Annotated in this window: 104 protein-coding genes and 2 tRNA genes (1 of these 106 running past the window's edge); 32 read left to right on the top strand and 74 right to left on the bottom strand. The window is 31.1% G+C overall.

The window, feature by feature from the left end; all coding sequences use genetic code 11:
• Nucleotides 1–4,776, bottom strand: the 5' portion of a protein-coding gene (locus FHG05_RS07235) for an alpha-2-macroglobulin family protein (protein ID WP_140997349.1). It extends 729 nt beyond the left edge of the window; 4,776 of the gene's 5,505 nt are visible here — the first part of the coding sequence; its start codon is at nucleotides 4,774–4,776; the stop codon falls past the left edge of the window.
• Nucleotides 4,777–4,854: 78 nt separating this feature from the next.
• Entirely contained in the window at nucleotides 4,855–5,295 is a 441-nt protein-coding gene (locus FHG05_RS07230) for a nucleoside deaminase (protein WP_140997348.1), read from the bottom strand.
• A 60-nt stretch (nucleotides 5,296–5,355) separates the two neighbouring features.
• Between FHG05_RS07230 and FHG05_RS07225 the strand changes: the two genes are divergently transcribed.
• The 7 genes from FHG05_RS07225 (at nucleotide 5,356) to FHG05_RS07195 (ending at nucleotide 13,589) form a co-directional block, all read left to right on the top strand.
• Entirely contained in the window at nucleotides 5,356–6,234 is an 879-nt protein-coding gene (locus FHG05_RS07225; RefSeq protein WP_140997347.1) for an energy transducer TonB, read from the top strand.
• Nucleotides 6,235–6,270: 36 nt separating this feature from the next.
• On the top strand, nucleotides 6,271–8,043 hold the full coding sequence (locus FHG05_RS07220) for a 1-deoxy-D-xylulose-5-phosphate synthase (protein WP_140997346.1): 1,773 nt from the start codon (nucleotides 6,271–6,273) through the stop codon (nucleotides 8,041–8,043).
• A 3-nt stretch (nucleotides 8,044–8,046) separates the two neighbouring features.
• Nucleotides 8,047–8,991, top strand: a complete 945-nt coding sequence (locus FHG05_RS07215; RefSeq protein WP_140997345.1) for a DUF3078 domain-containing protein — start codon at nucleotides 8,047–8,049, stop codon at nucleotides 8,989–8,991.
• Nucleotides 8,992–9,060: 69 nt separating this feature from the next.
• Complete coding sequence (locus FHG05_RS07210) at nucleotides 9,061–10,323, top strand: Y-family DNA polymerase (protein WP_140997344.1); 1,263 nt, start codon at nucleotides 9,061–9,063, stop codon at nucleotides 10,321–10,323.
• Nucleotides 10,317–10,760 carry a LexA family protein gene (locus FHG05_RS07205; RefSeq protein WP_140997343.1) on the top strand — a complete coding sequence of 148 codons (444 nt, stop codon included), beginning with the start codon at nucleotides 10,317–10,319 and terminating at the stop codon, nucleotides 10,758–10,760. Before FHG05_RS07210 ends, FHG05_RS07205 begins: the two co-directional genes overlap by 7 nt.
• A gap of 60 nt (nucleotides 10,761–10,820) precedes the next feature.
• Nucleotides 10,821–12,947: a tetratricopeptide repeat-containing sensor histidine kinase gene (locus FHG05_RS07200; RefSeq protein WP_140997342.1), complete on the top strand. Its 2,127-nt coding sequence runs from the start codon at nucleotides 10,821–10,823 to the stop codon at nucleotides 12,945–12,947.
• Nucleotides 12,948–12,953: 6 nt separating this feature from the next.
• A complete protein-coding gene (locus FHG05_RS07195) occupies nucleotides 12,954–13,589 on the top strand; it encodes a response regulator transcription factor (RefSeq protein ID WP_140997341.1) in 636 nt (211 codons plus the stop codon).
• A gap of 10 nt (nucleotides 13,590–13,599) precedes the next feature.
• On the opposite strand, the gene FHG05_RS07190 is transcribed toward FHG05_RS07195, so the two are convergent.
• Nucleotides 13,600–14,607, bottom strand: a complete 1,008-nt coding sequence (locus tag FHG05_RS07190; protein ID WP_140997340.1) for an ankyrin repeat domain-containing protein — start codon at nucleotides 14,605–14,607, stop codon at nucleotides 13,600–13,602.
• Between the two features lie 126 nt (nucleotides 14,608–14,733).
• Between FHG05_RS07190 and FHG05_RS18345 the strand changes: the two genes are divergently transcribed.
• Both FHG05_RS18345 and FHG05_RS07185 read left to right on the top strand, forming a co-directional pair.
• On the top strand, nucleotides 14,734–14,871 hold the full coding sequence (locus tag FHG05_RS18345) for a hypothetical protein (RefSeq protein ID WP_157504195.1): 138 nt from the start codon (nucleotides 14,734–14,736) through the stop codon (nucleotides 14,869–14,871).
• Nucleotides 14,872–14,957: 86 nt separating this feature from the next.
• A complete protein-coding gene (locus FHG05_RS07185; protein WP_140997339.1) occupies nucleotides 14,958–15,494 on the top strand; it encodes a hypothetical protein in 537 nt (178 codons plus the stop codon).
• 25 nt (nucleotides 15,495–15,519) lie between these two features.
• On the opposite strand, the gene FHG05_RS07180 is transcribed toward FHG05_RS07185, so the two are convergent.
• The 9 genes from FHG05_RS07180 to FHG05_RS07140 form a co-directional block, all read right to left on the bottom strand.
• On the bottom strand, nucleotides 15,520–16,710 hold the full coding sequence (locus tag FHG05_RS07180; RefSeq protein ID WP_140997338.1) for a hypothetical protein: 1,191 nt from the start codon (nucleotides 16,708–16,710) through the stop codon (nucleotides 15,520–15,522).
• Nucleotides 16,697–18,409: a hypothetical protein gene (locus FHG05_RS07175; RefSeq protein ID WP_140997337.1), complete on the bottom strand. Its 1,713-nt coding sequence runs from the start codon at nucleotides 18,407–18,409 to the stop codon at nucleotides 16,697–16,699. Before FHG05_RS07175 ends, FHG05_RS07180 begins: the two co-directional genes overlap by 14 nt.
• On the bottom strand, nucleotides 18,409–18,804 hold the full coding sequence (locus FHG05_RS07170; RefSeq protein ID WP_140997336.1) for a hypothetical protein: 396 nt from the start codon (nucleotides 18,802–18,804) through the stop codon (nucleotides 18,409–18,411). Before FHG05_RS07170 ends, FHG05_RS07175 begins: the two co-directional genes overlap by 1 nt.
• A gap of 145 nt (nucleotides 18,805–18,949) precedes the next feature.
• Nucleotides 18,950–21,196 (bottom strand): TonB-dependent receptor, encoded by a 2,247-nt coding sequence (locus tag FHG05_RS07165; protein WP_232338063.1) that lies wholly within the window; start codon nucleotides 21,194–21,196, stop codon nucleotides 18,950–18,952.
• A 243-nt stretch (nucleotides 21,197–21,439) separates the two neighbouring features.
• Nucleotides 21,440–21,841 (bottom strand): alternative ribosome rescue aminoacyl-tRNA hydrolase ArfB, encoded by a 402-nt coding sequence (arfB, locus tag FHG05_RS07160; protein WP_140997335.1) that lies wholly within the window; start codon nucleotides 21,839–21,841, stop codon nucleotides 21,440–21,442.
• On the bottom strand, nucleotides 21,834–23,369 hold the full coding sequence (locus FHG05_RS07155; RefSeq protein WP_140997334.1) for a DUF4301 family protein: 1,536 nt from the start codon (nucleotides 23,367–23,369) through the stop codon (nucleotides 21,834–21,836). The genes arfB and FHG05_RS07155 overlap by 8 nt, the downstream gene beginning before the upstream one ends.
• Entirely contained in the window at nucleotides 23,345–23,953 is a 609-nt protein-coding gene (pnuC, locus tag FHG05_RS07150; RefSeq protein ID WP_140997333.1) for a nicotinamide riboside transporter PnuC, read from the bottom strand. The genes FHG05_RS07155 and pnuC overlap by 25 nt, the downstream gene beginning before the upstream one ends.
• The gene (locus FHG05_RS07145; RefSeq protein WP_317130136.1) at nucleotides 23,950–24,669 is read right to left on the bottom strand and encodes a geranylgeranylglyceryl/heptaprenylglyceryl phosphate synthase; all 720 of its coding nucleotides are present in this window, start codon (nucleotides 24,667–24,669) and stop codon (nucleotides 23,950–23,952) included. The genes pnuC and FHG05_RS07145 overlap by 4 nt, the downstream gene beginning before the upstream one ends.
• Complete coding sequence (locus FHG05_RS07140; protein ID WP_140997332.1) at nucleotides 24,669–25,295, bottom strand: 4'-phosphopantetheinyl transferase family protein; 627 nt, start codon at nucleotides 25,293–25,295, stop codon at nucleotides 24,669–24,671. The genes FHG05_RS07145 and FHG05_RS07140 overlap by 1 nt, the downstream gene beginning before the upstream one ends.
• 187 nt (nucleotides 25,296–25,482) lie before the next feature.
• Here FHG05_RS07140 and ahcY point away from each other — a divergent pair, with 187 nt between their 5' ends.
• From ahcY to FHG05_RS07120, 4 genes are all read left to right on the top strand, one after another.
• Nucleotides 25,483–26,799 (top strand): adenosylhomocysteinase, encoded by a 1,317-nt coding sequence (gene ahcY / locus FHG05_RS07135; RefSeq protein ID WP_140997331.1) that lies wholly within the window; start codon nucleotides 25,483–25,485, stop codon nucleotides 26,797–26,799.
• 161 nt (nucleotides 26,800–26,960) lie between these two features.
• Nucleotides 26,961–27,335 (top strand): BlaI/MecI/CopY family transcriptional regulator, encoded by a 375-nt coding sequence (locus FHG05_RS07130; RefSeq protein ID WP_140997330.1) that lies wholly within the window; start codon nucleotides 26,961–26,963, stop codon nucleotides 27,333–27,335.
• A complete protein-coding gene (locus tag FHG05_RS07125) occupies nucleotides 27,328–28,632 on the top strand; it encodes a M56 family metallopeptidase (protein WP_140997329.1) in 1,305 nt (434 codons plus the stop codon). The genes FHG05_RS07130 and FHG05_RS07125 overlap by 8 nt, the downstream gene beginning before the upstream one ends.
• 145 nt (nucleotides 28,633–28,777) lie before the next feature.
• Entirely contained in the window at nucleotides 28,778–29,878 is a 1,101-nt protein-coding gene (locus FHG05_RS07120) for a DUF4407 domain-containing protein (protein WP_140997328.1), read from the top strand.
• Nucleotides 29,879–29,940: 62 nt separating this feature from the next.
• Here the strand turns inward: FHG05_RS07120 and FHG05_RS07115 are convergent, their stop codons facing one another.
• The 27 genes from FHG05_RS07115 to gltB all read right to left on the bottom strand — a co-directional run bounded on the left by FHG05_RS07115 (nucleotide 29,941) and on the right by gltB (nucleotide 61,641).
• The gene (locus FHG05_RS07115; RefSeq protein WP_140997327.1) at nucleotides 29,941–30,675 is read right to left on the bottom strand and encodes a TolC family protein; all 735 of its coding nucleotides are present in this window, start codon (nucleotides 30,673–30,675) and stop codon (nucleotides 29,941–29,943) included.
• A gap of 11 nt (nucleotides 30,676–30,686) precedes the next feature.
• Entirely contained in the window at nucleotides 30,687–31,874 is a 1,188-nt protein-coding gene (locus FHG05_RS07110) for a sugar transferase (protein WP_140997326.1), read from the bottom strand.
• A gap of 66 nt (nucleotides 31,875–31,940) precedes the next feature.
• Complete coding sequence (locus tag FHG05_RS07105; protein ID WP_140997325.1) at nucleotides 31,941–32,327, bottom strand: response regulator; 387 nt, start codon at nucleotides 32,325–32,327, stop codon at nucleotides 31,941–31,943.
• Between the two features lie 42 nt (nucleotides 32,328–32,369).
• Nucleotides 32,370–33,728, bottom strand: coding sequence for a UDP-glucose dehydrogenase family protein (locus FHG05_RS07100; RefSeq protein ID WP_140997324.1), 1,359 nt, complete (start codon nucleotides 33,726–33,728; stop codon nucleotides 32,370–32,372).
• 196 nt (nucleotides 33,729–33,924) lie between these two features.
• Entirely contained in the window at nucleotides 33,925–34,365 is a 441-nt protein-coding gene (locus FHG05_RS07095; RefSeq protein WP_140997323.1) for a glycosyltransferase, read from the bottom strand.
• Between the two features lie 30 nt (nucleotides 34,366–34,395).
• A complete protein-coding gene (locus FHG05_RS07090; protein WP_140997322.1) occupies nucleotides 34,396–35,589 on the bottom strand; it encodes a glycosyltransferase family 2 protein in 1,194 nt (397 codons plus the stop codon).
• 11 nt (nucleotides 35,590–35,600) lie between these two features.
• Nucleotides 35,601–36,215, bottom strand: coding sequence for an acyltransferase (locus FHG05_RS07085; protein WP_140997321.1), 615 nt, complete (start codon nucleotides 36,213–36,215; stop codon nucleotides 35,601–35,603).
• Entirely contained in the window at nucleotides 36,206–37,420 is a 1,215-nt protein-coding gene (locus tag FHG05_RS07080) for a glycosyltransferase (RefSeq protein ID WP_140997320.1), read from the bottom strand. Before FHG05_RS07080 ends, FHG05_RS07085 begins: the two co-directional genes overlap by 10 nt.
• A complete protein-coding gene (locus tag FHG05_RS07075) occupies nucleotides 37,404–38,579 on the bottom strand; it encodes a glycosyltransferase family 4 protein (protein WP_140997319.1) in 1,176 nt (391 codons plus the stop codon). Before FHG05_RS07075 ends, FHG05_RS07080 begins: the two co-directional genes overlap by 17 nt.
• Before the next feature lie 6 nt (nucleotides 38,580–38,585).
• The gene (locus FHG05_RS07070; protein ID WP_140997318.1) at nucleotides 38,586–39,788 is read right to left on the bottom strand and encodes a glycosyltransferase; all 1,203 of its coding nucleotides are present in this window, start codon (nucleotides 39,786–39,788) and stop codon (nucleotides 38,586–38,588) included.
• A gap of 10 nt (nucleotides 39,789–39,798) precedes the next feature.
• Entirely contained in the window at nucleotides 39,799–40,788 is a 990-nt protein-coding gene (locus tag FHG05_RS07065) for a phosphoribosyltransferase family protein (RefSeq protein WP_140997317.1), read from the bottom strand.
• A gap of 73 nt (nucleotides 40,789–40,861) precedes the next feature.
• On the bottom strand, nucleotides 40,862–42,322 hold the full coding sequence (locus FHG05_RS07060) for an O-antigen ligase family protein (protein WP_140997316.1): 1,461 nt from the start codon (nucleotides 42,320–42,322) through the stop codon (nucleotides 40,862–40,864).
• Nucleotides 42,323–42,342: 20 nt separating this feature from the next.
• Nucleotides 42,343–43,725, bottom strand: a complete 1,383-nt coding sequence (locus FHG05_RS07055) for a lipopolysaccharide biosynthesis protein (RefSeq protein WP_140997315.1) — start codon at nucleotides 43,723–43,725, stop codon at nucleotides 42,343–42,345.
• Nucleotides 43,726–43,730: 5 nt separating this feature from the next.
• Complete coding sequence (locus FHG05_RS07050) at nucleotides 43,731–46,103, bottom strand: GumC family protein (protein ID WP_140997314.1); 2,373 nt, start codon at nucleotides 46,101–46,103, stop codon at nucleotides 43,731–43,733.
• Nucleotides 46,104–46,390: 287 nt separating this feature from the next.
• Nucleotides 46,391–46,693, bottom strand: a complete 303-nt coding sequence (locus tag FHG05_RS07045) for an STAS domain-containing protein (protein ID WP_140997313.1) — start codon at nucleotides 46,691–46,693, stop codon at nucleotides 46,391–46,393.
• Nucleotides 46,694–46,714: 21 nt separating this feature from the next.
• On the bottom strand, nucleotides 46,715–47,017 hold the full coding sequence (locus FHG05_RS07040; RefSeq protein ID WP_140997312.1) for an STAS domain-containing protein: 303 nt from the start codon (nucleotides 47,015–47,017) through the stop codon (nucleotides 46,715–46,717).
• A gap of 406 nt (nucleotides 47,018–47,423) precedes the next feature.
• Complete coding sequence (locus FHG05_RS07035) at nucleotides 47,424–48,137, bottom strand: LytR/AlgR family response regulator transcription factor (RefSeq protein ID WP_140997311.1); 714 nt, start codon at nucleotides 48,135–48,137, stop codon at nucleotides 47,424–47,426.
• Between the two features lie 10 nt (nucleotides 48,138–48,147).
• Entirely contained in the window at nucleotides 48,148–48,465 is a 318-nt protein-coding gene (locus FHG05_RS07030; protein ID WP_232338062.1) for an Hpt domain-containing protein, read from the bottom strand.
• A 1-nt stretch (nucleotide 48,466) separates the two neighbouring features.
• Nucleotides 48,467–49,498 (bottom strand): sensor histidine kinase, encoded by a 1,032-nt coding sequence (locus tag FHG05_RS07025; RefSeq protein WP_140997310.1) that lies wholly within the window; start codon nucleotides 49,496–49,498, stop codon nucleotides 48,467–48,469.
• Entirely contained in the window at nucleotides 49,498–50,631 is a 1,134-nt protein-coding gene (locus FHG05_RS07020) for an FIST signal transduction protein (RefSeq protein ID WP_140997309.1), read from the bottom strand. The genes FHG05_RS07025 and FHG05_RS07020 overlap by 1 nt, the downstream gene beginning before the upstream one ends.
• Before the next feature lie 3 nt (nucleotides 50,632–50,634).
• On the bottom strand, nucleotides 50,635–53,325 hold the full coding sequence (locus FHG05_RS07015; RefSeq protein WP_140997308.1) for a PAS domain-containing protein: 2,691 nt from the start codon (nucleotides 53,323–53,325) through the stop codon (nucleotides 50,635–50,637).
• 4 nt (nucleotides 53,326–53,329) lie between these two features.
• Nucleotides 53,330–53,872, bottom strand: a complete 543-nt coding sequence (locus FHG05_RS07010; RefSeq protein WP_140997307.1) for a heme NO-binding domain-containing protein — start codon at nucleotides 53,870–53,872, stop codon at nucleotides 53,330–53,332.
• Between the two features lie 3 nt (nucleotides 53,873–53,875).
• The gene (locus tag FHG05_RS07005; protein ID WP_140997306.1) at nucleotides 53,876–54,289 is read right to left on the bottom strand and encodes a response regulator; all 414 of its coding nucleotides are present in this window, start codon (nucleotides 54,287–54,289) and stop codon (nucleotides 53,876–53,878) included.
• A 173-nt stretch (nucleotides 54,290–54,462) separates the two neighbouring features.
• Nucleotides 54,463–55,212: a PH domain-containing protein gene (locus FHG05_RS07000; RefSeq protein WP_140997305.1), complete on the bottom strand. Its 750-nt coding sequence runs from the start codon at nucleotides 55,210–55,212 to the stop codon at nucleotides 54,463–54,465.
• A gap of 36 nt (nucleotides 55,213–55,248) precedes the next feature.
• Entirely contained in the window at nucleotides 55,249–55,620 is a 372-nt protein-coding gene (locus FHG05_RS06995; RefSeq protein WP_140997304.1) for an MmcQ/YjbR family DNA-binding protein, read from the bottom strand.
• A 44-nt stretch (nucleotides 55,621–55,664) separates the two neighbouring features.
• Entirely contained in the window at nucleotides 55,665–57,131 is a 1,467-nt protein-coding gene (locus FHG05_RS06990; RefSeq protein ID WP_140997303.1) for a glutamate synthase subunit beta, read from the bottom strand.
• A 4-nt stretch (nucleotides 57,132–57,135) separates the two neighbouring features.
• Nucleotides 57,136–61,641, bottom strand: a complete 4,506-nt coding sequence (gene gltB, locus FHG05_RS06985; RefSeq protein ID WP_140997497.1) for a glutamate synthase large subunit — start codon at nucleotides 61,639–61,641, stop codon at nucleotides 57,136–57,138.
• Between the two features lie 435 nt (nucleotides 61,642–62,076).
• Between gltB and FHG05_RS06980 the strand changes: the two genes are divergently transcribed.
• From FHG05_RS06980 to FHG05_RS06970, 3 genes are read left to right on the top strand one after another with little or no spacing between them, the layout of a single operon-like run.
• The gene (locus FHG05_RS06980) at nucleotides 62,077–63,084 is read left to right on the top strand and encodes an outer membrane beta-barrel protein (protein ID WP_140997302.1); all 1,008 of its coding nucleotides are present in this window, start codon (nucleotides 62,077–62,079) and stop codon (nucleotides 63,082–63,084) included.
• 18 nt (nucleotides 63,085–63,102) lie between these two features.
• Nucleotides 63,103–63,441, top strand: a complete 339-nt coding sequence (locus FHG05_RS06975; RefSeq protein WP_140997301.1) for a P-II family nitrogen regulator — start codon at nucleotides 63,103–63,105, stop codon at nucleotides 63,439–63,441.
• Between the two features lie 25 nt (nucleotides 63,442–63,466).
• Nucleotides 63,467–64,708 (top strand): ammonium transporter, encoded by a 1,242-nt coding sequence (locus FHG05_RS06970; protein WP_140997300.1) that lies wholly within the window; start codon nucleotides 63,467–63,469, stop codon nucleotides 64,706–64,708.
• A gap of 56 nt (nucleotides 64,709–64,764) precedes the next feature.
• Here the strand turns inward: FHG05_RS06970 and FHG05_RS06965 are convergent, their stop codons facing one another.
• The 3 genes from FHG05_RS06965 to ruvC are packed head-to-tail and all read right to left on the bottom strand — an operon-like array spanning nucleotide 64,765 to nucleotide 67,256.
• Complete coding sequence (locus FHG05_RS06965; RefSeq protein ID WP_140997299.1) at nucleotides 64,765–65,535, bottom strand: cyclase family protein; 771 nt, start codon at nucleotides 65,533–65,535, stop codon at nucleotides 64,765–64,767.
• Between the two features lie 21 nt (nucleotides 65,536–65,556).
• On the bottom strand, nucleotides 65,557–66,705 hold the full coding sequence (gene hemW / locus FHG05_RS06960) for a radical SAM family heme chaperone HemW (RefSeq protein ID WP_140997298.1): 1,149 nt from the start codon (nucleotides 66,703–66,705) through the stop codon (nucleotides 65,557–65,559).
• Nucleotides 66,702–67,256, bottom strand: coding sequence for a crossover junction endodeoxyribonuclease RuvC (gene ruvC / locus FHG05_RS06955; RefSeq protein WP_140997297.1), 555 nt, complete (start codon nucleotides 67,254–67,256; stop codon nucleotides 66,702–66,704). Before ruvC ends, hemW begins: the two co-directional genes overlap by 4 nt.
• Before the next feature lie 108 nt (nucleotides 67,257–67,364).
• On the opposite strand from ruvC, the gene FHG05_RS06950 reads away from it, so the two are divergent.
• On the top strand, nucleotides 67,365–68,261 hold the full coding sequence (locus FHG05_RS06950; protein ID WP_181369152.1) for a hypothetical protein: 897 nt from the start codon (nucleotides 67,365–67,367) through the stop codon (nucleotides 68,259–68,261).
• Nucleotides 68,258–69,358, top strand: a complete 1,101-nt coding sequence (locus FHG05_RS06945) for a glycosyltransferase family 2 protein (RefSeq protein ID WP_140997295.1) — start codon at nucleotides 68,258–68,260, stop codon at nucleotides 69,356–69,358. The genes FHG05_RS06950 and FHG05_RS06945 overlap by 4 nt, the downstream gene beginning before the upstream one ends.
• On the opposite strand, the gene FHG05_RS06940 is transcribed toward FHG05_RS06945, so the two are convergent.
• The 5 genes from FHG05_RS06940 to FHG05_RS06920 form a co-directional block, all read right to left on the bottom strand.
• The gene (locus FHG05_RS06940) at nucleotides 69,359–69,844 is read right to left on the bottom strand and encodes a hypothetical protein (RefSeq protein WP_140997294.1); all 486 of its coding nucleotides are present in this window, start codon (nucleotides 69,842–69,844) and stop codon (nucleotides 69,359–69,361) included.
• 81 nt (nucleotides 69,845–69,925) lie between these two features.
• Nucleotides 69,926–70,405, bottom strand: a complete 480-nt coding sequence (locus FHG05_RS06935) for an energy transducer TonB (RefSeq protein ID WP_140997293.1) — start codon at nucleotides 70,403–70,405, stop codon at nucleotides 69,926–69,928.
• 181 nt (nucleotides 70,406–70,586) lie between these two features.
• Entirely contained in the window at nucleotides 70,587–71,702 is a 1,116-nt protein-coding gene (locus FHG05_RS06930; RefSeq protein ID WP_140997292.1) for a tetratricopeptide repeat protein, read from the bottom strand.
• Entirely contained in the window at nucleotides 71,699–72,901 is a 1,203-nt protein-coding gene (locus FHG05_RS06925; protein ID WP_181369151.1) for a M56 family metallopeptidase, read from the bottom strand. Before FHG05_RS06925 ends, FHG05_RS06930 begins: the two co-directional genes overlap by 4 nt.
• An 88-nt stretch (nucleotides 72,902–72,989) precedes the next feature.
• Nucleotides 72,990–73,355, bottom strand: a complete 366-nt coding sequence (locus tag FHG05_RS06920; protein WP_140997290.1) for a BlaI/MecI/CopY family transcriptional regulator — start codon at nucleotides 73,353–73,355, stop codon at nucleotides 72,990–72,992.
• A gap of 104 nt (nucleotides 73,356–73,459) precedes the next feature.
• Between FHG05_RS06920 and FHG05_RS06915 the strand changes: the two genes are divergently transcribed.
• Nucleotides 73,460–73,960 (top strand): DUF456 domain-containing protein, encoded by a 501-nt coding sequence (locus FHG05_RS06915; RefSeq protein WP_140997289.1) that lies wholly within the window; start codon nucleotides 73,460–73,462, stop codon nucleotides 73,958–73,960.
• Nucleotides 73,961–74,013: 53 nt separating this feature from the next.
• On the opposite strand, the gene FHG05_RS06910 is transcribed toward FHG05_RS06915, so the two are convergent.
• From FHG05_RS06910 to dnaE, 6 genes are all read right to left on the bottom strand, one after another.
• Nucleotides 74,014–74,087, bottom strand: a tRNA-Asp gene (locus FHG05_RS06910).
• A gap of 245 nt (nucleotides 74,088–74,332) precedes the next feature.
• Nucleotides 74,333–74,406 (bottom strand) — tRNA-Asp (locus FHG05_RS06905).
• 97 nt (nucleotides 74,407–74,503) lie between these two features.
• Nucleotides 74,504–75,430 carry a DUF58 domain-containing protein gene (locus FHG05_RS06900; protein WP_140997288.1) on the bottom strand — a complete coding sequence of 309 codons (927 nt, stop codon included), beginning with the start codon at nucleotides 75,428–75,430 and terminating at the stop codon, nucleotides 74,504–74,506.
• Between the two features lie 82 nt (nucleotides 75,431–75,512).
• Nucleotides 75,513–75,830, bottom strand: coding sequence for a thioredoxin (gene trxA / locus FHG05_RS06895; protein WP_130735788.1), 318 nt, complete (start codon nucleotides 75,828–75,830; stop codon nucleotides 75,513–75,515).
• A gap of 136 nt (nucleotides 75,831–75,966) precedes the next feature.
• Nucleotides 75,967–76,554 carry a peroxiredoxin-like family protein gene (locus FHG05_RS06890; protein ID WP_140997287.1) on the bottom strand — a complete coding sequence of 196 codons (588 nt, stop codon included), beginning with the start codon at nucleotides 76,552–76,554 and terminating at the stop codon, nucleotides 75,967–75,969.
• Between the two features lie 70 nt (nucleotides 76,555–76,624).
• Nucleotides 76,625–81,145 (bottom strand): DNA polymerase III subunit alpha, encoded by a 4,521-nt coding sequence (gene dnaE / locus FHG05_RS06885; RefSeq protein WP_140997286.1) that lies wholly within the window; start codon nucleotides 81,143–81,145, stop codon nucleotides 76,625–76,627.
• 168 nt (nucleotides 81,146–81,313) lie between these two features.
• Here dnaE and FHG05_RS06880 point away from each other — a divergent pair, with 168 nt between their 5' ends.
• From FHG05_RS06880 to FHG05_RS06865, 4 genes are read left to right on the top strand one after another with little or no spacing between them, the layout of a single operon-like run.
• Nucleotides 81,314–82,138 carry a GLPGLI family protein gene (locus tag FHG05_RS06880; RefSeq protein WP_140997285.1) on the top strand — a complete coding sequence of 275 codons (825 nt, stop codon included), beginning with the start codon at nucleotides 81,314–81,316 and terminating at the stop codon, nucleotides 82,136–82,138.
• A gap of 2 nt (nucleotides 82,139–82,140) precedes the next feature.
• A complete protein-coding gene (locus tag FHG05_RS06875; RefSeq protein ID WP_140997284.1) occupies nucleotides 82,141–82,965 on the top strand; it encodes a GLPGLI family protein in 825 nt (274 codons plus the stop codon).
• 2 nt (nucleotides 82,966–82,967) lie between these two features.
• Complete coding sequence (locus FHG05_RS06870) at nucleotides 82,968–83,801, top strand: GLPGLI family protein (RefSeq protein WP_140997283.1); 834 nt, start codon at nucleotides 82,968–82,970, stop codon at nucleotides 83,799–83,801.
• Nucleotides 83,802–86,414, top strand: coding sequence for a carboxypeptidase-like regulatory domain-containing protein (locus FHG05_RS06865; RefSeq protein WP_140997282.1), 2,613 nt, complete (start codon nucleotides 83,802–83,804; stop codon nucleotides 86,412–86,414).
• Between the two features lie 51 nt (nucleotides 86,415–86,465).
• On the opposite strand, the gene FHG05_RS06860 is transcribed toward FHG05_RS06865, so the two are convergent.
• On the bottom strand, nucleotides 86,466–87,152 hold the full coding sequence (locus FHG05_RS06860) for a DUF6252 family protein (protein ID WP_140997281.1): 687 nt from the start codon (nucleotides 87,150–87,152) through the stop codon (nucleotides 86,466–86,468).
• A 170-nt stretch (nucleotides 87,153–87,322) separates the two neighbouring features.
• Here FHG05_RS06860 and FHG05_RS06855 point away from each other — a divergent pair, with 170 nt between their 5' ends.
• The 3 genes from FHG05_RS06855 (at nucleotide 87,323) to FHG05_RS06845 (ending at nucleotide 89,143) form a co-directional block, all read left to right on the top strand.
• Nucleotides 87,323–87,871, top strand: coding sequence for a 30S ribosomal protein S16 (locus tag FHG05_RS06855; protein WP_140997280.1), 549 nt, complete (start codon nucleotides 87,323–87,325; stop codon nucleotides 87,869–87,871).
• Between the two features lie 16 nt (nucleotides 87,872–87,887).
• Nucleotides 87,888–88,418, top strand: coding sequence for a ribosome maturation factor RimM (gene rimM, locus FHG05_RS06850; protein ID WP_140997279.1), 531 nt, complete (start codon nucleotides 87,888–87,890; stop codon nucleotides 88,416–88,418).
• A gap of 65 nt (nucleotides 88,419–88,483) precedes the next feature.
• The gene (locus FHG05_RS06845; RefSeq protein WP_140997278.1) at nucleotides 88,484–89,143 is read left to right on the top strand and encodes a tRNA1(Val) (adenine(37)-N6)-methyltransferase; all 660 of its coding nucleotides are present in this window, start codon (nucleotides 88,484–88,486) and stop codon (nucleotides 89,141–89,143) included.
• A 2-nt stretch (nucleotides 89,144–89,145) separates the two neighbouring features.
• On the opposite strand, the gene FHG05_RS06840 is transcribed toward FHG05_RS06845, so the two are convergent.
• The 14 genes from FHG05_RS06840 to FHG05_RS06775 all read right to left on the bottom strand — a co-directional run bounded on the left by FHG05_RS06840 (nucleotide 89,146) and on the right by FHG05_RS06775 (nucleotide 104,705).
• Nucleotides 89,146–89,763 (bottom strand): response regulator transcription factor, encoded by a 618-nt coding sequence (locus FHG05_RS06840; protein ID WP_140997277.1) that lies wholly within the window; start codon nucleotides 89,761–89,763, stop codon nucleotides 89,146–89,148.
• A 69-nt stretch (nucleotides 89,764–89,832) separates the two neighbouring features.
• A complete protein-coding gene (locus tag FHG05_RS06835; RefSeq protein WP_140997276.1) occupies nucleotides 89,833–91,080 on the bottom strand; it encodes a leucine-rich repeat domain-containing protein in 1,248 nt (415 codons plus the stop codon).
• 229 nt (nucleotides 91,081–91,309) lie between these two features.
• Nucleotides 91,310–92,767, bottom strand: coding sequence for a T9SS type A sorting domain-containing protein (locus FHG05_RS06830; protein WP_140997275.1), 1,458 nt, complete (start codon nucleotides 92,765–92,767; stop codon nucleotides 91,310–91,312).
• 119 nt (nucleotides 92,768–92,886) lie between these two features.
• On the bottom strand, nucleotides 92,887–94,161 hold the full coding sequence (locus FHG05_RS06825; RefSeq protein ID WP_140997274.1) for a T9SS type A sorting domain-containing protein: 1,275 nt from the start codon (nucleotides 94,159–94,161) through the stop codon (nucleotides 92,887–92,889).
• A 100-nt stretch (nucleotides 94,162–94,261) separates the two neighbouring features.
• Complete coding sequence (locus FHG05_RS06820) at nucleotides 94,262–97,087, bottom strand: ligand-binding sensor domain-containing protein (protein ID WP_140997273.1); 2,826 nt, start codon at nucleotides 97,085–97,087, stop codon at nucleotides 94,262–94,264.
• A 15-nt stretch (nucleotides 97,088–97,102) separates the two neighbouring features.
• A complete protein-coding gene (dgt, locus tag FHG05_RS06815; RefSeq protein WP_140997496.1) occupies nucleotides 97,103–98,443 on the bottom strand; it encodes a dGTP triphosphohydrolase in 1,341 nt (446 codons plus the stop codon).
• Between the two features lie 47 nt (nucleotides 98,444–98,490).
• The gene (locus FHG05_RS06810) at nucleotides 98,491–98,721 is read right to left on the bottom strand and encodes a hypothetical protein (protein WP_140997272.1); all 231 of its coding nucleotides are present in this window, start codon (nucleotides 98,719–98,721) and stop codon (nucleotides 98,491–98,493) included.
• A 239-nt stretch (nucleotides 98,722–98,960) separates the two neighbouring features.
• Nucleotides 98,961–99,188, bottom strand: a complete 228-nt coding sequence (locus FHG05_RS06805; RefSeq protein ID WP_140997271.1) for a hypothetical protein — start codon at nucleotides 99,186–99,188, stop codon at nucleotides 98,961–98,963.
• Nucleotides 99,189–99,276: 88 nt separating this feature from the next.
• On the bottom strand, nucleotides 99,277–99,561 hold the full coding sequence (locus tag FHG05_RS06800; protein WP_140997270.1) for a type II toxin-antitoxin system RelE/ParE family toxin: 285 nt from the start codon (nucleotides 99,559–99,561) through the stop codon (nucleotides 99,277–99,279).
• Nucleotides 99,558–99,776, bottom strand: coding sequence for a hypothetical protein (locus tag FHG05_RS06795; protein ID WP_140997269.1), 219 nt, complete (start codon nucleotides 99,774–99,776; stop codon nucleotides 99,558–99,560). The genes FHG05_RS06800 and FHG05_RS06795 overlap by 4 nt, the downstream gene beginning before the upstream one ends.
• A gap of 95 nt (nucleotides 99,777–99,871) precedes the next feature.
• Nucleotides 99,872–100,135, bottom strand: coding sequence for a hypothetical protein (locus tag FHG05_RS06790; protein ID WP_140997268.1), 264 nt, complete (start codon nucleotides 100,133–100,135; stop codon nucleotides 99,872–99,874).
• Nucleotides 100,136–100,175: 40 nt separating this feature from the next.
• Complete coding sequence (locus tag FHG05_RS06785) at nucleotides 100,176–102,569, bottom strand: ribonucleoside-diphosphate reductase subunit alpha (protein ID WP_140997267.1); 2,394 nt, start codon at nucleotides 102,567–102,569, stop codon at nucleotides 100,176–100,178.
• Between the two features lie 323 nt (nucleotides 102,570–102,892).
• Nucleotides 102,893–103,870 carry a ribonucleotide-diphosphate reductase subunit beta gene (locus FHG05_RS06780; protein ID WP_140997266.1) on the bottom strand — a complete coding sequence of 326 codons (978 nt, stop codon included), beginning with the start codon at nucleotides 103,868–103,870 and terminating at the stop codon, nucleotides 102,893–102,895.
• A 268-nt stretch (nucleotides 103,871–104,138) separates the two neighbouring features.
• A complete protein-coding gene (locus FHG05_RS06775) occupies nucleotides 104,139–104,705 on the bottom strand; it encodes a DUF3109 family protein (RefSeq protein WP_140997265.1) in 567 nt (188 codons plus the stop codon).
• An 89-nt stretch (nucleotides 104,706–104,794) separates the two neighbouring features.
• On the opposite strand from FHG05_RS06775, the gene FHG05_RS06770 reads away from it, so the two are divergent.
• The 3 genes from FHG05_RS06770 to FHG05_RS06760 are packed head-to-tail and all read left to right on the top strand — an operon-like array spanning nucleotide 104,795 to nucleotide 106,222.
• Nucleotides 104,795–105,382 carry a MarC family protein gene (locus FHG05_RS06770; protein WP_140997264.1) on the top strand — a complete coding sequence of 196 codons (588 nt, stop codon included), beginning with the start codon at nucleotides 104,795–104,797 and terminating at the stop codon, nucleotides 105,380–105,382.
• 11 nt (nucleotides 105,383–105,393) lie between these two features.
• Nucleotides 105,394–105,588, top strand: coding sequence for a hypothetical protein (locus FHG05_RS06765; RefSeq protein ID WP_140997263.1), 195 nt, complete (start codon nucleotides 105,394–105,396; stop codon nucleotides 105,586–105,588).
• A 25-nt stretch (nucleotides 105,589–105,613) separates the two neighbouring features.
• Nucleotides 105,614–106,222: an FAD-dependent oxidoreductase gene (locus tag FHG05_RS06760; protein ID WP_140997262.1), complete on the top strand. Its 609-nt coding sequence runs from the start codon at nucleotides 105,614–105,616 to the stop codon at nucleotides 106,220–106,222.
• A gap of 127 nt (nucleotides 106,223–106,349) precedes the next feature.
• On the opposite strand, the gene FHG05_RS06755 is transcribed toward FHG05_RS06760, so the two are convergent.
• Together FHG05_RS06755 and FHG05_RS06750 are read right to left on the bottom strand one after the other, a co-directional pair.
• On the bottom strand, nucleotides 106,350–106,850 hold the full coding sequence (locus FHG05_RS06755) for a DUF6252 family protein (RefSeq protein WP_140997261.1): 501 nt from the start codon (nucleotides 106,848–106,850) through the stop codon (nucleotides 106,350–106,352).
• 10 nt (nucleotides 106,851–106,860) lie between these two features.
• Complete coding sequence (locus tag FHG05_RS06750) at nucleotides 106,861–107,451, bottom strand: collagen-like protein (protein ID WP_140997260.1); 591 nt, start codon at nucleotides 107,449–107,451, stop codon at nucleotides 106,861–106,863.
• 117 nt (nucleotides 107,452–107,568) lie between these two features.
• On the opposite strand from FHG05_RS06750, the gene FHG05_RS06745 reads away from it, so the two are divergent.
• Together FHG05_RS06745 and FHG05_RS06740 are read left to right on the top strand one after the other, a co-directional pair.
• Nucleotides 107,569–108,120, top strand: coding sequence for an RNA polymerase sigma factor (locus FHG05_RS06745; protein WP_140997259.1), 552 nt, complete (start codon nucleotides 107,569–107,571; stop codon nucleotides 108,118–108,120).
• Entirely contained in the window at nucleotides 108,117–108,848 is a 732-nt protein-coding gene (locus FHG05_RS06740; protein WP_140997258.1) for a hypothetical protein, read from the top strand. Before FHG05_RS06745 ends, FHG05_RS06740 begins: the two co-directional genes overlap by 4 nt.
• Here the strand turns inward: FHG05_RS06740 and FHG05_RS06735 are convergent.
• Genes FHG05_RS06735 through FHG05_RS06720 form a run of 4 tightly spaced genes read right to left on the bottom strand, consistent with a single transcriptional unit; the run spans nucleotide 108,845 to nucleotide 114,606 of the window.
• The gene (locus FHG05_RS06735) at nucleotides 108,845–111,970 is read right to left on the bottom strand and encodes a CHAT domain-containing protein (RefSeq protein WP_140997257.1); all 3,126 of its coding nucleotides are present in this window, start codon (nucleotides 111,968–111,970) and stop codon (nucleotides 108,845–108,847) included. The two genes, FHG05_RS06740 and FHG05_RS06735, sit on opposite strands and share 4 nt — an antisense overlap.
• Nucleotides 111,971–112,009: 39 nt before the next feature.
• Nucleotides 112,010–113,581, bottom strand: a complete 1,572-nt coding sequence (locus tag FHG05_RS06730; protein ID WP_140997256.1) for a S41 family peptidase — start codon at nucleotides 113,579–113,581, stop codon at nucleotides 112,010–112,012.
• Between the two features lie 3 nt (nucleotides 113,582–113,584).
• Nucleotides 113,585–114,010 carry a deoxycytidylate deaminase gene (locus tag FHG05_RS06725; RefSeq protein WP_140997255.1) on the bottom strand — a complete coding sequence of 142 codons (426 nt, stop codon included), beginning with the start codon at nucleotides 114,008–114,010 and terminating at the stop codon, nucleotides 113,585–113,587.
• 2 nt (nucleotides 114,011–114,012) lie between these two features.
• Nucleotides 114,013–114,606 carry a HupE/UreJ family protein gene (locus FHG05_RS06720; RefSeq protein WP_140997254.1) on the bottom strand — a complete coding sequence of 198 codons (594 nt, stop codon included), beginning with the start codon at nucleotides 114,604–114,606 and terminating at the stop codon, nucleotides 114,013–114,015.
• 177 nt (nucleotides 114,607–114,783) lie between these two features.
• On the opposite strand from FHG05_RS06720, the gene FHG05_RS06715 reads away from it, so the two are divergent.
• Entirely contained in the window at nucleotides 114,784–115,215 is a 432-nt protein-coding gene (locus FHG05_RS06715) for a tellurite resistance TerB family protein (RefSeq protein WP_140997253.1), read from the top strand.
• Nucleotides 115,216–115,343 lie beyond the last annotated feature (128 nt).

Below are 115,343 nucleotides of genomic sequence, written 5' to 3'. Positions count from 1 at the left end.
TTTTGTCTTATTATCCATTAACAGATAGGTCTCTAACAACATGGCTCTACTTCTATCTTCTGAACCATAATAGTAATAATAACTTCTCGGATTATACTCGAAAGCGCCTATAGATGCAATTAGTTTTTGAGCCGCTGCTTTTTGACCTACAATTGCATAACAGGCTGCTAAACGTAATTTAGATTCATCAGAAATTCCAACTGTTTCTCTTAATCTATTCATAGAACCTAAATCGGCTGAACCTGCTAAAGCTAAAGTATATAAACGATAGGCTTGTGCAAAATCATTATAATAACTGGCATTGTATCTCCATTGTTTTGCTTGTCGTTGTTGATACGAAAGCCATTTTTGTTTGAAACCAGAAGGCAATACATATCCTTTTTTCTCCGCTTCAATCATAAAATGACCCGCATAAGAAGTACCCCAATCATCTGGTGTACCTTCACCTTGCCAATACGCTAAACCGCCATTCGAAACCTGAAATCTACCCAATCTTTGAATTCCCTGATTCACATTATATTGTATTTTTTGTTTGCGTACCTCATCTATAGCTACTACATCCGCTAAATACAATTGAGGAAATACACTTGATGTGGTTTGCTCTACACAACCATGCGGGTACTGAATCAGGTATTTCAATCTTCTATTAAAATCGATAGTTGGGAAAGATGAAATTTCAATTCTAGCATTGTTTGTACCTACCACTCCAAAAGTTTCCCAAGCGATTGATTTTGTAGTATTTGGTTCTAAAACCATATCAACAAAATCAGTACTTTCTGGGTTGGGATTAACAATATCTACTTCCACTGGAAAGGAGGCTTTTTCAGAACCCGAAGTTGCCACTACTTCAATCTTACCAATACCGGTTACGTCGCCAACTTCTAAGTTAAAGTACACCATTTTTTCATCAGGAGAACTAAAATTAACTTGTTGTTTTGCTGATTCTAAAATTCGAATTCCGTTATTCGTTTTCACTTGAACCGTCACGTTTTTCACATTCTTTTCCATCGCAAAAACGGTCACTGGTAAAGTGATTTTCTCATTAGGAGATATCTTTCTAGGTACAGAAGCTAAAACCATTAAAGGACTTCTAACTGGTGTTGTTTTTTCAGTACTACCATAAGCATTCGCAGTAATATCTCCAGCAACTACCATAGTACGAACAGATCCTACATAATTTGGCATTTCGAATGTATGCGATTTTGTTTCTCCTTTTTCCAATTTAAAAGGTCCCAAATAAATTACAACAGGTTTAAATCGGTTCGCTTTTTTAGCTTTTCCACCTCCTAAATCTTCGTCACCACCAATACTGAAAATTTGATTTATTTTTCCTCCATAAGCACCAATTACATCATCATAGACATCCCAAGTCTTCACTCCTAAAGCTTGTTTAGAATAGAATTTATCCCAAGCATTTGGTGTTTTAAATCGGGTTAAATCCAACAAACCTTCATCCACAATAGCAACAGTATAGGTCATTTGTTTTCCATTCTTTTCACTGATTTTCAAAGTTGCTTTTTGTTCAGGACGTAAAACATCTGGTAGCACTACTTGAGGTTCCAAAATGGTATTTTTATCTACGACTTCAATAGGAACAATTCCATACATACGAATTGGAGTATCGTTAGCTGTTGAAGCATGTGGTTTCAATAACGTAATATGAACATAAACATTAGGAGCCATTTCTGGAGTAACTGGGATTTCCATTTTAGTTTCTCCTTTTGTAGTGGTTGTCCATAACGTTTGTACCACTTTTGAACCGTTTTCAAGAGAAATTAAAGCTCTTCCACCTTCGCTTGAAGGAAAAGAAATCATCGCTTTTTCACCAACGGCATATTTTTCTTTGTCAGATGCAAAAACCAACATATTTGCTGTTGCTCCATCACCAGATTTTGTCTTTCCAGACCAATAAGGCCAATCTATCAGTTCTGTAGTACTTGTTGCATGACCGTCATTAGGATCTACCACACGAATTAAATATCTTCCCCAGTCTCCTTCTGGAACCAAGAATTGAAAACTTCCTTTTCCACTACTATTGGTTGAAATGGTAAAGTTCTTATAAGCTGTAGTTACAGTATCAGAATTGTAACGTGATAAATTATCGCTACCACTATTCCACCACCATCTCCATTCCACTTTATATACTCTAACTTCTAATTTTTTAACCGATTTAGGTTTACCATTTTCTGACAGTGTTACTACTTCAAAACGGTTCATTTTATCCGTTTCTAACATGCCGTATTTATTCGTTTCAGGACTTTTTAAACCCACATATGTTTCATAAGGAGAAAAACTTGCTGTAACTACGTCTGTACTAAAGTCTCCTCCATTCTCGTAAGCTTTGGTTTGCATTACAATTTTTAGTTTTCCAGGTGCTTGACTGGTAATTTCAGGTTTTAAAATAACGTTTGTTTTTCCATTTTCATCAATTTTTCCTGAAAACACATTAACATCTTCCGTATAAAAATCTCGCACTTCATCATCAAAATCATAATTGCTATACCCTTTAAAAGTAGTTTGCTCTTTCATAAATTTGGCCTGCATTTCCACTTTCAAATTTTTCGCAACTGCACCATGAAGCCAATTCACTTCCAAAGTTCCTTTATTAGGGCTATTCCCAAAAATTTGTGCATCAGCAAAACTATTTTTAATTTTTAATCGATTCGGCTTAATTGTTTCAATTTTAATGGATTTAAAGAAATTAGCCCCACCAACTGTTATTTTTGCTTCCCAATTCCCTGTAATATCAGTATCTTTGGTAACCACTTTAAATTTATAATGATTGTTTTCATTATATTTTTGTACCGCTTGATACGTTAATTTTCCTCTTGGGTCTGATAATTTAAATTTAATAGGATGTGATTTTTCCAATTTATTTTCATTATCATTTAGCATGAATGCAATATGCAAGGTGTCTCCTGGTCTCCAAACTCCTCTTTCACCATAAATATAGCCTTTAAGCCCTTTTTGTAAAGCTTCCCCATTTACTTCAAAATTACTGACAGATAACGATTGTCCTTCATCTAATTTTACGTAAGTGGTGTTATTATCTTTGGTTACTATAGCAAAATAAGCATATCTTTTCACTTCAGCTGTTGCTAAACCCTCTCCATTTGTCGTAACGGTAGCTAATTTTTGTTGTTGATAATCATATAAATCAACTGTAGCTCCAGAAACTGGATTTGTAGATAAGATATCGTTAACCGCAAACACATACGAACCATTTTCTCCTCTTTTAGCAATTACACCTAAATCTGTAGCCACAACATTGGTTGCAATACTATTTCTATAATAATATGAATTATCACAAGGATTTTCCCTTTCGTACCAATCATAATCATCGTAATAGTAATCGTCATAATAATACTCACTTGTACTTCTTACTTCACCATCATCTCTGGTTTCGTCTTCTTCCATAGGCTCTTCATCATCAGAAGAGGTACACTTGTACAAAGAATAGCTTTTATTAAATGTAATTTCAACGCGATAGATAGCACCTGGTTCAGGAGAAATAATTTTAGCTAAATCTAAAGCGTAAGCACCCCATTTACTATAATTCGTTAAATTGTTCGTTTTTAGAATTATTTTTTCTTTTGCAATCGGAGCAGCCACTTTTTGAAGGTTTCGGTTTCCGTTAATTTGATTATCCTGAAGAAATTGTAAAATGTTATTTTTAAAAATTTTATACACCTTCACATCAACAGCACTCAAGTTAACAGCCTCAAAATTGATTTTTAGATTATTGGAACTTGGTAAAATCGTTCCACTTTTTATAAAACGAACGGCAGGTTTAATTTGCTCAAAGGATACTTTTTGAGAAAAATTTTGCTTCATTTTATAGCCATCTTCACTTTGAATCCCTTGAAAAACTTCTACTAATAATTCCCCTTTTAAAGGTTCATTAAAAAATACTTTTAACAAATTTCCCGCAGTAGAAAATTTTAAATCTGTAGCAGACTCAACATCTACTAGACCATCAAAATCTTGACCTTTTTTTAGTGGATCAGAAAAATTCAACAACAAGACTTGATTGTTGTCTTCTTGCACTTCAGCATTAATGATTTTAAAGTTGTTTTTTCCGGGTATATCAAATTCTAAAGTTCCTTTTTGATCTATTCCTTCTTCTTTACCATTCCAATTAATTAGTATTTTACTGTCTTCCACAAAACGTTGAATACTATCAATGACAAATTTGAATTCTTTATCTGTACTCAATTCCTTATCAAATTTTACAGCAATTATTTTCCCATCTTGACTAACTTGTATTAGTTTTTTAGCTTTTTCCAATTCTAAGGCATCACTTGTACTTAAAACACCATTCAAATACATATAATCTTTACTATACGATTGCAAGTCTAATGTGGTAACAATAAAATCTTGTTTAATAGTTTTTATGGTAAAATTGAAGTTTTTTAATTCTTTAGAGACATCTTTTATCTCAGATAAGTGAAAACTAATTTGATATTCTTTATCGGATTCTAAATGCTCATTTGGAACAAAAGCAACCGTATTCGTAGAGAGTGCTATTACTTTTCCATCTACCTTAGGATTTATAGTAAACAAATCTGCATCTAATTGCTTGTTTGGTGACCAATCTGCATTATCAAATGCTAAAACAATTCTAATATCACTTTTAGCTGAAACAATACCCGAACTATAATTTAAAATATATTCTTTAAATAAGGAGGGATCAGAATTAAAATCTTTACTGTCTTTAGAACAAGACACCAATAGCGTTACAACCAAAAAAAGTTTCAGAAAGTGATTGATTTTCATAAATTTAAGTATTAAAGAAAGGATACGGAATTTTCGAATTTAAAGATAGTATTTTTTTTAATAAAAATCCGACAAAATTTAGCGTTTTAAACGAAAAAAAGCACGCATAAGAAGCGCACATTCTTTTTCTAACACTCCAGAAACAATGGCTGTTTTTGGATGCAATTGAGTTCTCATTTTTACAAAACCTCTATTTTCATCAGAAGCACCGTATACAATTTTAGAAATTTGACTCCAATACAAAGCTCCAGCACACATTTGACAAGGTTCTAAAGTAACATACAGCGTACAATCTTTTAAGTATTTTGCTCCTAAATAATTCGCAGCACTTGTAATGGCTTGCATTTCTGCATGTGCTGTAACATCATGCAGCAACTCTGTTAAATTATGTGTTCTTGCAATAATTTTATTATCGACTACAATTACGGCACCTACAGGTATTTCGCCCTTTTCGAAAGCAATTTCTGCTTCTAATAGCGCTTTTTTCATAAAATATTCGTCTGTAAAAATATTTTCCATTTGTCAAAATTACAATTTCTTTGGAACAATTCTTGATGTCACTTTCAAAAAGCTTTTAGTATGCAAAAATTAAACATTACTATTCCAAAACCTTGTCATAAAAATTGGGACAAAATGCTTCCCGATGAAAAAGGTAAATTTTGTCAATCTTGTGCAAAAATTGTATTTGATTTTACTAAAAGTAGTCCTGAAGAAATTACTACAGTATTTAAAAATAATAAAACAGAAAAAATTTGCGGTCGTTTTAGAACAAATCAATTAGAAAATCTAAAAATTGAAATTCCAGAAACAGTTTTATATAATCAAACATCCTTTCGAAAGATTTTTTTATTAGCGCTATTTATCGTAATGGGAACTACTTTATTTAGCTGTAAAACAGACAATAACAACTATCAAACTTTAGGAGAGGTGGTTATCGTGGAAGATACAATACATTTAAAAAACGACACGATACAACAAATCAACGAACAAAAGAAGGATAGTATCAAACACAAGAAATGCAATTTTTCAAATAAGGATAATCACATAAATGAACTAGATGCGATAGAACCTCCAACAATAACAGGCGATTTTACCATGGGAATACCCGCTTTACCCGATTATGAAACGTTACTTAAAAAAAACAAATCTTACTATGATTTAAATGAAGTGAGTAAAAAACCGATTTTTCAGAAAAATGACACCGATTTTTCACACTTTATTCAAAATAATATTACATTACCTGATAGTTTAAATAATAATGAAGTTGTTTTAAGCTCATTCATAGTTGACACCTTAGGCCTTATAAAAGATATTATCATTCTTAGAGGAAAAAACAGCGATTTAAATAATGAAATCATCAACGTTTTAAAACGCTCTCCAAAATGGAATCCTGGAGAAATTAACAATAAAAAAGTTAATGTTAAAATGTATTATCCCATTCGAATAAAACTACAATAAGTTAAAACAAAAGCTTAAATTTGCATTTTGTTCTTAATGGAAAACAATCTTCTTAGCACTATAAATAACCCATCCGATTTAAGAAAGCTTTCTGAAAATCAATTACCGCAACTTGCCAAAGAGTTACGCGAATTCATTATTGATATTATTTCTCAGAAAGAAGGTCATTTAGGTGCTAGTTTGGGTGTTATTGAATTAACAATTGCTTTGCATTATGTTTTCAATACTCCTGAAGATTTATTAATTTGGGACGTTGGTCACCAAGCCTACGGTCATAAAATCTTAACCGAAAGAAAATCTCTTTTTCACACCAATAGAGATTTAAATGGAATTTCTGGTTTCCCAAAAAGAAGTGAAAGTATTTATGACTCTTTTGGCGTAGGACATTCCTCAACCTCTATTTCAGCTGCTTTAGGAATGGCTATGGCATCTCTACTAAAAAACGAAACCGAAAAACAACATATCGCCGTGATAGGTGATGCATCAATTGCTAGCGGAATGGCTTTTGAAGGCTTAAATCATGCTGGAGTTACTAATGCGAATTTACTAGTTATTTTAAATGATAATGCCATAGGTATTGACCCAAGCGTGGGAGCTTTAAAAAACTATTTAACATCGGTAAAAGAAGGAAGGAATCCAAAGCAAAACAACATTATAAAGTCATTGAATTTTGACTATTCAGGTCCTATAGACGGACACGATTTACCTAAATTACTTTCAGAATTAAGGCGACTACAAAATGTAAAAGGACCAAAATTTTTACACATTATTACCACGAAAGGAAAAGGATTACAATTAGCGGAAGAGGACCAAGTAAAATATCATGCTCCTGGTAAGTTTGAAGCTAAAACTGGTAAAATTCATCCTAAAAATGAAGAAGGATTACCTCCCAAATTTCAAGATGTATTCGGACATACTTTGGTAACATTAGCTAAAGAAAACTCAAGAATAGTTGGTATAACACCTGCCATGCCTTCAGGTTCTTCCATGAAATATATGATGGAAGCTCTTCCTGAAAGAGCATTTGATGTAGGTATTGCAGAACAACATGCTGTTACCTTATCTGCCGGAATGGCAACACAAGGTATGATTGTGTTTTGTAATATCTATTCTACCTTTTTACAACGCGCTTATGATCAAGTAATTCACGATGTTGCGCTACAAAACCTTCCCGTTATTTTTTGCTTAGATCGTGCGGGTTTAGTTGGTGAAGATGGCGCAACGCATCATGGTGTATTTGATATTGCTTATTTGAGTTGCATTCCTAATTTAATCATTGCTGCTCCTTTAAATGAAATAGAATTACGCAATATGATGTACACTGCTCAATTAGGATTACATCAACCTATTGCTATTCGTTATCCTAGAGGACGTGGAGAAATTATCGATTGGCAACAACCTTTTGAAAAAATTGAAATTGGCAAAGCTAGAGTATTAAAAAAAGGCTCAAAAATTGCTTTTCTTTCAACAGGAACCATTGGAACAAATGTTACAAAAGCTATCCTACTATGTAAACAACCGGAAGCTGTTGGCCATTTTCATTTCCCTTTCATAAAACCTTTAGACCATACTACTTTAGAGACTATTTGTAAAGAATATGAAAAAATAATAACGATAGAAGACGGAAGCATTATTGGTGGTTTCGGCTCGCATATCAATCACTATGTTTTAGAAAAAAAATACGCTATAACGGTTGTTAATCTTGGAATTCCTGACACATTTATAGAACAAGGAAGTGTTCCTGAATTACAACATATTTGCCAAATAGACGTTACAAATATTACTAACCAAATCAATTTATTACTTTAAATTATGAAGAAAGCCTTCCTACTAGGGTTTTTATTTTTTATCATTCAAACTAATTTTGCCCAAATTATCAGAACCAAATTACCGGACACTATTACCTACTGGAACAAAACCAATAAAGTAGGCTTAGACATTTCTCAAATTACTTTTATAAATTGGAATGCTGGAGGAAATAACTCTATTTCAGGTTTATTAAAAGGAAATTTTATTCGAGAATATTCTAAAAAAACATTAAACTGGAAAAACGAATTAATTTTCCGATATGGAATAAACAAACAAGAAGGACAAGAAGTTAGAAAAACAGATGACCAATTACAGATTAATTCGACAATTGGTTTTAGAAAAGATACTATAGCCAATTGGTTTTATGGCGGAAAATTCAATTTCAACACTCAGTTTGCCAACGGTTATTCTTATCCAAATACAGAATATGCTATTTCAAAACCTTTTGCTCCAGCCTACATTTTTCTAGGGATTGGTGCCGAGTATTCTAGAAAAGATTTGAATTTAAATTTATACCTCTCGCCATTAACCCAAAAAACCACTTTAGTTTTAGATGAACGGTTAGCAAACCAAGGTGCTTTTGGTGTAGATAAAGCTGTTATTGATGAAGTTACAGGAGAAATTCTACAAAACGGGAAAAGATCGCGAACTGAAATTGGTATTTTAATTACCAATCAATGGGAAAAAGAAGTTTATAAAAATATTAATTTAGAACACCGTATTAGTTTATACACGGATTACCTCAATAATTTCGGAAACATTGATGTAGATTGGCAACTGCAACTTAACATGACCATTAATGAATATGTAAGAGCTAATATTGGCACCCATATTATTTATGACGATGATATTAAAGCAAAAGAAGAAATTGATGGTGAACAAGTTATTGTGGGTCCAAAAATGCAATTAAAACAACTACTTGGTGTAGGACTCGTTTACAGCTTTTAAAACGGATAATTTATCAACATTAACTTTTGATTCCTTTATAGTATAAAAATTATAAAGTAAATTTACAGTATGTATGCTTTAATTGATTGCAATAATTTTTACGCTTCTTGCGAACGTGTTTTCCAACCGCAACTTAATGGAAAACCTATTGCCATTTTATCGAATAATGATGGTTGTATCATTTCGCGTAGCGATGAAGCTAAAAAATTAGGTATTCCAATGGGAGTACCCGAATTTAAAGTAAAAGCATTATTAAAAGAGCATCAAGTAGAGGTATTTTCTTCCAATTATTCATTGTATGGTGATTTAAGTCATCGCGTCATGAAAATATTGGAGCAGTTTACTCCTTGTGTAGAAGTGTACAGTATTGATGAAGCTTTTATGAATTTTGATGGCATGCAGATTGCCAACTACCAAGAGTATGGTATCCAAATTAAGGACAGAATTAAAAAATGGACAAGTATTCCAACTAGTGTGGGTTTTGCACCCAGTAAAGCACTTTCAAAAGTAGCCAATAAGATTGCTAGAAAATTTCCAACACACACTAATGGAGTATATGTAATTGATACCGATGAAAAAAGAATAAAAGCTTTAAAATGGACAAAAATTGAAGATGTTTGGGGTATTGGTTTTCGCTTAAGTAAAAAAATGAAAGCTAAAAATATCCTTACTGCCTATGATTTTATTCAACCGTATCATGAAACGTTTATTAAAAAAGAAATGGGAGTTGTAGGCTTGCGTTTAAAATATGAATTAGAAGGAAAATCGGTTATTGCTATTGAAGAACCTAAAAATAAAAAAAGCATTGCAATTACTAGAAGCTTTGAAAAAAGCATTACCGATTACAACGAATTAAAAGAACGGGTTTCCACATTTGCCATGGTTTGTGCAGAAAAATTACGCAAACAAAAATCGTGTTGTTATAATGTCATTCTTTACCTTCGAAAAGACAAATACATTGAAGAAAATGCACGTTATAATTTTTCTCGTATGTATACTTTACCATTTGCAACCAATTCAGGCATAACCATTAGTACTACAGCCATAAAAATGCTTCATGAAATATTTGAAGAAAATGCTATTTATAAAAAAGCAGGCGTTATTGTAACCCAAATTATTCCAGAAGAAACAAAGCAATTTCACTTGTTTGAAGATGAAAATCCAAAACATCAAATTGTAATGAAAATAATGGACGATTTTCTAGAAAAAACGGGTGAAAGAAAAATAAAATTGGGCAACCAAGATTTAGAAAAAACTTGGAAAATGAAGCAAAATCATTTGTCTAGAAAATACACTACCGATATTAAAGAAATACTTACAGTAAAATGTTAAACCCTAGTAAAAAACTTCATTTCTTTATTCCAAAAACCGATTCAAACATCGAATTACCTTATATTGCAGCTGGCATAAAAGCAGGGTTTCCTTCTCCTGCAGCTGATTTTGAAGGCACCCGAATTAGCTTAGACGCCTTTTTAATAAAAAATAAAGAAGCTACATTTTACGCTAAAGCCAGTGGCAACTCCATGATAGGTGCTGGTATTGATGATGGAGATATTTTAGTAATAGACCGAAGTTTAGAGCCTAGCAATAATAAAATTGCTATTTGTTTCATTGATGGGGAATTTACTGTAAAAAGAATAAAAATAATCGACCAAAAGTTATTTCTTTATCCTGAAAATGATTCCTACAAACCTATTGAAGTCATTGAAGAAAACGAATTTATGATTTGGGGTATTGTTACTTATGTTATTAAAAAAATGAACTTATAATTTGGTAATAAATACTATATTTACTTTTCGTTTTTTTTAAGTACCAATTACCACTCTTTAATGTTACAATCCGTACTAAAATTTTGTTGCTTTTATGGTTTGCTTCTTTTTTCTATTCTTGTTACAGGTCAAGAAATAGAAAAAAAATCATTTACGCTTAGCCAGGACAACTTAGCGGAATTAGAAAAACAAGAAATTAATCCTTTATTTGACTTATTAAATAATAATAAGGATAAAGAAGCTAAAGAAGGAGCACAAAAATTACTTCAAACTTTAAAAACCAAAGAATCCTATGTAAGAATACAACTCCTACTCTCTTATTATTACAATAAAAAAACACAATTGGATTCGATGACATTTTATGCGAACAACGCATTAAAAGGCTCCGAGTCCATTAAAAATGATTCCATTAGAAGAATATTGGCCTCTGGCAGTTATAATTTACTAGGATTAGCCAATAACAAACAAGGACTTTTTGAAATTAGTAAAAAATACCACTTAAAAGGAATTGAAATTGTTGAAAATCAAAAAAAGGGATATCCATATTATTCGAATCTTCATGGATTAGCTAACATTTATACAAAATTAGCTGACTACGAAAATTCTAAGAAATATTTCAATCAATGTTTGCAATATAAAGAAGGGGAAGAGATTGTTATTGGTAGTTATCTCAATTTAGGTTCCATTTATGTGCTCGACAAAGATTATGAAACTTCAAACAATTACTTCAAAAAGGTAAAAGGTATTTGTGAAGAAAAAAACAACTTACAGTGTCAGGCCATAAGTGCTTTAAATATTGGCGTTAATTATGTTTATATCGATAACATTCCAGAAGCATTAAAATATTACAAAGAATGTTTGGCGATTTCTAAAAAAGGAAAACTATATAATATTGAAGTAATTGTGAATCAAAACATTGGTGAAATATTATATTCACAGAACAAACTTCAAGAAGCTGAACTACACTACTTAAATGCCTTGCATATTGCTTTAGACTATCATTTTTTAGACCAACAAAAAGGGATTTATTTAAAATTAAAAGAATTAGCAGTAGCACAAGACAATTATAAAAATGCGTATGCGCTTATGACCCGCTATGCAGAAGTGAGTGATTCGATTTCCAAAAAACAGAATGATCAAGACATAAACGAATTAGACATTAAGTTTAAAACCTTACAAAAAGAAAACGAAATCAAAGATTTGACGTTAAAAAACAATAATAAAATACTCTTGTTAAAGAACCAAGAAAGAGCCATTGAAAATCTTAACTTACAAAAAGCAATTGAGAAAAAACAGAGTGAAAATGAAGTCTTAAAATTACAAGAAGTAACCCAAAATAAAATCAACCAAATTAATTTGTTGCAAAAAGACAAACAGTTGAAAGAATCTGAAATTTTAAGAGAAAAACAAGTTCGCAATATCATTATTATAGGTTTTCTAGTGTTACTTATTCCAGTGATTGCACTCTCATTCGTATATTATCAAAAACAAAAAGCTCAACTCTTAATTAACAAAAAACAAAAAGAGATCAGCGAACAAAAAAATAAAGCGCTTTTAAAAGATCAGGAATTAAAACTAGTGAAAGCTGAAATTGAAGGTCAGGATAAAGAACGCATTCGCATTGCACAAGAATTACATGATGCCGTAGGAGGAAATTTAGCAGCCATTAAGCTACAATTGAACAATTCTACTTATGGTAAAGAAAATGAAATTAAACGTATAAATGCCCAAATTAATGATACTTATAATCAAATAAGAAGCATTTCCCACAACTTATTACCCAAACGTTTTCACCAAGATAATTTTTGTGAATTTGTAGAAGAATACCAAAACAAATTAGCAGAAGCCAGTCATCTACAATCTTATTTTTCGGCACACCCAAGAAATGAAATCAATAAAATAGACGAATTCATTTTGAACGAAGTGTACCATATCATTCAAGAATTAATCACAAATACCATTAAACATGCTCAAGCTGATAGTATTGAATTACAACTCAATTTGATTGGAAACCTATTTAATATTATTTTTGAAGATAATGGAAAAGGATTTGCTTTGGAAAATAATAAAGAAGGCATTGGTTTAACCAATATTAAAAACCGAATTCAGCAACTCAATGGCAATTTACAAATCGATTCCACACCCAATAGAGGTGCTATTTTTAACATTGAAATACCCATAATATAAGCAAACATGACAAACATTATCATAGCTGACGACCACACTATGTTTCTAGAAGGATTGATTTCTTTATTAAGAAACGTTCCTGAAATTACTGTAACTGGAAAAGCTTCCAATGGAAAAGAACTGCTAAAATTACTCGAAGAGAATACAGCCGATGTACTCTTATTAGACATTAGTATGCCAGAAATGGATGGCGTTGATGCTACTAAAATTCTGAAAAAAAATTATCCCAATTTAAAGATTATCATTTTAACTACACACAGCAACGCGCACATTATTGCTAAGTTAAATCGATTAGGTGTAGACGGTTACCTTTTAAAAAACGCAGAAAAAGATGAACTTTTATATGCTATTAAAAAAGTACAATCGGGAGAACATTATTTTTCTAAAGAAGTAGCGGCTATTCATAAAGAATATGAAACCAATCTGAAAAAAAATCTTTCCTCAACGACCGAATTAAGCAATCGAGAAAAAGAAATTCTAGTGCTAATTGCCAAACAATTAACGGCTGCTGAAATTGCAGAAAAAACCTTTATCAGCTTGAATACGGTAAATACACACAAAAGAAATTTATTATCTAAACTAAATGTAAAGAACACCGCAGGTTTAGTAAAGTTTGCTATCGAATTAGGATTATTAGATTAGTATTTGTTTTTCAATCGATTAACATTTCTTCTATTTGTGCTTTCATTTTTTTATGGTCGATTAAATCTAATATGGGTTGTATTGCATTACATTTCTTAATATCAAAATACGGTAAAAATTGTTCAAAAACATCTATTTTTTCTTTCATAACCAAATAATGAAAAGCAGTAAAACCCTGTTTATCAAAATCATATAAATCAATTCCAGAATTTATCCAATAGTGCACTAATTCGTAATTGGATTGCATCGCATTATAGATAAGCACATTTTCGCCTCTAAGGTTCTTACAAAATGTATTATCAAATATGTCTTTTTCCAATAAGAAGTTGGTCATCTCTAAGGTATTACAATAAAAAATTAATTCATCTGTAAATACTGCTCCGTTTTGTAGTAATAAATGTACTAATTCTATAAAATCATGCCTTATCGCTTCTGATATAGGACTCGATGTACCATTTTCAACTCCATTAGGATTTGCACCGCAACTAATTAGCAATTCTGCTATTGCTAATCCTGGTGTCTTTTCATAATGATAATCTTCCTTTTTAAGTCTAAATGGTTCATTGCAAAATTCCAAAAATGAACAATTATAGTCTTCAAAACAATTGCATTTTCCACCATAACTAATTAACAATTGTACCATTTCAATTTTATCTTGTTCAATTGCATTTTTTAATGAATAACTAAAGTCATTTGCTCCATTTTTTAGTAAAAGTTGCACAATTTCAATATCATTTTTCATTACAGCCTGACTTAAAGGAGAAAAAATATCAGCTACTAAGTTAACATCAGCTCCGTTTGCTATCAAAAGTTCAACCATATTTAATTTATATTCACTTTTACCTGAAGACAAACATCTATACAAACTTGTTTCATACGGATACTCTATTTGCTTATAATTTACATCAGCTCCTTTTTCCAATAATTCAACAGCCTTTTCAACTAAATCAAGGGTGTATTTATAAGTATCTAATAAATTAAAAAGTTCAATTGATAAGTCATCATTTTTATTCATCATAAAAAAATTAAATTTCCATTTTATAACCTCAGTAAAGATACTGTCGTTCAAAAAATTTAAAATCACTATAAATAGTGAAAATCTACATTTTTATAGCACTTATTTTTGTGTCTAAACAAGTATATTATGAACACAACAGAAATAAGAATCGACTTAGCAAAAAATCAGTTTACCTTTTCTGAAATAACTCATTCTAAAAATATGACTGCCATTCGTTTTGATAATTACAATCAAAAATTGGAAAAACCAAAGAACATTTCTTAAACGACATCCATTTTGAAAAATTTTGGCAAGATGAGGATTTTTTAAAAGCTATTACAACTGAATAAACTAAGTTAAAAATTGATTCAATGAATTTTAAGATTTCTGATTTAACAAACAAAAAGAAAACGGAACTTATAGATATTGCTTTGCACATTTTAAAAGAAAAGCATAAAAAAAACGATATTGATTCAAACGATTATCTTATACGTGCATTTAAAAACGAGGAAGAAGTATACCTAACATTTAAGAGATGGATTCGGTGTATTCCAAAAAATAACCCAAATCAAAAGGTAATCTATGAATTTACTATTGAATTAATCGCTACAAGATGTTTACCATTGGATGGCCTTTCTATAAAAGATTTCTACCAACCATCCAAGAGCGATATAAAGACTATTGCATTTGTAAAAAAATATTTTGGAAACTTAAATCCCGCATTTTTACATTCCATTTATGAAACGGATAACCAATTTATTTTGGAACGCGTAAATACGTCTTCGTTTAGTCGTTATATCATAAATAAAGTAACCAAACAAACTTCAGTTGATATGGAAACTTCTTTTGCTCCAGAAATAAGACCTGCTTTAGACAATGTTACTCTTTGGATAGAAATATTATCTTAATTAAAAAATAAAGCTGTTCTTATTTTCATTGAAAAAACAACTGCTTTACAATTTCTAATGTAAGTTGCTCTTTGTGTTCCGTTTTTGTTCCTTCTTTAAATTTGGAATATTGATATACTTCATTATCTTGTTCCAAAAGCAAACCATGTTCCGGTTTTCCTTCTTGATTTAAAAACAAAAGCAATCCCGATTCTAAATCTTGTTGTTCTTGAAACAATGTTGTGTAATCACTTTTTTTTGTAGTAGAAAATCTAGGAATACGGTTGTATAATAAATTACTATAAATTGAATTTATTAAACTAGGATTATAAAAATCATTTTCTGAATTGGAAGAAACACTCTTAAAATTATATTTTTGAAAACATCGAATTGTTTGGGATGCACTCAAGGTATAATTCACAATACTGGGAATAGCTGAAATTTTTCTTGAAAGTTCATATTCATCAAACTCATATTGAGCGATTACTTCTTTTTCTTTTTGAAAAGATAAATTGCCACTTCCTGTTTCATTAAATAAGATGGTTAATCGCTGTTCACGCGTATCAATTTCAGGATCAATATCTTCTGCATCTATCCTTTCTTTAATGATTTCATATCCATTCGTTAGAAAATTCAATCGAATCGTTTCAGCATAATGCATCGCTAAAAGCCAAAAATCAACACGAGTGCGTTCTCCATTTTTAAAAAATTCGGTTACCAATAAATGTCCGTCACCTAATTTAAATTGTTCATGAGACAAACCCTCAATTAAGATACCCTCTTTAAAACTACAAGTTATCCAAACTGGCATTTTACCTAATAATTCTATTTCTAACATATCAGAAAGCGTTGTTCTATAAACCGTATGTATTTCTCCGTTTTCATAATAGGTTATTTCTGGAATTTCAAGTTCATTTTCAGAAACGAAATAACCTTCATAAGGAAGATTATTCTTGAATTTACCTATTAATTCCTTTTGATGATTTACTTGATAGCGAAAATCAGTAGTTTGCAGTAGCGCACCGTGTTGGTATACATGTTTATAAGCCAATCCCTCAAACAGATAGCTTGTTGCCACTAAAGTTCCGTGTCGTAAGTTATTTTCATCTAAAATTTCTTGGTCGTAAGTGTAATGTTCCATATTATTTTGTGTATAAAACGGTAATGCTATCAGAAAAAAAGCTATTCCAGATATTGTCTTTATTTGTTTTTGAATAGTACCATTAATACAATTCATTTGCGTCAATTTCATGCCAATAGTGTTCAAACCATTCCAAACAATCTTCAGAAATGATTTTTAAATTTTCTATTATAGAGGTTCTTTCGTAAGTAACATCTAAATAAGGAACGATATTTTCAATAGTAAAAACATCATGATCCAAATCTATGGTAGCCAAATACCGAAGTATGGTAGGCAAAAAATCTTTACCTTTTTTCGAGAGTGTTAAAACCGCATAGCAAAGTGCCGTTTCTTCTTCATTCCTATATAAATATTTAGCTTTTGGGTAGTTACAGAATGTTTCTACTATGTTTTGTAATATTGTTGTTGCTTCTTCTAAAACAGCTATTTTTTCAAAAAATACGGGTTCCGCTACAATTGCTCCTTTTTTATCTTCTATTTGAAATTCAAGCGTAGTAACTAAACCCAAAGTTTCTAAAGATTCGACTTTGAGATACATTTGATGTAAGGCATCTAAAAGAGATTTTTCTAAAGCTAAATCTTCCACTAAGAGGATGATTTTGTCTAATCGATCAATTTCCTTTCTTTTCTCCTTGGTATAGCTCGTTTTGTTAATGATATCGAGAGTCGTTGTTTCTAATGAAATAGGAAAACAATTCTCATTTTTCAATGTCATCGCATCTGGAATTGTTGCGGAATAATAATTCGTTTCATCAAAAAGATAGAGCTTATGGTCTTCAATTCTATACAATTGAGAATGAAAAAATGGAAATTGAAACATTCCACTTCCATTATTATTAGGTAAGGAATGGGTTACCAATAAAGCAGAAAGACTTTTATCTTTATACACTTTTCTTAGAACTCCGTTTCTCCAACACAACCAAAAACCATCCTCTACAAAATAGACCGTGTTCAAATCTTCACAAAATTCGCAAACAGCTTCTTGGTACTCTTCTTCTTCAACCCTTTTATTCAAAAAAAGTTCTACCATATCTTCACAATTGGATTCGAAGCAACTCAATTGGTATTTTTCAAAATCCCTAACAGAAAGGAGTTCTACTTCAAATGTGTTTAAATGGATAAGCATGATGTGAAACTCAAATAACAGCTGCTTTTTTTCTTTATTTTTAACCTGTACTGCTCCATAATAAGGCATTACAGCTAAATTTGTTCGAGTATCAATAAAAGGTGTAACACTATCGAAAGAAGAACAAGGAGCTTCAGGCAAACTAAAATATTCCTGTTCACTCGTTTTGGGATGGAATACAGTAAAACCATGTGTATATTTTTTTTGTTTATTTTCATATTCCCAATCCTGTTTATAAAATAATAAGCATCCATCTTTTCGAATTCCAAGATGAGAAGCATAGCAATTACCCAATTCTTGAATGGCAATTTTTGTAGTTATTAAATCTAAAGTAACCAGAAAGGCTTTATGATTGTGGTCGTGAATACATACATATACTTTCTTTTTATTTATGGAAAAGACAGCTTTAGCATCTAGATTTCCTTTCAAATCATAATCCAACAGCAATACTTTTTTCTTCGCATCAAACAGTCGTATCCAGCCATTCCAATTAATAATTACAAATTGATTTTCGTTAAAAAAATCATTTAAAATAATAGGTTCATCATCCCCTAATAAAGAAAAATTCCAATAATTATCATAGGTGCCTTCATCGTTTTTTTTAAAAACATGAACCTGATTAACACCTTCTCTTTTAATTTGCAATTGATAACTATTACTTCTCTTCATTACAATACCGATTCTAAATAATCTACTATCATATTGGTCATATGATTACTAAAAGTATCCCCATACAAACGCTCTGTAAGAAAAAGGGTTTTATCTTTTAGTTCCATACTAAAATTATCTTGTTGATCGGTGTTACGAATGTGTATCGTAGTTACATTTTCTTGTAATGCTTCTTTTCCAATCGCATCACTACAAATTTTTCCTATCGCTTCTTTCACATCATTAAAAACATAATTTTCCAATCGGCTCAAAGGATAAGAATCATAAGCTATAAAAGTTTCCCAATCGATAGTAACTGCAATTGGATAATCAGCTACTTCTTGAATTTCTGATATGAATTTTGGTAAAGCATCCGTTTGTATTGTAGCAGCTAAGCGTTTTTCGGTAAGTCCCATAATAGTTTTGAATTAATTTGAAAACAAAACTATTGGTAATTATGCGACTATAAATCATTAAAAATAGTGATTTTAACTTTTGAAGTATAAAAAAAGCTAGTTCCAAATGAACTAGCTTCTGTATATTTATTTGTTTTTATTTCCATTAAAATTTCACAGTCATTCCTGCTAAAAAGTTAATACCTGCTTGCGGATAATAACCCGCTCCTTCAATAGTTGTAATTGCTGGTGGATTTGAAAAATCATCATCATAGGTATAAAAATAGCCATTCGAAATATATTTTACATCGAAGATGTTATTAACTAAACCAGAAAAAACAATCGATTGAATGCCTTTATTAATTTTCCATTCGTAATTTACATTCAAATCATTAATAAAATATGCTTCTAATTCCGATTTTTTTGCGTCAATATTACCCATATATTGTTTTCCAACGTATTTAGATAATAGCGAAATTTGCAACCCTTTCAATGGTAAATACGTAATATTCCCACCAGCGATAATGTTTGGAGAATACGCAATGTTGGTATCGCCTAAATTTTTCAATTCGCCATCTCTTTGAAAATAGAAATCTTGGTTTTTATTCTGACTAAAAGTTACATTAGGTTGAAAAAACAAGCCTTCAACTAGTTGAATTTGGGCATCAATTTCAATTCCATAACGATAACTTTTACCACTATTTGTAAATACAGGAGCACCTACATCATTTAAAGCTCCTGTTAGAACCAATTGGTTCTTATACTTCATATAAAAAAGATTGGCATTCACTTTTATCTTCTTAGAAGCGTATTTCCAACCCAATTCATAATCGTTCAAACGTTCTGATTTTGGTTTATTCTCATTATTTTCGTAATCGTCTCTTCGTGGTTCTTTATTGGCAATACCAAAATACCCATAGAACATGTTATTCGCATTGAATTGGTAATTTAACCCCACTTTTGGGTTAAAGAAACGAAACGTGTCATTTACATCATTAAATTTAAAACTGTCTGCTTGATAAAATACCATTCGATATTGTAAATCGGTAAAAACATTTACTTTATCTATAATTTCATGACTTATTTTACTGTAAACATTTACATCGTCTTTATTTCCAAAGTTGTCATAATAGCGATTTGCATTTGGAGTGTAGTATTGTGTTTTTATAACTTCACCATAGTGTTTACCTAAATATCTATTAGCCGCTCCACCAATTTGAAAATCTGTTTTTTGGCTGTTATAGTTTAAGAAAAATGTAGCTCCAAAAAAATCATTATCCAACCATCTTCGTCTTACTAAATCTGAAATAGTATTCCCATTAAAATCTGGTAAATTATATGCTGTTACATCTTCATCTTCTTTGTATTGTTCAAAGAAACCTTTCCCTGCTGTATAATGTAAAGAAACATTAGAACTCCATTTTGAATTCCATTTTTCAGACCAATGCAATTGAAAATGATTTTGCCAATAATTATCGGTTTCATTATCATAAAATTGTACATTTCCGTTTTCATCATAATACATTCCTGCAATATTATAGGTAGGATTATTCGCTAACATTTCTTCATCCTCCAAACCATACCAAGCTTGATATGTTTTTTCTTTTCCACCAAAAGCAATCAACTTTATAATGGTATTTTCTTTTACATAGTTGGCATTAAAGAAATAACCAAACATATTTGTTGAAGCTCTGTCGATATAGCCATCAGAAGCAATTTGAGACAAACGCCCATTAATTTCAAAGTTATTATGCAAACCACTTCCAAAAGAAAGCGTATGTTTTCGAGTACCGAAACTACCTACTGAATTCGCAATTTCAGCATGCGCTTTTTCTTGATACGATTTGGTTTCCATATTTAAACTTGCTCCAAAAGCACCTGCTCCATTTGTTGATGTTCCAACACCTCTTTGCAACTGAGCACTTTGTATGGAGGAAGCAAAGTCGGGTAGATTTACAAAAAAAGTACCATGACTTTCACTATCGTTAAAAGGAACACCATTTAGAGTTACGTTTATACGCGATCCATCTGAACCTCTCACTCTCATATAAGTATAACCTACACCGTTACCCGCATCGGTTGTAGTTACTACTGAAGGTTGGTAATTTAATAAAACCGGAATATCTTGCCCTAAATTTCGCTTAGCAATCTCTTCTTTAGAAATATTCGTAAAGGTAATGGGACTTTTCTCTTTTGCTCTTACTGAAGAAAGCACTACTTCGTTTAATTGGGTAATTTTTGTTGAATCTTTTTCCGTTTCTTGTGAAAAAGAGGCAAGAGAAAAGAAAAAAGAAAAAAGAAAAAAGTTAATAAATGTCCTCGAGAAACTTTTCTTGACATAAAATGAAAGACTTGAACAAGCCATTGTACATTGTGCATTAAACATTGTACTACTTTTGAATAAAATTTTCATTCGTAAAAAATTATACGAATAAAAGGGGTCATTATTCTTGGTTAAAATTTAAATTGATACACTCGAGATTGTTTTACTTTACTTCAAATAAGCAAAATAAATGATTTCTCTTTTCATTCCTAAACAGCATTACCTGTTCTAGGTTCTATGGGTATAATCTCAGCTCGTTATTTAGAGCACCCCTTTGAGACGGTGCAAATGTAAGGTAAAGTTAGAAATTACAAGATAGAAACTTTATTTTTTTTACAACTTAGGTTTCTTTCTATTTTCTTTAATTTGCGCGGTTGTTTTTTTGGCTACCAATCGTTTTTCTTTAGCCGCTTTAGGAATTTTTGTTGCTTTTCTTGGTTTTTCTATTTTCAAACCCTCTTGCAGTATTTTTATAAATCTACGAGTAACTATTTCTTTATTTTTAAGTTGACTTCTATCTTCATCACAAGTCAGTATTAAATGGAATTCTTGAGTTAGTTTTGAAGCTATTTTCGCTTTCAATCTTTCTTTTTCTTCTTCGTCTAAACCTTTTGAATCCATCAAATCAAAACTTAACACGACTTTGGAAGACACTTTGTTTACATTTTGACCACCAGCACCACTGCTTCGCACCGCTTTATATTTCACTTCAGTAAGTACAATCTCTTTATTCATTTTCAGGTTGATGTGCTGGTTTTAATAGATCATTTACTGTTTTTACAGGATTAAAAGTTGTTAATGGAACTTCTACAAAAATAGTATTCCAAAAAGCCATTGCCCCATTCCACAAACCAGGTAATTCAAATGCTTTATACGATTTGCCGTTTTTAGTTTTTTCAACGATGAACCCCATATTTTCATCAACATATTGCAACAAATCGAATTTTTCACCTTTAAAATTTTTCACACCACAAACTAGGTCAACAGGATTGAAATGAGTGGATTTATTAAAAATTTCGACTTGTTTTTCATTGGTAAAATCAACTTGTGTATTTTCAATAATTTGTAAGGTTATTGCTCCTTTTTCACTTTTTACCCAAAAAGGACCTCCTCCAGGTTCACCTTCATTTTTTACCATCCCACAAACGCGAATTGGCCGGTTTAAAATTTCAAAAAGCACCTCACTTTTGTATGTCTTTTTATATTTATCAAAATCGACAGGCAAATTTATATTGAGTTTTTCCTCTACGAAAGAAACTATTTTATTTAATTCTTGATTTCCTAATGTTTTTGTATCCAATGACTTTAAAAATGCAAAAGCCTGTTCCTGTATCGCGATAAGAATTCCACCCAATAATTTTTTATACTGTACGATTTCACTTAAATGATTCTGAGAAACATTATCGATATTTTTTATAAAAATAAGATCTGCATTCAGTTTATTTAAGTTTTCAATTAAGGCACCATGCCCGCCAGGTCTAAAAAGAAGCGTTCCATCTTCTTTTCTAAATGGCTCATTATTTTTAGTAACTGCCAACGTATCCGTATAACTTTCTTGATAGGAGAAATCAATTTCAACGGTATCAAATTTCGAGGTTATTTCCTTAAAACTTTCCAAATGATTTTCAGAAATTGTAAAATGAACTTTGGGTTTAATTGAATCTACTCTGTAAAAAAGAGTTTCTTCTAAATGCTCTTCAACTGGAGAATAAATCGTATTCTTTTTTTTGTGAAAAGGTAGAATTCCTTTTGGTTTATTTGCAAAATCTAAATGTTCTTCAGAAAGCAATGTTTTTATTAAGAAATAATCTTTTACGTCTCTTTCGTTACTAAAATAGTCAGGATAAATAGCTATTGTTTTTTCTTTAAGTTTTGGATAAAAAGGAAAGTTTTTCAATCCAATTAAAAAAACAGATAGTTCACTCGCTTTTTTTCTATTAATATATGCATTAATGGTTTCATTTTTATAATCATATTCATTTAAAAACTCTGATAAAAACTGAAACATTCTACTAGCTGCTCCAGAAGCAGGAACAAACTTGCGGATATCAAAAAGGTGCTTTTTTTCGTTAAAAACAACAATATAAGCTTCCTTTTCTTCTCCGCTTAACACCCATATTCCGTCGTCTTTTGTAGCCGATCTGACCAAGTTCGCTTTCGGAATTCCATTTTCAAAAAAATAAAATTGTTGTAATATTTTTTCAATTGAAATGCCTTTATCTTGAATTTGTTTTAAATCTAATTCACTAAATTTCTCTTCCATTCTTTATATGCATAAATTGCTATAACTGTAAAAATCACATATTGTAAACTTGTAAAAGTATAGCCTTTGGAAAAATATAAGGGTATTGAAACGATATCACCAATAATCCAAAGTATCCAATTCTCAATTTTTCGTTTGGCCATTAACCACATTCCCACAAAAAATATACCTGTTGTAAATGTATCTACATAAGCTGTCCAACTCGTAAATTTATTAAAAAAATGATAGACTAGCACTACAAAAAATACAGTTATTATAAAAATAACAATTCCTAAACCTATTTCTTTTTTACTAACGTTTGCTATTGGATATTCCACTTGATTCTCTTTTTTTTGAGACCAAAGCCACCATCCATAAATACTCATAGAGGTATAATAAATATTAATAAGTAAATCTCCTATTAATTCCCATTTATACAATAAATAAATATAAATTACGGTACTAACAATGCCAGTTGGATATACTAATATATTGTTCTTTTTAGCAAACCATACACTTACTAAACCAAATAGTACGGCTATAATCTCTAAAATAATTTGTAAGGTAGAGTAATCCTCATATTGAGAAAATAAAAAATCAATCATAGTTCAAAAAAAGAAGTATTATTCTCAAAAGCGGTACCAATAACTACCATGGTAGCACCAGCTTTATAAGCCTGTTGAATTCCTTCAAAAGAAGTAATTCCACCACCCACAATTATCGGTATTGAGATTTTTGAAGCGGTTTCTCTTATCATTTCTAATGGAACTGCTTTTTTTGCTCCACTACCTGCTTCTAGATACACTAGTTGGTTTCCCATCCATTCGCTTGCTTTTGCCGTTTGACTCACATAATCAATATTATCGCGATTTAAAGGTTTAGTTGCACTTACTTTTTCAACAGCTGTGACAACACCACTTTCAATTAATAAATAAGCCGTAGGTATAATCTCTAAATTGGTTTTTTCCAATAAAGGCACCGCATTCACTTGATGCTCAATTAAATATTCTGGATTTCTCCCAGAAACTAGGTTTAAAAATAAAATTCCATCTGCATGAGCAGAAATTTGTTTATAATCACCTGGAAAAAGTAAAACAGGCAAATGTATATGTTTTTTTATTTCTAAAATTAAGGCATCTAAATGAAAACCATTAAAAGTACTTCCTCCTACAAAAATATGAGTAGCTGGAGTTTCTTTTATTTTGAGACATACGTCCTGAATTGGAGCCAACTCTAGTTTTTCAGGATCTAAAAGAATCGCTAAAAGCTTTCGCTTTTGCAGTTTTGCATGAAGTATTTCTTGGTAAATAGCTGTCATCATTAATTTTGAAAAGCACAAACTAAGGCATAATTATCTACAAATTCAAACTGAAAACAATATTCTTCGGTTAAATCATTAAATTTCAATTGTGCCAATCCTCTTTTATCTGTCAAACGAAAAGCTTCTTCAAAAATATGTTTTGGAAAACTAATTCCTTTTTCATTTTTAATTTTAAAAATCGATTCTTTAATTCCCCAAACCACTGTGGCTTTCTTTATTTTGTCTAATTGATTTAAATTTTCTAGATGATTCACATCCATAAAACGAGGTGCAATAGTTACAATTTTATCTTTTAAAATTTCCAAATCTATTCCCATAAGTGCATCGCTAATTAATACTGCTGAAAAATCATTTGAATGACTAATTGAGATGTGTTTCCCATCTTTTAAGTGTGGTTTACCAAATGCATCATAAAACAAATCAAAATCAGTATAACCTAAGTGCTGCAACAACATTCGAACCGCTAAAAAACCTTTCTGATGACTTTCTGATTTCATACTTTCCAATCGAGCTAAAGAAGTATCTTTTAATGATACTTGACGAAATAACGCAATAAATTCTTCTTCTATTTTCCAAAGATAAATAGTTGCAGTGGGATGAATGGCTATTTCCTTATAAAAAGACATGTAGGATTTATTTTTATATTTAACTGGCTAATTTCTTTCTTTTTATGTCTAAATTATCCAATTAAAAAACTGAATTTCAAAATATTATATTGTTAGACATTTCACAAAAAATCTAAAATCCATAAAAAAATAAAAAGGAATTCAGTATCTTTGCCGTCTGAAATTATAAATACAAATATACGAATAGATGAGTACAAAAACCATCCCTTATGTTCCTTATAAAGTGAAAGATATTGCTCTAGCTGAATGGGGAAGAAAAGAAATTGAATTAGCAGAAGCTGAAATGCCAGGATTGATGGCTTTAAGAGAAGAATATGGTGCAAGCAAGCCTTTACAAGGAGCTCGTATTGCTGGATGTCTTCACATGACCATTCAAACTGCTGTTTTAATTGAAACCTTAGTTGCTTTAGGTGCTGATGTTACTTGGTCATCTTGTAACATTTTCTCTACTCAAGATCATGCTGCTGCTGCAATTGCTGCTGCTGGAATTCCAGTATATGCATGGAAAGGTTTAAATGAAGAAGAATTTGACTGGTGTATCGAACAAACCCTATTTTTCGGTGAAGAACGTCAGCCATTAAATATGATTTTAGATGATGGTGGTGATTTAACTAATATGGTTTTTGATAAATATCCTGAATTAATCAAAGGTATTAAAGGTTTATCAGAAGAAACGACTACTGGTGTACACCGTTTATATGAAAGAATGCAAAATGGTACATTACACATTCCTGCCATCAATGTAAATGACTCTGTTACCAAATCTAAATTTGACAACAAATACGGTTGTAAAGAATCTGCGGTAGATGCTATCAGAAGAGCTACAGATGTAATGCTTGCTGGAAAAAGAGTAGTGGTTTGTGGTTACGGAGATGTAGGTAAAGGAACAGCGGCTTCTTTTAGAGGTGCAGGATCGATTGTAACGGTAACTGAAATTGACCCTATCTGTGCTTTACAAGCTGCAATGGACGGTTTTGAAGTTAAAAAATTAGACACTGTTGTAGCGAATGCAGATATTGTTATTACGACTACAGGTAATAAAGACATCGTTTTAGGTTCTCATTTTGAAAAAATGAAAGATAAAACAATCGTTTGTAATATTGGTCACTTTGACAATGAAATTGACATGGCTTGGTTAAACAAAAACCATGGTACAAGTAAAGTTGAAATTAAACCACAAGTTGACAAATATACTATTAACGGAAATGATATTATTATTTTAGCAGAAGGTCGTTTGGTTAATTTAGGTTGTGCTACAGGTCACCCAAGTTTTGTAATGAGTAACTCGTTTACTAATCAAACTTTAGCACAAATTGAATTATGGACGAATAGTGCTGCCTATAAAAATGAAGTATACATGTTACCAAAACATTTAGATGAAAAAGTAGCAGCGCTTCACTTAGCAAAATTAGGAGTAGAATTAGAAACTTTACGTCCAGAACAAGCGAAATATATCGGTGTTGCTGTAGAAGGTCCTTTCAAACCAGAATATTATAGATATTAATATAAAGTAATTAGTTACTAGTGATTAGTAATTAGTTTAATGTAAATAGTAAAAACCCTTGCATGTATTTGTGAGGGTTTTTTGTTAAAATTTAATTCTACACTTGTAGAATTAAATTTTTATTCTACATTTGTAGAGTTAATTCTAAAAACATAGAACAAATGCAATTATCACCTACAGAGGAACAGTTAATGGAACATCTTTGGAAGCTCGAAAAAGCGTATATGAAAGACCTTTTAGATGCCTATTCAAATCCAAAACCTGCAACAACCACTATTGCCACGTTATTGAAAAGAATGACAGATAAAAAATTTATTGCTTATAAATTACATGGTAATTCTAGAGAATATTATCCGTTAGTTAAAAAATCAGATTATTTTTCGAAACATGTTAACGGATTAATCAAGCATTTTTTTAATAATTCGGCCTCGCAATTTGCTTCGTTTTTTACTACTGCAACAGATTTATCTGAAAAAGAGTTAGAAGAATTAAAAAAAATAATTGATGTAGAACTTAAAAAAAGAAAAAATGAGTAATTATATTGTAGAATCAACTATTAGTTTGGCAATTTTATTTTTCTTCTATAAGTTCTTTTTAGAAAGTGAAAAAACATACCAATTCAATCGATTTTATCTATTAGCCTCCTTATTAATTTCATTAATTATCCCATTTATCTCCATTGAAATATTTAATGAAATACAAAATATTCCAACTGCACCAGAAATTCTTAACGAACGTTATATTCCCAATTCTATAACCCCAAAAAAGGATATCAATTATGGAGCTAAGATAGCTCTAACACTGTATTTTATCGTAGCTATTATCTTGGTGATTCGGTTTATTAATAACTTATGGACTTTTAGAAAAAAAATTAAACAAAACCCACATATTCGATTGCATAACGCTACAATTATTTTATTAGATGAAAATGCAATGCCCTATACCTTTTTGAATTTCGTCTTTGTCAATAAACAAAACTATAAAAACAAAAGGATTCAACCAGAATTATTGGAACATGAATTCACTCATATACATCAAAAACACAGTTATGACATCCTATTTATAGAAATTATAAAAATTATATTTTGGTTTAACCCAATGTTCAGTTTATATAAAAAAGCTTTACAACTGAACCATGAGTTCATTGCCGATGAAAATGTAATCAAAAAACATAAAAATGTTTCATTGTATCAACACCTATTATTAAATACTATTGAGACTAAAAAATATTACTTGGCCAGTAATTTGAATTATTTAATGACTAAAAAAAGATTTATTATGATGACAAAAAAAACATCGCGACTTAGTGCTATACTCAAAAGAGCAACTACTTTACCCGTATTAACACTACTAATTTACTTTCTATGTGTCGATCTTGTTGCACAAGAAAAAGAAAAAACTGAAACTTCATTTCCGCATGAAGATGTAAATAAGTATTATGAAGATGTTCAGGTGATTACACAAGACAGAACCGGAAATGTAATTAGCACCAAAAAATACAATGAATTAAGTGAAGACGAAAAAAAAATGATTCCACCTCCACCACCTGTACCATTAAAAATAAAAATGACCCAAGCTCAGTTTGAAGATTTTAAAAAACAAGCTAAATATGCCATTTGGATTGATGGAACAAATGTAGACAATTCAGAACTCAATAAATTCAAACCATCTGATTTTGTGTTTTTTCAAAACAGTCATGTTTACAAAAATGCTAGAAGTAAGAAATTTCCACAAGAAAATCAAGTAAATTTATATACCGAAACAGGATATAAAGAAGCTTTTGAAAAAAGAAACAAGAAGGCAGGAGGTACAATTGTAATTCGAAATAAATAAGCTTTCCTTTCTGAATAAACTCAGACTAAGCATAAGTTTAGTCTGAGTTTATATCGTTATAATTTTCAACATTTTAACACTAAGATGAAACAATTGGCGTTATATTTGTACTAATCAATCATCATCAGTCAAAAAATCAATCATCATGTTAAAAAACTTTTTTATTCTTTGTTCTGGAGCAGACAGACAAATTATTCAATCCTCCTCTAATGGCGAACAAAACAAGTATGCAGGTATCGGTGCTACGGTATTCTTTACTGCTGTTATGGCATTTATAGCAGGTTCTTATGCTTTATATACCGTTTTTGACAATGCTTTTACAGCTATTGGCTTTGGCCTTGTTTGGGGTTTGCTTATTTTCAATCTCGATCGTTTTATTGTTTCTACCATAAAAAAAAGAGACAGTTTCTTAGACGAATTACTTCAGGCTTCGCCCCGAATTGTATTGGCCATTATTATCGCTATTGTGATTTCAAAACCCTTGGAAATCAAAATTTTTGAAAAAGAAATCAATACAGTTTTACTAAAAGAAAAAAACGCCATGGCTTTAAACAACAAAAAAGAAGTGGCCAATTATTTTCAAAGTGATTTGGATAAAAATAAAGCCCAAATTGACAGTTTAAAAAGTGATGTCCTAAAAAAAGAAAAAGAAGTGAACGCTTTATATTCGGTTTACATTACAGAAGCAGAAGGAACGGCAGGAACTAAAAAACTTGGCAAAGGACCGGTTTACAAAGAAAAAAGAGACAAGCATGATGCCGCCTTACAAGAACTTACCGCTTTAAAAGCGACTAATCAGGCAAAGATTTCGGAATTAGAAGCCAATGCAAAATCCATTCAAAGCGACTTAGATAAAAAAATTTCAGAAACCCAACCTGTTATTGAAGGTTTTGATGGTTTAATGGCTCGCATCAATGCTTTAGATAAATTACCATGGTTACCTTCATTCTTTATTATGTTATTATTCTTAGCCATAGAAACATCTCCCATAATTGCAAAATTATTATCTCCAAAAGGAGAATATGATTTCAAGCAAGAAGATAATGAATTAGCACTTAAAAGTGTTTTGGCGCAAAATAAATACCAAAGTGAATTGCAACGCAAAACAGATGCTGAAATCTATGATAAAGTATATGCTGATATTAAAGAAGATAATGAACTGTACAAATACAAAAAGCAAAAAGCAACAGAATTACTTCAGTTACAAGCAGATGGCTTTGTTGAAAAACAAAAGAAATCTATGTAACAAAAAAGGGAGTCGTTTTGAAAACTTCTCCCTTTTCAATCGAAAACTACCTACTTTTAGTTTCAATTAATGGTAATCCCTGTAATATTCTCTAATATTTTTTTTGAAATTATAAATTCGGATTTAGCTTGTTCAAATTCAGCAGTTATTCTAGCAGTCATATCCGAAATCCTAACATATTCTGAAATAGGAATAAGACCGTTTTTGAATTCTTTTTCAACCATTTCCATATTCGCTTTTGCGTTTCCTAAATTTGAAGCTCTTAATTCGAGTAAATTTTGCTTTAAAAGTAAATCTTCATAATATCGTATTACCAATTCTCGAATTTCATCTTCTAAGGATTTTACTAAATTTTTAGCTTGTTCCAACTCAGCTTTAGCCTGTTTTATGTCAGACTTTCGATTGATAATATCAAAAACTGGTATTTTTAAATATACGCCTACATTATAATTCAATTGTTGTGTACTACTTGACAAATTTACTGTAGAATTATCACCACTTGTAGAGGAAAAATTATTAAATGTTCCATATCCTGTATCGGCACGTATTCCAAAATTGCGCGTCCATAATTGCTTTTTTGCTACTAAATTTGATTCTTTAGAGTTAATTTCTAGTTTTCTATAATTAAGCATTCCGTTATGAACTAAGGCAGAATCTATTAAAACATTAAGATTAGGAAGCATCAATTTTGTTGCGGTTGATTGGAATTGCATTTCATTATTATTTTGAGCCCACAATCCAGCAAAAGGCAACTGTATGATTATTAAAAGAATAAGTGTGTTTATATTTGTTTTCATAATTATAATTTTTAGACGGTACTTTTTTGAATTAAACCTGGAAATGTTCTTAAAATTAATTTCATATCATACCAAAAGGAATAGTTATTTCCTGTGAAATTATCTGCATATTCATTATCCAAACGAATGCGTTCTTCTTCAGACATTTCACCTCCTCTACCTCTCAATTCAACCTGCCATAAACCCGTTATTCCTGCAGGTGCTAAAAATCGTTTGGATAAAACATCATTGGTTAATAGTTCTGCTTCATATACTGGTAATGGTCGGTTACCCACAATAGACATATCTCCTTTAATAACATTGATTAATTGAGGCAATTCATCAATACTTGTATTCCTAATGAAACGACCAATTTTAGTAATTCTTGGATCATCAACAATTTTAATAAAAGTAGCATTGGACTTTTCGATTTCGTTTTTTTGATACGCATGCCAATACTCACAAATTTGATGATTATCTATATGTAAAATTGGTGAACACGAATGTCCTTGCTCTAGTTGACAGCATTTTGGACAGGCTTTATTAAAATCAATGGTAGTAATCGTATTTTCTTTTTTATATTGATTTTTTTCTTCGGCCATCTTTTTAATCAATTCATCAGAACCGGTACGCATGGATCGTAGTTTATAAAAATCAAATGTTTTTCTTCCTACCCTTTTAGATATATAATATACTTTCCCATGTGACTCTAATCGTATCGCTAACATAACCATTAACAAAATTGGGGAGATACATAGTAAAACCGTTGAAGCAAAAACGATATCAAAAATCCTTTTAGATAAAGGCAATGTATAGGAACTATTCGTTAGATCAATTGTGTCTTCTTGAGAACTAATTTTTTGCAATTGATATAAAGATTTTGCTCTTTGTATAATATTTATTACTTCTGTTGAAGAATGCACAAAATAATCGCTTATCCCTTTCGATAAAGCCGTTGTAAAAAGGGCATAATTATATTCCTCTGAAACTAATATAAAAGGAATGTTTTTTAATACAGCATCATTTTTAAGTGTTTCGAATAAATACAAACCTGTATTTCCTGTTAAATTAAAATCAGAGATTATAACATCAACTTCATGATTTGCATTTAGAAATTGCAAAGCTTCAATACTGGTTCTTACTGCAAATAAGGTTACTTTTTCTACTGCAGCACCAGCTTGATACTTTGCTACTGAATTTCCAATGTATACTATTTTCATGATTTCTAATATTTTTTTGAGGTTATAATTTTAATAAAAAGAGGGCTTCTTTACTTTTAAAATAATTTACCAATTGCTTGCATAATGAATGGGAAACAAGTTTTTTTTGGTAACTTCTTTTAACTCCTCTGGATTAAAAGGCTTTGTAAGATAATCTTGTGCTCCAAGCTGATAACATTTGATTCGCTCTTTACTTTCTTTATTTCCAGACAACATTATGATAGGTGTGTGTTTTGTAAACCCACTTAATCGAACTTCTTTTAGAAATTCATAGCCATTCATTTTAGCCATTTGAATATCACTAATAATTAAATCTGGTAAATTATTGTTCAACCATAATAAGGCTTCAATTCCAGAGGTTTTGGTTACCACTTCATATTCTGGAGATAAAAAATTTTCTAATAGCACACAAGTAGTTTGTTCATCATCTACTACTAATATTTTTTTCTTCATGACGTTGATTTTTAAAGTTAACATCTAGTAAAGTATCCGTTTTTAGCTAACAGATCGTAATAGATTATTTTTCATATGAGTCAAGGTATTTACTCCAATACAGAAATAATCAAAACCTTGCTTTTTCATTTCATAGGTATCATAAATGTTTCTACCATCAAAAATAGCAGCCGTATTTAAAAGCTTATTTACAATATTGAAATTGGGAATTTTAAATTCGGGCCATTCGGTTAAAATCGCTAAACAATCGGCTTCTATTAACGCTTCGTATTGATCATTATAGTAGGTAATGGTGTCACCAAAATGGTGTTTCGCTTCAGAAATAGCAACTGGATCATACACTTTCACTTTCGCTCCAGCCTCTACTAATTTGTTCACAATAATTAAAGAAGGTGCTTCCCGCATATCATCGGTTTGTGGTTTAAAAGACAAGCCCCAAATAGCAATCGTTTTTCCTTGTAAGTTTCCATTAAAATAATTTACTATTTTATGATATAAAACTGTTTTTTGATTTTGATTTACAGCTTCAACTGCTTTTAAAACTTGAAGATTATAATTATTTTCTTGAGCAGTTCGAATTAAGGCTTGTACATCTTTTGGAAAACAAGAACCACCGTAACCTATGCCAGGATATATAAATTTGTTGCCAATTCTTCCGTCTGAACCAATTCCTTTTCTAACCTCATTGACATCTGCACCAACAATCTCACAAAGATTCGCCATGTCGTTCATAAAACTAATCTTTGTTGCTAGCATGGCATTAGCAGCATATTTTGTCATTTCAGCCGAAAGGATATCCATAAAAAGAATGGGATGACCATTTAGTGTGAAGGATTTGTATAAACTTCTAAGTAACGCTTCCGCTCTTGCGCTTTCAGCACCTACAATAATACGATCTGGCTTTAAAAAATCGTCAATTGCAGCACCTTCTTTTAAAAATTCGGGATTTGAAGCTACATCAAACGGTATTTTTACATTTCTCTTTTGCAGTTCGTCTTGAATAGCGTTTTTAACTTTTATAGAAGTTCCAACAGGAACGGTGCTTTTAGTCACAACTAATGTGTAATCATTCATGTATTTACCACAATCTTTAGCCACTTGAAGTACATATTTTAAATCAGCACTACCATCTTCATCTGGTGGTGTTCCAACTGAAATAAATACAATTTCTGAATCTTTAAGTGCTTCAGACAAACTCGTAGTAAATTGTAATCTCCCCTTTTCCAAGTTTCGAACAATCATTTTGTCTAAACCTGGCTCATAAATGGGAACAATTCCTTTTTTTAAATTTTCGATTTTTGCTTCATTAACATCCACGCATTGAACATTAATTCCAACTTCTGAAAAACAGGCTCCAGTAACTAGCCCAACATATCCGCTTCCTACAATTGTTATTTTCATAATATCTAATTTTATGATACAAACTTACAAGTATAAGAAGCTTAATTTCTTTGAATTTAGACGAATGGAAGCTTAGTGTAGTTGAATGAATTTTTTGTGTTGGTTAAAGGTTTTATGAATGTTGCGCTATTGCAAAAAACATCTTGACAAACAAAACAAATTAAAATTCAACAAGTTATATGAAATATTTTTTTTCTCATTCTAAATAATCGGAAATGGGAAACAAACTTTGAAATAGTGTTAATTTCATTTTTCGTTGTTTCAAAAACGATTGTCTACTGCTTACAATATGAAGTTGATTATTTAAAATTTTCGCTAATAATTGACTTAAATTTTCATATTTACCAATCATATCAGCAGTTACAAAGCCGAGATACTGTATCGTAAATTGGTCAAACATAAATCTTGCTCCAGCTCGAATTGCTGAAATATCTTTTTTATATTTATTGATGTTAACTACCGATACATTTTGGCAAACCTCGCTTATTTCTTTTAAAAGTTCGTAAGTATTGTCGTTACTGTTATTATTAACAAAACAAAATTCAATATTTTTTGAATGATGAATATGTTGTACACACTGGAGCGTATCCAATGTTTTCTCTTGATTATGACATATAATTATGATTCCTGTCTTCATTTTAGGATGATTTATAATTCATATAAAGCACTACACATGGGCTCTTTTAGCTCTTTCCCAGTTTACAGACTGATTGTTATTTAGGAATCGGAAAAAACCAAGGATTACAGAAAGATTCATAATAAAAAAATAATATGGAATGAATAAAACTTTGATTCTCAAAGATTTATTTTCTAAAAACCAACCTATTAAAGCAGCTACATAAAACCCTAATTGTAACCAAAATAAAGCTGCATATAGTTTGCTGAACAAAAAACCTTCTTGTTGTCCCAAAATAAAAGAAACTGGAATTAAAAGCAGTAAACAAATTGGAGCCAATGTCCATCGAAGGACACGATGAGAAATATATTGAAATGATAGTGTGCCATATTTAAAAACATTCAATAAGCTTTTTAAGCGTACAACCGATTGAATACCTCCAGCTGAAATTCTTATTTTACGTTTCAACTCTTCTTTCACATTCGCGGAAGCGGTTTCTATTGCAAAAGCTTCAGGATCATATTGAATGGTGTAGCCTTTTTGAGCTACTCGTAAAGAAATAATAAAATCGTCTAACAGCGTGTCTTCTTCCATTGTTTCGTATAGAGCTGTTCGAATAGCAAATAATTCACCTGCTGCACCTACAACCGAATAGAGTTCGGCATCCCATTTTTTTAAAGTCGATTCATATTTCCAATACAAGCCTTCTCCTGCACCAGATGCAGTATCTTCTTTATGATTATAAATTCTCTTTTCTCCAGAAACACAACCCACATTTTTGTCGCTAAATAAATTAACCATACGTCTTATGGAGTCTTTTCCTAATAGGGTATTGGCATCACTAAATACAACTAAAGGTGTCTCTACAAATTGCATACCTCTATTCATGGCTCCAATTTTACCCTTTCTTTCATCAGAGTGATACAATTTTACATTATCATACGCATTTACCATTTTTGGAGTGCCATCATTTGACCCATCCGTTACCCATACTATTTTTAATTTATCTTTAGGATAATCTAATTCTAAAGTATTTTTCATTTTTTCACTTACATATGCTTTCTCATTGTAAGCGGTTATAAATAAGGTTACTTCAGGTTCATAACGATAGTTTATTTTTTTTGGCCCTCCTATTTTAAGAAACCTTTTTATTTTAATAATAGCAAAAAGTACAATTCCGTATCCCACATACGTATAACATATGATGAATAACAATACCCAAAAAAATAGTTTTAAAAGTTCCATAATCTTATTTTTTAAATTTTTTCCCAACTATTGGTTTGAAAATTAAACTGTTTTACGATTCGAGCTGGGTTACCAACCGCAACAGAATAAGGCGGCACATCTTTTGTGACCACACTACCAGCCGCTACAATGCAGTGTTTTCCTATGGTAACTCCTGCAACCACGACCACATTGGCACCAATCCAACTATTGTCTTCCACCACAATTGGCGCTGTTGACACCCCTTGTTCATGAATAGGCAAATTGGTGTCTTGATAATTATGATTCAATCCTGACAAAGTAATGTTTTGGGCAAACCGAATGTTATTACCAATGGTTACGGGACCAATTATAGTATTACTCAACCCAATTTTAGTTTGATGTCCAATAATTACAGGGCCAACGCCATTATTAATTGCTGAGAAATCTTCAATAGTTGAATCTTTTCCTAATTCAAATTTGTTCCAAGGCACCACATCTAAACGGGTTCTTCTTCTGATACAAGCTCCTTTCCCTTTCTTATGATAAAAGGGATTCACCAAATACTTGATCCATAATCTAGGTCGGGTTTGATTTGGAATCAAAATAGACCAATGAACTAACTTTTTTAGTTTCTCATTTCCTTTTATTTTCTCTTTTAGTCCCATTGTATTTTGTTATTAGTGGCAATTGTTATTGCATTATAGATTGCATCTACATTATTTGTCCAAGTGTGACTTTTTGCGAAAGCGATTCTTTTTTTTGCAATTTCATCATCATTATTTACTAAAGCTCTTTCAATCTGAATCAAATATTCCTGATTGGTGGAAGCTAGTAAAACAAAGTCATTAAACATTTTCATCGCTTCTGTTTTAGTAGCTACAATTGGTTTACCCATAGCCAAATATTCATCAATTTTTCTTGGATAGTTTCCAATCGTAATATTGTTGATTAATTGAGGGTTAATAGCCACATCAAATCCTTTTACATAACCTGGCAATTCAGAATTTGGTTTACTTCCTAAAAAGTGAACGTTTGGAAGGTGATGCAAACTAGAGTTTTTAAAATCCTGATCTTCAGGACCAACTAATACAATATTCCAATCTTTTCTTTGTTTTGCTAAAAATTCTAATAAATTCAAATCCAATCGTAACGTAGTTAAGGAACCTACATAACCTATTTTAGTACCTGCAATTTGTTTTAGATCTTCAGGTATTTCAATCGTATTTTCTTCTTCGCTAAACTGCGACACATCACAACCTTGACCTACCATATAACTATGTTTGTTGAATTGTTGTCCAAATGCAGCAAAAAAATCAGAATTGGTCGTTAGTACATCCGCTTTTCTCACTACTTCAGGTTCAATTCTTTCACCGTGTTTTTGCCAATAAGGCACTTTCACTAAATAATCTCGCATATAATACACATAGACTTTTGGCTGAAGCAATTCTTTTAAATGAAGTCCTAAAAACATGGAACTATCGTTGAATAATATAAAATCTGAAAAACCCAATCGAGATACAGCGGAAACAATATCATTTGAAAACAACTTGGCATTGCGCTTATTCAAAATTTTAAAAATGCTATGAAAACCAATCCAATTGATCGACTCGATTGTGGCTTTAGGATACACATTCCATAAATTCTCTGTTATTTGCTCTATATCAACCACTTCTCCTTTTGCAATTTGAATGCGCTTTTGAATTTTTCTCTCTTTTCTTAGTTTCATTCTTGTAATGCGATCCATAGGAGGATTTACATATAAAACTCTATTCTCTTTTGCGAATTCTAAAGCAATGTTTTTGCAGTTACTTCCTATTTCGATATCCCAAGGTTGAATACCTACTATAACAATATCATTTCCTTTTATCATAACCTTTAGTATTTATTTCGTTATACAATTGTTTGTATTGTTCCAAAACTTGCCAAGCCATTTTTTCCCAAGAGAATTTTTTGCTTTGTAACATTCCTTTTTGAATTAAGAGTCCTTTATAGTTTTCATCCAAAACTATTTTCATCATACCTTCACAAATTTCATCTGTGTTAAATGGGTCTACCAAGTGAGCTGCATTACCAGCTACCTCTGGCATAGAAGAAGTATTTGAAGTAATTACAGGTATTCCACAAGCCATGGCTTCTATAATTGGGATTCCAAAACCTTCTCGCAAGGATGGAAATAAAAAGAGTTCGGCAAAATAATAGATTGCTGGCAAATCATTATCTGAAACATAGCCTAACAAAACAATATGCTCACGAAGTTTTAAAGCATTAATTTCTTTTAAGCTTAGAGTTAAATCTTCTTCTTTGCAACCTAACATTACTAATTTATAAGGTAGTTTGGATTGATTTAGGAATTTTTGAAAGGCAACTAAAACTCTTAAGGTATTTTTTCTAGGGTCTTTATTTGCAATATGAAGTACATAATTATCAGGTAATTGGTGAACGGTTTTACATTTTTTTAAATACTCCGTTTCCAAATTCATTTTAAACTTTTCATTTACACCATTGTAAACCGTTTCAATTGTGTGATTTTCTAGTTGAAAAAACTTGGTAATATTCTCTTTTTCAAAATTGGAAACCGTAATAAGTTTTTTGCTGTTTTTTACTACGCTATGCACTATACATCTTCTATATAAATTTCCTATTTTTTGATATAATGAAGCTTTACTAGTTAATAATTTCATCAGATTTCCTTCCATATAGATGATATCGTGAAGTGTCGTAATCAATGGAATATTTTTAGAATAAGGGGCTGTATTACTAGTACAATGAAGTACATCACACTGTAATGATTTAGCTACTTTGGGTAATTTAAACTGCTCCCACCATGGATATAAATTTCCTGGAATTTCAACAATTTTAAAATTAGATGTCTCCTGAATTACGGATTTATCTTGATCGGGTTTTACAAAAATAAAGTACTCATTTACTTTATCAATTATCTGTAGATTTTGAATTAATTCAAGTGCTACCCTATCCATACCATGTTTATGCGTACGAAATAACCTTTGTGCTTCTATACCTATTCTCATAATCCTCTAATTTTGAGTTATACCATGTGTCGTGTGAATAAATTTTTTATTAGCACCTTTCAATTTAAAAAGCAAGAGTAGCATTTTAAAAAAGGCATTGGGCAATGAAAGCAATGCTTTTAAAGTCGTATATTGATAAAAAGATTTTGGTAACGCTAAAAGATAAGCCAAGCTTGTAAGTAATAAATTCAAAATCCATTTTTGAAGCATGATTTGTGATGAAAAATCAAATGCAACTACAGCCAGTCCATAACCCAAGACTATTATTAAAGTAATTCCTAAAAGCAATACTCTTGGTGGAATAATCATTTGCAAAACTTTATCGAATAAATTAATATTTCCATTTCTTAGAAGTTCCTTGCATCCAGTAACAAAATATTTTTTCAAATAAATAAATTGAGTTGACAACCATCTTCTTCTTTGAACAGCAAAATCATTTGCTTTTTGAATTTTTTCATCTAAAACTATCGCATCATTAAGATACTCAACAACAATTCCTCTTTTAGCAAATTGAAACTCTAATTCTTTATCAAATCCACCAATTGCGTTAACCTCTTTCATGATGGATTTAAATAATTGATAATTAAACCCCATTCCAGACCCTATTAAACCAGAAGAAAGACCTAAAGCACGATGCCCTTTTCTGAAGATATGGTTATTTATTTCTTCACTCGCACCATCTAAAATAGCAAAAGAAGTATTACTATTTTTAGCCTTTCTATGACCTTGTACAGCTTGATATCCTTTCTGAAAAGCATTGTTTAATTTGTTTAAAAAATTCGGTTCCATTACATTATCAGCATCCAGTATCAAAGCATAATCATATTTTTTTTGCAACTTTGATAGGGCTTGATTCAAAGCTTTTGCTTTGGTACTCTCCTTAAAGGAAACTTCGATTAAGATAATTGGTAATGCTTTTAAGGCTTGTATAGTAGTTTTTTTTAAGGAATCTGCAATAACAACTACATCAAATTTTTCAACTTCATATTGCTGTTTAAGAGCTTCTTTGGCAACCTCAACAATTACTGCGTCTTCTTTGTAAGCTGGAATAAAAACAGCAATGCTACTTTTATTACGAGCAGAATTATTTCTATTTTTTTTATAACCAAATCCAGCAATTGCAAACACTAAAACATATATTGTCGACGCAGTAAAATACGTGTAGATACTATTGGCAAGAACTTTTAAAAGGAATTCAAGTAGTTCCATATTTTTTGTATTATAAATTATACTTTTTAGAAAAAGAGGCCATTCTTTTAGTAACAGGAATATTTTTTTGCTTTCTCAAAAAAGATCTCATTTTTAATGCTAAACGACGTAAAAAAGGAAAATACTTCCCGCTTTTGATATTGTACACCAATGATTCTGAGTTGTAAACCATTTCAAAATTTTCTGTGCAAAAAACAGGCTTTTTCGTAATTTTATTAATCTCAATGGCTTGAGCTAAATTACTTTCAATAAACAAGGTGTATGGTTTTGATTGAAACTCTTTGGTTTTGTGTTGCGCATGATTGTTAGCCTTTTGTCTGGCTTTCATATCTGGCAAATTGAGCATTACTAATTTATCATAACGAATACCATTCTTTTGCAACCAAGCTTCCGTTTCAGATCGGTATTTTTCTAATCTAGAAGTAACTATTGTCCCGATTTTACATTTTGGAATATACAATGGGACTGCATTCAACAAGAAATCTCGATATAAAGGTCCGTCGTCATTTTGTTCATCCGATGGATCCACACATAGTACACCATCGATATCAAAACAAGCCTTTTCCAAAGAAGTATGATTAAAAATATTCCATTGAAAATATCTAGGTGTAGCCACAGCTTCAAACGCATAATCGGCTAATCTCCCTTTTTCTGGAGTATAATAGATGACACAATATTGAATATCGAACCTCGTTTCAAAATCTGCTAAATCTCTTTTGCATTCTTTTAAGGCAGATCCTGAAGCAATACTATCATCTACCACTAAGATTTTCTTATACTCTTTCTCGGTAATAAACTGTCTTCTTGCACCAGATTGATAAATATATCCATTCATAAAAGAGTGAATATCGGTGTACGGTAAATTCAAATATAGAGCTAATAAATTGGCTGGTAACATACCACTTCTTGGAACACCAACGATAAGATCTATATCTCTAGGAATTAAGTGCAATTGTTTTAAAATTGTACTATTTAGATCATTTAAACTTCTGTAATTCATAATACTATATTTTTATAGTACAAACTTACAGTTACAAAATAAGGTTTAACTTGGTATTTCGACGGATAGAAGTTTAGTGTAGTTGAATGGTTGTTTTTTGTTTCCAACGGTCTATTTTTGGTGAGATGAACATGAAAACCATTCCCACATACATAAGAATCCCAGTTGGCATTTGTCCAAAAACACCATTCCCATAAGAAGCCATCATAATTCCCGCCATTCCACAGGTTAAAGCCGCAATTTGAGCTTTTAACCATTCGTCTTTTAATTTATACATTACATGATAAGCTCCAGTTCCCAAAATAAAGAAAAGCATCAGCAAATAATACGTTAAACCTACTTGACCCGTATCTGCCCAAATCATTACATACCAACTATCGGTAGCCGTATTTGCTAAAAAAGTATGCGGAGTAAAACGTTGCCCCCAATTTCCAGTTGCGCCAACGCCACCTCCAAATGGTCTACTCGCTAAATATCCTTTTAATTTTTTTTGGTTTTCCAACCGAACCATTAAAGAGGGCTCATTTGGATCAAATGCGGTTCGCATTCTCCTTATTTCAGCATTTCCTTGCCCAATAGTAGTATGTGCAAAAAATATATAAACACCAATTCCTAAAATAGCTCCAAGGATAAGCACTTTTAAATTCTTTTTTAAAATTAATAACATAATTCCTCCTAAAGCTGGAACCGCAATTGCACCACGAGTTCCTGAAATAAGCATTCCAAAAAAACCAGCTAGAGCCACAAAAATGAAAAAGGCTTTTAATTTAAAATTGTCTTTTTTAAATAAGGCCAAAATTCCAAATACAACTCCTGCATGACCTTGAGAAGCACCAAACTGACCTGCATCAGAATAAAAAGAGAAGACTCTTAATTTACCAAAAAGAATATGGGTTTCTGCTCCTCCTTGATCTAACCATCTTTTTTCAAATGGGTCAACACCAAAAGCAAATTGTTGAAATCCTTTTAGGGTACCTAAAACAGATAAAATTCCCCAAATAATAAAAAAAGTATTCAAATCTTTTTCTTTATTAAACAAAACAAAAAGCAAAGGAATTGATAGCCACTGATATAAAGCTACCCCTCTCATGGCATAAAACCACGCTTCTTTACTTTGCGCTTCTGGATTTCCCATTTCTAGCAAAATATAGCCCATCCAAATGCTAACTACTAGAGTAAGTGGTGATTTCGCTTTATCCCAAGGAATTTTGTGTGCAAATCCTTTAAAAAATAAAGCTACGTAGATTAAAATTAATAAACCATCTATTGTTAATCCCCAAGCTAAAGGGACATATCTGGCTAAACCAGTTACAAAAAAACCTAAAACAATCAATAAGAGGATTCCCAACTTTGGATTGTTGAAAATAGCATAGACAATACCGACTGTAATTATTAAACCGATACAACCCACAAAACCAATTATCCCAGTTTTGACCAATAACATACTTATTACAAAAGTAAGTAGCAAAATGAAGAGTAGCGAATACGCATTTGCTAAACGATTGGAACCAGATGGTTTTTCAAAAGGATGCATACAATTTGAATTAAAGCCGTTTACACTTGATTCTTTATTAGTTTACGAGTGTTATTTAACGAAATTAGCTGTTTCCATAAAGATAAGTAAAATCGGTTTCCGCTTTTAAAAATTTCAAGAAATGAAAAATTAAATTCTTTATTCATGAAATAGGCTCCTAAAAGTATTCCCACAGTAGTAAAAGCTAATGTTGAGAGTGCAACCCATTCTAAAGATTGAAAAACAAAAACAGCAATTAGGTCTCCAATTACATTGGTTACCAACATAAAAACTACCTTAAGAGCATTAATATTCGGTTTATTAATACTATCTAAACCTATACCTGTCATTCGATCTATAGGTAATAAAACACCATAAATTGAAAAAATGCGAACTAGAGTAATCATATTAAAAGAAGTAGGATTTCCTTCTAAATATTGATTTCCTGAAACCAATAGAATAAAATATTCTGCAAACACAAAAGTGATTAAAGACAATAAAAAGAAGAAATAAGTTAATGCTCCTGAATAGGTATAAAATAATGATTTCAACTCACTTTGTTTTTTTTCTAAACTTGCTTTGGACATTTTTGGAAAAGCGGTTGCTGCAAAACTTCGCAAAGGAATTTGCTGCAACTCTGTTAATTTTAAAGGAATACTAAACATAGCTACAGCTGCACTTCCCAAAGGACTTATACTGATAATGAGTAAATCGGCATTGCGAAGCAAATTCGTTCCAATTAAAGTAAATGTGCTGTATTTGCCAAAATTTAATAACACTTTATTAGTGGCTTTAGTAGCTTTCTTAAATAGTACTATTCCGTCCCAACCTTTATACATACATAATAAAGAAGTTAAGAGATTAACACCTATTAAAACCAATATTAAATCTAAAAGTGACGCTTTAAAAATCCATATATTTAGCACTAAAAAAACAAAGAAGAGACCACTATTTAATGTCTTAATCCAAAGCATCTTATCGTAATTTCTTTTTGCTTGCAAAACAACCATCGCATTGTTCCAAGGAAGATTCACAAAAGCCAATACAGGGTACCAAGTAAAAAAAAGCGCATACACTGAATTAGAAATAGTCTCATTAAATAAAAAATAAATTAAAAAAAGCAATAACGCCATCCAAAAGGTTACTATAAAACTAATTCGAACATTCGAACCAATTAATTGCTCACTGTATTCTTTTGAAGCTCCAGATAAAAAACGAACCAATGCATTATTTGTAATACCAAAGCGCAACATTTCTACTAATGATCCTCCGGAAATAAAAATAACCCACTGCGCAAAATGTACGGTATCTAAACTTCTGGCTAATAAAGCAAAGCCTGCAAATCCTAAACCTGCAAGGATTAGATTCCCCATTAAAGACAAAAAGTTGTCTTCTTTAACGATTTTTAAAATGAAAGTAAACATAATTTCTATATGTGATTTTTTGAATGAACCTGAAAACGTAACATATTCTTAATTCTTTTACGAAGATTGGAGCGTTTTTTAGGTAGTTCACCCAATACAGCCTCAACTTCGTCCAACGCTACTCCATTAACAACAAACTGTAGTTTATTAGCAACCAACTCTTTAATATTCTGTAACAGATTTTCATCGGCTTTAACCCATAATCTGTTAGATCTACAAACAAGTACTACTAAATCAGCTGCAACCAATAAGTCCGAAGGATAGTTGGTATCCAAAATATTAGGCAACTCAATAATTACATAGTCGTATTCCAATTGCAAATCATTTCCAAGTTGTATTGTAAGGTCTTTATAGTTCTTTGCATTGTAAAAGTTAGTATCAATTTTATAGGTTTTATATTCTGAATCTAACAAACTATCAGAAGGTGATTCTAAGAAAGGATGTTCATAATCTATTCTTGGATCTTGATATCCTAATACATTTACTAGTGGATTTTTTTTACTAATGATTTCCTCCTTAAATACATTAGAGTGATTGAGTACTAAAACCGATTTTCCTGCATTTTTAAGTTTTTTTGCAATATTCGTAGCTATAACCGTTTTACCCTCATCTTTTTGGGTACTAAGAATAGTAATGACTTTCGGCTTTTTTATTTCAGGAGTACTCTTCAGCGCGTGATTCAAATTTTGAATAATTAAATCCATCAAGCGATTTTGAATTCCAATTAAGTCCATTTGACCATTGGTTACAAATACTTTGGCCAACATTCCTAAAGCCGAAATTTTAAGTTTTTCTTCACTAATCTTAATATTTTTAAGCGTATTATCAAAAAATTCCATTACCAAGATGCTTGCTAACAACAATACAAAAATTAAAAAAACAATAGCAATAATTACAATTTTACGCTTAGAAGGCATTGGTTTCAAAGGAAAATAGGGTGGATCAACTGCTTTAAGATTACTCGATAATTGCGTGTCTTGAAATTTTAACTTCGCCAAATTAAGGCCATGCAAAATTTCTAAATATTCTTGTTCAGCCACATTGATTTGTCTTTCAATTTTTTTTAGGTTGGCACCCGCTGGAGCATACTTGGCATATTGTTTTTGAAAGGCTGCATTTCGTTGATCCATCACTTCTAGTTTGGCTTTTATATTCTCAGCTTCAACTACTTTATCTACCCATTCTGGTAAAATCTTTAAAGTGGGCACACCCTCTACTGAATTTTGATACGAATATAATTTGGACACACTAGATTTTATTTCGTCTTGAAGTGTATTGGCTTGCTCTTTTAATCTCTTTATTTCTTTATTAGAAGAAGAATCAGAAGATTTTGCCTCTCGCATCGCGATTTCATAATTCAATTGTCCCAAACGTTTTTTGTTATCCAAAATGGTATTGCTTTTATCTTGTACCAATTCTTGAATTTCCAATTTTTGTTCTAATTTTTTTGCGGAAGCTTCATATCCTGCCAGTTCAGCTCTTTTTTTACTATATTCTACATCCATTTCTTCTTTTACATTGGCAACAGCTTTACTTTGCTCATAATAATTGATGATACTATTCTCTTGATTGAATTGTAAAAGAAGCGCTTCAATGTTTTTCAACTTATTTTCAGACTGATTTAATTGTGCCTCAAAATATTTTATCACCGCATCAGAACCATTTTCTTTAAGATTCTTGTACTTCTTAATACAAACTTGATTGAATATAGCTAAAGTTTGCTGACAAACACCTGGATCGTCAGTTTCATAACTAAGTTCTATTAAATCGCTAGTAGAAATACGCACCGCTTTTACTTTTGATAATGCTTCTAACGAATAATAAGGGTGTTCAAAATTTAACAAAGCATATACAAAATTGGTATTGTCTTGTTTCATCAAACGCATTAAATTCGCTACTGTTTCCTCATAAGCGCTACTATCTACAGATTCTGGAATCGTATTGACAATTTTTTCATCCCAAGAAAAGGTTTTTCCAATCGTTACACTAGAATCTGATTTTACAAGATAATCGTAAATTTCATTTGGGATATCTTGTTTAATTTCTTCCCAAGTTTCCTTTGCAATAAACTTACTGTTTGGTTTTTCTAAAAGTAGGTGTTGGCTTAATAGACGAATAGCAACCTCTTCTTGTGTCTCTCTAGAATTGATAATATTAATTAAATTATCAAAAGCAATATTCGTTGCAAAATAATTGAAAGACTTATCCATATCTATTGAAGATCCTGAAGCTAAACCAGTATATAATTTGGTTTTAGAAGAATAGGTATGTTTAGGATTGTGCGTCAAAACAACAGCTAATAATCCTGCTAAAACGGGAGCCACAAAAAGTAGTACTTTGTGTTTTAAAATTAGTTTTATAAATTCTATAAGTTTCATTTTACAACTATTTACTCGTTAACATTTTTTCTTTTTCTAAACATATCCCTCTTTTAATCAAGGAATTAACATACACCAAAAGTAATTGCTATAGCTTGCTTTTACCTGTATATTTCGACGAATTGAACGTAAGTGTAGTTGAATGATTCTTTACTATTGTTTGACTGTTTTTCAATTCTATTTGAAATTAAAATTGAAACGAGTAGTATATTTTCTATAAAGAAAAAGGCTCCTACTTCTTGTTTTCACATGAAATAGAAACCTTACTAATATTTTTCAACTGACTTTTACGCAGCTCTGCTTTGTAAAAGAAAATCTTTTTTTTCGGATTGGAACCAATGTGCGACCTTTAGATTACATTCATTAATAATATAGAATACTTTATTCTTTTCTACTGCTTTTTGGTAAAAATCCATTAATAAATTAAAACAAGCTTTATCCATATCATTTACTTCATTAAGCGATATCATAATAAAGCTAGATCGAACAAATAATGCATCAAAATAATTTTTTAGTGAATTGGTGTTTTGAGCCGTTAAGTCTCCTTTTATTTCTAAAACACCTGCGTTTTGTATAATTTGTAGTGCCATAATCGTATATTTTAATTTATATTAAAAAACATCTCTTCGTAAAACATAGAACATTTTTTGTTCTTTAAATTGATCCCGTACTTTCTTGTTTTCTGAACCAATAATGTAAAAAATTTTATTTTTCACAATGGCTTTTTTATAAAGTGTACCTAAACATTTTACGGCTACTTTATCAATATCTTTAACTTTATCTAATGATATAGTAATCATTTTTTCTTTATCAATAATGGTTTCAAAATAGTTACTTATCAAACCCGTATTAGTAGCATTCAACAAGCCATTAATCTCAAAAATTCCTTGATTATTTGTAATGTGTAGTGCCATAATTTCTTCTTTTAAGAGTTAATAATAGTACAAATATCCAGTAGAATGAGTTGATTTACTGTTCTTTTCGATAACTTACCGATTTGTATAGACCAACAGAGGTAAAGAAATGATAGAAAGAAAATCTTTATATGAGGATCGTTTGGATTTTTAAAAAATGATATTTAAATCCACTATTTTATATAGCAACTAAAAAAGCCGAAGGTGTCCCTTCGGCTTTTTCTTGGTTAATAACATCATTTAATCCATATTCCGACTTACTTGATGTCTTTTTTTAGTAAAACGTTAGCTTTACATTCACATTTTATTATGATTCAAATCTAAGCACAAAAATATCAACCTTTAAATCAAATAGATAAAAAATAAAGAAGTGTCGATGAATGGCAAAAAAGTGTAGACAAAGGATTTATAATAAATTCAATCGCTTCATTAACTCGGGCCTATTGGCACGACTAACGGGAACGACTTCTTTCCCTATAAGTACACTATTATCCTCAATATCAATTATTTTTTGAGTATTAATGATAAAAGAACGGTGTACTTTTAAAAATAAATGATTAGGTAATTTATCTTCAATCTTTTTTAGCGTAGAATGTACAATATAGTTTTTAGTATCGGTTTTTATATGAATGTAATCGCCTTTTGCTTCTACGACTTTAACAGATTCAAATTCAATCTTAATCAATCTTCTGTCGATATTGACATAAAACTCTTTGGTTGTATCCTCTGAAACAGGTTGCTTAGTAGCTATTTTAGAAAAATTAGACATCACAGTTGCAGTAGCTTTTTGAAGGGCTTTTTGAAAGCGATCTTCTGTTATTGGTTTTACTAAATAATCTACGATACAATCGTATTCAAAAGCTTCAATGGCAAAATTTTTATCTGAAGTTACCAAAATAATTTTTGGAGGATTTTTTAAGGTTTGTATAAAATCAAACCCCGTAAAATCAGGCATATGAATGTCTAAAAAAATAAGATCAACCTCATTCTGATTCAAAAATTTTATGGCTTGAATTGCGTTTGAAAAACTTTCTATCAAGTTTAACTCGCTTTGATTATCAATCATTTGTGCAATGATTACTCTAGCCATTTCTTCGTCATCAATAATAATACAATTCATGTTTGTTTGTTTATAATGTTTGTACAAAATTTAACATCGCTTCTAAAACTATTTCAAACTCATTTTGAAACGTTGACACCTTATTTTTTAAATTTTCTTCATAGGTTTCAGCAAGATAGTAACTTTTTTCTAGACCTAAAATAGACACTTTGTGTTTTAATTTATGGACACTTTGTGCTGCTTCTTGCCAATTATTATTTTGCATTTGACTCTTGTAAACGGCTATCTCTTCAGGCAATTCTTTCTTTAAAATAGCTATCATTTTGGTTTTAAATTCTGAATTATCTCCTGCTAACTGTTCAATATAAGTAAGGTTAGGTTTTTCCATATCATTTTGAAATTGTAAAGAAAAAAGTGGTGCCTTCTCCTTCTTGACTTTCGACCCAAATTTCTCCATCGTAATAATTTACAATTTTTTTTACGATAGACAGGCCTATTCCAGAAGAAGAAGTATTACTTTCTAATTTGGTAAATACTTTAAAAATTCGATCAAAATAGTGTGCTGCAATTCCAACTCCATTATCTTTTACAAAGAACTCATAACATTGTTGCATTTCTTTGCCACCAATTTCAATTTTCCCCTCTGGTTTGTCATTATACGTAATGGCATTTTGAATTAAATTTTGATAAACCTGTTTAAAACGCCACGCATTTCCATAAATTTTAGGCAAATCTTCTTGAACTATTACTGTGATGTTTTTTGGAATAGTAAGTGTTCGTATGACCTCATCAATAATTAGATTTAAATTTAAAATTCGGTCTTCTGACTCTAACTTGTCGATGGTTGAATAATCTAATATCCCTTTAATTAATAAATCCATTTTTTCAACATTCGACAATACTTGATAAAGAGAAGTTAAACCATTTTCTCCTATACTTTCTTTATTATCTTCAATAACCCAATTTATTAAAGTATCTATATTTCGTAAAGGCGCTTTCAAGTCATGAGAAACCACATGAGCATATTCATTTAATTCTTGATTTTGTATTTCCAAATTCTTCAATAATTCCTCTCTTTGGTTTGTTATTGCTACAATTTCAAGGGCTTGTTTTTTTAAATATTCGGTTGGATTGAATTCTTTCTCATCGGCTAATTTTGTAGCATCTAAGTTCATTGCACTCAAAATAGCAGACAAGTTCTGATTCACTTCTTTCAGATTATTGGCTTCTTCTCTTAATTTTTTATTGGCTTCAAATAGTTCGTCTGAACTTATTTTCATGGCTCTTTGCAACATACTTAATTGATCCTCATAATTTTCGTACGAATCATTTACTGCGTTTAAAAAAGGCTTTAAATCCTTTAACAAAGCAGGATTGTTTTGAATTAATTTATCAATTTGTCTTTTTAAAAGTGATTTCATTATTCACTGATCAAGGTTAATGTCATCGTTTGATTGTGTAAATCACAAAAGGTATTATTTGCAAAAGGAGCCATTTCGCCATAGGAATAAAAACCAGTTATAGCAGTGGTATTTCCTATCACTTCTTGCACTCTTTCAATCTCTTCTTCTACTCGTTGATTCATTACTAACTTTCTACCAACACAACTCACCAGTAAAGCGAGTTGTGGTTCTGTTTTTCTATTTTGCATCGCTCGTTGTGCTGCTTCATTCGCTCCTTCTGCTATAGCATCTACTGAAGCCATCATTAATTGCACTTTTGAATTTTCAGGAACGTCGCCTGCTAAAGTCATCGATTGCTTTTCATTATCAATACCTAAAATAGTTCTAACGACAGGTTCTTTCTTTCCTTCTGGAGTTACATTTAATGGATATAGTAAAGAAGCTTGTGGCAACTGATGTGCCTTTTCACCTAAATATTTTTTATATAGATCCAATGCGGGTTGGCCATCGATTTCGTACAAAATATTGGCTTCTGATTTTGTAATAATACGTTCGGGGCCAAAAGAAGTCCATCCACCAAAACTTGCAAATGAAATTTCTAATGTAGCACCATAAAAACCAATTAAAACGACTTCACCTTCTTTGGGATTTTCTTTATAAGAGGCCAATGTTTTTTCAAATTTTGCATCATCTCCACACATACCGCCAGAAATGGGAATTGCATTTTCAATGTTTTTTTCCAAACCTTCTATTAAAGAACTTCCGTTCACAAAACTCCCTTCAGAAAGTACAAATAAATGTCTTAAATTTTCTTTAGGTAACGCATTATATAAAGATTCCCCTAATTTTTCAGCGTCTTTATGATGATTGAATATATTTTCTGTACGAATTTCAAACGTGCTTTTTTCAAATTCAATGGCTGTCACGACAACCGAGTTATCCAACACATTACTATCTATAATTTCTCCAGAAGTAGAACCAAATACTAAATGTTCGTATGGAAATTCTTTTCTAACAGCCTCAATGACTGCTTCTTTTTGCAATTCCATTCGATTTCCAAACACAAAAACTAAAGGATTTTGCAGCGTGCTTTTTTTTTGAAGATACGTCCAATTTTTTCCATCTAAAGTATAGGCTTGATTAATTTTCATACGCTAATTTTTAGGTAATTTAATAAAAAAAGTTGTCCCTTTTTTCAATTCACTTTCTATCCAAATTTTCCCTCCATAATTATCAACAATACGCTTTACAATAGACAAACCTATCCCAGTGGATTGTTCGTGTTGCGTAAAGGATTGAAAAATTTTAAAGATTTTTTCTTGATTTTCTTTTTCGATTCCTGGTCCGTTATCTGCAATAGAAAAAACATAGCTATTCGTATTCTCTTTACAAGCTATCGTTACTAATCCTTCAGGTTTATCAATATAATTTACAGCATTGCTAATAATATTTTGAAAGAGTTGTTGCATCCTAAATTTATCTGCTTGAATGACTGGTAAATAACTATCAATTTGGATTGTAATATTTTCAGGAATATGAATAATGTTAATACAATTTTCGACTACCTCTTGTATGCTAATTTTTTCATCAGTTACTTCTTCTGTATTTACTTTTGAATAGGTAAGAATTCCGTGAATTAGGTGATCCATCTTTTCCACTTTACTCTCAATCATATTCAGATATTGTGATGTTTGTTCACTAAACTCCTTTTCATTATCTTCTTTTATCCACGTGATTAAAGAATGAATACTACGCAAAGGAGATTTTAAATCATGTGAAACTACTTGAGCGTATTCGTTTAATTGATCATTTTGCTTTTCTAATTTTTTTAAAAGCTGTTCTTTTTGGAGTTCTAGGTTTTTTTGCTGCGTAATATCTAAGTGAATTCCTATAGAACCTGTAATTTCACCATTTAAATTATAATTGGGTGCGCCACTAATTAGCCAATGTTTAATGTCGCCTGTTTTCGTTTTAGAAGTAATTTCGTAAGAATCGGAAACCCCTTTGGTTCGGATTGTATTTTTATTTTTTATGATGGTTTTCCCTTCCTCTGTTAATACTAAATCGGAAGCCTTACTTCCTAACAAATCCAATAGCGTATAACCACTCATCTCACAAAAGGATTGGTTGGCAAAAAGAACAACATCATTATTATCGACCTCTAGTAACCCCATGTTCATATTTGCAATAATACTACTGTATTTTTGTCTTTCAGCTTCTAGGCTTTCTTTATACCTTTTCTGAAGCGTAACATCGTCATAACTCCAAAGATGACCTGCATACTTACCTTCCTTGTAAATAGGAAGAAAACTTCTTTCAAAAATTCTTCCATCAATTAATTCAATTTCTTCCGAAATGATATTTTTTTTATCTTTTAAAATAACATCAATTCTTTCGAGAAATTGATCTGGGTTTTTAAAAAAATGTTTCGATTCTTGAGCTGCTAATTCACAATCAAATCCTTTCATTAATTCGGGTTCCACTTGAATACCAAACATGGTACAGAATTTCTTATTTACAATTTGAATTTTTCTATTTTCATCTTCTAGTAGAATCCCCGATTGCAGATTTTCTATTAACGATGTTAGTCTGTTTTCAGACTCAATTAATTGTTGATTGAATTCTTTTTCAAGTGTTATATCTTCTTCGATGGCAAAGAATTTTATGATTTCACCATTTTTATTGTGTAACGCTTGTCCTTGAATGCGAACCCAGTATTTCTTTTTATTTTTAGAATAATTGATAATTTCACAACTAAAGGGTAATCCTTTTTGGATTTGATTTGCTAAATATTGAATCGTTTCTGGATCCGATTCTGTGCCTTGTAATAAATGGCCTGGCTTTTTGCCGATGAGTTCCGTTTTATTAAAACCAGACATTTCCACAAAACTATCATTAACCCATTCAATAAGTCCATCTTTATTACAAATAATAACCGAATTGATATTTTTTTCAGCAATTGAAGAGAGTACTGAAAGCTGTTCTTCACGCTCCTTTTCATCATCATGATTTTCAACAATGGCAAAATATTGAACCAATTTTTTATTTTCATCATAAACAGGTTGCCCTTTTATTTTTGCCCAAAACGGTCGTCCATTTTTGTGTGCGTGATATCCTTCGACATCAAAAAACTCACCTTTAAAAAAAGCAGTAACCATTTTTTGAAGCTCTTCGGGTGTCGATAAGTCACATTTACCAATTTGAACAGGTGTTTTCCCAATAATTTCATCTAAAGTATAACCTGTTAAGTCTAAGTAAGATTGGTTACACCAAAAAATAGTACCCATTGGATTCGTAAAAACGACCCCGTTTTTATTAGCACTTGCAACTAAAGAAATTTTATTTAATTCTTCTTTGTCTTTTTTTAATTTTTTTCTTTGCGAATTTACCGTATCTAACAATTCTTTAAGCTCCTGATTGTTGATTTCTTGGTTTTTTAAAACATGAAGTAAATCTAGCAAAGGATCAAAAATAGCAAAATCATGCAGCGTTAAGTTTTTTTCAATAACATGTTCCATGGATTTGAACCAAGGCGTTCCAATGAAAAGGTAGTGTTCGTTGTGTATATTGATTTGGCCCCTAAGAGAAATAGTAGCATCTAGGTTTGATTTTAAAACAACCAATGTTTCAATAGTGTCCTTAAAATTTTCATGGGAAAAAGAAGGAATGTGTGGTCGTTCTACCGAAAAGACTTCTGTAAAAAGACTATTTTCTGTTAAGCTGGGAATAATTTTTTGCAGACTCTTACCCAAACTAACAATTTGTAGATCTTTATCAATTAAAATGTAAAAAGGAAAAATTTCGTTAAAACTAGAAACATTAAAATTGAATTGAAAATCTTGCATATGCTTACCAACTTACATTAAAAATTTCGTGACTATCACCTAAATCTCTTGTTTGTAAAAGTGTAATAGTAGCGGAAACGCCAAACATAATAGCCAAACCTTGTATTAAACCTCTTACAAACTCTTGCAATCCTTCTCTTTTTGAAAAGTAATGTAAGTTAAGATTATTTTCTGATATATCCGAAACTTTAAACTCTGGAGGTGTTAATTTTGGATAAATTAACATCACTCTATTATGAAATAAAGGCAAATTAATTAGAAACTCTTTGAAAGTACTTCCTCCAGATTCCATTAATCCACCGTATTTTTCCTTAGTCGTTTTCACCACCCACCATTCTCCAAACGCGATTAGCACTTCTTGTAGCGACAGGTTCATTTCTTCTGAAACCGCTTGAGCTAATTTAAAAGTGATCGCATCGTCATAGGCTTCACCACTAATAAAAAAATCTTCTTCTATACCACTTTTCTCTAAGATAATTTCCCATTTCTCTTCTCCAAAATTAGAAGTAACTAAATCTTGAATGGCTTTATTTACAATTCCGTACATAATTTATTGTGATATGAGTTCGGTAATACTCCAATAGTCTAGCATTCTTTTGATTCTATCGGTATAATCTTCATATTTTAAAGGCTTTAAAACATATCCAGCAATACCAATTTTATAACATTCAAGCATGTCTTTGTGGTTACTTGAAGTGGTTAAAATAATAGCTGGAATATATTGTAATATTTCGTCATTCTTTAGGATAGTAAGAAATTCTATTCCGTTTAGTTTCGGCATGTTTAAATCCAATAAGATAATATCTGGAATGATTTCTTTTTCTTTTAAAATTGTTAAAGCTTCTTCGCCATTATTCGCTTCAATAATTTTATGATTCAATCCTAATGTTTTAACTACACGGTTAAATTTCATTACTTCGATTGCATCATCTTCTATTAATAATATGTTTAGAGATTTTGTCATGTTTTTTATTTTGTTTATAGCAGACACTTATTCAACAACAAAATTAAAAGCAAAATCAATTCCCTTATTTTGTTTTCGATTAGAAAGAAAGAAGTATAGACGAATGGAAAAAAAGTGTAGACGAATGGCATAAAAAAAGCTTATTAAAAATAAGCTTTAGTTTTTATATTGTATTACATGTATTTTAGAATTTCTGATTTCAACTTATCATATTCTCCTTGCAAAATTAAGCCATTATCGAGTAGTCTTTTATAATTTTGGAGTTTTTCAAAAAGCTCTTCTTGTGATAATTCACTTACTTTTTTTTCTTTTTTTTCTAATTCATTTGTAATTGTAAAATTGCTTTCCTCATGAGGAACTGGTAATATATCAGCAAAATCGATTACTTCTTCCACTACAGCTTCTTCAATTTGATTTGGAATACTATCTTCTTCCAAACCATTCACTTCTACGTCTTCTACTTTATTTAAAAGTTCTGAATTATCTTCGAATATTCGGATGTTATTTACAAAAGTATTCTTTTCTTTATTTTTAAAAATATCCAATTGTTCTTTGGAATAGGTATAGAGTTTTCTCGCTTGATTTTTGGGTAAATAATCAATGGTTTGTGTGAGTTGCGTTTTGGTACTCAAAGTAAAATCAGAACCCAAGATTCCTTCTTTTACAAACGCTGCTTCAATATCAGCCCAATCATAATCTACAAATTCCATCGACAAGCCTAAATTTTTAGGTTTACAAAGAATGATTCTTTTATTGGTAACCACAATACTATCTGGAAAAATAGTAATTGCTGGTTTTTTTTGAACTGCAATATACCCTACTTCTTCATTAGTCATGATTAAATTTTCTAATTTTGAAGTGATTTTCTCTATCGCTTTTGGATCTTGATCTTCGTTTAAAATTTTTTTTAAGTGGTCTAACATAATTGGAAAACTTTAGTAGATAAACAAAGATAAAGGCTAATTTTCTAATTTTTCTATTTCTTGTTTGATTTTTTTTGGAAGACTTTCGAAAACCAAATCATAGGAATGATTGATCAATTCGACCATCATTTTTGTAGCCACGTCATTATGAAAAAACACGGTATTCCAATGTTTTTTACTCATATGATACCCTGGTTGGATGGCTTCATATGTAGCTCTTAACTCAATTGCTTTTTGAGGATCACATTTCAGATTTAATGAGGGATTGCCTTTTTCCCAATTTTGTAATGAGGTTAAACAAAACATTTTCCCACCCACTTTAAATACCAATGTATCTTCGTCGAAGGGAAAATGTTCTGTAACTCCTTTTTTAGAAAGGCAATATTCGTATAACTGCTGAATATTCATTCTTTCAATTTAAAGGAATAAAAGTACTAAAAAATGTTCAACCTTTAAATTCTTGGCAAATCGTTTTCATCTTTTAAAGGCAAAAGAGAAGTCCCCATTAGATATTTATCTATATGATAGGCAGCTTGTCTTCCTTCTGAAATGGCCCAAACAATTAACGATTGACCTCTTCTCATATCGCCTGCTGAGAAAATTCCTTTTACATTGGTAGCATAATCTTTCGTAGAAGCTTTAATATTAGTTCTAAAATCCATTTCAACACCAAACTGTTCAGCTAACGTTTTTTCAGCACCTACAAATCCTAAAGCCAACAAGACTAAATCACAATCCCAATCTTTTTCTGTATTTGGAATTTCAATTAATTGAGGTCGTTCTCCATCTTTAAAAACCCATTCGACCTCAACGGTTTTTAATCCGACTACGTTTCCATTTTTATCTCCTATGAATTCTTTGGTTGAAATACTAAAAAAACGCTCTACTCCTTCTTGATGAGATGAAGTGGTTTTTAATTTCATAGGCCAATAAGGCCAAGGTTGATGTGCAGGGCGCCCTTCAGAAGGCTTACTTAAAATTTCAAAATTAGCAACCGATACTGCTCCATGACGATTACTCGTTCCAATGCAATCTGAACCCGTATCTCCACCTCCAATTACAATTACTTTCTTATCTTTTGCTGAGATAATTTCGTCAAAAGGAACCAAACCATCTACATATTGATTGTTTAATTTTAAAAAATCCATGGCTTGATGAATGCCTTTTAAATGAATTCCTTTGACAGGCATACTTCTTCTTTCCGTTGCACCACCGCATAATAAAACTGCATCAAAACTAGCTTTAATTGTTTCTACACTTATATTTTGGCCAACATGTGCTACTGTTTGAAAAGTAATTCCTTCTGCTTCCAAAATTTGCAAACGTCTATCGATAATGTGTTTTTCCAATTTAAAATCAGGAATACCATAACGTAATAAACCTCCTATTTTAGCATCTCTTTCAAAAACAGTTACCCAATGTCCTGCTCTATTCAATTGTTGGGCAGCCGCTAGACCTGATGGGCCAGAACCAATAATGGCTACTTTTTTGCCTGTCCTATTTTGAGGTGGTTTGGGTACAATCCAACCTTCTTTAAAAGCGGTTTCTATAATGTTTTTTTCAATATTTTCGATTGTTACAGGGTCTTCATTAATTCCTAAAACACAAGCCTCTTCACAAGGAGCTGGACATAAACGACCTGTAAATTCGGGAAAGTTATTTGTTGAATGTAAAATTTGAGCTGCTTCTTTCCACCTTCCTTTATACACCTTGTCATTAAAATCGGGTATACGATTTCCTAAAGGACACCCACTATGACAAAACGGAATACCACAATCCATGCATCTCGCGCCTTGAGTCTTTAATTTATTTTCCTCTAATGGAATTGTAAATTCTTTGTAATTTTTAAGTCTTTCTTCAACTTTTAAATAGTTTTCATTTACTCGTTCATATTCTAAAAATCCGGTTGCTTTTCCCATATCATTATTGTTTTACGAGGTTTTCTTGTTGTATTTTGATTAATGCTTGTTTGTACTCTTCTGGGAAAACTTTAATAAATTTACTTAATTCTGTTTCCCAATTTTCTAAAATGCGTTGTGCCAAAGGACTCATGGTCGCATTATAATGATTTTCGATAAGTTGCTTTAGTTCGATGCAATCTTCTTCTAAAACTACTGGATCTAAATTTAATCCTTCCGTATTACACTGTTTTTCAAAAGTTTGCTTAGCATCATAAATATAAGCAATACCACCGCTCATTCCTGCACCAAAATTGCGTCCTACTTCACCTAAAATTACGGCTCTTCCGCCTGTCATATATTCACATCCATGATCCCCAATTCCTTCTACAACAGCTGTAGCCCCTGAATTTCTAACACAAAAACGTTCTCCTGCTTTTCCGTTAATATATACTTCTCCAGAAGTTGCTCCATATAAAGCTACATTCCCAATAATAATGTTTTCTTCAGGAATAATAGTAGCTTCTTCGGGTACTTTAACCACTAATTTTGCTCCTGAAAGACCTTTACCCAAATAATCATTCGAGTTTCCATTAATCACTAAAGTTAATCCTCTGGTTGCAAATGCTCCAAAACTTTGACCTGCTGAACCCGTAAAATTAATTTTCAAGGTGTTTTCTGGCAACCCTTGGGAACCATAAATTTTTGAAATTTCATTACTTAAAACCGCACCAAAAGCTCTGTCTCTATTTGTTATTTTAGATTCTAATACGGTTTTCTCTTTTCTAAATAAAGCAGGATGCGCTTGTCGAATAATCTTAAAATCGAGGGATTTTTCCAAGTGATGGTCTTGAGATTCTGTATGGTATAATTTAGTCCCTTCTGGTACTTCTACTTTATGTAAGATAGGAGACAAATCCAATCCCATGGCTTTGTAATGTTGAATGGTTTTATTGCGATTTAATTTTTGCACTTGACCCACCATTTCATTCACTGTTCGAAAACCCAATTGAGCCATAATTTCTCTTAATTCCTGCGCCACGAAATACATAAAATTAACCACATGTTCGGGTTTTCCTTGAAATTTCTTTCTTAATTCAGGATTTTGAGTAGCAATACCAACAGGACAAGTATTTAAATGACACACTCTCATCATTACACACCCGGAAGCCACTAATGGAGCCGTTGCAAAACCAAATTCTTCTGCTCCTAATAAACAAGCTATTGCAACATCTCTTCCAGTTTTCAATTGTCCATCACATTCCAAAACCACCCTATTTCTAAGATTGTTCATAACCAATGTTTGTTGGGCCTCAGCCAAACCTAACTCCCAAGGTAATCCTGCATGTTTAAGAGAAGTTAAAGGGGAAGCACCAGTTCCTCCATCATGACCAGAAATTAGAATAACATCGCCTTTTGCTTTGGCAACACCTGCCGCAACCGTTCCAATTCCTACTTCAGAAACTAACTTAACATTAATTCGTGCTTCTCTATTAGCCGATTTCAAATCGTAGATAAGTTGCGATAAATCTTCAATAGAATAAATATCGTGGTGTGGTGGTGGAGAAATTAAACCTACATAAGGAGTAGAATTCCTTGTTTTTGCAATATCAGGATTTACTTTAGGACCTGGTAGTTGCCCACCTTCTCCAGGCTTAGCACCTTGAGCCATTTTGATTTGGATTTCAGAAGCATTGGTAAGATAATTTGAAGTAACACCAAAGCGACCCGACGCTACTTGTTTTATTGCAGAATTTTTCCAGTCTCCATCAGCATCTCTATAAAATCGTTCTTCATCTTCACCTCCTTCACCAGAATTACTTTTTCCTCCAATTCGATTCATAGCAATAGCTAAATTTTCATGTGCTTCTTTACTGATAGAGCCATAAGACATCGCCCCGGTTTTAAAACGTTTTACAATTTCAGTCCATGGTTCTACTTCTTCAACAGGAATAGGATCATAATTCGTAAATTCAAACAAACCTCGAATGGTCATCAATCGTTTCGATTGTTCGTTTATGATTTCAGAATATTCTTTAAAGGTACTATGTTTATTACTTCGAACCGACTCTTGTAATTTGGCAACCGATAATGGATTAAAAGCGTGCTTTTCTCCATTTCTCCTCCATTTATAGTCACCACCAAATTCTAAATCCAGCTCTCCTTCAATTCCATTTTTTTGATAGGCTTTATGATGTCTTTTAGAAATTTCACTTTCAATTTCTTTTAAACCAATTCCTTGAATTCTAGTGATAGTATTTGGAAAATATTCTTCTACTATTTTAGTATTTAAACCAATACATTCAAAAAGTTGCGCACCTCTGTAAGAATTTAAAGTTGAGATACCAATTTTATTCATTACTTTTAAAATACCCATACCTATCGCCTTGTTATAATTCTGAATGGCATGTAAATAATCAATATTTTCAAGTTCTTTATTTTCAACTTGATTATAGACTATTTCATTTACGATATACGGATTTATAGCACTTGCACCATAGCCGAAAAGTAACGCAAAATGATGTACTTCTCGAGGTTCAGCCGATTCGATAATAATACTTACTTTAGCTCTTTTCCCTATTTTATACAACTCATGATTTACGTAAGAACAAGCTAATAAAGCAGGAATAGGTGCCATTTTATGATTCACACCTCTGTCGGATAAAATGATAATATTTCCTCCTTCATCAATGGCTTTGGAAGCGGTATCTACTAAATTAACAAGAGCTCTTTCTAATTCATTTAAACCTTTGCCAACTTCATACAAAATAGAAATAGTTGTTACAACAAAGTCAGGGTTGTGTGTATAATTTTTAATCTTATCTAAATCATGTTTTGAAATTACAGGATTTTGAATTTTTAGTTTTCTACATTGATCTTCATTAATTTTAAAGATATTTGTGTCACTTCCTAAAGTTAAGCTTATATCGGTTATTAATTTTTCACGAATACCATCTAATGGCGGATTGGTTACTTGAGCAAACAATTGCTTAAAATAGTTGTAAATTAATTGTGGTTTTTGAGACAAAATTGCTATTGGAGCATCATTTCCCATGGAACCAATTGGTTCTTTACCCGTTTGCGCCATTGGCAAAATAATTGTCTTCAAATCTTCTTCTGTGTATCCAAAAAGAATTTGTCGTTTTTGAAGTGCATCTTCTTTATGTTTAATGGGTCCTTTTTTTGCTGGAATATCTTTTAAATGAACTAAATTTTTATCCAACCATTTTTTATAGGGATGTTTAGAAACAATTTTCTCTTTAATTTCTTCATCATTTACAATTCTCCCTTGATTCATATTAACTAAAAACATTTTTCCTGGTTCTAATCGGCCATGACGTTCAATATTTTTAGGATCAATATCTATAACACCTGTTTCTGAAGACATAATTACATAACCATCTTTAGTAACCGTATAGCGTGAAGGACGCAATCCGTTTCTATCTAAAACAGCACCAATATAATTTCCATCTGTAAATGGAATAGAAGCTGGACCATCCCAAGGTTCCATGATACAAGAATTATATTCATAAAAAGCCTTTTTAGCTTCAGACATATTTGGGTTTTTCTCCCAAGCTTCGGGAACAAGCATCATCATTACTTCTGGCAAAGAACGCCCCGTCATTAACAACAGTTCTACCATCATATCCATTTGAGCAGAATCTGATTTTCCAGGTAATATAATAGGAAACAATTTTTTAATATCGTCTCCAAACCATTCGCTTTCCATTAATTCTTGTCGGGATAATGTTCGAGAGACATTTCCTCTTAATGTGTTAATTTCACCGTTATGACACATATATCGAAAAGGTTGCGCTAAATCCCAAGTTGGAAAAGTATTGGTAGAGAAGCGCTGATGTACTAAAGCCAACCGAGTAACCAGTGAAGGATCTTGTAAATCTTTATAGTATAATTTAATGTCTTCAGGAATCAAAAGTCCTTTAAAAATAATAGTCTTAGTCGATAAGCTAGGCAAATAAAAACGTTTGCTCTCCGATAATTTTGATGTATTAATATCATGTTCGGCTTGTTTTCTAGCTGTAAATAATTTTAAATTAAAAGTAAAATCATCTTGTTTTTTTTCTGATTTACCAACGAAAATTTGCTTTATATATGGTTCCGTTTCAGCAGCAATTCTTCCAATAACTGTGGTATCAACTGGAACTTCCCTCCAACCTAAAACAAGCAATCCTTGTTTTTCTATATAATATTCCAACTTTTCAATACAATAGTTGCGTTGGTTTTCTTTTTTAGGAAGAAAAACATTACTTACTGCATATTCACCTTCTTTTGGCAACACAAAATCACATTTTTTCACAAAAAAATCATGAGGAATATCTATTAAAATTCCAGCACCATCTCCTGTTTTCCCATCAGCACTTACAGCTCCTCTATGCTCAAGCTTTTCAAGTATTTCTAATGCTTTATGAATAATATCATTTGATTTGTTTCCTTTTAAACTACAAATAAAACCAGCACCACAATTATCGTGTTCAAACTCTGGCAAATAAAGTCCTTGTTTTTTTAGCATTGTTGTCATTTTTTTTCGATTTTTTTTACCCCTCTACCACTAAATTATAATTTAGAATTTTAATACTAAAATCTTACAATGATTATTACGATTTTGAAAATATTAACTCTTAAAAAAATTATTTTCATAATTTAAAGGCTTTTTTTTAAGAAATTAACAATGATTAAAATTTAACAAATACTGAATTTTATTAAACTTTAATTATTAATTGAATTAAAAACATGAATTATATGTAACGATTTTTAATAAATAGTAAATAAAATTCATTTTTTTAATTATTATTTTTTTAAAAAAATTAAAAAATAAAAAGATACCCTAATTTTTTTAGGGTATAAAATGAAAATATAATAAAAATCAATAACTTAGTCCTATTTTTTTATGGGTGTAATTTGTTTTTAAATACATTTGTTTCAACAACTATAAAAAACAACATTTATGAAAAAACACTTTACAATTACATTATTATTATTTTCCATTTGTTTCTACGCACAAGAACAAACAACAGCAGAAGAAACTGCAACAGAAGAAAAAAAATTTACCTTTTATGGAAGTGTAGATACGTATTACAGGGCTAATTTAACCGCACCAAATGATGATAACCAAATTGCACCAAGCACCTCATTTGCTGACAAATCCGGATTCGCATTAGGAATGGCAAATATCATTGCCAAATACGAAAAAAACAAAGTAGGCGCTGTAGCCGACTTAGCTTTTGGACCAAGAGCTATTCAAGCCAGCTTTATCGACTCTACTTTTGTAAATCAACTTTATGTTTTCTACAACCTATCAGACAAAGTAAAACTAACCGCGGGAAAATTCAACACCTATTTAGGTTACGAACTAATTTCACCTGTTGGCAACTTCAATTATAGCACTTCTTATCTCTTTACCAATGGCCCTTTTAATCACACAGGTTTAAAAGCAGATTTCACTTTATCTGAAAAAACAAGTTTACTCTTAGGGGTTTTCAACCAAACTGATATTAATCTTTTTAATCCAGATGGCAGTTATGCCGTAGGAGCGCAATTTGGTTACAATAGTCAGTTTTTAAATATTTTATATGACGATGCTGGCTTAGGGTTAGAAATTGATTTTACTGGAGGATTCAACCCGTCAGAATCATTTTTTCTAGGTATAAATGGCGCTTATGCAGACAATGATGGTGAAGGTTTTTATGGAGCCGCTTTATACCCTCAATACACACTTAACAAATCTTTTATTTTAGGCCTAAGAGGCGAATATTTCACACGACAAAGCGACCTCATAGATGATGACCCTAACGTAATAGCCATAACCCTTACTGGAAGCTATACCGTTGATGACTTAACCATTAAGCCGGAATTTCGATTGGACAATGGTTCGAAAGAAATTTTTATTACCAATGAACTAGAACCAACTAAATCTTTAGGTTCCTTTTTAATCGCTGCTATTTATAAATTTTAACTAAATACTACATTTCTAATGAAAAAAATTGAAGCAATAATCAGAAAATCAAAATTTTCTGCTGTAAAAAAAGCCCTTCATGAAATTGGTGTCAACTTTTTCTCTTATTGGGACGTAACAGGCATTGGCAACGAAAAACAAGGACATGTTTATAGAGGCATTTCTTATAGTACTAGTGATATTCAAAGAAGATACCTTTCCATCGTTGTTAATGATGATTTTGAGGAAGCAACCATTAAAGCTATTCTTGATGCTGCCGCAACAGGTGAAGTAGGCGATGGTAAAATATTTGTTTCCCATATAGACGAAGTGTACAGAATTCGTACGGGAGAAAAAGGCGGTCAAACTTTAAAATAACTAATCAAAATTTACAAAACTTATTATGGAAGATGTTACGAAACAAATAACCGAAATAAATGGAGCATTCGATATTTTATGGATACTTATTGCTGGTGTGCTCGTCTTTTTAATGCAAGCGGGTTTCACTTTAGTTGAAGCGGGTTTCACAAGATCCAAAAACACTATTAATATAATCATGAAAAACGTAATGGATTTATGTATTGGTTCATTAGGTTTTTGGGCAATCGGCTACACGTTGATGTATGGAGACACTATAGGTTCTTTTATTGGCAGCCCTTCATTATTTTATAATTCAGAAGGCGAAATGCACAATCTATTTTTTCAAACTGTATTTTGTGCAACTGCAGCAACAATAATTTCAGGAGCCGTAGCTGAAAGAACAAAATTCTCAACTTATTTAATACTGTCTTTAGTTATGACAGTTTTCATTTACCCTATTTCAGGTCATTGGGTATGGCAAGGAAGCGGTTGGTTAACCAATTTAGGCTTTATTGATTTTGCGGGATCAACCGTAGTACATTCTGTGGGAGGATGGGCTGCATTAGTAGCGGCTTATTTAGTAGGTCCAAGAATTGGAAAATATACTGATGGTAAATCCAATGCAATTCCTGGACACAACATGATGTATGGCGCCCTTGGAGTTCTAATTTTATGGTTTGGATGGTTTGGATTTAATGGAGGTTCTGAATTGGCAATTTCTGGAAATCATGCTAAAAATGTTTCCAATGTTTTCATCACAACTAATTTAGCTGCTGCGGCTGGAGCAATTATTGCTATGTTTTACACTTGGTTTAAGTATAAAAAACCAGATGTATCTATGACTTTGAATGGTGCTTTAGCTGGTTTAGTAGGGATTACTGCTGGATGTGCAGTCGTTTCTAATGTTGGCGCTTTAGCCATAGGTGCTATTTGCGGTTTAGTAGTAGTATTAGCCATTAGCTTTATTGATGCAAAACTCAAAATTGACGATCCTGTTGGTGCTATTTCTGTACATGGTGTTTGTGGAGCTTTAGGCACAATTTTAGTTGGTGTATTTGCGATTGACGGAGGATTATTATATGGTGGTGGTTTAACCCAATTAGGAGTTCAAGCATTAGGAGTATTCGCTATTGGAACTTGGGCTATAGTCACTACTTTTATAGTGTTATTTGCATTAAAGAAAACGGTTGGACTACGTGTTTCTGAAAAAGATGAAACAGAAGGCCTTGACATAACTGAACATGCCATGAATGCTTACCCTGATTTTAGATTGAATGAAAAATAAATGTTCGCCTTAATTATTTTTAACTTAAAAGAGCTGATTTAGAAAACAGCTCTTTTTTATTCTATTTTATACAATATAGGCTTACTTGGTGAAGCATCGTTTTCAAATGAAGCAATTTGCAAATTCAAGAGATAATCTCCGTCAGAAATATGTTCCGAAATATAGATCATTTCCGTAATGGTGGCATTAAAACGAGCCTCTTTATTTACATTCTTCACATCATTAACATTCCAAAATGCTTTATGAGCCAATAACTTTCCTTCGTCATGTTCTTTATCCACACTTGGTAAATCGATTAACAGATGCATCACCCCTTGCTCTCTTAAAAAAACAGCAGCTCCTTCAGAAAGATAAGGCGGATTGGTATGAGAGTATTTTTTATGCTTTTTTGCTTCCTCATTTGGCAATGTTCTAATAACTAAAGCTTCTGGCTTTTTTTCTAAAAGCAATGTTTCAATTTGTTCTTTAGTAATTATCCAATCTTCCCCGTTTTGTTTAGGAATTACTGAAATTAATTGCGCTGTAAAAAAAAAGGTCTGCAAACATTGATTAATACTGTAAAAATCATTAGTAATATGACCCAAACACTCAGTATGTGTACCATGTGCATGTGGATTAAAAAATATATTGTTGAAATTGGTAGACGAACTTCCTTCTGATACTTTTCCAATCCATTCTGAATCAGCTGTTCCCATTCTTACCGGTTCAATTTTAGGTAAACCTTGATACCATGCGATTGGATTTTTTTCATCATTACTTAATGGAATAGATATATCTAAAGGTTGTGATAAATCAATTTGAATCGTATTGTTTACAAGTGCTTTCACGTATTCTATCTAGTTATTGAATTACTCCAAATTTAACAAAAATAAATCGGAAGCAATTCCATCAGCCAGAAACTTTCCTTTTACAGTAGTTTTCATTACATTTTCATCATTATTTTGAGAAACAATTTCAAGCAATCCATCTGCTATGTGTCTTTTTGACTGTTCCTTTAAATAATTCAAATAGGTTTTCCCAAATTCTTTTTCAATTCGTACCAATGAAACACCCCAAATCGTTCGCAACCCTGTCATTACATATTCATTATACCGATCCTGACGCGTTAACAATTCAGTTTCCATTGGCAATTGACTTTTTTGAATAGATTGGATATACAACGTGTTATTAGAAATATTCCAACTGCGATTTTTTCCATCATAACTATGTGCTGACGGACCTATGCCCATATATTTTTTACCCAACCAATATGCAGAATTGTTTTTTGAGAAATAATTAGGCTTCCCAAAATTAGACAATTCATAATGCACAAAACCCTTTTCTTCCAATTCCTCAATCAAAATATGAAATTGCGCTTCTGCAACTGTATCATCGGGTGGATTTACAATTCCTTTTTGAATAAATTTTTGCAAAGCCGTTTTAGGTTCAACTGTTAAGGCATAACTGGAAATATGAGGTATATTAAAAGACAAAGCTTTATCAATATTATGTTTCCATTTTTCATTAGTTGAACCAGGAATTCCATAAATTAAATCCAAAGAAATATTATCAAAATACTTTGTCGCTATTTGCAAGCATTTTTCTGCTTCTTTTGCATTATGAGCGCGATTCATCAATAGTAAATCCTCCTCAAAAAAAGACTGTATTCCAATTGACAACCGATTCACTCCCATTTGCTTCAATTCTAAAACGCGCTCCTCCGTTATATCATCAGGGTTTGCTTCTACTGTAATTTCTGGATTATTTACAACGTTGTAATTTTGGTAAACCGAATCGATTACTAATTTTAAATCCGAATTACTTAAAATACTAGGTGTTCCTCCACCAAAATAAATCGTTTCTAGGGTTTCTTTTTCAAACTCGTCTTTTCTAAGTTCGATTTCTTTAGTGATAGCAAAAACCATTTCATCTTTCTTCTTCAAATTTGTAGAAAAATGAAAATCACAATAATGGCACGCTTGTTTACAAAAAGGGATATGAATATAGATACCACTCATTTTTTAATTCTATTCTCATTTTGTTTTACAAATGCTTCCCATCCCGAATAACTTTTCCCCACTTCAACCCGACTCGAATTAAAAAAATGACAAACTGCTGCAGCCAAACCATCAGTAGAATCAAGATTCTTTGGTAAGGTTTTCAAACCCAATAATTGCTGAAGCATTTTAGCAACTTGTTCTTTACTTGCATTTCCATTTCCGGTAATAGCCATTTTTATTTTTTTTGGCTCATATTCTGTAATAGGTATTTGTCTAGACAAACCTGCAGCCATAGCCACACCTTGCGCTCTTCCTAATTTCAACATCGACTGTACATTTTTACCAAAAAAAGGAGCTTCAATCGCAATTTCATCCGGATGATGGGTGTCGATAAGCTCAATAGTTCTTTCAAAAATGACCTTCAACTTCGTATAATGATCATCATATTTATTTAGGATTAATTCATTTAACTGCAGAAATTCCATCTTTTTTTGAACTACTTTTATGAGTCCAAACCCCATGATAGTAGTTCCTGGGTCAATTCCTAATATGATACGTTCGTTTATCAAAATTTAGCTTAAAATTTTAGGGTTTAACAGCGTAAAGTTTGTTACTTTGCCATTATGTTTTCAATTTCATACAAAGCTAAACAATTCCTATTAGTTATAATCAAACTTTTGATTGTAAGTATAGCTATGATTTATCTTTATTACGAAATAAAAGACAAAAAAATAATTTGGAGTACCATTTTTAATGCACTTAGCTTTCAGTCCATTTTATTATTAGTTGCATTTTCTACTATTAATTGGCTACTAGAAATAGCAAAGTGGCGTAATTTAGTTTCTAACTTTAAATCGATTTCATTTTTTGAAGCAACTCAACAATGCTTAGGTTCCTTAACGGCTTCTATTTTCACCCCAAACCGAATAGGCGAATATGGAGCCAAAGCGCTCTATTATTCAAAAGAAGAAACCAAAAAAATTATTTTTTTAAATTTTATAAGCAATAGTTCTCAAATGGCCATCACTTGTTTTTTTGGACTACTAGGGTTACTATTATTTAAAATTAGCTATACTGAAACCATGGTTTGGTTTGCCTTTAAAATTAAAATCTTACCTGTTTTAATTGCAACAATTGTTTTTGCATGCGCAATATTGATTGCATTTCGATTCAAGAAAAGCAAAATTTACAGTATTTCAATAGCAACTTTATTTTCAAAAGTCACTTCCTTTCCTCGAATTATTTTAAAAAAGACCTTTCTATTCTCTCTTTTACGATTTTTAGTTTTTTCTCATCAATTTTATTATTTGCTCTATCTATTAAATTGCGATATCAGTTATCCAACAGCAATACCTTGTATCTTTAGTATGTATTTTTTAGCTTCTATCATACCAAGCATTCATGTATTAGATGTAGCCATTAAAAGCAGTGTTGCAGTATATTTGTTTGCTAAATTTGGAGTCCTGGAATGGAAAATTATTATGACAACATCAATCATGTGGGTTTTTAATTTGTTATTCCCTGTTCTTTTAGGCAGTTATTTTGTTTTTCAATTTAAATTTCAAAAAAAATGACTACTCTATTATTTATTATACTAAGCAGCTATGTTGTAACCATAGGTATTTTAATTTTTGGGTTTACCAAAATGAAACCCCTTTCTATCTATGAAACTGTACCAAAGAACACGTTTTCAATAGTAGTTCCGTTTAGAAATGAGTCTCAAAATTTACCTCTTTTACTTGAAACTATTTCGCATTTAAATTATCCAAAAGACCAACTTGAAGTAATTTTAGTAGATGATGATTCAGACGAAGCATTTGAACTTCAGCATTATAAATTCAACATAACACTTATTAAGAATCAAAGAAAATCTAATTCACCTAAAAAAGATGCCATAGAAACCGCAATTCAACAAGCTCAACACGACTGGGTCATTACTACAGATGCTGATTGCCAAGTAAAAACCAATTGGCTGCAAGTCATTGACAATTACATTCAGCAAAGTCACGTTAAGATGGTTGCATCAGGAGTGTGTTATATACCTCGAAAAGAGTTTTTATTTGGTTTTCAGAATTTAGATTTCCTTAGTTTGCAAGGCGCAACAATTGGTAGTTTTGGCATTCACGAACCCTTTATGTGTAATGGAGCCAATTTTGCTTACAGAAAAGATTTTTTCTATGAACTAAATGGTTTTACAGGAAATGAAGCCATTGCTAGTGGAGATGATGTTTTTTTATTACAAAAGGCTATAAAAAAAGACAAAAAAGCACTTGGATTTTGCTTACACAAACAAAGCATTGTTCAAACAAAAAGCGTTAAAAATTGGAACGAATTATTCCAACAAAGAGTAAGATGGGCTTCAAAAAGCACAGAATACCATTCAATTTTTGGAAAAACAGTAGCCATACTTGTTTTTTTAACAAATTTAGCATGGATAGCCAACCTATTACTTTTTGGATTTGAAAAAATAAGTCTGAGTAGCTTATTTACTTTTATAGCTATTAAAGCAATTGTAGATTATATTCTTTTAAAACAAACAGCTTTATTTTATGAAAGCAAATTAAGTTGGTTATTACCAAGTCTTGGTTTATATTCTTTTTTTAGTACGAGTGTTGCTTTCTATTCTCTTTTCGGCTCTTATCAATGGAAAGGAAGGTCATTTAAAAAATAACTATTCCTCTACTTTTATAATTACAGGTAAAATGAATTGCGATTTCACTTTTATTCCTCTTTTAATAGCGGGTTCAATTGCAGGAAAATCAGCTAACTTATTTTGCAGAATACTATCAATTACCTTTATATCATATGTAATTGCCTCTTTAGGTTTTTCAGTACGAAACTCTAAAGTTGCATCTGGATTAATGGTAACTTTTACAGAAATGGTATCCATTTCAGGATACATAATTTGCAAGGTATCTACACCAATTCTATTTTGAATATTTTGGATTAAATAATCAAAAAAGCATTGTTTTTGCGTTTCTTTATCTAATACAGAATCACAATTCGTAACTGTTGGGAATTCGTCCACTTCTTCCCAATTTATTTTCCCTAGTTCTTCCTTTAATAACTGTTCCTTATCTGGAGCCTTTTTATCAAAAAATTGACAAGAAAAAAAAGTAAAGAATAGGGCTACTAAAATAGCATTTGTTCTTTTCAAAATATATTTTTTGTAAAAATAGCATTTTTTATTTACAAAAAATTTCTAAGCACAAAATGAAATGGGTTTACAAATAGTGAATTACATCATTTTAAAGGTAATTGGCAATCCATATTTCACATTAACAACTTTACCTTGGTGCTTTCCTGGAGTAAATTTTGGTAACAAGCTAACAATACGAATCGCTTCTGTTTCCAATATCTTTTTTTCGTTTGCTTTTTCATTGGATGCATTGGCCTGAATATCTTTCACAATTCCTACTTCATTGATAATAAAACTTACCTCAACTCTACCTTGGATGTTGTTTTCTAATGCTTCTTCAGGATAGGTAAAATTCCTTTTGATGTGATTCATCATTTTTTTATTAAAACATTCAACCGCTTCTTTTCTTGACGAAGAGCCATCACACCCTTTAAACAGAGGTACCTCTTCCGTAACTTCAAATGCAATAAAATCTTCTATTGAAGTATTTTTTTCAACATTTGTAAAAGAAGTAATTATTGAAAAAAGGAAAAACAACAACACAATTGTTCTAAATTTAGTTTGAGTAGTTTTTAGCATAGTAATAGAAATTTAGTTAATAATCCTATATCCATTGATTTTGTAGCACATTCTATTAAGCAGTTTTTAGGGTATAACTAAAATACAAAAAAAATAATAGATTCTTAAAAAAACACCTAATAAATTACAAGAATAAAAAACTAAAATGATTTCGTAATGCGAATAGTATAATAATTTATACTTAATTGTTGTTTAGAACGGTTAACCTTTGATTAATATACTCTTTTTTTTCATTGGATAAGTTACTAAATCTTAAAAGAAATTTTTTATAATTTTGAATACTTTCTTGAGGGCTATTCCCTAAATAGTCCTTAATCGTAATTAAATGATAGTTCGCTTCAAGGTGGTTTTTATCTTGTTTTAAAGTTTTATTATAGTAATAAATCGCTTTTTTATAATTTTTAGCCTTTTGAAAGAAATAACCTAATGAAAAATACTCATTTTCAAAAGTAAATGTTCTCAAATTTATTGCCATTACCATATCTTCCTCTGCTTTTTCAGGTAAATTTAAAAAACCATAACATTTTGCTCTATAAATATAATATTGAGCATCGTCTTTTTCATTTATTAACTCCGAAAACAGAATTCTGCTCTTTTCATATTGTCTAATTTCATAATAAGAAATGGCCAATTTTTCAAAAATAAATTTTTCATCTTGATTTCTTTCAATTAGCATTTCAAAGTCATCAATAGCGGCAAAATAATCTTTCAAATTAAAATTTATTTGTGCGCGAAGTTTGAGCATTTCTAAATTTATAATTTTATTATTTAAAAAGCGATTACATATTTTTTTGGCCTCCTGAAGGCTATTCTCATTTGTAAGCAATAGAGCTAATCTATAATTACTTTTTAAGAATAATGAATCACAAGTGACGCTTTTCTCATAATAGAATTTTGCTTCAGCAAGACTACTTTGCTTTTCTAAAACATTACCTAAGTAATAATTATATATAGAGTTGTTATCTTCTTTTACTAACTCTTTGAATATTATTTCCGCCTCTTTAAATCTATTTAATTCTAATAATAATAGAGCATAATCATAATTAACTTTTTTATTTAGGGCATCTTCATCTAAATAGTAGTTATAATATTCCTTTGCCAAATCTAAATCTCCTCTTATTTCATAAACTTTAGCTGTTTTATAAAATTTAATACGACTTGAATCTTTTGTATAAATTTCAATTGCTTTGTCTAATTTTCCCATATTAACTAAACTATCAGCTTGTTTTATATATTGAGAGCATACATTTTGTACACAAACAAGCAATATCAATTTGATCCAATTTATAAATCTCATTTCAATTTAAAAGTTATTGGTAATCCATATTTTACATTTACACGTTCTCCTTTTAATTTAGCAGGAATAAATTTAGGAAGGATTAACATCAATCGAATGGCTTCTTTTTCTAAAAGAGCTCCGTTTTCAGGACCTCTAGCCTCAACATTAATTACATTACCTTCTTTATCGATTATAAATTGAACAACAACGGTACCTTCAATATTTTTTTCAAGAGCTAAATCAGGATAGGTAAAATTCTTCATAATATGCAAATTCATTTGATCATTGAAACATTTAGAATTTTCATCTTTATCGATATTTTCACAATTTACAAATCGAGGAGTTTCATCAACGCTTTCGAAACTAACAGAAGGAACTTTAGCATCATTTTTTTGCAAAGAACTGACTTCATCATTTATAAAACTTGATTCTTCTGACTTTTTCACAGTAGATTCATCTGCATCTACACATCTTGAAAAAAACATTATAGAAAAAATCATCATTGGTATTATTAAACCATATTTGTAAAGTGCTTCTTTGGAAGATTGTGATTTTTGTAACATAAATATTCTTTTTTTTATTAATGATTGATTAAAAAAACTATTCGTAAATGACCAATTTTGAACTTTAAAAACCTGAGTTAAAAGACTTTCAAAATACCTTACTTTATCCTGTTGAACAGCTAAAGCATCTGCTTCAAATTCATGAACTTCAATTAATCTATTTTGAAAAACGATTACTAATGGATTAAACCAATATAAAACCTTAATTATCTCTAAAAGCAACAAGTCAAAAGAGTGTTTTTTAATTCGATGTATTAACTCATGTTTTACAATAACTTCAAATTCATGATTATGATTACCTATAAAAATAGAATTCAAGAAGGTAAATGCTAAACTTGAATGTTCTACTAAATAAATCTTAGTCGAATTGAAAATTATTTTTTTAGACCCCTTCTTTATCCTCCATATTTTAAATATTTTCATCAAAAACAACGACATAAAAACAAGTATTCCTAAAAGATAGATTGTAAAAAAAATCTGACTTGTCTTGAATTCGTTTTCCATAAAATTATCTATCACATTTCTTTTAAAATTAGAAACAATTATCTCATTTAGTTGAATTTCAACTAACCTATCTTTAGAATCATAAATTGGCACCAATGGTACTACAAATGAAAAGAGAACAGATCCTAAAAGGTAAAATCTATTTAACATGAAAAAAGTTTCTTTCCTCAATAACAAATAATAGAAACTTAAAAAAAGAAATTGAATTATTACAACTTGAAAACTATAAGTGATAAAACTATTCATCTTTCCTTTTTTTAATTTCTTTTAATAACAACTCAACATCTTCTAAATCTATATCATTCTTTTTTACAAAAAAAGAAACCATATTTTTAAAGGACCCTTGAAAATAATCTTCCATTAATTTATTCAAGGTATTATTACTATATTCTGATTTTTTTACAATTGGAAAATAAACATACCCTTTTCCTTGCTGACGATGGCCCACATTTTTTTTAGTTTCTAATATTCTTATAATTGTAGAAACAGTATTATAAGCAGGTTTTGGTTCTGGCAAGAAAGCAATTATATCTTTTACATTTGCTTCTTCTAATCTCCAAAGAACCTGCATTATTTCTTCTTCTGCTTTTGTAAGTTGTCTCATTCTTTTCAACTAATTTTTTAGTTAATAAAAACAAATGTAAACTAATTATTTAGTTTTAACTAATTATTTAGTTAAATATTTATATCTTTAAAATAAAATTTAATATGGAATACATTTTATTATTTCTTGGGTTTAGCTGCATGATAATCGGACTTATAGGTAGTTTTCTACCCGTTTTACCTGGTCCACCAATCAGCTGGATTGGTATACTTTTACTATATCTTACACCAGAAATTAAAATAAATTATTGGATATTAGGTATAACCTTAACTATTGCATTAGGTATTGCCATTTTAGATTATATCATACCCGCTCAAGGCACCAAACGATTTGGAGGTAGTAGTTATGGCATTTGGGGAACTAATATTGGTTTAATAATAGGTTTGCTTGCCCCTATTCCTTTTGGTTTTATAATTGGTCCTTTTGCTGGCGCTTTACTAGGAGAATTACTTTACGACCAAAAAGACCACAAAAGAGCTTTGAAAGCAGCAACAGGTTCTTTTATTGGATTTTTAGCCAGCACTTTTATGAAGTTTCTAATTACAATTATTTATTTAGGTTTGTTTTTAGCCATAGTATGGAAAAACTGGAATGTCTATTTTTAATTCATATAATAAAAAAAGCATCTTATAATAAGATGCTTTTTTATTAAAATTAGCGGTCTGGACGGGACTCGAACCCGCGACCCCATGCGTGACAGGCATGTATTCTAACCAACTGAACTACCAAACCTAATTTTACAATATGTTATTGAAATTAACAATTCTTTTGAACGAATCTCAATTTTTTAATACTTTCTACAACAAAGACTGTTATTTAAACAAAAAAGCCATCCACCTTAAAGGTGAAAAGCTTTTCATCGGTCTAACTACTAAACCATTCCGATTTTACTCGGAACTAAACAACACAACTATTTTCGATGCTTTTATGGGGCAAAAAAGCATTCCGATTTCTCAGAATGCTTCTTCCCAATTTAGCGGTCTGGACGGGACTCGAACCCGCGACCCCATGCGTGACAGGCATGTATTCTAACCAACTGAACTACCAAACCAGTGCCTTATTGCGAGTGCAAATATACAACGCTTTTCGAATCTTGCAAATATTTTTTTAAAAAAAAGTAAAAAAAATTTAATAAAAAAAGATAATGATTAGCCAAACTTTTGTTTTTCAACCAAATACGTGGTTAAAATTTTTTCAAAATTTTCTCCAATTTCAACAGGTACATACTGAATTTTATACTGTAAACAAGAATCTGAAATTTCCTTAAAATAGTTTTCTACTTGTTTTTCGTAAGCTTCTTTTATATTATCTGAAAAAAGCTGAATACTTTCTCCTGTTTCAACATCAATAAATTTTCGTGGAGAAGCATTGAAGTCAAAATGAAATTCTGTCTTTTTATCGTATACATGAAAAACCACTACTTTATGCTTATTATGTTTTAAATGCTGTAAAGCTTTGAAAATTTTATCTTCATTCTCGTACTGAAACATATCTGTAAACAAGATGACCATGGATCTTCTGTGAATATTTTCAGCAATTTGATGTAAAAAAGTAACCGTATCTGTTTTTTTATTACTTACTGTAGTTTGAAGCAGTTCTTCTAATTTATTTAAAATCATTCGATGATGCCTTTCACTTCCTTTTTCTCCTGTATAAAATTCATAGGTATCAGAATACACACTTAATCCGACAGCATCGCGTTGTTTTTTTAACAGATTCATTAAAACTGCTGAGGCTAATACCGAAAAACCAATCTTATTTTCGTAGAAAGAATCCTTTTTCGTCAATACAGGATAATGCATAGAAGAAGAATTATCAATAATTAAATGACAACGTAAGTTCGTTTCTTCTTCATATCTTTTAGTATACAAACGATCTGTTTTAGCAAATAATTTCCAATCAATATGCTTGGTACTTTCTCCTGGATTATAAATTTTATGTTCTGCAAATTCTGCAGAGAAACCATGAAAAGGACTTTTGTGCATTCCGGAAATAAAACCTTCGACCACTTGATTAGCAAGTAATTCCAAGTTTTTAAAACGAGTTATTTTTTCTAATTGAGATTCTATCTTCATAAGGTAAAGATAATCAGATAAATTAGTTAATCATAAAAAAAGCCTAACATTAAGTTAGGCTTCTCATTTCATTGTAAATCAATTATAATAATGCATCGATTGCATCAGTATAAGTTTTTTTAGGAGCAACTCCAACTTGTCTTCCTACTACTTCTCCGTTTTGGAATACTAAAACAGTTGGAATGTTTCTAACACCATATTTTGCTGCAAATTCTTGGTTTGCGTCTACATCTACTTTTCCTACAACTGCTTTCCCGTCATATTCTGTAGCCACTTCATCAATAACTGGTCCTACCATTCTACATGGTCCACACCAAGCTGCCCAAAAATCTACTACTACTGGTTTATCTGATTTTAATACTACTTCTTCAAAAGTTGCATCTGTAATTGCTAATGCCATTTTCTTTATTTTTATATTTAAAATTCCTAAAACTAATTTTGAGTTTTTATTACTCGTTTACAAATTTAGAAAATAATTATTCCAATTTTTCTAAATTAATATAAATTTTAATTATAGCCCAATTTAAAAATTGAATTTATAAACTCTTTAACACATTTACTAATACTTTACCACTTAATCGCTTGGAATAATCTGGATTGATATATAAAAATTCAATTTCTTGATTCTCATTTAAAACATAAACCGTTGGTACTGGTAACCAATTCGTGTTTTTATTATCGGAATATTTCCCTAACATCTTACTGTACTTTTCTGGTGCTGCAAAAGCAATCCCTAAAGCTTTTGAGAAAACGCCATTACTATCAGCATACAATTGATATCCTAAATGATCTTTTTCAATTGTTTCTTTTAAAAAAGAAGGCGCATCAGGATTTACTGCAATAATTTGGTAACCCAAACCTAAAATGTCTTTTTCTATCTCTTGCATATCGGCCAATTGCGCATTACAATAAGGACACCAGCCACCTCTATAAACGATTAAAACCGTTTTTTGAGCAAAGAGTTCACCAGTGTTTTTGGTTTTTCCTTGCACATCTTGTAGAGTACTATTAGGTATTTTTTCTCCAATTAATAAGGGCGCGATATTTTCTGGTTTATCTGCTATTTGAGCTGGTAAATAGGTTATAAAACTTAACAGCAAAAAGAGGAATACGTTTTTTTTCATTTGTATGACTTTATAATTAAGTATACAAAGGTATTTTACCATTCTTTTTTACAGTGTTATCTAGCTAACATTAATTGAGTTTAAAATTAATTTGCATGCTTTCAAGTTCCTGCAATAATTCGTTAGAAATTTTAACTTTCATTTTCCTACTCGGCATACTCAACTTGGTTACCACTTTTATTTCTTCCACCTCTTTAATAGTTGGAGCAATTGCAACCGACTCTAATGCTTCTTCCGAATCTGTATCATCACTCACATCTATAGTTTCATCTTCAACTGTTTCGATGATTTGTTTCTTTATTTTTTCCAACTCCATGACTTCAATAGTAACAGTATTCTCGCCTTTTTCTTTGGTAAATAAATCATACAAAGATTGAATTAAGCTTTCACTTAAATCAACAATACTAAATTGTAAAATCAGTTTTTTAGCAAAAGTAGTCAACACATCTTGCAACATTTTCACTTCTATAAACTGCAATCTTGGATCCCCTTTTTTCCCTTCAGCGTTCACCCAACCTTCTTTTACTACCAATTTAATAAAGGTAAAATTGTTTTGAATTAAAAAATGTCGGAACTTTAAGTATTCTTCTCCAAAAATTCTAAATTCATAGGTTTCGTCATAACCTTCCAAAGTAAACATGCCCCAACCTTTACCATTTTTTGCCACACGGTGTTCTACTTTTGTAATGATTCCACCAATGCTAATATTTTTACCTACGAAATTGTTTAAATCTTTCAGTTCTTCTAACTTAGCATTACAGAAATATTTCATCTCATATTTGTAATCATCCAAAGGGTGACCCGAAATATAGATCCCAACTACTTCTTTCTCTTTGGCCAATTTTTCCATGGTATTCCATTCTTCACAAGGTGGAACAACGGGTTCAGCAATTTGCACTTCGGAAGCATCACCAAACAAACTTACTTGAGAGGAATTTTCATTTTCTTGAAACTTTGCCCCGTATTTCATGGCTTTTTCCAAGAACGTAATATGATCGCCTTCATCATGAAAATATTGTGCTCTATGTGTATCTGAAAAACAGTCAAAACCACCTGCTAAAGCTAAATTCTCAAACGCTTTTTTATTGGCCGCACGCAAATCGATTCGTTTGGCTAAATCAAAAATCGATTTGTATTTGCCCTCTTTTCTGTTTTCAACAATCGTATTTACAGCTCCTTCACCCACACCTTTAATAGCTCCCATTCCAAAACGAATCGCATAATCTTCATTTACGGTAAATTTATAATAGGATTCGTTTACATCCGGACCCAAAACAGCTAATCCCATCCGTTTACACTCTTCCATAAAGAAAGAAACTTGCTTAATATCGTTCATATTATTAGAAAGCACAGCAGCCATATACTCCGCCGGATAATGTGCTTTTAAGTAAGCGGTTTGATAAGCTACCCAAGCATAACAAGTGGAGTGCGATTTATTGAAGGCATAACTGGCAAAAGCTTCCCAGTCTTTCCAAATTTTTTCCAAAACAGTAGCATCATGCCCTTTTGCAGCCGCTTGTTCTACAAATTTAGGCTTCATTTTGTCCAATACATCCTTCTGCTTTTTTCCCATTGCCTTACGTAAGACATCGGCTTCACCTTTAGTAAATCCTGCTAAAGATTGAGACAAAAGCATTACCTGTTCCTGATATACTGTAATTCCATAGGTTTCACCTAAATATTCTTCACAAGCATCTAAATCATATACTATAGGTTCTTCTCCATTTTTTCTTCTTACGAATGAGGGAATGTATTCCAAAGGACCTGGTCGATATAACGCATTCATGGCAATTAAGTCACCAAAAACAGTTGGTTTCAAATCCTTCATGTACTTTTGCATTCCAGGTGACTCGTATTGAAATATCCCAACCGTTTCCCCTCTTTGGAACAACTCATAGGTTTTTGGATCATCTATAGGAAATTCGTCTGGATTGAGTTGGATTCCTGTTCGATATTTAACTAATTTAACCGTATCTTTTATTAAGGTTAAGGTTTTCAAACCTAAGAAATCCATCTTTAGTAATCCAGCACTTTCCGCAACAGAGTTATCAAATTGGGTTACATATAAATCGGAATCTTTAGCTGTTGTTACCGGAACATAATTGGTAATATCAGAAGGTGTAATAATTACCCCACACGCATGAATTCCGGTATTACGCATCGAACCTTCTAATATTTTCGCCTGCTGAATCGTCTCTCCCGCTAAATCGCCTTCGTTTGCAATGGCAATTAATTCTTTAACTCGATCAAATTCATCGGAACGCAAGGCTTTTTTAACCTCTTCTTCTTTTTCAGAAATGAATCGGGCCAAATTCCATTTGGAAGGCATCATTCCAGGAATTAATTTAGCAATCCGATCCGCTTCAAACAAAGGTAAATCTAATACCCGAGCGGTATCTCGAATAGCCGATTTCGTTGCCATTTTCCCATACGTAATAATTTGCGCTACCTGATTGGCTCCGTATTTTTTAATTACATAATCCATCACACGTCCACGTCCTTCATCATCAAAATCAATATCAATATCGGGCATGGATACACGATCTGGGTTTAAGAAACGCTCAAAAAGCAAATCGTATTTAATAGGATCTATATTAGTAATTCCTAAACAGTATGCTACCGCAGAACCCGCAGCAGAACCACGTCCTGGTCCAACAGAAACATCCATTTTTCTAGCTTCTGCGATGAAATCTTGTACAATTAAAAAATAACCTGGATAACCTGAATTGGAAATCGTTAACAATTCAAAATCCAACCGTTCTTGAATTTCTGGAGTAATTTCAGTATACCTGCGTTTGGCACCTTCCATAGTAAGATGTCTTAAATAGGCATTTTCACCTCGAACACCACCATCTTCAGCATCGGCAGGATCTACAAATTCATCAGGAATATCATATTTTGGCAGTAATACATCGCGATAAAGAGAGTAAATTTCGACCTTGTCAATTATTTCTTGGATGTTTATAATGGCTTCTGGTAAATCGGTAAAAAGTTTTTTCATTTCTTCTTCCGACTTAAAATAATATTCTTGATTGGGTAACCCGTAACGATATCCTCTTCCTCTACCAATAGGCGTTGCCTGTTTTTCTCCATCCTTCACACACAATAAAATATCATGTGCATTCGCATCTTCTTTATTCAGGTAGAATGTATTATTGGTTGCAACCAATTTTACTTGGTGCTTTTGAGCCAATTCAATTAAGGTTTTATTTACCCGATTTTCATCTTCTTGATTGTGCCTCATGATTTCCAAATAGAAATCGGCTCCAAATTGATTTTTCCACCAAATCAAAGCTTCTTCGGCTTGGTTTTCACCAATATTTAAAATTTTACTAGGAATTTCACCGTATAAATTCCCAGACAAAACCATGATATCTTCTTTGTATTTTTCAACAATGGTTTTGTCAATTCTAGGCACATAATAAAACCCATCTACATAAGCGATGGAAGCCATTTTAGCTAAATTATGATACCCTTTTTTATTTTTTGCTAATAAAACCACCTGATACCCATTGTCTTTTTTGGTTTTATCCAAATGATTGTCGCAAATATTAAATTCGCAACCTACAATAGGTTTTATTTCGGCATCCGTAGGTGTTTCACCGGCTTCAATTGCCGCTTCAATCTTTGCTTTTGCAGCTTTATTATGATTCATAACCGCACTCACAAAGTGAAAAGCACCCATCATATTCCCAGTATCGGTCATCGCAACAGCTGGCATATTGTTTTTTGCAGTTGCAGCAACTAAGGCAGGAATCGCAATAGTCGATTGCAATACTGAAAATTGGGTGTGATTGTGTAAGTGCGCGAACTTCGCTTTAGAAAAATCTTTTTTATCTTCTTCAGAGATGGTTGTTTGAACGTTTTCTTGCTCAATTTTTTGCAGTTTTTTACGAATGGCGTCTGAAGCTGCTTTTAAATTGATGTGCTGCAATCCAATTAATTGAATTTCAGTCGGATTATTTTCTTTGAAACGTGTAAAATAATCGGGAGCAACGTCTAATTCTTCTTTTGTAAAGACCTCTCTTTTGATTAATTCTAAAAAACAACGTGTGGTTGCTTCCACATCGGCTGTAGCATTGTGCGCTTCTGCAAAAGGTTCACCAAATAAATATTCGTGTAATTCGGTCAGGGTAGGTAATTTAAATTTACCTCCTCTACCTCCAGGTAATTTTAGTAATTCGGCTGTAACTTCTGTACAAGTATCTAAAACAGGCATTTTTGCCATTTCGGAAGCGACACCCATTCGGTAAAATTCGCAGCCCATAATATTAACATCAAAACCTACATTTTGACCCACAACAAACTTGGCTTTGGAAAGCGCTATATTGAATTTTTCCAGTACTTCACTCAAAGACACCCCTTGTTCTTCTGCTAATTCGGTAGAAATACCATGAATACGTTCGGCATCATACGGAATATTAAACCCATCTGGTTTTACCAAATAATCTTGATGCTCGATAAGATTTCCCATAGCATCATGCAATTGCCACGCAATTTGTATACAACGAGGCCAATTATCGGTGTCGGTTATGGGTGCAGCCCAACTTCTAGGTAATCCTGTGGTTTCCGTATCGAAGATTAAATACATAATAGATTTATTTCCAAATAATTAAAACTATTTTGTCTCTTAGAATGACAAACTTCAAAAATACAATTATTAAAAATGATGCACAATTTTAGTTGTTAACAGTATAAAATGAAATATTCCTTTTGAAAGTTGCCTATTTTTATTTTGATTTGCATTTAAATAGTACACATGAAAAAAATATTTTTTTTACTAACCTTTATTTTAATTACCCAATTTACAATTGCTCAAGAAAAACAAGGCATTGTCAACTACGGATATATTAAAAGTTTACTAACTGGGCAAAAACAAGGAGAAGAATACAAAGCTCAATTACTTTTTGACAGCAAACGTTCTTATTTTGTAACACAAAAAGATTCTTTAGAAAATAATGTTGACAAAACGGAAGAAGTTACTATTATTGAACCTAATGAAGCCAATGGCAATGTAGGCGTTATTAATCTTAGCGGCTCCAATTCAAGGTTAATAACCAATTATGTAGGAAATCAAGTGTATTTTGAACGCGAAAAAGATACTTTATGGTCGTATGTTATGGGCATGGGCAATATGTACATCAAAGAAAAAAAACCCACTATTTCCTGGAAATTTGAGAAAGAAACCAAAAAAATAGGCAAGTACACTTGCCATAAAGCCACTGCTCCTTTTCGAGGTAGAGACTATACGGTTTGGTATACTACCGAAATACCTATCCCTTATGGTCCTTGGAAACTAAATGGCTTACCTGGTTTGGTTTTGGAAGCGTATGATAGCGAATACAAAATCTATTTCTATTTTAAAAACATGGAATATCCTGTAAAAGAAACGATAAAGATTAGTTTTGTCCAAGAAGACATAGAAGAAAAACGAACAAAATGGTTTCGTTATAGTACCTATTTAAAACACGCAAAGGATTTAATTGAAACAAAAAGAGAACGCATGTTATTGGTATTAAAAGATCACCCAGGAGTTACAGTAAGAGTTGTCTTAGAAGAACAATATATAGAAATAGCGGAATAAAGATGAGCAAACAAAATCAACTTGTATTATTTTTATTTTTTTCCTTGACAATAAGTGCTCAACAAAAGCAAGGCATTGTAAATTACGGTTATATAAAAAGCATTTTTCATGGTCAAAAACAGGGAGAAGAATATAATGCGCAATTAACTTTTGATAGTATGCATTCATATTTTGTCTCAGAAAAAGATTCTTTAGAAACTATAACTGATAAAACAATTACTCAACCAGTATTCACCGAATCGAATGAAGGAAATGAAACACTTGGAACAATAAAACTTAACAGTTCAGAGTTATTCACCAATTATGTAGGAAACCAAGTCTATTTTGATCGCGAAAAAGACACTTTATGGTCGTATGTAATGGGTATGGGTAATATTTATATCAAAGAAAAGAAACCTGCTTTCAATTGGAAATTTGAAAAAGAAACTAAAAAAATTGGTAAGTACACTTGCCATAAAGCCACTGCTCCATTTCGAGGAAGAGACTATACCGTTTGGTACACTACTGAAATACCTATTCCTTATGGCCCATGGAAATTGAATGGTTTACCTGGATTAGTTTTAGAGGGTTATGATAGTGAATATAAAATCTATTTCTATTTTAAAAACATACAATACCCTTTAAAAAATGAAATAAAAATTGATTTTATTAAAGAAAATATTGAAGAAAAATTTACTCGATGGTTTTCTTATAAAGAATATCTAGCACATGTTAATTATTTGATAGAAAGTGAATATGAAAGTATGCTTTTGATTGCTAAAGACCATCCAAAATTTATTCCTACAAAACAAAAAATAGATAGACAATATATTGAAATAACAGAATAAAGATGTACAAACAAAATCAGCTAGTAGTTTTTTTATTTTTTTCATTGATAATAAGTGCTCAGGAAGAACAAGGTATTGTGAATTACGGTTATGTCAAAAGTTTACAATTAGGCCAAAAACAAGGCAAAGAGTTTAATGCCCAATTAACATTTGATGTAAATCGTTCTTACTTCGTATCTGAAAAAGATTCTTTAGAAACAGATTTAAATAAATTATTAAATCCAGTTTACACAGAAGCCAATGAAGAAAAGGGCACATTAGCAATTATAGATTTAAGTGGTACAGGTACAAATAGGGTAGGCAATCAAGTCTATTTTGACAGAATTAAAGATACTTTGTGGTCATATATTATGTACATGGGAAGTGTTTATATCAAAGAAAAAAAACCTACTATTTCATGGAAATTCGATAACGAAACCAAAAAAATAGGCAAATACGTGTGTCATAAAGCTACAGCCACTTTTCGAGGGAGAGACTATACCGTTTGGTATACTACAGAAATACCCATACCTTATGGCCCATGGAAATTAAACGGCTTGCCAGGACTCGTTTTAGAGGCGTATGATAGTGAATATAAAATATTTTTTTATTTTAAAAATATGGAATATCCATTAAAAAAAGAAATTAAAATTGACTTTATAAAATTTGATCCTGATGAAGCCTTTAGCAAGTGGCATAGTTATAATAACTATTTAAAACACGCAAACAATATAATTAAAAAAAATAACGAAAGAAAAGCTTTATTCAATAAAGAAAGAAATATAAATGCTGTCCCAATAAAAAATACAATTGAAAATGACAGAATTGAAAATGAAAGAATTGAAATAGCAGAGTAAATGAAATATATATTATTCTTTTTTACTACATTTTGTTTTTCACAACAGTATTCTATAACTGGCACTATTAAAAACAATAACAGAAGCGTCGAAAATGCTTCTGTTATTATTTTAGATGCCAATGAGTCTGTTTTAGGTTATGACTATTCTGATGCTAAGGGGAGTTATAGAATCTTGATATCAGTTAATGAAAATAAAAAAATAACTATCAGCGTTTCTTGTTTAGGCTATGAAAAAAAACAAGTTATACTAACCCTAACGGACAAAAAAATTGTGTCTCAATCTTTTGAACTAGTAGAACAAACAGAAGTATTAAATGAAGTGGTACTGGAAACGGAACAAAAAATAAAAGTGGATAGCGATACTATAACCATAAAAACGAAATACTTTACCAATGATACTGAACAAACGGTAGAAGATGTTTTAAAACGCATTCCAGGCATTGAAGTTGAAGAAGATGGAACTATTAAAGCAAATGGAAAGCCAATTGAAAAACTTTTAGTAGAAGGAGATGATTTGTTTGATCAAGATTATAAGTTATTGTCCAAAAATTTAGATGGCAAAGTGTTGGATGCCGTTCAGATTTTAAAAAATTTTGAAGACAATCCTATATTAAAACAATTAGGTGATTCTAAGGCTGTTGCTGTGAATTTAAAGTTGAAAAAAAATCTATTAAACATTTGGTTTGGAAACCTTACTTTAGGTGCAGGAGTTGTTTCAGAGAATCGTTGGAAAGAAAGTTTAAATATTGGATTGATTCGTAAAAAAATCAAATTATTAAACTTAGCCGATTACAACAATTCTGGAACTAAAGCCAGCAGTCAGATTTCTAAAAGCTTTGCTTCTTTTGATATTTACAGACAAGATAGATATGAAAAAGAAGCACGAAGTGTGTTTCATTCATTTAGTGGAGAAAACACCACTTTTAGTAATACCCAAAGTATTTTTAACGATGCTTTTTTTAATACTTTAGCTTTTAATACAAAAATCAAACCCGATTTTTCGGTGCGCAGTGTGAGTTACTTTGCTTTAGACGAGCAAATACAAAATAGCTTGTCTTCTACGAAATATTTAGTGGAACCAAATCCTATTTTTACCTCAGAGCAGAAAAACTATAGTTTACAAAATAAAAAAATAGGCAGTGAACTAGAACTTAAATATACGGCCAACTCAAAAAACTATTTTACAGCCAATTTGATTTTTAAAAACAACCCCCAACGCATTAAGGATAACATTTTGTTTAATGAAGATTTAGTAGCTGTAAACTCTAGAAATAACAATTACAGTTTTTACAATCATTTGTATCATACTTATAAAATCAAAGGAAACAAGGTTTTAGTGAATTATCTCTATTTTGGAAACGATCAATTGACGGAAAGAAATAAAATTATTTCACCCTATTTAAATGATTTTTTCGCTGTTGATAGTCAAGCACTTATTAAAGAAGAAGTTAACAACACCCTTCTTTATACTGGAATTAAGAGCAAACTCATTTCCAAATACAAAAAAACAGAACACGTAATAGGTGTTAAATTAGAAAGTAGTACCGAAAAAAACAAAACCAATTTTTTAGTTGAAAATACTCAAAATTCAGAATACAGTACGGGTTTAGATTTTAAACAAAACACCATTAGCGTTGATAATGGCATTAAATATGAATTTACAGAGGATTTAAAATTAGATTCTCAAATTACTTTTGATTTTAACGATTTTAAAAGCGAAAATTTTTCTAAACGATACGTGCTTTATAGAGCCCATAATGGTTTGAATTACGATAGTAAAAAAACAGGTACTTACAGCTTATTTCATAGTTTCAATCAAACACTACCTCAAACTTCAGCTTTACTTCAAAAGTATCAATTGATAAGTTATCGAAATTTTTCTAAAGGAATTGTAAACCAAGAATTGCCCGTTTTAAAAAGTCAGAGTATCACATTATCGCATCATTATTCAGGAAGTTCCATTCGCTATTCTACCACTAGTAGTTTGTCTTATACCAAATCGGGAAAAATTAATGCATCAGAAACCACCATAACAAATAATTTTATTTTCAACAATACCTCTTTTGTAGAAGGCGGAGATAGTTATCGATTTAACTTTAAGTTACTGTATTTCATTCGAAAAATACAAATGGCAACCAAATTAGAAACGGATCAAAATTGGACCTCAGCACCTGTAAAAGTAAACACTAGTGATTTCAATACAATTAACACTTTATTTAGTACTTATATCGTATCTGGAACTACTTATTTGGAAAAACCCTATAATTTTGATTTTACGGTTACCCAAAATAGAAGTTATACTACTTTTAATGATTCTAAAAGTAGCAATGTGATTACCAAAGCGAATTTCGCTATAAATTACAAACTAAATGAAACCTTTATAGTAGCATTAAAAAATGATGTCTATTGGTTAGATGAAACCTATTCGTTCTTAAATGCTGAATTGAACTATACTCCTAAAAAGAGTAAATTTTCTTACCGAATGGTATTGAATAATTTGTGGAACGAAAACGAATTTAAAATTACTTCCTTAAACGATTATACGATTACAACGAGAAGTATTCCTTTAATTGAAAGATACGCTTTACTTACAGTCCGCTATAGATTCTAACAAAAAAACCACCTCAAATGAGATGGCTTCTTATTTTATAATTGATTCTTTTTAGTTTAAAGGCAATCGGTAGAAAATCCCTTGAGAAAAAGTAACTACTTCTCCACTATCATTTACAGCATTCAACTTAAATGATCCTGTATATTTACCATCCTCAACTTTTTCAATAACAACTTCACCGTTACTTTGCTGTGTGTTCACCACTCTAAAAGTCGCATTATTATTTCCTCCTTCAACAGTTACTACATCTCCAGTTACATAATTAGCGCCTCTAGCTTTTATAGTGTCTGTTAAAATCGCACCAATACTATTTACTGTTATACGAAAAACCAATCCACTACCAGAACCTCCTGTTGTTAAAGCAGAATCATCATTGGCATATCCATTTCCAGAGGTTAATTTACGTGTTACAAAAGCTGGACCAGGAAAAGCACCTGTATCATACGTCGTAGTATTAATCCCAGATTTTAAGCTATATGATGCAAAATTAGCCTCATTAGTAGTTCCTAAAAGATAGGTTCCAGGATTGGCTGAACTTGTGGTTAAAACCAACTCTTCATTCCCTCTTAAAGCTGTAATAATCAAACCACCATTAGGCCCTATTGCTAATGAAGTTTCTTGTGATTTCCAGTTACTATCGTTAAATTTTGCTTGAAATGCTGGGTTATTAACTTGTGTTTCATTCACACATGAAGTAACCATTATTACACATCCCATTAAAGCAATTATTTTTTTCATTTAATATCTTGTTTAGTACATAATTAGACAAAAATAATTTTTTTAATTCAAACTTAACATAAAAATCATAAAAATATTTTTGCAAAACATATACTATTGTAAAACAAAGTTTTGTACATTTGCACCCTTAAATAACTGAGGTCGGGTACCTCAACATTAATCAAAAGATTATGCCTGTAAAAATTAGATTACAAAGACATGGTAAAAAAGGGAAACCTTTTTACTGGATCGTAGCAGCAGATGCTCGTTCAAAAAGAGATGGTAAATTCTTAGACAAAATCGGAACTTACAATCCAAACACTAACCCAGCAACTATCGATTTAAATTTAGATAGCGCTGTACAATGGTTACACAATGGTGCTCAGCCAACTGACACTGCAAGAGCAATTTTATCTTACAAAGGTGCTTTATTAAAACACCACTTAGATGGAGGAGTTCGTAAAGGTGCTTTAACTCAAGAACAAGCTGATGCTAAATTAGCAGCTTGGTTAGAAGAAAAAGCTGGAAAAGTTGACGCTAAAAAAGACGGTTTAAGCAAAGCGCAAGCAGATGCTAAAGCGAAAGCATTGAAAGCTGAAAAAGAAGCTAACGAGAAACGTTTAGCTGCTCAAGCGGAAGCTGCAAAAGCTGCTGAAGCGGAAGCTGAAGTTGCAACCGAAGAAGCTGCTGCTGAAGAAGCTCCAGCTGTTGAAGAAAACAATGAAGAAACAGAAGCTTAATTTTTAATTCGTAATAATGCATAAAAAAGAGTGTTTCTATTTAGGCAAGATTGCGAGAAAATTTAGTTTTAAAGGGGAAGTTTTAATCTATTTAGATACAGACGAACCTGAATTGTATGAAAATTTGGAATCAGTATTTGTTGAATTAAACAAATCACTGGTTCCTTTTTTTATTGAAAAAAGTGCTCTTCACAAAGATAAATTTTTACGGGTACGTTTTGAAGATATTGATTCAGAAGCTGCGGCTGATGAAATTATGAATTGTGAAATTTATCTTCCACTTTCCATGTTGCCTAAATTAGAAGGCAACAAGTTTTATTATCATGAAATTGTAGGTTTTGAAGTTGAAGATGTACGTTTAGGAACTATTGGCACAATGAAAGGGGTGAACGATAGTAATGCACAACCTCTTTTTGAAATTCTAAATGGTGAAATCGAAATCTTGGTTCCCATGATAGATGATTTTATTGTAAAAATTGATAGAGGCAACAAAAAAGTAATTCTTAACACTCCTGTGGGATTAGTTGACTTATATTTAGGTTCATAAAAAAAGAGTAGATTTTGTCGGTTTTTAAATTCAAACAATTCACAGTTAAACAAGATCGCTGTGCTATGAAAATTGGCACTGATGGGGTTTTGTTAGGCGCTTGGACACCCTTGATTAACAATCCTTACAATATTCTTGATATCGGTGCTGGAACAGGTATTGTAGCTCTAATGCTTGCTCAAAGAAGCCATGCGGAACAAATTGATGCTATTGAAATTGATGATGCGGCTTTTGAACAAGCCACTGATAATTTTGAAGCCTCACCATGGAACGACCGCTTATTTTGCTTTCATGCTGGTCTTGATGAATTCATGGAAGAACCTGAAGATGAATATGATTTAATTGTTTCCAATCCTCCTTTTTACACTGAGAATTATAAAACTGAAGATGAACGACGAGATCTAGCTCGTTTTGAAGAGGTTTTACCTTTTGAAGATTTAGTAGAAGCTGCTGATTTATTACTTTCAGAACAGGGTATTTTTGCAGTCGTCATTCCTTATAAAGAAGAAAATCGGTTTTTAGCTTTAGCAGCCTCTTTTGAATTATATCCTTTACAAATTACTCGTGTAAAAGGAAATCCAACAACAGAAATTAAAAGAAGTTTGCTGGCTTTTTCAAGAATCCAACAAACTCCTTTAATTGACGAATTAACTATTGAAATTTCTCGTCATGAATACACTCCAGAATATATCAAACTCACCCAAGATTTTTATTTGAAGATGTAATTTTATTTTTTGTGGGCATTATTATATATCTTAATCACCTCATTCTTACTTGTCACATGTAACTTTTCGTAAATATTTCGAACATGTGTTTTTATGGTATTGACACTTACATTTAAATCTTCACCAATTGAAGCATAGCTTTTGCCTTTCGTTAATAAAGTCAATACTTCATTTTCACGATCTGAAAGTTCATTTAATTTTTTTTCTTGAAAAGATTCTACTACCATTCTAGCAATTTTAACACTCATAGGTGCACCTCCAAGATTGAGTTGTTCTAATGCTTCTATAATTTTCTGCTTTCCACTTACTTTAGTAATGTAGCCTACAGCTCCAGCACATAATGCTTCAAAAACATAGTTCGATTCTTCATTTACTGTTATAACTATAATGGCAATTTCTGGAAACTGTTTTCTTATAATTTTTATACCGTCAATCCCGTTCATACCCGGCAAATTGATATCCATAAAAACGACATCCGGAGCTAATTCTTCCAATTTTGGAATGGCCAATTCGCAACTTTCAAAATCACCAACAACTTTAAAGTTTTCAGTAGAATTAATGATTTCTTTGTAGGTTTTTCTTACTAATTCGTAATCTTCTATTAAGAGAATTCGTTTCATATTTAAAAATTACTAAAAGCCATAATTTAATTATGGCTTTTAAAACAAATCTATAACAAATCTAGCAAACTATTCTTTGATTATTTTTTGAATAGCTGTTTTTCCTTCTTTAGTGGTTATTTTAAGCAAATACACACCTGAATTTACAGTGTCAATTGCAATGCTGGTTTTATTTTCAATACAGGCAACGACTCTTCCATCAAGAGTAACTACTTGAATTTTTGAAATTGTTTCTTGAGTATTCAATTTTACGTATACACTATTTTTAACTGGATTAGGGTAAACAGTAATTTGTTCAGAAAGGTCAAAATCATTAGCTTTTAAAGCACAAGTTGTACTATAGGACGCAGTAGCATCTTTATTTAACCAATTTGTAGTACTATAAGCTTCATTATCTACTTGAATGCATGTTAAATTCGGGTTAAGGTAAACACGAAAATTGTCATTAGTCATATTTTGGTTATTACCATTAGCTACATTTAAACTAGTTAATTGGCTATCTTGACAATAAAGCACATTTAACACTGTGTTTTGACTTACATCTAAACTTGTGAATTGATTATAATGACAGTAAAGTTGAGTTAGTAATGTATTTTGACTTACATCTAAATTAGTTAATAAATTACCGTAACAGGAAAGCACATTTATCATTGAGTTCTGACTTACATCCAAACTTGTCAATTGATTACTATAACAATACAGTTTAGTTAATGCTGTACTTTGGCTTACATTTAAACTAGTTAATTGATTATTAAGACAGTAAACTTCAATCAATGCTGTATTTTGACTCAAATCTAAACTAGTTAATTGATTGTATTTACAATCAAAATACTCTAATGCTGTATTTTGACTTACATCTAAACTTGTTAATTGATTAGTAAAACAGTTCAAATACTTTAATGCTGTATTTTGACTTAAATCCAAACTTGTTAATTGATTAAAAGAACAGTATAAGTACTCCAATACCGTGTTTTGACCTAAATCTAAACTAATTAACTGATTACTATCACAGTTCAAATACTCTAATGCCGTATTTTGACTTAAATCCAAACTTGTTAATTGGTTATTTTTACAGGAAAGCCAATAAAATGCTGTAAAAGCCTCTATTCCTGTTAAATCTGAAATATTTCTATTAGAACAATCCATATATCCTGTATAAGCACTTGCCTCAGTAATTTGTATTTCGGAATCTCCATTTGTATTGATAGCAGAATTATTCAGCAAATATGCTTTAAAATTTACATCTGGAATATTTACATTTTGAGCAAAAATTAAGTTTGCTAAAATTAAAGTTATAATGAGTAACTTTTTCTTCATTTTATTTTTATATAATTATTTTGTGCAAAAATCTCCATTTTAAATACACGAGCTTTCACCCAAAAAGGGTGATTTTTAATAAAAAAATCGTTTAAAATGGCTTTTAAAAATTGAATTTGCTTATTCTTTTATAATTTTAGTTATCAATTCTTTTTAGGTTTCTAAATTGATTTAATATAAAAACATCTCGATATATAAGAAGTAATTTATTAGCTAAACGCTACGTGTTTTATTCTTTTATAAATTTCTGAACGCCTTTACCTTTATTCGTTTGAACTTCTATAAAATACAGCCCCTTTGAAAGATGCTGCACATTAATTACTTTTGAATTGGATTCTGTGACAAGTTGTCCCATTGCATTATAAATTCTAGAGTTTATAAATTCTAATGAACTATTTAAAGACACACTTATGTTTTCTTTAGCGGGGTTTGGATAAATTTTTGTGTTTTCAGTAACAAACTGATTTGCGTTTAATACGTTAGCAATATCATATAACATAACCCTATAACCACCATTTGGCTTACTACCTAATGCTATTCTATTCCCATCAGAAGTTAATGAAAGTGCATCTCCTAAACGAGAATGAGAAGTCCCATTAAAGGAAGTCTTTTGAACCCATTCGTTTCCTACTAAAGAATACACATATACTCTTCCTTGAGAACTTTCCCATCCAACCGCGGCTACAGCCAATACAGTTCCATCATCTGACATTGCTAAATTGCCACCAAAATAATTGCTTTCATTTTCTCCATATAAAGAAGTTGAAAACTCCACCCATGATCCAGAAACCAACCTAAAAGTTCTTACTCTACCGACATTATTTACATTATTTACGCTTGCACTAACACTGCCAATGGTTAATAAAGTTCCATCATGATTAACAACTACACTAGATCCAAATCTTTCAGTAGTATTATCACCCATTAATGTTGCACCTACCTGACCCCAAAAAGACCCACTTTCGTACCATCTATATACTATTGTTTCACCTTGGTTAGAAGATTTACCAGGAATACCAATAACAAGAGTACTTCCATCTTTACTAAGCACACAAGAACGATAACCAAAATCTTTACCACTTTCATTATCATAAAAATCATTTCCCATTTGTTCCCATTGGGAATTAGAAGAATTAAATTGAAAAACCCTTACTAATCCAGAGTTGGTTATTCCGTTTACATCTGCTAAATATCCAGAGATAGCCAAACGATTTCCATCAGCACTTAATGAGACTTTCCCACCAAAAAGATCTGTTGTGTTTATACCCTCAATAACATTTCCTACTTGTTGCCATTCTGAAGTAGCAACATTATAATCATAAACATATACTTTGCCAATACCAAATGGCTGAAAAAATCCACTAAATGGAGCTCCAACAGCAACTCTATTCCCATTGTTTGAAATACTTAAACTAGTTCCAAATCGAGAAGCTTCTACTGGGTCATTGTCTATTACATTGGTAAGATACCAATTGTTGTTTCCTCGTGAATACTCTTTAACTATTCCATTATTATTATTTGGGTAGTTTGGTGATCCAAATATCAATCTATCACCATTATCCTTAATCGCAATATCAAAACTTAATTCTTCACCAAAACTACCATTAATAGAATTTCCAATTAATGTTTGTGCATTTGCAGTTACAAATCCAAAGTTTAAAATTAAAAAAAGTACTGTTTTTTTCATATTGTAAAATTTTATTGGATACAAAATTCTACAATTAATCAACAACGACTTTCACCCGAAAAGGGTGAATTTTTCACAAAAAAACCGTTTTAAAAACGGCTTTTAAAATTTGAAATTGCTTATTCTTTTATAATTTTTTTGGTTACCAATCCTTTTTCAGTTTCTATTTGGATAAAATAAGTCCCATTAGATAAACTGGAAAAATTGATAGAATTATTTTGAATTTCTTTTGATTGGTTGATTAAAATTCTACCGTTTACATCTAGAATTGTATATTTTTTTACAGTAATTCCTTCATTATTTTGAATATTTAATACATCTTTTACTGGGTTTGGATATACTGTAAATTGTTTTGAAAATTCAAAATCGTCTGTACTTAAAGCACAATATGTATTATAAGAAGCGGTTGCGTCTTTTTCCCAATCTGATGACGGTATTGTGAAACCATTATCTATTTGAATACACGATAAATTTGGGTTATCCGTAGCATTCAGATAAATAAGAAGATTGTTATTACCATTTGCTAAATTTAAATTGAACAAATTATTAGAATAACACCAAAAATTTTTCAATACAGTATTCTGACTAACATCTAAACTAGTCAATGAATTTGAATAGCACCAGAATGTTTCCAATGCTGTATTTTGACTAATATTTAACGAATTCAAATGGTTTCTTTCACAATAAATGCCTTTCAAAAGAGGATTGTTTGAACAATCCAAGCTTGTCAATTGGTTAGAACTACAAATTAAGTATTCTAAAACCGTATTAGCTGTAATGTCTAAATTAGTAATTTGATTATCACTGCAACTTAGGTGAGTGAGATTTACATTTTGATTAATATTTAGAGTAGTTAATGCATTTAAAGCACAATTCAAACTGGTTAACAAAGTATTATTTGTTATGTTTAAACTGGTCAATTGATTTGAAAAACAACTCAGGTCATTTAAAACCGTATTCTGACTTAGATCTAAATTAGTCAATTGATTGTGACTACAACCCAAAAACTCTAACTGAGTGTTTTGTGACAGGTTTAAAGTTGCTAACTGATTTAAAAAACAGCTCAATTTAACTAAAGCTGTATTTTGGGTTAGATTTAAGGCTGTCAGTTGATTTTGAGAACACCATAATTCTGTTACATTTATAAAAGCTTCAATACCCGATAAATCTGAAATATTTTTTGCGACAACATTTATAGTCCCAGCATAAGCTGTTGCTTCAGTAACTTGTATTTCTCCGTCATCATTTATGTCTATTTTTGAAACACCTTCTCCTGTAATTGTAACACCATGATCTAATAATGCATTTTTAAAATTCGCATCTGGAATATTTACGTTTTGTGCACGAATGTAGCTTGAGAAAAATAAGATTAAAAGGAGTAGTGTTTTTTTCATTTTGATGTGAATTAAATTTTCAGCAAAATTCCTAAATTTAACACCACTACTTTTCACCCTAAAAGGGTGAAATTTCTATACCTGAATAAAACCTTATTAATTACAAAAGATGACCGATAAATTTTATTTTTGTTCCTTTACTTCCATCTATTTCTAATTTTCCATGAATTTTTGAGGCTCTTTTCTCCATGTTAATTAATCCGTTTTTACGTTTTAAATTATCAATGTCAAAGCCTTTTCCATTATCTGAAAAGATAATTACAATTTGCTCTTTAGTGTATTTAACTTCAAAAAGACAAATTGTGGCTTCTGCATATTTAAAACTATTCGTCATTGCTTCTTTAAAAAGGAGAAGCAATTGTCTGGACCAATAATAAGGTAATTTTACAGGTAGTTCTTGAACATCAATTTGACTATTAAATTGAGTCATGGTAGATGAAAAAAGTTCTTCTCCAAAATCTTTAAGATAATAAATCAATTCATTCAAATCGTCATTTTTACTATCAATACTCCAAATGAAATCTTTAATTCCAAAATACAAATCCTGAGCATCTTTATTGATTCGAAACAATTGTTTGTACCAAATTGAATTTTTAAAAGCTTCATCTTCTATCATCATTCCTGATAAAACGGTTATTCCTGCTAATTTATTACCTAATTCATCATGAAAATCTTGAGCTACATTTTCTCTTACTTCACTAAGTTCCTTTTGTAAATTCTCATTATAAGCAATGGTTTCTCTTAATAATTCATTACGCTCTTTTATATGTTTGAATCTAAAATAAAATATCAAAGTAAGTAAGCTAGATATAAAAAGAGTTACTAGGGTATAACTCCACCATTGTTTGTACCAAGGAGCACTATTTTCAACCGTATATTTTTTTGAAAAATTCCAATTACTATTGGTACTCCTAGTTCTAAAAGTAACTTCGTATTGACCGTATTGAAACTTCGTCAAATCTAAAATATCAGCTTGTAAAATTTCCCATTGATTTTTATTAATCTTATATTCTGTTACAACTTCAAAATCATCGAATGAAATGACGTCTACCGAAAATTTATTTTCTTTTTTATCAATATCTAAAACGGGACTAGAGACAGGGGAAAAAGGAATTTTATTATTTATTTTCATACTTCCATTATTACCCACCAACCAAATTTGTTGCTTTTTGTCTTCTACAATTTTTTGAATATAGGATGAATTCTCTTTTGAGTTTTTATAAAAACTATAGAAAGATTCCTTTTTAAATACTGAAAAACCTTTTTGAGTACCTAACCATAGTACGCCATGGTGATCCAATAACAAACAATTAATATTTAATGACAATAAACCAATATTTTCATTATAATTGATTACCCTATCTTTTTCAACAATGCTTAATCCATTTATAGTAGCGATATAAATTTTAGAGGCATCGATTGCAATATCCCGAATATCATCATTTAAAATACCTATAGCTGTGTTATAAGTTTTTTCTAATTGTAAGGTATTTAAGTTGTAAACAAACAGACCTTTATTGGTACAAGAATATATCTTATCCTTTTTTTTAACAACTTTTCTAATGGTACCTTCTGAAATAAATTTAATGCTTTTATCTTCTTTTTGAACCACAATAGTATTATCACCATAACGAATAGAGAGTGTTCTATCTTGAAAGACCAAATGTTCATTATTTGAAGTTTTAACAAATATATCCCATAGTTTCCTAACACTTCCGCTTTTTGATTTTTCCTTAGTATGTATAAAAAGAGTGTCTTTTACTACATAATCAAATTTCCAAAGCGATTCTTCGTATAACAATGAATCTTTGATTTGCTTCTTGGTATCATAGCCAATAATTTTACTCGATGTTAAGAAAAACAGTCTGGTATTAAGGCTTACAACATCATATACATTATTATTTTGCAAATCATTGGTAATTTGAAATTGCTTTTCTTGTGTTAACTTAAAAACACCAGAACCATATACACTAATCCAAATATTTTCATCTTTATCAATTAAAATATCACTAATTTGTTTACTACCCAATTGTTTCTTATCAACATAAAAAAAAGAATTAAATTCTCTATTCCAAATGATTACTTCTTCTGATTTGTCTTGGTTATCCTGCACCACTAAAACAATTCTATTTCCTTTTACAGTAGCTTTCCTTATAGTACTATTTTGAAAAGGAAGTATTTTTTTTTCTAGAATTTTCTGATCCGAAAAAAAAAGAATTTCATTTTGAGTAACTGCAAGAAAAACGGTATCCGTTACTTTTTTTATGTCATTTATAAATGTATCTTTCAAAAAAGGAAAAACCCTATCTACTTGATTTACATCCTTTACTTTGTAAACCCCTTTTAGGGTTTCATTTGAAAACAAAACATCATTAAAAAGATAAACTTCATTATCTATAACATCAAATTGAGGTTTTATAGTTTTATTACGAATGTTATCCTTTGTTGGAATAAGTGTCTGGTCAAAATAATAACTTACAATAGTTTCTGAATAAGTATTGTTTTTTTTAGAATAAAAATGATATTGATGCCCTGTTCCTTTTGCAAAAAGAAATTTCGGCAAGTTTGCAATTTTATTAATTTTAGATTTTTGATGAGTTTTATTTGGAAGTATTTTGTCTTTTTGGAGTAGTTGCATTCCTCCACCCCAACTTGCAATTGCAAAGGTTGAATCACTTATTTCGCAAATATCAATAATATAATTTGATAAGAGTCCGTCCTTAATTTGAAAAACTTTAAAATCTTTTCCATTGTATTTTACCAATCCATCATCGGTACCAATCCAAAGATATCCTTTATGGTCTTGTATCATACCATAACACAAGTCGTGAGGCAAACCATTTGAAGTGGTATACTGCGTGATTTTATATTGGGCATTTGCCCAAAGAAAAGTGAAAAATAAAAATAAAAAAGTTATTCCTCTCACTTTTCTACAATTGTATTAATTAGGGTTTCCCTCAATGATATTATACGTTTGAAGGGCTTTTCCATCGGTTAAAAGAGAAACAAAATGACAAATATGCAGCAATTGATCATACACTTTTTCTTTAGGATGCAGAAAACGTTCTGGTAATAATTTTAAGACAATGGTGTCGTAATTTGAGGCTTTACCATCAATGGTATTATGATAAGCTGTACAAAACTTATCCAATAAGGTGTTGATAATTTTATAACCAATGACTTCTTTTTGAACCACTTCACGACATTGGTACACATTTTTAATACTAATATTAATAATGTCTTTCATTTGAGCGATATACTGACTTTTGTCCATCAAAGAATACGGAAAATCACCATTTAAAATGGCTTCTTCATTGTCCATAAAGACTTTCACCGCATCATTAATTAAACTTCCAATTGCTAAGGCTCTCAAATAACTAATACGATCTTCTTTGGTAGTCAATTGATGGTATTTATTCGTATCGATGCCATTTTTAACCAATTTGATTAGGTATTCCAAAGCAAATTCTTCCTGAATTAAACCCAAATTGATACCGTCTTCAAAATCGATAATCGTGTAACAAATATCATCGGCTGCTTCTACCAAATAAGCCAAAGGATGACGTTCATAACCAATATCATCACCTGATTTATTAGCTATAAGCCCTAATTCTTGAGCAACATCGGTAAAGAAAGCTTTATCTTGTTGAAAAAAGCCATATTTCTTATCGCATATTTTTGAGGTGGGTTTTTTGGGCAAACTTTCCTTTGGGTATTTCATAAAAGCACCTAAAGTAGCATAGGAAATGCGCAACGAACCTTCAATACCTTCTCTAGAAGTAGCTAAAACCGAAAAACCATTCGCATTTCCTTCAAAATCGATTAAATCTTGCCATTCTTTATCGGATAGTTGCGCTTTAAAACGCAAACCGTTTCCTGTTTTAAAATATTCTCCAATGGCTTTTTCTCCTGAATGTCCAAAAGGTGGATTGCCAATATCGTGTGCCAAAGCTGCAGCGGCTACAATGGCTCCAAAATCGTTCATTTGATACCCCAATTCCTTCAAATAGCCGTGTTTTTCTAACACTTGTTTCCCGACCAAGCGACCTAAAGATCTTCCTACAACGGAAACTTCCAAACTATGAGTTAATCGATTGTGCACAAAATCAGTTTTGGAAAGTGGAATGACTTGGGTTTTATCTTGCAAACTTCTAAAAGCAGCTGAAAAAATAATACGATCGTAATCGACTTCAAAACCCAAACGCGTATCGTCTTGGTCTTTTCGTAGTCTTTTTGCTGTATCACCTTGTCTTTTTAATGAAAGTAATTGTTCCCAGTGCATCATTTGAAATTAGAAATTTGAAGTTAGAATTTAGAAGTTGGAATACATTATTTAGCAGGCTTATCGTTAGCTAAAAAGAAATCTTTCGATTTTTTGGGATATTGATCATAACTAATATCACTTGGGTTTTCAATTACGGATTTAATCGTGATTTCATCTCCAATGGCAAACTTAGCTGTTGTATATTTATAATCTAATAAATATTCCCCACAGAAAAAATTCCCTTTTTCATCTTGCTCAATTTTTCCGGTATAAATTCCTTTTTTCTCTTTTGACATGATTTTTTATTTGGTTCCAAAGGTACGAATTGAAATGCAATTCTACTTTACAAAAAACAGCCATTAGTAAATGAGAAATTTTAATTTATATTCTTTAATAATCCTTTTATGTTGCCATCAATTTTATTAAGCACAATCTCTTTGTTTAATTCTAAAACAATTTCTGAGCTTATGCTACAAAAAATCCTTTCACATTCTTGATAAAATTTAAATGAAAGTTTTTCAAATTTTGGATTTGCTTAATACAAAACTATTTCCGAATAAAACAATTCATTTGCATAATTTATTACCAAACTATAAATCCCAGCTTCTGAAGGAAAGGAACTTTCTATAATTTGATTGTCTTCAAATAATGAAAACAATGTTATGTTCCAAGTACCTTGAGATAATCTGATTGACATTTTATTACTATCTATCTTTTCTCCAAAAGAAATTTCTAGTTTATTATTTTTAAATTCTGTTTTCATTTAAACATACCTTTATTAAAGTAAATAAATTGCATTTCTTAATCAATGTTAAAATAAATAAAAACAGCCATCGTTTGATGACTGTTTTTTATAGTTTATGTTCTCCTTTTCTAACATCGTAAAAAGCCAATAAGATTATGTCATTCTGGAATACTTTATAATATAATACTGTTTTCTTTTTCACAACAGCTCGTCTAATTTCTTCATCTACATTAAAAAGAGGGAATAATTCTGGATTTAATCCAATATTTTCAACCGCCTCTACAACTGAAAAATAATATTTTTCTGCTGTAAGATAACCAAAATTGCTTTCTATATAATTAATAATTTCATTTAAAGTTAGTCGAGAAGTTTTTGACCAAATTATTTTCATTTTTTAGAAAATCTTGTTTTAAAACTTTCTTTGACTTCTTCATGAGAATACAAATTACCTTCTTTAATATCTCTTAAACCTTCATCAATTAATTTCTTTTCAAAAGATGAAATCTGAGTGTTATCTTTTAAAGCAAGTATCTTTTCAATAATTTTCTCATCAGTTAGATTTTGAACCCACTGAACAATATTTTTTTTTTCAATATCAATATTCATAACTACAATCTTTTGTATAATAACAAATTTACTAAATAAATCTATTATAAAACAAAAACAGCCATCGTTTGATGACTGTTTTATAATTTATGTTCTTATTCTTTTGTAAAACTTTGCAAGAATTTTAATTGATAAATTTTCAACAACTCCTTTACTGGCTCTTGGAAAGAATCATTTTTTTCTATTGTTTTTAAATAATCATTACCAATTTCATTAAGTCTTAATTCAAATTTTTCTTGGTTTTCTTTTACAAATTCTAACCTACTCATCATCCCAAAAACTGTAACGTCTCTCTTTTTAGGCATTTTACTTAAAAAAGAAGTTAATACCTTTTCTAATTCTAACTTTAAAATATCCATAATTCACATTATTAATAAACTTATTATTTCCTATTATCTTTTAAGAACCACACATTTCGCAATCTTCTGGTCCTGCATTTTTAGAACGCTCTAACATGGCTTTAAATTCAGCTGCTGTCATTTCTGGTTCTACTTCTACAGAAACGGGAACTGGTTGTTCTTTTTTATCGTTATTTAAGGTAAACTTAATCGCATCAACCGCAGCTTTGGTACGTAAATAATACATTCCTGTTTTTAAGCCGCTTTTCCAAGCATAGAAATGCATCGACGTTAATTTTGCCATGGTAGCACCTTCCATAAATAAGTTTAACGATTGTGACTGATCGATAAAATACCCTCTGTGACGTGACATATCGATAATATCTTTCATACTCATTTCCCAAACCGTTTTATACAACTCTTTAATATCTTGAGGAATCACATCAATATTTTGGATTGAACCGTTATTTCTCATGATTTCTTGTTTCAAACTTTCGTTCCATAATCCAAGTGCTACTAAATCGTGTAATAAATGTTTGTTTACTACAATAAATTCCCCAGACAATACTCTACGTGTGTAGATATTAGACGTATACGGTTCGAAAGCCTCATTATTTCCTAAAATTTGAGAAGTAGAAGCGGTAGGCATTGGTGCTAATAATAAGGAATTACGCACTCCATTTGTCATTACCTCTTTACGTAAAGAAGCCCAATCCCATCTTCCTGATAAATCCTCATCTTTTAAGCCCCACATGTTGTATTGGAACTCTCCTTTCGAAATTGGAGAACCTTCAAAAGTTGAATACGGTCCTTCTTCTTTGGCTAATTCCATAGAAGCAGTTACGGCTGCAAAATAAATCGTTTCAAAAATTTCTTGATTTAATTTTTTAGCTTCGTCGCTTGTAAATGGCATTCTTAACAAAATGAAAGCATCTGCTAAACCTTGCACCCCTAATCCTACTGGACGGTGACGCATGTTTGAGTTTTCTGCTTCTTTAACAGGATAGTAATTTCTATCAATAACTCGATTTAAATTTCGTGTAATTCTTTTGGTTACATCAAATAAGAATTGGTGATTGAATTGACCATCTTCTACAAACATTGGTAATGAAATAGAAGCCAAATTACATACTGCAATTTCATCTTCAGAAGTATACTCTAAAATTTCAGTACATAAGTTAGAAGAACGAATCGTTCCTAAATTCTTCTGATTTGATTTTCTATTTGCTGCATCTTTGTACAACATATAAGGCGTACCCGTTTCAATTTGAGATTCTAATATTTTCTCCCAAAGTTCACGTGCTTTAATGGTTTTTCTACCTTTACCTGCAGCTTCGTAAGACAAATATAAGGCATCAAATTCTTCACCATATACATCATATAAACCAGGACATTCGTTAGGACACATTAATGTCCATTTTCCATCTTCTTCTACTCTTTTCATGAACAAATCACACATCCACATAGCATAGAATAAATCTCTAGCTCTCATTTCTTCTTTCCCGTGATTTTTCTTTAAATCTAAGAAATCGAAAATATCGGCATGCCATGGTTCTACATAGACTGCAAAACTTCCTTTTCTTTTTCCTCCACCTTGATCCACATATCTTGCGGTGTCATTGAATACACGCAACATCGGTACAATTCCGTTTGAAGTTCCGTTTGTTCCACGAATGTACGAACCTGTAGCTCTCACGTTATGGATAGAAAGACCAATTCCTCCAGCAGATTGTGAAATTTTTGCTGTTTGTTTTAACGTATCATAAATGCCATCAATACTGTCGTCTTTCATCGTTAATAAGAAACAAGAAGACATTTGTGGTTTTGGTGTACCCGCGTTAAATAACGTTGGTGTTGCATGCGTAAAGAACTTTTTCGACATTAATTCGTAGGTTTCAATCGCTGCTTCAATATCATTTAAATGAATTCCAACCGACACACGCATTAACATATGTTGCGGCCTTTCAACAATCTTCCCGTTTATCTTTAATAAATACGAACGCTCTAAGGTTTTAAAACCAAAGTAATCGTAATTAAAATCGCGATTATAGATAATCGTAGAATCCAATCTTTCTGCATTTTCCATAATTACCTCATACACCTCATCAGAAAGCAAAGGTGCTTCTTGATTGGTTCTAGGATTGATGTAATGGTACATCTCTGTCATGGTTTCAGAGAACGATTTTGTGGTATTTTTGTGTAAATTAGAAACAGCGATACGCGCTGCCAATTGCGCATAATCTGGATGCGTAATGGTCATAGATGCTGCTGTTTCAGCGGCTAAATTATCTAATTCTGAAGTGGTAACACCATCATATAGCCCCTCAATTACTCGCATAGCAACCTTTACAGGATCTACTAATTCATTCAGCTCATAGCATAAAAATCTAATTCTGTCCGTAATTTTATCAAACATTACAGGCTCTCTTCTTCCGTCTCTTTTTACTACATTCATATTGTAACTTGTTTTATATAATGGTTATTAGCCAAAGCTTTATTTTACTTCCTAGCTTTGTTAGAAGAAAAACCTGTTTTTCTATTCTCGAATCCTTTCTTTTTCGCCATTCCGTTTGATTAAACATCAAAAAATGAATTATCCGAAACTAAAGTATCGAGAAAAGTAACCCATTGAAACAAAAGAGAAGCAAAGAAGGGGCGTTCTTATTTCAATTCTTTCGTTCCGAAAAATTACATGTTATTGTTGTAGGTAAACAATAGAATTATCGGTTTGTATCTTTATAAAGCGCTTAATGACTTAGACAATGCGCTTCTATAGTTCTAAAAATCAGCGTCAAAACTAATTTTTCCAGCTTCTGAATCGTTATTCATAACACCGGCTTTTTGATATTCTGCCACACGTTTTTCAAAGAAATTAGTTTTTCCTTGAAGTGAAATCATATCCATAAAATCAAATGGGTTAGAAGCGTTGTACACTCTATCACATCCTAATTCTACTAATAAACGATCGGTAACAAACTCTAGATATTGTGTCATTAAAGCCGCATTCATTCCAATTAAACTTACGGGAAGTGACTCGGTAACAAACTCTCTTTCAATATTTAAAGCGTCCACTATAATTTCTTTAATTCGGTCTTTAGGAACTTTATTCACTAAATGATGATTGTGTAAGTGTACTGCAAAATCACAATGCACACCTTCATCACGTGAGATTAATTCGTTAGAAAAAGTTAAACCTGGCATTAAACCACGTTTTTTCAACCAGAAAATAGAACAAAAAGCACCTGAGAAGAAAATACCTTCTACAGCAGCAAAAGCGATTAATCGTTCTGCAAAAGAATCCGATTCAATCCATTTCAATGCCCATTCTGCTTTTTTCTTAATCGCTGGAAACACTTCAATAGCGTGAAATAATTTATCTTTTTCAACTTCGTCTTTAACATACGTATCAATTAGCAACGAATAGGTTTCGCTATGGATATTCTCCATCATGATTTGGAAACCGTAGAAAAATTTAGCTTCAGCATACTGCACTTCGTTTACAAAGTTTTCGGCTAAATTTTCATTTACAATTCCATCTGAAGCCGCAAAAAATGCTAAAATATGTTTGATAAAATACTTTTCATCGTCATTTAACTTCGTATTCCAATCTGTAATATCTTGATGTAAATCTATTTCTTCAGCAGTCCAAAAGCTGGCTTCCATTTTTTTATACCATTCCCAAATATCATGGTGTTTGATAGGAAAAATTACGAAACGATCTTTATTTTCTTGTAAAATTGGTTCTACTGCCGACATAATTGTTTTGATTTAAACGTATTAGGTTATAGATTTTTGTCTGAATTAGAGTTTACAAAGTTTGTAATTTGAAACGAGAAATGAAAGTCAAACTTATTCACAATTGAAGCAAGTTTTTAACAACGAGTAGAAATTTTCTTACTGAAAAAAATATTTTTAAAACATTGATTTATAGATGTTTATCTTTTTAACAAACAACTGTTAAATAGTCGCAAACAGCAGTAAACACCTTTGCTAAGAAGTATTTTTTAGAGGTGAAAAAGGAAGTCTATTTTTTTAAATCTTGAGCTACTTTTTCTAATTCCTCATACCATTGTTGTCCAAATTTACGAACCAACGCTTCTTTGACAAATTTATAAATGGGCACTTCTAATTCTTTTCCCAAAGAACAAGCATCCGAACAAATATGCCATTTATGGTAATTGACAGCCGCAAAATCAGAATAGTCTTTTACTCGAACTGGATATAAATGACAAGAAACTGGTTTTTTCCAATCGATAATACCTTGATTATAGGCTTGTTCAATACCACACAATGCTGTTTGTTTGTCAAAAATAACATAGGCACAGTCTCGACCCTCAATTAAAGTAGTTTCAAATTCACCATCTTCACCAGTTACAAAAGTCCCCTGCGCTTCAATAGCTTGAATGCCTTCTGGTCTTAAAAAGGGTTTAACCTTAGGGTAAATTTCTTGAAGTATTTTCGTTTCAGCTTCATCCAATGGCGCTCCAGCATCGCCATCTACACAACACGCTCCTTTACATGCTGACAAATTGCAAACAAATTCTTTCTCTAAAATTTCTTCGGAAACTATGGTTTTATTTAACTGAAACATACTTGTATATATTATTGGGCAAAGATAAGTTTTTTGTATTCATAACACACATACTCTATTTGTTTCTTACTTATTCCTATCTTTGCAAAATGAATTTAGCAGAACTTATCAATTGGAGAGACATCTTTACAGTCAGTATGATTTTATTTGCTGTAATTGATATTATTGGCAGTATTCCAATTATCGTTGATTTACGAAGTAAAATTGGACATATTCAATCTGAGAAAGCCACCATTGTAGCAGCCATTATTATGATTGCTTTTCTTTTTTTAGGAGAAGAAATTTTAAAATTAATTGGAATAGATGCCAATTCATTTGCTGTTGCAGGTTCTTTTGTCCTTTTCTTTTTAGCTTTAGAAATGATTCTCGGCATTCGTTTATATAAAGAAGACAACCCTACAACGGCTTCCATTGTTCCTATTGCATTTCCATTGATTGCTGGCGCAGGAACTATGACTACATTATTATCTTTACGTGCCGAATATGCTAAAATTAATATTATTATTGCCATTATCATCAATGTAGTTGTCGTCTATATTGTTTTAAAACTTTCTGGAAAAATTGAAAAAATACTAGGTCCAAACGGCTTAGGTATTATTCGTAAAATATTTGGTATCATCTTATTAGCGATATCCGTAAAATTATTTGGTGCCAATGTAAAACAATTATTTATATAAAAAATACGCTCATGAAAATATTTAGTATTGTTGTCATCATTCTAGCATTTGCCTTAATTGTTTTTAATGCCACTCAAATTAATTATGATGCTCCTTTAGAAGGCAATAACACTGTAGCCTTAATTGGAATTGTTTCTGGTTTTTGCGCTATCGTTTTGATGTTAATCTTTTTGGTTTCCAAAAAAATAGAAGAAAAAACAAAGTAATTTTAAAATCAAAAAGATTTTTATCATGTATGATGTTTTAATCATTGGAGGAGGTGTTTCTGGAGTTTCTTGTGCCTTAGTATTAGGGTCAGCTTATACCAAACCTTTTGGTTCAGACAAAAAAATAGGCTTGATTGCTCATCAAAAGGCATCTTCTTTACAAAATGGAGTTTATAACAATGTTTATGGTATTCCTCCAGGAAAATTAGGCTCTGAATTGTTAGAAGAAAGCCTAGAGCATCTTCAGCAATTATATCCACATGTAACACAAATTGAAAAAGAAAAAGTATTAAAAATTGAAGGTTCTGTTGGGAATTTTACGATTAAGACCAACAAAAATGAGTACCATTCCAAATTAATTGTTATTGCGATTGGTTCTGGGAGTCCTTTTTTAATTGAAGGGTTAGAAACCTATGTAATTCCACATAAAAAAGCGTTAGCAATCAAAAATAGAATTCAATTGGAAAACGACGATCACCTAGTCAAAGCAGGCGTTTATGTTTGTGGAACCTTAGCCGGACATCGAAGTCAATTATCCATTGCTGCCGGAAGTGGAGCAAGTGTAGCGGGTGATATTTTAACATTATGGAATGAAGGCAATCCTGCACAAGTACACGATGCCATAGACAAATAAAAAAGGAGCGTTACACGCTCCTTTCTCATACTAATTCATTGTAATCCATTACATAAAACTCCATCTAACCCACTGGATTTATAATTGAAATCAAAACAAATTTGCAGTAATCTTATGCAACTAAGTATTATAGCTCTTGATAAGTAATGGTAAAACTTCCTTCCGTGACATTCCAAACGGTACTACCATTGATAGAAGGATCTGTCACAAAGTTAAAAGTCCCTTTTATTCTTTTTGCATTGGTATCATGTTCTGTAATTACCAATTGTCCTGAATTAGCAAAACCATCATCATCTGCATCTTGAGAAGTAGGCGGTGAGTAATACATTTGAATAAATTCATCTGCAGTATAATCATAAAATTGCGTATAGGTTCCTACTGCAATATCATTAGGTAGGAAAATTTGAATCTTTTGAGCATTGCTTCCCGTTGAACCTGTAATTACCAATGTATTCGTTATTGTAGAAATTAAACCCGTTGCATTGGGTGGATTATAATCTACACCATCTACTTTACAAAAGAAAGTATTCGCAGTTGAAGGGCTACTGTCATCACTTTTTGAACAAGAAAATAAAGACAAGGTAAAAAAAGAAAAAAGGACAAAAGTGTTTAAAAAAATTGTTTTCATAGTTTTATTTTTAATCTACTAAATTATAATATGCTTTTACTTGTTCGTAATCTGAAAGATCTGGCAATCTATTGGTTTGATTAGAAGGAATAATTACGTATCGGAAGTAATTTCCCCTTGCAACATCGTATTGATAATCTGTTAAGTCAACTCCATTTTCCGTTGATTTAATTTCAATTAAAATTCCATCGGCATTAGGTGAATTGGAACCAAAATAAAGATTATACGCTACATTTGACCATCTTCCAGGACCTGGAATACTGTAAACTGCGGAGGTACCATATTGTCTTGCATATACCATTACCAAACACTCATTTCTTAATTCCGTTTGTGTAAATTGATTGACAACCACACGCATGATTTTTTTGGTAGGTGTGTCGTAAAAACTCCAATCTGCTGGCAACCAACCTGAAGCAACGACATTTGCGTTTCCGTCTTGACCATCCTGGCCGTCAACTCCATCCAAGCCATCTGCACCAGCAGGTCCTTGAATTCCTTGTGGCCCCTCTTGACCATCCACTCCATCTTCAGCTGAACATGACATTAAAGTTAAAATGAGCACAGCTGCTGGTAAATAGCTAATAAATTTGAATTTTTTCATTATATATTTTGTTTGATATTTATTACTTAATGTCATTTTTAGAAATAGGTTAACATTTTTAATTTAATTAATTATTTTTGTCCAAATCATGTTAACTTTTTCAACATAAAAGCATTAATGAATACCAACTTCTCGATTGAAGATTTAAGAACGGGTAACAATAGAATTTACAGTCTTCTTTATAAAGAAAATAAAGAGGCATTTTATAGTTATGCCAGAAAATTTACAATATCAGAAGAAGAGATTGAAGAAGTATATCAGGATGCATTAGTGGTTTTTTACGAAAATATTGCAGAAGGCAGACTGACTTCTTTTGAAAGCAGTATTAAGACCTATCTTTTTAGCATTGGTAAGTATAAAATATATGAATTACTGAGAAGAAAAAAGAAAATCGTAAGTACTATTACCTTGGAACAAGTTGAAAATATTGAGAACTTAACCCATTGGAATCTAGAAGAAAACGTACTCGATGAGCAACAAGAAAAAGTAAAGACGGCTTTTAAAAACTTAGGAAAAAGATGCCAACGCATTTTAGAACTCTTTTATACTGAAAACAAAAGCATTAAAGAAATTATGCATCTAGAAAATTACGAAAATGAAAATACGGTAAAAGCTCAAAAATCGAGATGCATGAAAAGTTTACGTGAAATGATAACTAATAAATCATGAACAAAGAACAACTCCTTCAAAAATACCTAGACCATTCTTTAACAGAAGAAGAAAAGGTCATGCTTGAAAAAGAAATAAAAGAAAATCCTGATTTTCAAAGAGAATTAGAAGAAGCTTTTGATGTAAGAAAAGCAATAATTGCACATAAAAAAGAGCAATTGAAAACTACTTTTAAGACATTGGAACAACCCAAAAAACCAACTTTTATTACGAAATTCATACCTTATGGTGTAGCTGCTTCTATTTTTATAAGTATTCTAATAGTAGCTTATTTTTTAACGAATAGTACCTTTTCCAATGAAGCCCTTTTTTCAGAAAATTTTGAGCCCTATCGAAATATCATTACCCCTATTGAAAGAAGTGAAGCAAGACCTCACAATAAAAGTGAGGAATATGTTGCTTTTTATGAATATGAAACTGGAAATTATGAAACGGCTTTACTAGAATTTACCCATTTATACGAATCCGAAAAAAAATCGTATTATCTCTTTTATAAAGCCAATTGCGAATTACAACTCGATAAAATTGACCTTGCAATAGATTCCTTTTTAGCACATCAAAAATCAAACGATACTTTTAAAGAAAAAGGGAAATGGTATTTAGCTCTAGCCTATTTAAAAACTAATGATAGGGCAAAATGTAAAATTATTTTGAAAGAAATAATACAACATAAAAGTTATAATTACGTAAAAGCAAAAAATATTCTAGAACGTATAACCGCTAATTAAGATTTTTTCCATTTCAAAAGAAAAAACAATCCTAAGCCTAATAGAAGGGCTCCAAAAATAAAATAAATTATGGTATTTTGGTTTGTTGGCAATGGTTCAACATTTCCAGAAACGATAAATCCAGCCCAATAATAAGGATGTCGTAACGCATCATCGTCTTGCTTTTTTAAATATTCAAGTTTCGCTAATTGCAAGGCTTCATCTTTGGGTTTCCCCAATGAAAGATACTTATAAAAAGAAACCATGATTTCTGAAGTTTCTTTATCTGGCACCTTCCACATACTCATTAAAGTACTTGACACTCCTGCATACGTAAATGATCGGGACATACTCATTAATCCTTCAGATTTTTCCAATTTACCAAAACCGGTATTGCATGAACTTAAAACGGCTAAATGTGCAGGAATATTTAAATTATAAACTTCTGCAGCGGTTAGTGATTGCTTTTTATTGGTACTACTAAACCACATCTGATTGAACATGGGGTTTACTTGGTTTAATTCGGTATGAGTAGCCAAATGAAGAATACCACTTTGACTGCTTTCTGCAATAAAATTCACTTTGGTTGCTTGATTTTCAAGATAGGATTTTCCTCCTATAATTTCTTGAATTCTTGCTACTTCTTTGGCATTATTTGGTAATTTTGAAGTCGTATATTGCGGAGCAAAACCCACCCAATTGCTATTACTTTTAGAAGATTGCAATTCCATTTGTTTATTTAATAATTGCACCGAACCAGCATATCGAATTGCCTTACTTTCAAATAAAAAACGCTTCTCAACTTGAAGAATTTCAAAAGGAATAACATTTAAAAAATCATCCGCTATTATGGTGATTCTTTTAATAGAAGCATCAAATTTCGGAAGAATACTTTCACTTAAACTGTTAGACAAAGTCGTTATGGATTGCCTTTGATAGATTTGGTTTTGCAAATGCTCTATTTGGTTTGAAATCACAGCTGCATTTTTAAACTGTTCCAATTGCACTCCCTTTTTAGACAATTCCATTCGGTACCAAATACTAGTATCCATGAAATAAAGCAAAACTACCTCATCTTCTTGAATTTTGTTTTTAATAAAATCAGAATAATCCTTGATAACGGTTAACTTTTTAGCATTCGCATAATTCGGATATTTTTTTTCCACATCAAGCAAGAAGGATGAATATTCCTTTTCATAAGCCAACTGTTTTTGGAACAATTTCCGAATGGAATCTTCATTGGCTAAAGAATTATTTTTGTAATAATGAATATATTGATAGTTGTTATTCATTTTTTCCTGCAAATCTTCTTCTCTTTCAAAAACTTCTTTGGGAATACCTGCTATATTTTTAAATGAAAGATACTGTAATCCTTGTAATAATGCTGTATTCTTATTTACTTCCATCAACTGAAAAGCCAATTGCAAGTACTCTTTATCATTCGTCTTTTTATAATTCTGATACACCACCTGCAATACTTTGGCAACAGGTTCTTTTAATTGATTGGAAAAAAAGACTTTATTATTAGGGTTTTGATAGTTGTTTTTACTCGTAATTAGCTTTTGGATAAAAGCCTGAATAGCTTTTTTAGTATTAAAGTTAGATTTCTCATTGAAAATAGCAATCTCAGCAGCTTTTAATTGAATCGCAATTTCTGCATACAAATCTTCTTTATGAATCAAGTTGGATAAATGCTCAAATGTTTTGAAACGCAGTTCATCTTCATTATTTTTTTCATAAAAATTCAATTTTTGCAATTCATTCTCCATTTGATACTTGTAAGCATTCTCAAATTTTTCAGTAAAAATAGCATCTTGTCTTAGGAATATTTTTTGCATTTCTTGAGAATTCTTACTTAAATTGAGTAAGGCTTTGTTGGCCTGAACTTCAAAAACAGCCCGATCGATTTCTTTGGCAATTTGGGCCGTTTTTTTAAAACAAGAAATGGCTTTTAAAGTGTCCTTATTTTTTAAAAATGCATTTCCTAAGTGCAGATTTGCGTTGCAAACATAACGATGCTTTTCAGGTGTGTTTTCTGTGATTAACACATATCCTTTTTGAGCCAATACTAATGCAGTTTCATTTTCATTATTTTCAGACAGCACATTAGACAAGGTAAAATAAGCAATTGCTCTTCTGTAAAACTCGGTTTCAGGCAATTTTTCATTGGCTATTGACAAAGCTAATTCAGCATAAATTTTAGCATTATGCAAATCAAATTTAGCCAAATAAGCAGCGGCCAAACTTGTATAATCGTCAACCAAATAACCTTGTTGTGCAGCACTTTTTTGATCGTATGCGACTGCCTTTTCTAAATAGGTAATCGCTTTAGTAGCATTACCTAATCGATCTTGATACATCAACCCAATATTGTAACTATTACTGGCTAACACTGCATAATTAGGCTCTTTTAATTTTTCCCCGATGGCAATCGAATGTTGATACGCTTGTAAAGAACGATCGATATCTTCTTTACCATCATAAGCAACTCCTAAAACCGAATAGGCAATAGAAGTAGATAAATTGTAAGACTCTTTTTCAAAATAAGCAATTGCACTTTGCAATTTTGGAATGGCTTTATCATATTTTGCAGAATCAATATATACACGTGCTAAATATTCTTCCGATAAAGCAAAGACATAAGCGTCTTTTGGTCCCTCTTTATATTTTTCATAAACGGCTACCGTTTCATTAAAATGTAGTTTTTTGGTAAACTGAACTTTAGCATAAACTGAATAATAATCAATACTATGTTTGAGAGGAATATCCTTAATTTTGTGTGCTTGATATAAACTATCAGCTAGAATAAAGGCAGGAAAAGCTTCTGCTGGTTTTGAGAGTGCTAAATAACTTCTACCAAGATAATTTAAAGCTTTTATTTTTTTGTAATAATTTGAGGTAGAATCATAAAAGTGTACTGCGCTTTTGAATGCTTGATTTAAGCTATACATAGAACTCATAGTACCTTCTTTATAAACCTCTAAAAAATACGTTTGCAAAGTATCTATGTCAGCATTTAATATTGGTTTAGAGGAAAGTACAGCATCTTCCTTTTTAAGATTTTCTTTTTTGTTATTTTGATGTGAGTTACATGCTATAACAAGAGGAATTAAAAAGAATAAGGCAAGAGTTTTTAATGGCATAGCTTAGAAATCAACCAAGTGAAATCAAATATAAAAAAACTAATTCAGTTCTAAAACTTTTTTAATCATAGCATCTTCTGAAAGTAGTATTTCATAATAACTATTATCATCGAAGAGTTGTTTTACAAATTCAGCATATAAATATTTTTTAATTTTTTCCTTATCGGAAAAATTTAAAATAATGCCACTATCTGAAATATATTGTTTGAAAGCTTCTAAATAATCATCTTTTTCAATGACCTCAGCTTTTAATTTTTTAAAATCTAATGTGTTGAAAAAAGTTCTTTTTTTGTCCAATTGTTCAAATACAAAATAACTCACCACACCAGATTGCATAATCATAAGCGTTGCTTCTTCTCCATGTTTGGCCTCAAAAGGTACAAAAACATCTGGAGTAATACCACCACCTCCATACACAATCCGACCTCTTTTAGTTTTAAATTTTAAACTATCGGCTACTTTAATACTATCTGCTTCATATAATTCTCCACTTTGAAAACGTTTTTCAAACTCATTGAAATAACCATCTGCTTTATCATCATAAGGTTTTTGAATGGAACGCCCTGAAGGAGTAAAATAGCGCGCAATAGTTAATCTAACAGCTGAACCATCACCAAGAGGCATTTCGCGTTGCACCAATCCTTTTCCAAAAGAACGTCTTCCAACAATCGTTCCTCTATCGTTATCCTGTATAGCACCTGCTAAAATTTCACTTGCAGAAGCACTGTTTTCATTGATAAGAACATATACTTTCCCTTTTTCAAAATCTCCTTTAGAAGTAGCAAAAGTTTCATCTTCTGTCCCTTTTTTATTTTTAGTTTTTACAATTAATTCTTTGTCTTTTAACAATTCATCTGCAATAGCAACTGCCATTTCTAAATAACCTCCACCATTATCTCTTAAATCGATTACTAAATCTTTTATTCCTTGTCTTTTTAGAGATAACAATGCCTTATGAAATTCGTCATAAGTAGTTTCAGCAAATCGATTGATTTTAATATAGCCTATTTCAGCATTCACTTTTAAAGCAATATCAACACTTTTAATAGGTATAACATCTCTTTTTACTTTAATTTTTAGCTTTTCATTTGTAGTTTTTCTAAAAACTGTAATTAAAACGGTAGAACCTTTCTCCCCTTTTAGTTTGGAAAATAAACTGTCGTTTTGAAATTTTTTATCAAACAATTGATCTTGATCTGCGAACAATATTCGGTCACCCGCTTTAATACCTGCTCTATCTGAAGGACCGTTATGAATGGGTTTTATAACTGCAACTGTGTCTTTATATACATAAAAATTAACACCAATTCCTACAAAATCTCCCTTCATGTTTTCGGTAACCGATTTTAAATCTTTTTTACTGATATAAACCGAATGCGGGTCTAAATTTTCGAGTATCCCATTTACCGTTAAATCTACAATTGAGTCCGTATTGATATCATCAACATATTCTCTGTCGATAAAATCAATCAGCTTATTCAGTTTGTTTTTTCGTGTATTCTTACTTAAAAAATCTGAATCTTGAAAAGAATTTAAATAATTCCCCAATAGCAAACCGATAGCGACTGCCATTGTAATAATAATTGGGAAATATATTTTATTTGTTTTCATTCTTTAGCTTAAATCTTCTAACAATTCTACTTCAACACCTGCTTTTCTTAAAAAATCAACTCCTGAAGTATCTTTATATTCTTCATGATACACCACTCTTTTAATCCCTGACTGATGTATTAATTTGCTACAATCTTTACAAGGTGACAAGGTAATATATAAAGTGGCATTTTCACAAGATTGTGTGGAACGCGCTACTTTTAAAATAGCATTTGCTTCTGCGTGAAGCACATACCATTTGGTTAATCCACTTTCGTCTTCGCAACAATTTTCAAAACCAGATGGTGTACCATTGTATCCATCCGATATAATCATTCTATCTTTAACAATAATTGCGCCAACTTGTTTTCGTTTACAATAAGACAATTGACCCCATTCTTTTGCGATACGCAAATAAGCTCTGTCGTATTTTAATTTTTTTTGTTTCATTGTTATCTGTTCCAAATTTCGCTATGAATGATCATAGGAGTAACTACACCAATAATAAATGCTGACATAACCAATGCCCAATCTCTTTTTGAAAATCTAAAGAAAGTTTGTACGATATAGGCTAAAATCAAGACTAAAAAGACCACTATAACTTGAGCCGCTTCTATTCCTAAAGCAAACTCTAATAACGGCAACAGTTTATTTGAAGCATTTCCTGGTAGAATTATTTTAAAATAATTAGAAAACCCTAATCCATGAATAATTCCAAAGAATAACGTTACAATAGCTACAAATGTAATGCTTTCATTTTTAGAGGATTTTCCTGCTGTAAAAAGATGAAACACAGCAGTTATTAGAATTGTGATTGGTATTAAAAACTCTACTAAGGACGATTTTACAGAAACAATTCCAAAAACCGATAATAAAAGAGCTAAAGTATGCCCTAATGTAAATAAGGAGACTAAAATTAAAACTCTTTTCCAGTCTTTAAAGGCATAAGGCACCATTAAAGCGATTAAAAAAAGTACATGGTCATACGCATGAATATCCAAAACATGGTTTAAACCAATTTTAAAATACAACCAAAATTCTGACATAATTATAATTTTTTTGGGGAATTCAAACTTACAATTTATTTTAGTAAAAATAACTGGCTTTATAAAAAGCTTATTAAATTTTATGATAAATAAAGAGATCCATTTCAAAAAATATTTTTTTGCTTGTTTTTAAAGCTAAATTATATGTAATTTTGTCCAACTTTTAAAAAAAACGATATGTCATTTTCAGATTTATTTGATAACGAATTTAAAAATAGAAATAAAGGTCATTTTTCTGCTATTGTAAGAGTTGCTCTTTCTGATGGAGCTTTAACGGCTGAAGAAAAAGAATTCTTAGATAAATTAGCTACACGTTTAGAAATTTCTAGTTCAGAATATGAAGAAATTTTAGAAAATCCAACGAAATATCCTATTAATCCTCCAGTATTACACATTAATAGATTGGAGCGTTTATATGACTTAGCACGTATGGTGTATGCAGATCATGTTTTAGGGCCAAAACAAAAACAAATTTTAACTCGTTTTGCATTAGCTTTAGGTTTTACACCAAGTAACGTCAACTATATTGTTGACAAAGCCTTATCATTACTAGTTTTAAATGTAGATTTAGACACTTTCATTTATGAAATGCAACATATGAATAAATAATAAAAAAAGCTCTGAAATAGACTGCACCCAAAAAGTTAGACAAATTTAAACTTAATTTTGATAATAATGAGCTCGATATTTTATCGGGCTCATTTTGTTTAGATTTGATTTAATTCTTTCGTTGTTAT

It is taken from the genome of Flavobacterium profundi (assembly GCF_006491645.1).
GTDB classification, from domain to species: Bacteria; Bacteroidota; Bacteroidia; order Flavobacteriales; family Flavobacteriaceae; genus Flavobacterium; species Flavobacterium profundi.
The sequence above is the reverse complement of the archived record's forward strand: the minus strand, read 5'-3'. Positions and strand labels throughout refer to the sequence as shown.

What these genes read in the sequence shown, in the direction of transcription:
- FHG05_RS07095 (WP_140997323.1), bottom strand. Translation starts at nt 34,365, where the DNA reads ATGAAGACAGGAATCATAATTATATGTCATAATCAAGAGAAAACATTG.
- FHG05_RS07025 (WP_140997310.1), bottom strand. Translation starts at nt 49,498, where the DNA reads ATGAAATCACTTTTAAAAAGACAAATTGATAAATTAATTCAAAACAAT.
- pnuC (WP_140997333.1), bottom strand. Translation starts at nt 23,953, where the DNA reads ATGATTGATTTTTTATTTTCTCAATATGAGGATTACTCTACCTTACAA.
- FHG05_RS07215 (WP_140997345.1), top strand. Translation starts at nt 8,047, where the DNA reads ATGAAGAAAGCCTTCCTACTAGGGTTTTTATTTTTTATCATTCAAACT.
- FHG05_RS07210 (WP_140997344.1), top strand. Translation starts at nt 9,061, where the DNA reads ATGTATGCTTTAATTGATTGCAATAATTTTTACGCTTCTTGCGAACGT.
- FHG05_RS06860 (WP_140997281.1), bottom strand. Translation starts at nt 87,152, where the DNA reads ATGAAAAAAATAATTGCTTTAATGGGATGTGTAATAATGGTTACTTCA.
- arfB (WP_140997335.1), bottom strand. Translation starts at nt 21,841, where the DNA reads ATGAATAAAGAGATTGTACTTACTGAAGTGAAATATAAAGCGGTGCGA.
- FHG05_RS07010 (WP_140997307.1), bottom strand. Translation starts at nt 53,872, where the DNA reads ATGTACGGAATTGTAAATAAAGCCATTCAAGATTTAGTTACTTCTAAT.
- FHG05_RS07060 (WP_140997316.1), bottom strand. Translation starts at nt 42,322, where the DNA reads ATGCATCCTTTTGAAAAACCATCTGGTTCCAATCGTTTAGCAAATGCG.
- FHG05_RS06755 (WP_140997261.1), bottom strand. Translation starts at nt 106,850, where the DNA reads ATGAAAACAATTTTTTTAAACACTTTTGTCCTTTTTTCTTTTTTTACC.
- FHG05_RS06840 (WP_140997277.1), bottom strand. Translation starts at nt 89,763, where the DNA reads ATGAAACGAATTCTCTTAATAGAAGATTACGAATTAGTAAGAAAAACC.
- FHG05_RS07145 (WP_317130136.1), bottom strand. Translation starts at nt 24,669, where the DNA reads ATGATGACAGCTATTTACCAAGAAATACTTCATGCAAAACTGCAAAAG.
- FHG05_RS07205 (WP_140997343.1), top strand. Translation starts at nt 10,317, where the DNA reads ATGTTAAACCCTAGTAAAAAACTTCATTTCTTTATTCCAAAAACCGAT.
- FHG05_RS07175 (WP_140997337.1), bottom strand. Translation starts at nt 18,409, where the DNA reads ATGAAGAGAAGTAATAGTTATCAATTGCAAATTAAAAGAGAAGGTGTT.
- FHG05_RS06980 (WP_140997302.1), top strand. Translation starts at nt 62,077, where the DNA reads ATGAAAAAACACTTTACAATTACATTATTATTATTTTCCATTTGTTTC.
- FHG05_RS06780 (WP_140997266.1), bottom strand. Translation starts at nt 103,870, where the DNA reads ATGTCGGCAGTAGAACCAATTTTACAAGAAAATAAAGATCGTTTCGTA.
- FHG05_RS06745 (WP_140997259.1), top strand. Translation starts at nt 107,569, where the DNA reads ATGAATACCAACTTCTCGATTGAAGATTTAAGAACGGGTAACAATAGA.
- FHG05_RS07080 (WP_140997320.1), bottom strand. Translation starts at nt 37,420, where the DNA reads ATGATAAAAGGAAATGATATTGTTATAGTAGGTATTCAACCTTGGGAT.
- FHG05_RS07120 (WP_140997328.1), top strand. Translation starts at nt 28,778, where the DNA reads ATGTTAAAAAACTTTTTTATTCTTTGTTCTGGAGCAGACAGACAAATT.
- FHG05_RS07000 (WP_140997305.1), bottom strand. Translation starts at nt 55,212, where the DNA reads ATGTTAGACCACTTAAAAAAAATTTTAAACGAAGATCAAGATCCAAAA.
- FHG05_RS07015 (WP_140997308.1), bottom strand. Translation starts at nt 53,325, where the DNA reads ATGCAAGATTTTCAATTCAATTTTAATGTTTCTAGTTTTAACGAAATT.
- FHG05_RS06875 (WP_140997284.1), top strand. Translation starts at nt 82,141, where the DNA reads ATGAGCAAACAAAATCAACTTGTATTATTTTTATTTTTTTCCTTGACA.
- FHG05_RS06730 (WP_140997256.1), bottom strand. Translation starts at nt 113,581, where the DNA reads ATGAAAACAAATAAAATATATTTCCCAATTATTATTACAATGGCAGTC.
- FHG05_RS06920 (WP_140997290.1), bottom strand. Translation starts at nt 73,355, where the DNA reads ATGAGACAACTTACAAAAGCAGAAGAAGAAATAATGCAGGTTCTTTGG.
- gltB (WP_140997497.1), bottom strand. Translation starts at nt 61,641, where the DNA reads ATGCTAAAAAAACAAGGACTTTATTTGCCAGAGTTTGAACACGATAAT.
- FHG05_RS06765 (WP_140997263.1), top strand. Translation starts at nt 105,394, where the DNA reads ATGAAAATATTTAGTATTGTTGTCATCATTCTAGCATTTGCCTTAATT.
- FHG05_RS06845 (WP_140997278.1), top strand. Translation starts at nt 88,484, where the DNA reads ATGAAAATTGGCACTGATGGGGTTTTGTTAGGCGCTTGGACACCCTTG.
- FHG05_RS07190 (WP_140997340.1), bottom strand. Translation starts at nt 14,607, where the DNA reads ATGATGAATAAAAATGATGACTTATCAATTGAACTTTTTAATTTATTA.
- FHG05_RS06890 (WP_140997287.1), bottom strand. Translation starts at nt 76,554, where the DNA reads ATGAAAAAAAACGTATTCCTCTTTTTGCTGTTAAGTTTTATAACCTAT.
- FHG05_RS07105 (WP_140997325.1), bottom strand. Translation starts at nt 32,327, where the DNA reads ATGAAGAAAAAAATATTAGTAGTAGATGATGAACAAACTACTTGTGTG.
- FHG05_RS07085 (WP_140997321.1), bottom strand. Translation starts at nt 36,215, where the DNA reads ATGGGACTAAAAGAGAAAATAAAAGGAAATGAGAAACTAAAAAAGTTA.
- FHG05_RS07100 (WP_140997324.1), bottom strand. Translation starts at nt 33,728, where the DNA reads ATGAAAATAACAATTGTAGGAAGCGGATATGTTGGGCTAGTTACTGGA.
- FHG05_RS06740 (WP_140997258.1), top strand. Translation starts at nt 108,117, where the DNA reads ATGAACAAAGAACAACTCCTTCAAAAATACCTAGACCATTCTTTAACA.
- trxA (WP_130735788.1), bottom strand. Translation starts at nt 75,830, where the DNA reads ATGGCATTAGCAATTACAGATGCAACTTTTGAAGAAGTAGTATTAAAA.
- FHG05_RS06830 (WP_140997275.1), bottom strand. Translation starts at nt 92,767, where the DNA reads ATGAAAAAAACAGTACTTTTTTTAATTTTAAACTTTGGATTTGTAACT.
- FHG05_RS06935 (WP_140997293.1), bottom strand. Translation starts at nt 70,405, where the DNA reads ATGCTAAAAACTACTCAAACTAAATTTAGAACAATTGTGTTGTTGTTT.
- FHG05_RS06800 (WP_140997270.1), bottom strand. Translation starts at nt 99,561, where the DNA reads ATGAAAATAATTTGGTCAAAAACTTCTCGACTAACTTTAAATGAAATT.
- FHG05_RS07065 (WP_140997317.1), bottom strand. Translation starts at nt 40,788, where the DNA reads ATGAATTACAGAAGTTTAAATGATCTAAATAGTACAATTTTAAAACAA.
- FHG05_RS06925 (WP_181369151.1), bottom strand. Translation starts at nt 72,901, where the DNA reads ATGTTAAATAGATTTTACCTTTTAGGATCTGTTCTCTTTTCATTTGTA.
- FHG05_RS07070 (WP_140997318.1), bottom strand. Translation starts at nt 39,788, where the DNA reads ATGGAACTACTTGAATTCCTTTTAAAAGTTCTTGCCAATAGTATCTAC.
- FHG05_RS07050 (WP_140997314.1), bottom strand. Translation starts at nt 46,103, where the DNA reads ATGAAACTTATAGAATTTATAAAACTAATTTTAAAACACAAAGTACTA.
- FHG05_RS06805 (WP_140997271.1), bottom strand. Translation starts at nt 99,188, where the DNA reads ATGAAAACAGAATTTAAAAATAATAAACTAGAAATTTCTTTTGGAGAA.
- FHG05_RS06930 (WP_140997292.1), bottom strand. Translation starts at nt 71,702, where the DNA reads ATGAGATTTATAAATTGGATCAAATTGATATTGCTTGTTTGTGTACAA.
- FHG05_RS06715 (WP_140997253.1), top strand. Translation starts at nt 114,784, where the DNA reads ATGTCATTTTCAGATTTATTTGATAACGAATTTAAAAATAGAAATAAA.
- FHG05_RS06880 (WP_140997285.1), top strand. Translation starts at nt 81,314, where the DNA reads ATGAAAAAAATATTTTTTTTACTAACCTTTATTTTAATTACCCAATTT.
- FHG05_RS18345 (WP_157504195.1), top strand. Translation starts at nt 14,734, where the DNA reads ATGAACACAACAGAAATAAGAATCGACTTAGCAAAAAATCAGTTTACC.
- FHG05_RS06770 (WP_140997264.1), top strand. Translation starts at nt 104,795, where the DNA reads ATGAATTTAGCAGAACTTATCAATTGGAGAGACATCTTTACAGTCAGT.
- FHG05_RS06825 (WP_140997274.1), bottom strand. Translation starts at nt 94,161, where the DNA reads ATGAAAAAAACACTACTCCTTTTAATCTTATTTTTCTCAAGCTACATT.
- FHG05_RS07180 (WP_140997338.1), bottom strand. Translation starts at nt 16,710, where the DNA reads ATGAATTGTATTAATGGTACTATTCAAAAACAAATAAAGACAATATCT.
- FHG05_RS06865 (WP_140997282.1), top strand. Translation starts at nt 83,802, where the DNA reads ATGAAATATATATTATTCTTTTTTACTACATTTTGTTTTTCACAACAG.
- FHG05_RS07090 (WP_140997322.1), bottom strand. Translation starts at nt 35,589, where the DNA reads ATGGAACTTTTAAAACTATTTTTTTGGGTATTGTTATTCATCATATGT.
- FHG05_RS06750 (WP_140997260.1), bottom strand. Translation starts at nt 107,451, where the DNA reads ATGAAAAAATTCAAATTTATTAGCTATTTACCAGCAGCTGTGCTCATT.
- FHG05_RS06945 (WP_140997295.1), top strand. Translation starts at nt 68,258, where the DNA reads ATGACTACTCTATTATTTATTATACTAAGCAGCTATGTTGTAACCATA.
- hemW (WP_140997298.1), bottom strand. Translation starts at nt 66,705, where the DNA reads ATGAGTGGTATCTATATTCATATCCCTTTTTGTAAACAAGCGTGCCAT.
- FHG05_RS07040 (WP_140997312.1), bottom strand. Translation starts at nt 47,017, where the DNA reads ATGGCACTACACATTACAAATAATCAAGGAATTTTTGAGATTAATGGC.
- FHG05_RS06775 (WP_140997265.1), bottom strand. Translation starts at nt 104,705, where the DNA reads ATGTTTCAGTTAAATAAAACCATAGTTTCCGAAGAAATTTTAGAGAAA.
- FHG05_RS06725 (WP_140997255.1), bottom strand. Translation starts at nt 114,010, where the DNA reads ATGAAACAAAAAAAATTAAAATACGACAGAGCTTATTTGCGTATCGCA.
- FHG05_RS06835 (WP_140997276.1), bottom strand. Translation starts at nt 91,080, where the DNA reads ATGAAGAAAAAGTTACTCATTATAACTTTAATTTTAGCAAACTTAATT.
- FHG05_RS07170 (WP_140997336.1), bottom strand. Translation starts at nt 18,804, where the DNA reads ATGGGACTTACCGAAAAACGCTTAGCTGCTACAATACAAACGGATGCT.
- FHG05_RS06975 (WP_140997301.1), top strand. Translation starts at nt 63,103, where the DNA reads ATGAAAAAAATTGAAGCAATAATCAGAAAATCAAAATTTTCTGCTGTA.
- FHG05_RS06790 (WP_140997268.1), bottom strand. Translation starts at nt 100,135, where the DNA reads ATGGATATTTTAAAGTTAGAATTAGAAAAGGTATTAACTTCTTTTTTA.
- FHG05_RS07165 (WP_232338063.1), bottom strand. Translation starts at nt 21,196, where the DNA reads ATGAAAATTTTATTCAAAAGTAGTACAATGTTTAATGCACAATGTACA.
- FHG05_RS07115 (WP_140997327.1), bottom strand. Translation starts at nt 30,675, where the DNA reads ATGAAAACAAATATAAACACACTTATTCTTTTAATAATCATACAGTTG.
- FHG05_RS07195 (WP_140997341.1), top strand. Translation starts at nt 12,954, where the DNA reads ATGACAAACATTATCATAGCTGACGACCACACTATGTTTCTAGAAGGA.
- FHG05_RS06995 (WP_140997304.1), bottom strand. Translation starts at nt 55,620, where the DNA reads ATGAATATTCAGCAGTTATACGAATATTGCCTTTCTAAAAAAGGAGTT.
- FHG05_RS07045 (WP_140997313.1), bottom strand. Translation starts at nt 46,693, where the DNA reads ATGGCACTACAAATTATACAAAACGCAGGTGTTTTAGAAATAAAAGGA.
- ahcY (WP_140997331.1), top strand. Translation starts at nt 25,483, where the DNA reads ATGAGTACAAAAACCATCCCTTATGTTCCTTATAAAGTGAAAGATATT.
- FHG05_RS06810 (WP_140997272.1), bottom strand. Translation starts at nt 98,721, where the DNA reads ATGTCAAAAGAGAAAAAAGGAATTTATACCGGAAAAATTGAGCAAGAT.
- FHG05_RS07005 (WP_140997306.1), bottom strand. Translation starts at nt 54,289, where the DNA reads ATGACAAAATCTCTAAACATATTATTAATAGAAGATGATGCAATCGAA.
- FHG05_RS07220 (WP_140997346.1), top strand. Translation starts at nt 6,271, where the DNA reads ATGGAAAACAATCTTCTTAGCACTATAAATAACCCATCCGATTTAAGA.
- dgt (WP_140997496.1), bottom strand. Translation starts at nt 98,443, where the DNA reads ATGCACTGGGAACAATTACTTTCATTAAAAAGACAAGGTGATACAGCA.
- FHG05_RS07110 (WP_140997326.1), bottom strand. Translation starts at nt 31,874, where the DNA reads ATGAAAATAGTATACATTGGAAATTCAGTAGCAAAGTATCAAGCTGGT.
- FHG05_RS06970 (WP_140997300.1), top strand. Translation starts at nt 63,467, where the DNA reads ATGGAAGATGTTACGAAACAAATAACCGAAATAAATGGAGCATTCGAT.
- rimM (WP_140997279.1), top strand. Translation starts at nt 87,888, where the DNA reads ATGCATAAAAAAGAGTGTTTCTATTTAGGCAAGATTGCGAGAAAATTT.
- FHG05_RS06735 (WP_140997257.1), bottom strand. Translation starts at nt 111,970, where the DNA reads ATGCCATTAAAAACTCTTGCCTTATTCTTTTTAATTCCTCTTGTTATA.
- FHG05_RS07075 (WP_140997319.1), bottom strand. Translation starts at nt 38,579, where the DNA reads ATGAGAATAGGTATAGAAGCACAAAGGTTATTTCGTACGCATAAACAT.
- FHG05_RS07035 (WP_140997311.1), bottom strand. Translation starts at nt 48,137, where the DNA reads ATGAATTGTATTATTATTGATGACGAAGAAATGGCTAGAGTAATCATT.
- FHG05_RS06795 (WP_140997269.1), bottom strand. Translation starts at nt 99,776, where the DNA reads ATGAATATTGATATTGAAAAAAAAAATATTGTTCAGTGGGTTCAAAAT.
- FHG05_RS06900 (WP_140997288.1), bottom strand. Translation starts at nt 75,430, where the DNA reads ATGAAGATAGAATCTCAATTAGAAAAAATAACTCGTTTTAAAAACTTG.
- FHG05_RS06870 (WP_140997283.1), top strand. Translation starts at nt 82,968, where the DNA reads ATGTACAAACAAAATCAGCTAGTAGTTTTTTTATTTTTTTCATTGATA.
- FHG05_RS07185 (WP_140997339.1), top strand. Translation starts at nt 14,958, where the DNA reads ATGAATTTTAAGATTTCTGATTTAACAAACAAAAAGAAAACGGAACTT.
- FHG05_RS07155 (WP_140997334.1), bottom strand. Translation starts at nt 23,369, where the DNA reads ATGGAAGAGAAATTTAGTGAATTAGATTTAAAACAAATTCAAGATAAA.
- FHG05_RS07200 (WP_140997342.1), top strand. Translation starts at nt 10,821, where the DNA reads ATGTTACAATCCGTACTAAAATTTTGTTGCTTTTATGGTTTGCTTCTT.
- FHG05_RS06915 (WP_140997289.1), top strand. Translation starts at nt 73,460, where the DNA reads ATGGAATACATTTTATTATTTCTTGGGTTTAGCTGCATGATAATCGGA.
- FHG05_RS07230 (WP_140997348.1), bottom strand. Translation starts at nt 5,295, where the DNA reads ATGGAAAATATTTTTACAGACGAATATTTTATGAAAAAAGCGCTATTA.
- FHG05_RS07225 (WP_140997347.1), top strand. Translation starts at nt 5,356, where the DNA reads ATGCAAAAATTAAACATTACTATTCCAAAACCTTGTCATAAAAATTGG.
- FHG05_RS07030 (WP_232338062.1), bottom strand. Translation starts at nt 48,465, where the DNA reads ATGGAAAAACCTAACCTTACTTATATTGAACAGTTAGCAGGAGATAAT.
- FHG05_RS06785 (WP_140997267.1), bottom strand. Translation starts at nt 102,569, where the DNA reads ATGAATGTAGTAAAAAGAGACGGAAGAAGAGAGCCTGTAATGTTTGAT.
- dnaE (WP_140997286.1), bottom strand. Translation starts at nt 81,145, where the DNA reads ATGTATTTAATCTTCGATACGGAAACCACAGGATTACCTAGAAGTTGG.
- FHG05_RS07140 (WP_140997332.1), bottom strand. Translation starts at nt 25,295, where the DNA reads ATGTCTTTTTATAAGGAAATAGCCATTCATCCCACTGCAACTATTTAT.
- FHG05_RS06720 (WP_140997254.1), bottom strand. Translation starts at nt 114,606, where the DNA reads ATGTCAGAATTTTGGTTGTATTTTAAAATTGGTTTAAACCATGTTTTG.
- FHG05_RS06990 (WP_140997303.1), bottom strand. Translation starts at nt 57,131, where the DNA reads ATGGGAAAAGCAACCGGATTTTTAGAATATGAACGAGTAAATGAAAAC.
- FHG05_RS06760 (WP_140997262.1), top strand. Translation starts at nt 105,614, where the DNA reads ATGTATGATGTTTTAATCATTGGAGGAGGTGTTTCTGGAGTTTCTTGT.
- FHG05_RS07125 (WP_140997329.1), top strand. Translation starts at nt 27,328, where the DNA reads ATGAGTAATTATATTGTAGAATCAACTATTAGTTTGGCAATTTTATTT.
- FHG05_RS06855 (WP_140997280.1), top strand. Translation starts at nt 87,323, where the DNA reads ATGCCTGTAAAAATTAGATTACAAAGACATGGTAAAAAAGGGAAACCT.
- FHG05_RS07020 (WP_140997309.1), bottom strand. Translation starts at nt 50,631, where the DNA reads ATGAAAATTAATCAAGCCTATACTTTAGATGGAAAAAATTGGACGTAT.
- FHG05_RS07130 (WP_140997330.1), top strand. Translation starts at nt 26,961, where the DNA reads ATGCAATTATCACCTACAGAGGAACAGTTAATGGAACATCTTTGGAAG.
- FHG05_RS07055 (WP_140997315.1), bottom strand. Translation starts at nt 43,725, where the DNA reads ATGTTTACTTTCATTTTAAAAATCGTTAAAGAAGACAACTTTTTGTCT.